Annotated in this window: 101 protein-coding genes and 1 tRNA gene (2 of these 102 cut by a window edge); 38 read left to right on the top strand and 64 right to left on the bottom strand. The window is 72.9% G+C overall.

Annotated elements, in window-relative coordinates; translation table 11 throughout:
- The 4 genes from ID804_RS05325 to ID804_RS05310 form a co-directional block, all read right to left on the bottom strand.
- Positions 1-816, bottom strand: the start of a protein-coding gene (locus ID804_RS05325) for a proline--tRNA ligase (protein WP_188219171.1). It extends 954 nt beyond the left edge of the window; only the first 816 of its 1770 coding nucleotides appear in the window; the start codon lies at positions 814-816; its stop codon lies off the left edge, out of view.
- Between the two features lie 320 nt (positions 817-1136).
- Positions 1137-2285 (bottom strand): flavodoxin-dependent (E)-4-hydroxy-3-methylbut-2-enyl-diphosphate synthase, encoded by a 1149-nt coding sequence (gene ispG / locus ID804_RS05320; RefSeq protein WP_188219170.1) that lies wholly within the window; start codon positions 2283-2285, stop codon positions 1137-1139.
- 62 nt (positions 2286-2347) lie between these two features.
- Positions 2348-2989: a CoA transferase subunit B gene (locus ID804_RS05315; RefSeq protein WP_188219169.1), complete on the bottom strand. Its 642-nt coding sequence runs from the start codon at positions 2987-2989 to the stop codon at positions 2348-2350.
- Between the two features lies 1 nt (position 2990).
- A complete protein-coding gene (locus tag ID804_RS05310) occupies positions 2991-3773 on the bottom strand; it encodes a CoA transferase subunit A (protein ID WP_169077948.1) in 783 nt (260 codons plus the stop codon).
- Between the two features lie 155 nt (positions 3774-3928).
- On the opposite strand from ID804_RS05310, the gene ID804_RS05305 reads away from it, so the two are divergent.
- Positions 3929-5110: an acetyl-CoA C-acyltransferase gene (locus ID804_RS05305; RefSeq protein WP_169077947.1), complete on the top strand. Its 1182-nt coding sequence runs from the start codon at positions 3929-3931 to the stop codon at positions 5108-5110.
- 25 nt (positions 5111-5135) lie between these two features.
- Here the strand turns inward: ID804_RS05305 and ID804_RS05300 are convergent, their stop codons facing one another.
- A complete protein-coding gene (locus ID804_RS05300; RefSeq protein ID WP_317451221.1) occupies positions 5136-6458 on the bottom strand; it encodes a M50 family metallopeptidase in 1323 nt (440 codons plus the stop codon).
- 95 nt (positions 6459-6553) lie between these two features.
- On the opposite strand from ID804_RS05300, the gene ID804_RS05295 reads away from it, so the two are divergent.
- From ID804_RS05295 to ID804_RS05280, 4 genes are all read left to right on the top strand, one after another.
- Positions 6554-7837 carry a serine/threonine-protein kinase gene (locus ID804_RS05295; protein ID WP_169077946.1) on the top strand — a complete coding sequence of 428 codons (1284 nt, stop codon included), beginning with the start codon at positions 6554-6556 and terminating at the stop codon, positions 7835-7837.
- Positions 7834-8268 carry a mucin-associated surface protein gene (locus ID804_RS05290; protein WP_188219167.1) on the top strand — a complete coding sequence of 145 codons (435 nt, stop codon included), beginning with the start codon at positions 7834-7836 and terminating at the stop codon, positions 8266-8268. Before ID804_RS05295 ends, ID804_RS05290 begins: the two co-directional genes overlap by 4 nt.
- Before the next feature lie 120 nt (positions 8269-8388).
- The gene (locus ID804_RS05285; protein ID WP_169077945.1) at positions 8389-9684 is read left to right on the top strand and encodes a serine/threonine-protein kinase; all 1296 of its coding nucleotides are present in this window, start codon (positions 8389-8391) and stop codon (positions 9682-9684) included.
- Positions 9681-10196 (top strand): hypothetical protein, encoded by a 516-nt coding sequence (locus tag ID804_RS05280; protein WP_169077944.1) that lies wholly within the window; start codon positions 9681-9683, stop codon positions 10194-10196. Before ID804_RS05285 ends, ID804_RS05280 begins: the two co-directional genes overlap by 4 nt.
- 8 nt (positions 10197-10204) lie before the next feature.
- Here the strand turns inward: ID804_RS05280 and dxr are convergent, their stop codons facing one another.
- From dxr to ID804_RS05265, 3 genes are all read right to left on the bottom strand, one after another.
- On the bottom strand, positions 10205-11296 hold the full coding sequence (gene dxr / locus ID804_RS05275; RefSeq protein ID WP_169077943.1) for a 1-deoxy-D-xylulose-5-phosphate reductoisomerase: 1092 nt from the start codon (positions 11294-11296) through the stop codon (positions 10205-10207).
- A gap of 63 nt (positions 11297-11359) precedes the next feature.
- The gene (locus ID804_RS05270; RefSeq protein WP_317451182.1) at positions 11360-12370 is read right to left on the bottom strand and encodes an FKBP-type peptidyl-prolyl cis-trans isomerase; all 1011 of its coding nucleotides are present in this window, start codon (positions 12368-12370) and stop codon (positions 11360-11362) included.
- A gap of 49 nt (positions 12371-12419) precedes the next feature.
- Positions 12420-12905: an OsmC family protein gene (locus tag ID804_RS05265; protein ID WP_169077942.1), complete on the bottom strand. Its 486-nt coding sequence runs from the start codon at positions 12903-12905 to the stop codon at positions 12420-12422.
- Between the two features lie 55 nt (positions 12906-12960).
- On the opposite strand from ID804_RS05265, the gene gabT reads away from it, so the two are divergent.
- A complete protein-coding gene (gene gabT / locus ID804_RS05260; protein WP_169077941.1) occupies positions 12961-14322 on the top strand; it encodes a 4-aminobutyrate--2-oxoglutarate transaminase in 1362 nt (453 codons plus the stop codon).
- 68 nt (positions 14323-14390) lie between these two features.
- On the top strand, positions 14391-15395 hold the full coding sequence (locus ID804_RS05255; protein ID WP_169077940.1) for an asparaginase: 1005 nt from the start codon (positions 14391-14393) through the stop codon (positions 15393-15395).
- Between the two features lie 108 nt (positions 15396-15503).
- On the opposite strand, the gene ID804_RS05250 is transcribed toward ID804_RS05255, so the two are convergent.
- The 4 genes from ID804_RS05250 to ID804_RS05235 are packed head-to-tail and all read right to left on the bottom strand — an operon-like array spanning position 15504 to position 19692.
- Positions 15504-16241, bottom strand: coding sequence for an ABC transporter permease (locus ID804_RS05250; RefSeq protein ID WP_169078701.1), 738 nt, complete (start codon positions 16239-16241; stop codon positions 15504-15506).
- Positions 16242-16297: 56 nt separating this feature from the next.
- Positions 16298-17209, bottom strand: coding sequence for an ABC transporter permease (locus tag ID804_RS05245; RefSeq protein WP_169077939.1), 912 nt, complete (start codon positions 17207-17209; stop codon positions 16298-16300).
- A gap of 3 nt (positions 17210-17212) precedes the next feature.
- Complete coding sequence (locus ID804_RS05240) at positions 17213-18433, bottom strand: ABC transporter ATP-binding protein (RefSeq protein ID WP_188219166.1); 1221 nt, start codon at positions 18431-18433, stop codon at positions 17213-17215.
- 53 nt (positions 18434-18486) lie between these two features.
- Positions 18487-19692 carry an ABC transporter substrate-binding protein gene (locus ID804_RS05235; RefSeq protein WP_169077938.1) on the bottom strand — a complete coding sequence of 402 codons (1206 nt, stop codon included), beginning with the start codon at positions 19690-19692 and terminating at the stop codon, positions 18487-18489.
- Positions 19693-19946: 254 nt separating this feature from the next.
- Here ID804_RS05235 and ald point away from each other — a divergent pair, with 254 nt between their 5' ends.
- Positions 19947-21062 (top strand): alanine dehydrogenase, encoded by a 1116-nt coding sequence (gene ald / locus ID804_RS05230; RefSeq protein WP_169077937.1) that lies wholly within the window; start codon positions 19947-19949, stop codon positions 21060-21062.
- Positions 21063-21092: 30 nt separating this feature from the next.
- Here ald and ID804_RS05225 read toward each other — a convergent pair whose 3' ends face one another.
- The 10 genes from ID804_RS05225 to ID804_RS05180 all read right to left on the bottom strand — a co-directional run bounded on the left by ID804_RS05225 (position 21093) and on the right by ID804_RS05180 (position 40210).
- Positions 21093-23897 carry an FtsK/SpoIIIE domain-containing protein gene (locus ID804_RS05225; RefSeq protein WP_169077936.1) on the bottom strand — a complete coding sequence of 935 codons (2805 nt, stop codon included), beginning with the start codon at positions 23895-23897 and terminating at the stop codon, positions 21093-21095.
- 94 nt (positions 23898-23991) lie between these two features.
- Positions 23992-24990 (bottom strand): zinc-ribbon domain-containing protein, encoded by a 999-nt coding sequence (locus ID804_RS05220; RefSeq protein WP_169077935.1) that lies wholly within the window; start codon positions 24988-24990, stop codon positions 23992-23994.
- Positions 24987-27263 (bottom strand): transglutaminaseTgpA domain-containing protein, encoded by a 2277-nt coding sequence (locus ID804_RS05215; protein ID WP_169077934.1) that lies wholly within the window; start codon positions 27261-27263, stop codon positions 24987-24989. Before ID804_RS05215 ends, ID804_RS05220 begins: the two co-directional genes overlap by 4 nt.
- Before the next feature lie 77 nt (positions 27264-27340).
- The gene (locus ID804_RS05210) at positions 27341-28762 is read right to left on the bottom strand and encodes a DUF58 domain-containing protein (RefSeq protein WP_317451180.1); all 1422 of its coding nucleotides are present in this window, start codon (positions 28760-28762) and stop codon (positions 27341-27343) included.
- Positions 28759-29727: an AAA family ATPase gene (locus ID804_RS05205; RefSeq protein WP_169077933.1), complete on the bottom strand. Its 969-nt coding sequence runs from the start codon at positions 29725-29727 to the stop codon at positions 28759-28761. The genes ID804_RS05210 and ID804_RS05205 overlap by 4 nt, the downstream gene beginning before the upstream one ends.
- A gap of 49 nt (positions 29728-29776) precedes the next feature.
- Positions 29777-35683 (bottom strand): Ig-like domain-containing protein, encoded by a 5907-nt coding sequence (locus ID804_RS05200; RefSeq protein ID WP_169077932.1) that lies wholly within the window; start codon positions 35681-35683, stop codon positions 29777-29779.
- Between the two features lie 7 nt (positions 35684-35690).
- Positions 35691-37091, bottom strand: a complete 1401-nt coding sequence (locus ID804_RS05195) for a serine/threonine-protein kinase (RefSeq protein WP_169077931.1) — start codon at positions 37089-37091, stop codon at positions 35691-35693.
- A 101-nt stretch (positions 37092-37192) separates the two neighbouring features.
- The gene (locus ID804_RS05190; protein WP_169077930.1) at positions 37193-37984 is read right to left on the bottom strand and encodes a PP2C family protein-serine/threonine phosphatase; all 792 of its coding nucleotides are present in this window, start codon (positions 37982-37984) and stop codon (positions 37193-37195) included.
- A 76-nt stretch (positions 37985-38060) separates the two neighbouring features.
- A complete protein-coding gene (locus tag ID804_RS05185; RefSeq protein ID WP_188219165.1) occupies positions 38061-38708 on the bottom strand; it encodes an FHA domain-containing protein in 648 nt (215 codons plus the stop codon).
- Positions 38709-38773: 65 nt separating this feature from the next.
- Positions 38774-40210, bottom strand: coding sequence for an aminobutyraldehyde dehydrogenase (locus ID804_RS05180; protein ID WP_169077929.1), 1437 nt, complete (start codon positions 40208-40210; stop codon positions 38774-38776).
- Between the two features lie 124 nt (positions 40211-40334).
- Between ID804_RS05180 and ID804_RS05175 the strand changes: the two genes are divergently transcribed.
- The 5 genes from ID804_RS05175 to ID804_RS05155 all read left to right on the top strand — a co-directional run bounded on the left by ID804_RS05175 (position 40335) and on the right by ID804_RS05155 (position 45405).
- Positions 40335-40802: an Lrp/AsnC family transcriptional regulator gene (locus ID804_RS05175; RefSeq protein ID WP_169077928.1), complete on the top strand. Its 468-nt coding sequence runs from the start codon at positions 40335-40337 to the stop codon at positions 40800-40802.
- A gap of 128 nt (positions 40803-40930) precedes the next feature.
- On the top strand, positions 40931-42280 hold the full coding sequence (locus ID804_RS05170) for an aspartate aminotransferase family protein (RefSeq protein ID WP_248276761.1): 1350 nt from the start codon (positions 40931-40933) through the stop codon (positions 42278-42280).
- Positions 42265-43662 carry an NAD(P)/FAD-dependent oxidoreductase gene (locus ID804_RS05165; RefSeq protein WP_317451179.1) on the top strand — a complete coding sequence of 466 codons (1398 nt, stop codon included), beginning with the start codon at positions 42265-42267 and terminating at the stop codon, positions 43660-43662. The genes ID804_RS05170 and ID804_RS05165 overlap by 16 nt, the downstream gene beginning before the upstream one ends.
- Positions 43663-43767: 105 nt before the next feature.
- Positions 43768-44304 carry a TspO/MBR family protein gene (locus ID804_RS05160; RefSeq protein WP_169077926.1) on the top strand — a complete coding sequence of 179 codons (537 nt, stop codon included), beginning with the start codon at positions 43768-43770 and terminating at the stop codon, positions 44302-44304.
- 27 nt (positions 44305-44331) lie between these two features.
- Positions 44332-45405, top strand: a complete 1074-nt coding sequence (locus ID804_RS05155) for a hypothetical protein (protein ID WP_169077925.1) — start codon at positions 44332-44334, stop codon at positions 45403-45405.
- A gap of 15 nt (positions 45406-45420) precedes the next feature.
- On the opposite strand, the gene ID804_RS05150 is transcribed toward ID804_RS05155, so the two are convergent.
- Positions 45421-46404: an aldo/keto reductase gene (locus ID804_RS05150; protein ID WP_169077924.1), complete on the bottom strand. Its 984-nt coding sequence runs from the start codon at positions 46402-46404 to the stop codon at positions 45421-45423.
- Positions 46405-46542: 138 nt separating this feature from the next.
- Here ID804_RS05150 and ID804_RS05145 point away from each other — a divergent pair, with 138 nt between their 5' ends.
- Together ID804_RS05145 and ID804_RS05140 are read left to right on the top strand one after the other, a co-directional pair.
- Positions 46543-47133, top strand: a complete 591-nt coding sequence (locus ID804_RS05145; protein ID WP_169077923.1) for a methylated-DNA--[protein]-cysteine S-methyltransferase — start codon at positions 46543-46545, stop codon at positions 47131-47133.
- Positions 47133-47726, top strand: coding sequence for a DNA-3-methyladenine glycosylase I (locus ID804_RS05140; protein WP_169077922.1), 594 nt, complete (start codon positions 47133-47135; stop codon positions 47724-47726). The genes ID804_RS05145 and ID804_RS05140 overlap by 1 nt, the downstream gene beginning before the upstream one ends.
- A gap of 75 nt (positions 47727-47801) precedes the next feature.
- Here ID804_RS05140 and ID804_RS05135 read toward each other — a convergent pair whose 3' ends face one another.
- The 12 genes from ID804_RS05135 to ID804_RS05080 form a co-directional block, all read right to left on the bottom strand.
- Positions 47802-48584, bottom strand: a complete 783-nt coding sequence (locus ID804_RS05135) for a YaaA family protein (RefSeq protein WP_169077921.1) — start codon at positions 48582-48584, stop codon at positions 47802-47804.
- Positions 48585-48635: 51 nt separating this feature from the next.
- Positions 48636-48899 carry a F0F1 ATP synthase subunit epsilon gene (locus tag ID804_RS05130; protein WP_169077920.1) on the bottom strand — a complete coding sequence of 88 codons (264 nt, stop codon included), beginning with the start codon at positions 48897-48899 and terminating at the stop codon, positions 48636-48638.
- Between the two features lie 2 nt (positions 48900-48901).
- Positions 48902-50374 (bottom strand): F0F1 ATP synthase subunit beta, encoded by a 1473-nt coding sequence (atpD, locus tag ID804_RS05125; RefSeq protein ID WP_169077919.1) that lies wholly within the window; start codon positions 50372-50374, stop codon positions 48902-48904.
- A gap of 21 nt (positions 50375-50395) precedes the next feature.
- Entirely contained in the window at positions 50396-51298 is a 903-nt protein-coding gene (locus tag ID804_RS05120; protein ID WP_169077918.1) for a F0F1 ATP synthase subunit gamma, read from the bottom strand.
- Between the two features lie 87 nt (positions 51299-51385).
- Entirely contained in the window at positions 51386-53020 is a 1635-nt protein-coding gene (gene atpA, locus ID804_RS05115; RefSeq protein WP_169077917.1) for a F0F1 ATP synthase subunit alpha, read from the bottom strand.
- A 57-nt stretch (positions 53021-53077) separates the two neighbouring features.
- Positions 53078-53869: a F0F1 ATP synthase subunit delta gene (locus ID804_RS05110; protein WP_169077916.1), complete on the bottom strand. Its 792-nt coding sequence runs from the start codon at positions 53867-53869 to the stop codon at positions 53078-53080.
- Between the two features lie 2 nt (positions 53870-53871).
- Entirely contained in the window at positions 53872-54417 is a 546-nt protein-coding gene (locus tag ID804_RS05105) for a F0F1 ATP synthase subunit B (protein ID WP_169077915.1), read from the bottom strand.
- 10 nt (positions 54418-54427) lie between these two features.
- Positions 54428-54661, bottom strand: coding sequence for an ATP synthase F0 subunit C (gene atpE, locus ID804_RS05100; RefSeq protein ID WP_055860391.1), 234 nt, complete (start codon positions 54659-54661; stop codon positions 54428-54430).
- Between the two features lie 47 nt (positions 54662-54708).
- Entirely contained in the window at positions 54709-55506 is a 798-nt protein-coding gene (gene atpB, locus ID804_RS05095) for a F0F1 ATP synthase subunit A (RefSeq protein WP_223159007.1), read from the bottom strand.
- Between the two features lie 171 nt (positions 55507-55677).
- Entirely contained in the window at positions 55678-56139 is a 462-nt protein-coding gene (locus tag ID804_RS05090; RefSeq protein ID WP_169077914.1) for a hypothetical protein, read from the bottom strand.
- The gene (locus ID804_RS05085) at positions 56136-57389 is read right to left on the bottom strand and encodes an MraY family glycosyltransferase (protein WP_169077913.1); all 1254 of its coding nucleotides are present in this window, start codon (positions 57387-57389) and stop codon (positions 56136-56138) included. Before ID804_RS05085 ends, ID804_RS05090 begins: the two co-directional genes overlap by 4 nt.
- A complete protein-coding gene (locus ID804_RS05080; RefSeq protein ID WP_169077912.1) occupies positions 57386-58063 on the bottom strand; it encodes an L-threonylcarbamoyladenylate synthase in 678 nt (225 codons plus the stop codon). Before ID804_RS05080 ends, ID804_RS05085 begins: the two co-directional genes overlap by 4 nt.
- An 85-nt stretch (positions 58064-58148) precedes the next feature.
- On the opposite strand from ID804_RS05080, the gene ID804_RS05075 reads away from it, so the two are divergent.
- Entirely contained in the window at positions 58149-58772 is a 624-nt protein-coding gene (locus ID804_RS05075) for an HAD family hydrolase (RefSeq protein WP_169077911.1), read from the top strand.
- A gap of 40 nt (positions 58773-58812) precedes the next feature.
- Here the strand turns inward: ID804_RS05075 and prmC are convergent, their stop codons facing one another.
- From prmC to lysA, 7 genes are all read right to left on the bottom strand, one after another.
- Positions 58813-59670, bottom strand: coding sequence for a peptide chain release factor N(5)-glutamine methyltransferase (gene prmC, locus ID804_RS05070; RefSeq protein WP_169077910.1), 858 nt, complete (start codon positions 59668-59670; stop codon positions 58813-58815).
- Positions 59671-59686: 16 nt separating this feature from the next.
- Positions 59687-60769, bottom strand: a complete 1083-nt coding sequence (gene prfA, locus ID804_RS05065) for a peptide chain release factor 1 (RefSeq protein ID WP_169077909.1) — start codon at positions 60767-60769, stop codon at positions 59687-59689.
- A gap of 44 nt (positions 60770-60813) precedes the next feature.
- Positions 60814-62832, bottom strand: a complete 2019-nt coding sequence (gene rho / locus ID804_RS05060) for a transcription termination factor Rho (protein ID WP_169077908.1) — start codon at positions 62830-62832, stop codon at positions 60814-60816.
- Between the two features lie 173 nt (positions 62833-63005).
- Complete coding sequence (thrB, locus tag ID804_RS05055) at positions 63006-63956, bottom strand: homoserine kinase (RefSeq protein ID WP_169077907.1); 951 nt, start codon at positions 63954-63956, stop codon at positions 63006-63008.
- On the bottom strand, positions 63956-65038 hold the full coding sequence (thrC, locus tag ID804_RS05050) for a threonine synthase (protein WP_169077906.1): 1083 nt from the start codon (positions 65036-65038) through the stop codon (positions 63956-63958). Before thrC ends, thrB begins: the two co-directional genes overlap by 1 nt.
- Positions 65039-66367: a homoserine dehydrogenase gene (locus ID804_RS05045; protein ID WP_169077905.1), complete on the bottom strand. Its 1329-nt coding sequence runs from the start codon at positions 66365-66367 to the stop codon at positions 65039-65041.
- The gene (lysA, locus tag ID804_RS05040; protein ID WP_169077904.1) at positions 66364-67830 is read right to left on the bottom strand and encodes a diaminopimelate decarboxylase; all 1467 of its coding nucleotides are present in this window, start codon (positions 67828-67830) and stop codon (positions 66364-66366) included. Before lysA ends, ID804_RS05045 begins: the two co-directional genes overlap by 4 nt.
- 180 nt (positions 67831-68010) lie before the next feature.
- Here lysA and ID804_RS05035 point away from each other — a divergent pair, with 180 nt between their 5' ends.
- The gene (locus ID804_RS05035) at positions 68011-69384 is read left to right on the top strand and encodes an MBL fold metallo-hydrolase (RefSeq protein ID WP_169077903.1); all 1374 of its coding nucleotides are present in this window, start codon (positions 68011-68013) and stop codon (positions 69382-69384) included.
- On the opposite strand, the gene ID804_RS05030 is transcribed toward ID804_RS05035, so the two are convergent.
- The 3 genes from ID804_RS05030 to ID804_RS05020 are packed head-to-tail and all read right to left on the bottom strand — an operon-like array spanning position 69381 to position 72765.
- Positions 69381-70220, bottom strand: a complete 840-nt coding sequence (locus tag ID804_RS05030; RefSeq protein WP_169077902.1) for an LmeA family phospholipid-binding protein — start codon at positions 70218-70220, stop codon at positions 69381-69383. The two genes, ID804_RS05035 and ID804_RS05030, sit on opposite strands and share 4 nt — an antisense overlap.
- Before the next feature lie 2 nt (positions 70221-70222).
- Positions 70223-71887, bottom strand: a complete 1665-nt coding sequence (gene argS / locus ID804_RS05025) for an arginine--tRNA ligase (RefSeq protein WP_169077901.1) — start codon at positions 71885-71887, stop codon at positions 70223-70225.
- A 41-nt stretch (positions 71888-71928) separates the two neighbouring features.
- Complete coding sequence (locus tag ID804_RS05020; RefSeq protein WP_169077900.1) at positions 71929-72765, bottom strand: transglutaminase-like domain-containing protein; 837 nt, start codon at positions 72763-72765, stop codon at positions 71929-71931.
- Positions 72766-72819: 54 nt separating this feature from the next.
- On the opposite strand from ID804_RS05020, the gene ID804_RS05015 reads away from it, so the two are divergent.
- Positions 72820-72895, top strand: a tRNA-Arg gene (locus ID804_RS05015).
- Positions 72896-72998: 103 nt separating this feature from the next.
- Here the strand turns inward: ID804_RS05015 and ID804_RS05010 are convergent.
- Positions 72999-73475 (bottom strand): ATP-dependent zinc protease family protein, encoded by a 477-nt coding sequence (locus ID804_RS05010; RefSeq protein WP_169077899.1) that lies wholly within the window; start codon positions 73473-73475, stop codon positions 72999-73001.
- Between the two features lie 25 nt (positions 73476-73500).
- Here ID804_RS05010 and ID804_RS05005 point away from each other — a divergent pair, with 25 nt between their 5' ends.
- The gene (locus tag ID804_RS05005) at positions 73501-74718 is read left to right on the top strand and encodes a RimK family alpha-L-glutamate ligase (protein ID WP_169077898.1); all 1218 of its coding nucleotides are present in this window, start codon (positions 73501-73503) and stop codon (positions 74716-74718) included.
- Between the two features lie 25 nt (positions 74719-74743).
- On the opposite strand, the gene ID804_RS05000 is transcribed toward ID804_RS05005, so the two are convergent.
- A complete protein-coding gene (locus tag ID804_RS05000) occupies positions 74744-76183 on the bottom strand; it encodes a helix-turn-helix domain-containing protein (protein ID WP_169077897.1) in 1440 nt (479 codons plus the stop codon).
- Between the two features lie 119 nt (positions 76184-76302).
- On the opposite strand from ID804_RS05000, the gene ID804_RS04995 reads away from it, so the two are divergent.
- The 7 genes from ID804_RS04995 (at position 76303) to ID804_RS04965 (ending at position 83916) form a co-directional block, all read left to right on the top strand.
- The gene (locus ID804_RS04995) at positions 76303-78171 is read left to right on the top strand and encodes a phosphoenolpyruvate carboxykinase (GTP) (RefSeq protein WP_169077896.1); all 1869 of its coding nucleotides are present in this window, start codon (positions 76303-76305) and stop codon (positions 78169-78171) included.
- 101 nt (positions 78172-78272) lie between these two features.
- Complete coding sequence (locus tag ID804_RS04990) at positions 78273-79379, top strand: heparan-alpha-glucosaminide N-acetyltransferase domain-containing protein (RefSeq protein ID WP_169077895.1); 1107 nt, start codon at positions 78273-78275, stop codon at positions 79377-79379.
- A gap of 4 nt (positions 79380-79383) precedes the next feature.
- Positions 79384-80187 (top strand): arginase family protein, encoded by an 804-nt coding sequence (locus ID804_RS04985; protein ID WP_169077894.1) that lies wholly within the window; start codon positions 79384-79386, stop codon positions 80185-80187.
- Positions 80188-80244: 57 nt separating this feature from the next.
- Positions 80245-81063 carry a crotonase/enoyl-CoA hydratase family protein gene (locus ID804_RS04980; protein ID WP_169077893.1) on the top strand — a complete coding sequence of 273 codons (819 nt, stop codon included), beginning with the start codon at positions 80245-80247 and terminating at the stop codon, positions 81061-81063.
- 21 nt (positions 81064-81084) lie between these two features.
- Complete coding sequence (locus ID804_RS04975) at positions 81085-82563, top strand: dihydrolipoyl dehydrogenase family protein (RefSeq protein ID WP_169077892.1); 1479 nt, start codon at positions 81085-81087, stop codon at positions 82561-82563.
- Between the two features lie 55 nt (positions 82564-82618).
- Entirely contained in the window at positions 82619-83080 is a 462-nt protein-coding gene (locus ID804_RS04970) for a hypothetical protein (protein WP_223158985.1), read from the top strand.
- The gene (locus ID804_RS04965; RefSeq protein ID WP_188219164.1) at positions 83080-83916 is read left to right on the top strand and encodes an SDR family NAD(P)-dependent oxidoreductase; all 837 of its coding nucleotides are present in this window, start codon (positions 83080-83082) and stop codon (positions 83914-83916) included. Before ID804_RS04970 ends, ID804_RS04965 begins: the two co-directional genes overlap by 1 nt.
- A 7-nt stretch (positions 83917-83923) precedes the next feature.
- Here ID804_RS04965 and ID804_RS04960 read toward each other — a convergent pair whose 3' ends face one another.
- The gene (locus ID804_RS04960; protein ID WP_169077891.1) at positions 83924-85354 is read right to left on the bottom strand and encodes an amidase; all 1431 of its coding nucleotides are present in this window, start codon (positions 85352-85354) and stop codon (positions 83924-83926) included.
- Positions 85355-85496: 142 nt separating this feature from the next.
- On the opposite strand from ID804_RS04960, the gene ID804_RS04955 reads away from it, so the two are divergent.
- Positions 85497-86120, top strand: a complete 624-nt coding sequence (locus tag ID804_RS04955; RefSeq protein ID WP_169077890.1) for a hypothetical protein — start codon at positions 85497-85499, stop codon at positions 86118-86120.
- Positions 86121-86138: 18 nt separating this feature from the next.
- Here the strand turns inward: ID804_RS04955 and ID804_RS04950 are convergent, their stop codons facing one another.
- The 3 genes from ID804_RS04950 to ID804_RS04940 are packed head-to-tail and all read right to left on the bottom strand — an operon-like array spanning position 86139 to position 88210.
- The gene (locus ID804_RS04950) at positions 86139-86723 is read right to left on the bottom strand and encodes a GNAT family N-acetyltransferase (RefSeq protein WP_169077889.1); all 585 of its coding nucleotides are present in this window, start codon (positions 86721-86723) and stop codon (positions 86139-86141) included.
- A gap of 9 nt (positions 86724-86732) precedes the next feature.
- The gene (locus tag ID804_RS04945; RefSeq protein ID WP_169077888.1) at positions 86733-87407 is read right to left on the bottom strand and encodes a uracil-DNA glycosylase; all 675 of its coding nucleotides are present in this window, start codon (positions 87405-87407) and stop codon (positions 86733-86735) included.
- Between the two features lie 5 nt (positions 87408-87412).
- Positions 87413-88210, bottom strand: a complete 798-nt coding sequence (locus ID804_RS04940; protein WP_169077887.1) for an SDR family oxidoreductase — start codon at positions 88208-88210, stop codon at positions 87413-87415.
- Between the two features lie 47 nt (positions 88211-88257).
- Between ID804_RS04940 and ID804_RS04935 the strand changes: the two genes are divergently transcribed.
- The 7 genes from ID804_RS04935 to ID804_RS04905 all read left to right on the top strand — a co-directional run bounded on the left by ID804_RS04935 (position 88258) and on the right by ID804_RS04905 (position 96389).
- A complete protein-coding gene (locus tag ID804_RS04935) occupies positions 88258-89400 on the top strand; it encodes an acyltransferase family protein (RefSeq protein ID WP_317451178.1) in 1143 nt (380 codons plus the stop codon).
- A gap of 129 nt (positions 89401-89529) precedes the next feature.
- The gene (locus tag ID804_RS04930) at positions 89530-90846 is read left to right on the top strand and encodes a bifunctional o-acetylhomoserine/o-acetylserine sulfhydrylase (protein WP_169077886.1); all 1317 of its coding nucleotides are present in this window, start codon (positions 89530-89532) and stop codon (positions 90844-90846) included.
- An 80-nt stretch (positions 90847-90926) separates the two neighbouring features.
- Positions 90927-92126 carry a homoserine O-acetyltransferase MetX gene (metX, locus tag ID804_RS04925; RefSeq protein ID WP_169077885.1) on the top strand — a complete coding sequence of 400 codons (1200 nt, stop codon included), beginning with the start codon at positions 90927-90929 and terminating at the stop codon, positions 92124-92126.
- A gap of 76 nt (positions 92127-92202) precedes the next feature.
- Positions 92203-93138, top strand: coding sequence for a hypothetical protein (locus ID804_RS04920; protein WP_188219163.1), 936 nt, complete (start codon positions 92203-92205; stop codon positions 93136-93138).
- A 60-nt stretch (positions 93139-93198) separates the two neighbouring features.
- On the top strand, positions 93199-94365 hold the full coding sequence (locus tag ID804_RS04915; RefSeq protein ID WP_169077883.1) for a sensor histidine kinase: 1167 nt from the start codon (positions 93199-93201) through the stop codon (positions 94363-94365).
- The gene (locus ID804_RS04910) at positions 94362-95633 is read left to right on the top strand and encodes a hypothetical protein (RefSeq protein ID WP_169077882.1); all 1272 of its coding nucleotides are present in this window, start codon (positions 94362-94364) and stop codon (positions 95631-95633) included. Before ID804_RS04915 ends, ID804_RS04910 begins: the two co-directional genes overlap by 4 nt.
- A gap of 84 nt (positions 95634-95717) precedes the next feature.
- A complete protein-coding gene (locus ID804_RS04905; protein ID WP_169077881.1) occupies positions 95718-96389 on the top strand; it encodes a response regulator transcription factor in 672 nt (223 codons plus the stop codon).
- A gap of 52 nt (positions 96390-96441) precedes the next feature.
- Here ID804_RS04905 and ID804_RS04900 read toward each other — a convergent pair whose 3' ends face one another.
- The 9 genes from ID804_RS04900 to clpX all read right to left on the bottom strand — a co-directional run bounded on the left by ID804_RS04900 (position 96442) and on the right by clpX (position 107766).
- Positions 96442-97620, bottom strand: a complete 1179-nt coding sequence (locus tag ID804_RS04900) for an MFS transporter (RefSeq protein WP_169078683.1) — start codon at positions 97618-97620, stop codon at positions 96442-96444.
- A 193-nt stretch (positions 97621-97813) separates the two neighbouring features.
- On the bottom strand, positions 97814-100051 hold the full coding sequence (locus ID804_RS04895) for a glycoside hydrolase family 31 protein (RefSeq protein ID WP_169077880.1): 2238 nt from the start codon (positions 100049-100051) through the stop codon (positions 97814-97816).
- Positions 100048-101226, bottom strand: coding sequence for a glycoside hydrolase family 15 protein (locus ID804_RS04890; protein WP_169077879.1), 1179 nt, complete (start codon positions 101224-101226; stop codon positions 100048-100050). Before ID804_RS04890 ends, ID804_RS04895 begins: the two co-directional genes overlap by 4 nt.
- 69 nt (positions 101227-101295) lie before the next feature.
- Positions 101296-102546 carry an ABC transporter substrate-binding protein gene (locus tag ID804_RS04885; RefSeq protein WP_169077878.1) on the bottom strand — a complete coding sequence of 417 codons (1251 nt, stop codon included), beginning with the start codon at positions 102544-102546 and terminating at the stop codon, positions 101296-101298.
- An 81-nt stretch (positions 102547-102627) separates the two neighbouring features.
- A complete protein-coding gene (locus ID804_RS04880) occupies positions 102628-103485 on the bottom strand; it encodes a carbohydrate ABC transporter permease (RefSeq protein WP_169077877.1) in 858 nt (285 codons plus the stop codon).
- Entirely contained in the window at positions 103478-104449 is a 972-nt protein-coding gene (locus ID804_RS04875) for a carbohydrate ABC transporter permease (RefSeq protein ID WP_211161024.1), read from the bottom strand. The genes ID804_RS04880 and ID804_RS04875 overlap by 8 nt, the downstream gene beginning before the upstream one ends.
- Positions 104446-105681, bottom strand: a complete 1236-nt coding sequence (locus tag ID804_RS04870; protein WP_169077876.1) for an ROK family transcriptional regulator — start codon at positions 105679-105681, stop codon at positions 104446-104448. Before ID804_RS04870 ends, ID804_RS04875 begins: the two co-directional genes overlap by 4 nt.
- Positions 105682-105872: 191 nt before the next feature.
- Positions 105873-106397, bottom strand: a complete 525-nt coding sequence (locus ID804_RS04865; RefSeq protein ID WP_169077875.1) for a pyridoxine/pyridoxamine 5'-phosphate oxidase — start codon at positions 106395-106397, stop codon at positions 105873-105875.
- Between the two features lie 91 nt (positions 106398-106488).
- Positions 106489-107766, bottom strand: a complete 1278-nt coding sequence (gene clpX / locus ID804_RS04860; RefSeq protein WP_169077874.1) for an ATP-dependent Clp protease ATP-binding subunit ClpX — start codon at positions 107764-107766, stop codon at positions 106489-106491.
- A gap of 181 nt (positions 107767-107947) precedes the next feature.
- Here clpX and ID804_RS04855 point away from each other — a divergent pair, with 181 nt between their 5' ends.
- From ID804_RS04855 to ID804_RS04845, 3 genes are all read left to right on the top strand, one after another.
- Positions 107948-108616 (top strand): hypothetical protein, encoded by a 669-nt coding sequence (locus ID804_RS04855; protein ID WP_169077873.1) that lies wholly within the window; start codon positions 107948-107950, stop codon positions 108614-108616.
- A gap of 80 nt (positions 108617-108696) precedes the next feature.
- Complete coding sequence (locus ID804_RS04850; protein WP_169077872.1) at positions 108697-109440, top strand: YcnI family copper-binding membrane protein; 744 nt, start codon at positions 108697-108699, stop codon at positions 109438-109440.
- Positions 109437-110078 carry a copper resistance CopC family protein gene (locus tag ID804_RS04845; RefSeq protein WP_169077871.1) on the top strand — a complete coding sequence of 214 codons (642 nt, stop codon included), beginning with the start codon at positions 109437-109439 and terminating at the stop codon, positions 110076-110078. Before ID804_RS04850 ends, ID804_RS04845 begins: the two co-directional genes overlap by 4 nt.
- Positions 110079-110158: 80 nt before the next feature.
- Here ID804_RS04845 and ID804_RS04840 read toward each other — a convergent pair whose 3' ends face one another.
- From ID804_RS04840 to ID804_RS04830, 3 genes are all read right to left on the bottom strand, one after another.
- The gene (locus ID804_RS04840) at positions 110159-110821 is read right to left on the bottom strand and encodes an ATP-dependent Clp protease proteolytic subunit (protein ID WP_169077870.1); all 663 of its coding nucleotides are present in this window, start codon (positions 110819-110821) and stop codon (positions 110159-110161) included.
- 25 nt (positions 110822-110846) lie between these two features.
- A complete protein-coding gene (locus ID804_RS04835) occupies positions 110847-111434 on the bottom strand; it encodes an ATP-dependent Clp protease proteolytic subunit (protein ID WP_169077869.1) in 588 nt (195 codons plus the stop codon).
- 96 nt (positions 111435-111530) lie between these two features.
- Positions 111531-112121, bottom strand: a complete 591-nt coding sequence (locus ID804_RS04830) for a hypothetical protein (protein ID WP_169077868.1) — start codon at positions 112119-112121, stop codon at positions 111531-111533.
- 112 nt (positions 112122-112233) lie between these two features.
- Here ID804_RS04830 and ID804_RS04825 point away from each other — a divergent pair, with 112 nt between their 5' ends.
- Positions 112234-112830, top strand: coding sequence for a GNAT family N-acetyltransferase (locus tag ID804_RS04825; RefSeq protein ID WP_169077867.1), 597 nt, complete (start codon positions 112234-112236; stop codon positions 112828-112830).
- A gap of 91 nt (positions 112831-112921) precedes the next feature.
- On the opposite strand, the gene tig is transcribed toward ID804_RS04825, so the two are convergent.
- Positions 112922-113734, bottom strand: partial view of a trigger factor gene (gene tig / locus ID804_RS04820; protein WP_169077866.1) — the 3' portion only. 540 nt of this gene lie beyond the right edge of the window; 813 of the gene's 1353 nt are visible here — the last part of the coding sequence; the start codon falls outside the window, past its right edge; it ends in the stop codon at positions 112922-112924.

Genomic DNA, 113734 nt, shown 5'->3' with positions numbered 1-113734 from the left:
GTTGAGCAGCGTCACGAGCGTGGCGATGGTCGGGGTCTGGGGCGAGTCGACGATCTCGGCGGCGGGCATCCCCTCGATCGGCCGCGCCTCGGGCGCCTGCGTGCGGTAGGCCTCGACGTTCGCGGCGTAGCCGCCGGCCGAGCGAACGAAGGTGTCCTCGCCGATGGGCGTGGGGTGCAGGAACTCCTCGCTGCGCGAGCCGCCCATCGCGCCAGCATCGGCCTGCACGATGACGTAGTCGAGCCCGAGCCGGGCGAAGATGCGCTCGTAGGCGCCGCGCTGTGCGGCGTACGAGGCGTCGAGGCCCGCGTCGTCGACGTCGAACGAGTAGGCGTCCTTCATCGAGAACTCGCGCCCGCGCAGCAGGCCAGCCCGCGGCCGAGCCTCGTCGCGGTATTTGTCCTGGATCTGGTAGATCGACAGCGGCAGATCCTTGTAGCTGGAGGAGAGGTCCTTCACGAGCAGCGTGAAGACCTCCTCGTGGGTGGGGGCCAGCAGGTAGTCGGCGCCCTTGCGATCCTTGAGGCGGAAGATGCCGTCGCCGTACTCCTCCCAGCGGCCGGTGGCCTCGTAGGGCTCGCGGGGCAGCAGGGCGGGGAACAGCACCTCCTGCGCGCCGATCGCCGCCATCTCCTCGCGGATCACCTGCTCGACGCGATGCCGCACGCGCAGCCCGAGCGGGAGCCAGGCGAAGACGCCCGGCGCCTGGCGCCGGATGTAGCCGGCGCGCACGAGCAGCCGGTGGCTGGCGACCTCGGCGTCGGCGGGGTCGTCGCGGAGCGTGCGGACGAAGAGCTGTGACAGACGGGTGGGCACCCACCCAGCCTAGTTCGACACGGCACCCCCCGTTGTGGGGCCGTAGCGCGCTCGAGCGGCATCATGAAACAGGCCTGCGAGCGACGGCAAGGGGGGCTTGGGTCGCTCGCAGGCCCTTCCCGCCTGCGCGCTGAACGCGCGCCGCGGGAAACCAGCTCGACGGAGGATTCCCCTGACGACCCTCGCAGGTCGAACGCCGCCCCCCGGCGCCGTTCGCAGACGGCCTCCCCCGGCCGATGGCTTCACTGTACTGACGCCGCGCGCGCGGCAATCAGTCCCCCAACATGGGGCCAGCGGGCGGCGGATGCCCGGCGCGAGCGCTACGCCGTGACGACCTCGGGCGCGCCGACGGCCCCCGCGGGCATCTCGGCGGCGAGGCGGTTCGCCTCGGCGATGAGGGTGGCGACGATCTCGTTCTCGGGCACGGTCTTGATGACCTCGCCCTTGACGAAGATCTGGCCCTTGCCGTTGCCGGAGGCGACGCCAAGGTCGGCCTCGCGGGCCTCGCCCGGACCGTTCACGACGCAGCCCATGACGGCGACGCGCAATGGCACGGTCATGCCCTCGAGGCCCTTCGTGACGTCCTCCGCGAGGGTGTAGACGTCGACCTGCGCCCGGCCGCACGAGGGGCAGGAGACGATCTCGAGCTTGCGCTCGCGCAGGTTGAGGCTCTCGAGGATCTTGAGGCCCACCTTGACCTCCTCCGCCGGGGGCGCCGACAGCGAGACACGGATCGTGTCGCCGATGCCCTCGCTGAGCAGGATGCCGAAGGCGGTCGCGCTCTTGATCGTGCCCTGGAACGCGGGCCCGGCCTCGGTGACGCCGAGGTGCAGCGGCCAGTCGCCCCGCTCGGCGAGCTGGCGATAGGCCTTGACCATGACGATCGGGTCGTTGTGCTTGACCGAGATCTTGAAGTCGTGGAAGTCATGCTCCTCGAACAGGCTCGCCTCCCACACGGCGCTCTCGACGAGAGCCTCGGCGGTCGGCTTGCCGTACTTCTGCAGCAGGCGAGGGTCGAGCGAGCCGGCGTTGACGCCGATGCGGATGCTCACCCCGGCCTCCTTCGCACGACGCGCGATCTCGCCCACCTGGTCGTCGAACTTGCGGATGTTGCCGGGGTTCACGCGCACCGCGGCGCAGCCCGCGTCGATCGCCTGATAGACGTACTTCGGCTGGAAGTGGATGTCGGCGATGACGGGGATCTGGCTCTTCTTCGCGATGATGTGGAGCACATCCGCGTCGTCCTGGCTCGGCACCGCGACGCGCACGATGTCGCAGCCGGTCGCGGTGAGCTCGGCGATCTGCTGCAGCGTGGCGTTGATGTCGGTCGTCGGCGTCGTCGTCATCGACTGCACGCTCACCGGGTGGTCGCTGCCGACCATGACCTTGCCGACCTTGATCTGGCGGGTCTTGCGGCGAGGAGCGAGCACCTCGGGAACCTTGGGCATTCCGAGATTGACAGCGGGCACGAGCGACTCGACTTTCGGGTGGAGCACGGGCGCACGAGGCGCCCCTCAGGGACTCGCCCAGACTAGGGCACGGCGCTGAGCAGGAGCTCGGGTTCGGTCGCGGCTCGCACCTCGTCGACCGTCACGCCGGGCGCGCACTCGACGAGCACGAGGCCGCCGGGGGTGACGTCGATCACGGCGAGGTCGGTCACGATGCGATCGACGACGCCGCGGCCGGTCAGCGGCAGCGAGCACTCGTGCACGATCTTCGGCGAGCCATCCTTCGCGACGTGCTCCATGAGCACGATGACGCGGCGAGCGCCGTGCACGAGATCCATCGCCCCGCCGGGGCCCTTCACCATCTTGCCGGGGATCATCCAGTTGGCCAGGTCGCCCGCCCGCGACACCTGCATGGCGCCGAGCACGGCGGCGTCGATCTTGCCGCTGCGGATCATGCCGAAGCTCAGCGACGAGTCGAAGAACGCGGCGCCCGGCTCGACCGTCACGGTCTCTTTGCCGGCGTTGATGAGGTCGGGGTCGACGGCGCTCTTCTCGGGGTACGGCCCGACCCCGAGGATGCCGTTCTCGCTCTGCAGCACGACGGTCACGCCGGGCGGCAGCACGTTGGGGATGAGCGTCGGCAGGCCGATGCCGAGATTGACGTACGAGCCGTCGGCGAGCTCGCGGGCGGCGCGCGCGGCCATCTCAAGGCGGGTGAGCGCCATGTCACTCCCCCGTTTCGGCAGCACGCACGGTGCGGCGCTCGATGCGCTTCTCGATGTCGGGCCCGACGAGCACGACGCGGTCGACGAAGACGCCGGGCAGGTGGATCGCGTCCGGATCGAGCTCGCCCGGCTGCACGAGCCGCTCGACCTGCGCGATGCAGACCGCTCCGGCCATCGCGGCGAGCGGCGAGAAGTTGCGGGCCGACTGCTCGAAGATCAGGTTGCCGTGCGTGTCGGCGGCGGCGGCGTGCACGAGCGCGAAGTCGGTCGTGATGGCCTCCTCGAGCACGAACTCGCGGTCGCGGCCCCGGTAGGGCATCCGGCGCACCTCCTTGGGCTCGGAGGCGACTGCGACCGAGCCGTCGGCGGCGTATCGCCTCGGCAGGCCGCCCTCGGCGACCGGCGTACCGACGCCCGTCTGGGTGAAGAAGGCGGGAATGCCCGAGCCGCCGGCGCGCAGCTTCTCGGCGAGCGTGCCCTGCGGCGTGAGCTCGACCTCGAGCTCGCCGGAGAGGAACTGCCGCTCGAACTCCTTGTTCTCGCCGACGTAGGAGGAGGTCATCTTGCGGATGCGGCGGGCCGCGAGCAGCACGCCGAGCCCCCAGTCGTCGACGCCGCAGTTGTTGCTCACGATGCTGAGCTCGTCGGCGCCCTGGTCGAGCAGCGCCTGGATGAGCACCATCGGGATGCCGCAGAGCCCGAACCCGCCGACGGCGATGCTGGCCCCGCGGGGAATGTCGGCGACGGCCTCGTGAGCCGAGCCGACGGTCTTGTCGATCGACATGACCCGCCCCTCCCCGAGTCGGCGTCGGCGCGGCCCCGTTGCCGCTCACAGCCCGACTCGGCACTGGCACCCTACCCACCGGACGGCGCTACTGTCATTGGTATCCGCACGAGCGCTCACGAGGCGCCGGCGACCGAGCGCGAAGGAGCACTCCCATGACCGACGACATCGTCATCCTCGGCGCCGCCCGCACCCCGCAGGGGCGCGCGCGCGGAGCCCTCGCCCCGCTCACGGCGGTGCAGCTCGGCTCCGCCGCCATCGCCGCGGCGCTGCGCTCGGCCGGCGTGCCGGGCGACGCCGTCGGTCACGTGCTCATGGGGCAGGTGCTGCAGGCCGGCGCCGGTCAGAACCCCGCGCACCAGGCGGCGCGCGCGGCGGGCATCCCGCGATCGGTGCCCGCGATGACGCTCAACAAGGTCTGCCTGTCGGGCGCGGTCGCCGTCGTCGACGCCTACCGGATGCTGCGCCTCGGTGACGCGGACGTCGTCGTCGCCGGCGGCCAGGAGTCGATGACCAACGCGCCGCACCTGCTGCCCGGCGTGCGCCTGGGCTGGGCCTACGGCTCGGTGAGCGCGCTCGACTCGATCGCGCACGACGGCCTCACCGACACCACCGACGGCATCTCGATGGGCGAGAGCACCGAGCGCCACGTCGGGCCGCTCGGCATCACGCGGCAGGAGCAGGACGAGATCGCCGCCGCCTCGCACCAGCGGGCCGCGGCCGCGCACGCGGCGGGGCGCTTCGCCGCCGAGCTCGCCGCCGTCGAGGTGCCCGCGCGCGGCGGCGCCGTCGCCGTCACCGATGACGAGGGCGTGCGACCCGACAGCACCGTCGAGACGCTCGCCCGCCTGCGGCCCGCCTTCGCTCCCGACGGCACCATCACGGCCGGCAACGCCTCGCCGCTCAGCGACGGCGCCGCCGCCCTCGTGCTCGCCCGCGCGTCGTGGGCTCGCGAGCAGGGCCTCACGCCGCTCGCGCGCGTCGTCGACTACGGACAGGTGGCTGGGCCCGACAACTCGCTGCACGGGCAGCCGGCGCGCGCCATCGCCCGCGCGCTCGAGCGCGCCGGCTGGCGCGCCGACGAGCTCGACCACGTCGAGATCAACGAGGCCTTCGCGACCGTCTCGCTGCAGTCGGCGCGCGACCTCGAGCTCGACCTCGCGATCGTGAACCCCGACGGCGGAGCCATCGCGCTCGGGCACCCCATCGGGGCCTCCGGCGCGCGGCTCACCGTGCACGCCGCCCACTCGATCGCGGCGGGGCGGGCCCGCCGCGCCGCGATCGCGCTGTGCGGCGGGGGCGGGCAGGGCGAGGCGATCCTGCTCGAGGCGGTGTGAGGCCCGCGCCGGGCATCCGCCGCCGCTAGAAGAGCGAGACCGGCTTGACGATGTCGGCGTAGATGAGCAGGGCGCTCATCGCGCCGAGCACGACGACGACGGCGAGTGTGAAGGGCACGAGCTTCGCCGTGTCGATCGGGCCGGGGTCGGGTCGGCCGCGCAGGGCCGCGATGCGCCGCCGCAGGCCCTCCCACAGGGCGCCGGCGATGTGCCCGCCGTCGAGCGGCATGAGCGGGATCAGGTTGAACACGAACAGCGCCACGTTGAGCGAGGCGAGCAGCCCGACCAGGCTCGCCACCCGGTCGGCCACGGGCGCGGAGTCGAGGCTCGCGATCTCGCCCGCGATGCGCCCGACGCCGACGACGCTGATGGGCCCGTTCGGGTCGCGCTCGTTGGGGCCGAACGCCGCCTCGGCGACGTCGATCATGCGCTGCGGCAGGTTCAGGATGATGCCGACGACCGCGCTCACGTTGTCGCCCACGGCGGGCAGCACCGCCGTGATCGGCTGCTGCACGGTCTCGTAGGCCGGGGCGATGCCGACGAAGCCGACCTCCTCGGTGAGCAGCTCGCCGCCCTCGCCCTCCAGCGGCTGACCTTCGGCGTCGAGCGCGTACCGCTCGGTCAGCAGGGGCGTGATCGTGAGGGTGCGCTCGGCGCCGTCGCGCTCGATGACGACCTGCAGGGCATCCCCCGCGGCGGGGCGCACCGTCGAGGTGACGTCGGCCCACTCCTCGATCGGCTCGCCGTCGATCGAGACGATGCGGTCGCCGGGCAGCAGGCCCGCCTCGGCGCCCGGTGCGGCGGGGTCGCCCGGCTGGCACTCCTGCCGCTCGCTCGTGGCCGGCAGCACGCACTCCGAGACGCTGCCGAGCGTCGTCGAGGGCTGCGGCAGGCCGAAACCGACGAGCAGCACCGCGTAGAGCACGACCGCGATGACGAGGTTCATGAACGGCCCGCCGAGCATGACGATGATGCGCTTCCAGACGGGCAGGCGGTAGAAGGTGCGCTCCTCCTCCACGATCGTGTCGGCGGACGCCGAGCGGGCATCCTGCACGAGGGTCTGGAAGAAGCCCGTCGACGCGGTGCGCGCCCGACCGCCCGCCTCGACCGGCGGGTACATGCCGGCCATCGAGATGTAGCCGCCGAGCGGGATCCACTTGAACCCGTACTCCGTCTCGCCGCGGCGCACCGACCAGATCGTGCGGCCGAACCCGATCATGAACTGGCCCACGCGCACGCCGAAGCGCTTGGCCGGCACGAAGTGCCCGAGCTCGTGCAGGGCGATCGAGACGACGAGGCCGACCACGACGACGAGCACGCCCAGGATGTACAGCAGCACGGCCTCCACGGCGCCACTGTAGCGCCGCGCGCCGACGCGACCGCTGGAGCCCTGCTGGGCGCCACCCTGACGTCGGCCGAGCGTCACGGGTAGCATGGACCCCTATGACGGGGGTAGACGGGGCGACCCGGACGGAGCAGCCGACCGATGATCGCGTCGGCACGGTCGTCGCCGACCGGTACCTCGTCGAGCGGCTCATCGGCCGCGGCGGCATGGCGAGCGTCTACGAGGCCGCCGATCAGCAGCTGCCCCGCCGCGTGGCGCTGAAGATCTTCAAGCCCGAGCTCGCCGACGGGGACGACATGCGCCGGCACGAGGCCGAGGTCGCCGTGCTCGCCTCGCTCAACCACCCCGGGCTCGTGACGCTCTACGACGCGTCGTCGACCGAGGAGGGCGGCGCCGTGCTCGTGCTCGAGCTCGTCGACGGCGACGATCTGCGCCTGACCATGGATGCCGGGCGCCTGCCGGGCGAGGAGGTCGCCGTCATCGGCGCCGCCGTCGCCGATGCCCTCGCCTACAGCCACGATCGCGGCATCGTGCACCGCGACGTCAAACCCGGCAACATCCTCGTGCCCGCGCACGACGGCACCGACACGGCTCCCCGCGCGAAGCTCGCCGACTTCGGCATCGCACGACTCGTCGACGAGACGCGCGTCACCGCGACCGGCGCCGTGCTCGGCACCGCGCACTACTTGAGCCCCGAGCAGGCCATCGGCGGCACCGTCGGGCCCGCGAGCGACGTCTACTCGCTCGGGCTCGTGCTGCTCGAAGCGCTCACGGGCGAGCGCGCCTTCCCCGGCACGGGCGTCGAGTCGGCCGCCGCCCGCCTCGCGCGCGACCCCTTCCTGCCGCCGGATCTGGCCCCGGAGTGGGCGGGCCTGCTCCGCGGCATGACGGCGCGCGAGCCCGACGACCGCCCCACGGCGCGCGAGGTGGCCGAACGACTCCGCGGCATCGCCGCCATCCCCGCCTTCCTCCCCGTCGACACAAGCCTCGACGCCACGCGCGTGCTGCCGGCCATGCCCACGGCCGTCACCGAGGCGATCGGCGAGAGCACGCCCGCCGACTCGGTGGGCGCCCCCTCCTCCGCCGACATTCCCACCGCGGCGATGACCGCGCACGGCGACGCCGAGTCTTCCGCCGACCGCGAGTCACCTGAGCCGGGGGCCTCCCGCCGCGCGGGCCGGCTGGCCGTGCTGCGCGACCACCCGCTGCCCGTGCTCGTCACCGTCGGCGCGGCGATCGCCGTGCTCGTCATCGGCATCGGCGCGACTCTCGCGATCGGGGGCCTCGGCTCGCAGCCCGAGCCGGCGAGCGTCGACTACCCCGTCGTCGAGGGGCCGCTCGGCGACCACCTCGAGCAGCTGCAGAGGAGCGTGGCACCATGACCCGCCGTCGTGCCACGAGCATCGCCATCGTCGCCGCCGCCGGGCTGCTGCTCGCCGGGTGCGCGGGAGCGCCCGCCTACGAGCCCGAGACCGCCGAGCGACTGCAGCAGCACGTGCTCGCGGTGAGCACGTCGAGCGCCGAGGGCGACTGGGCCGGAGCATCCACGCGCCTGATGGAGCTGGAGGCGAGCGCCGCGACGGCCCTCGCCCGCGGTGAGATCACCCGCGAGCGCTACGACGCCATCATGAGCGCGCTCGCGCTCGTACGCGCCGACGTCGACGCGGCGATCGCGGAGGCGGAGCGCGCCGCCGCTGAGGCGGCAGCGCAGGCCGAGGCCGAACGGCAGGCCGCCGAGGAGGCGGCGCGGCAGGCGGAGGAGGATCGCGGCAACGATCGCAAGGACGAGAAGGGCCCGAAGAAGGACGACTGATCCGTTCGGCTGCGCGCGGCGAGGCCCCGGTCGCGCACAGGCTTAGCGGGGTCGCGGGGCGCGCGCAAGCCCCCCTGCTCCCTTCGGGCCGCACGCCCCCTCGGGGCTACCGTGAGGGCGATGACGATCGAGGCGCTGCACGGCGAAGCGCTCGACCCCCGGGTCGGGAGCGTCATCCGTGCGCGCTATCGCATCGACCGCCGCATCGGCCGCGGCGGGATGTCGGTCGTCTACGCCGCGACCGACCTCACGCTCGGTCGCACCGTCGCGCTCAAGGTGTTCGGCGGGCATCAGGCCACGCGCGGCGACTTCGACCGGCAGCGCGACGAGATCGGCCTGCTCGCCGGGCTCACCCACCCGGCCCTCGTGACGCTCTTCGACGCCTTCGAGTGCGACGGCGGCGCGGGCGTGCTCGTGCTCGAGCACGTCGACGGCCCGGACCTGCGGGCGCGCCTGAAGAACGGTCCGCTCGAGCCGGCCGCGATCAGGCTGCTCGGCCGATCGATCGCCGACGCGCTCGCCTACGTGCACGCGCACGGCATCGTGCACCGCGACGTCACGCCGGCGAACATCCTCCTGCCGGGCGACCGCTCGCACAGCAGCCTGCCCGTGGCCAAGCTCACCGACTTCGGCATCGCCCGATTCGTCGAGGGCAGCCGGCGCACTAGCGAGGGCTCGGTGCTCGGCACCGCGAACTACCTCAGCCCCGAGCAGGCGCTGGGCGAGGTCGTCGGGCCCCCGAGCGACGTGTACTCGCTCGGCCTCGTGCTGCTGGAGTGCCACACCGGCCAGCGCGCGTTCCCCGGCACGGGCATCGAGGCGCTCGCCGCGCGGCTGCACCGCTCCCCCGAGCTGCCCACGACGATGCCGGCGGCCTGGCGGGAGATCATCGGCGCGTGCGTGGCGCGCGAGCCGGGCGACCGACCCGCGGCGAACGAGCTCGTGCGCGCCCTGCGGCGCCTCGGCCGGGCATCCGCCCCGCCGCTCGGCACCACGGGCGCGACCGCCGCGGTCTCGGCACTCGACGAGCCGACGGCCGCGCTCGCGGCGAGCCCGCCGGAGCCCGCGCCGCACGGCGGGAGCGAGCGCTCCGCGCGCGCCACGACGACACCCGAGAGCGCGACGATCGAGCACGCTCTCGCCGTCGACCCGGTCGTCGCGACGGCCGAGTCTCGCCGCGTGCGGCTGCGCGGCCCGGCCGACGCCGACTACCTCGGGTCACCCCCGGCAGGGCGGCGCGCGCTGCTCGCCTTCGCCGCCGTCGGCGTGGCCGTCGCCGCGCTCGCCGTGGGGCTGCCGCTGGCGCTCACCGCCCCGCCGGAGACGGAGCCCGTCGTCGTCGAGCCGGCCTACCCGGCCGTCGACGGCGCGCTCGGCGACCATCTCGACCTCCTGCAGCGACTGGTCGCGCGATGAGCGCCAGCCACGGCACCCGCGCCGCCATCGCGATCGCCCTCGTGCTCGCCATGAGCGGATGCGCGCCCGCGGCACCGGAGCGCGTCTTCACGGCGGCGGCGGCCGAAGAGTTGCAGGCCGGCGTGCTCGCGGTCTCCGAATCCGCCAGCGCGGGGGCCTGGGCGGAAGCCGCCGGCGCCCTCGACGAGCTCGAGGCCGCCGCCATCGCCGCCTACTCGCGCGGCGACCTCAGCGACACGCGCTTCGACGCGATCATGGTCGCGATCGGCCTCGTGCGGAACGACCTGCAGGCCGCCCTCGCCGAAGCGAAGGGCGAGACGGCGGAGCCGACGGCCCCGGTCAACCCCGAGGCGCCCTCGAGCGACTCGGGGGGCACCGGCGGCGGCGCCACCGGCGAGCCCGCGCCAGCCCCGGAGCAGACGGCGCCGAGCACCGGGAACGGGAACGGGAACGGGAACGGCAATCCCGGCGAGCCCGGCCCGCCTCCCGGCCACGGCAAGCCGAAGGACTGACGAGGCCGTTAGGCCGCGAACGCCCCGCCCGCGATGAGCGCGTCGGCCTCCGCGCGCGCCCAGCGCTCGGCCTCCAGCACGCCCTCCAGGGTCATCGGCTGCGCCTCGTGCCGCTCGACGACCTCGCTCACGACGTCGAGGATGCCCAGGTAGCCGATCGCGCCGTCGTGGAAGGCGTGCACGGCCTGCTCGTTGGCCGCGTTGAACACCGCCGGGTAGGTCGCTCCCGCGTCACCGACCCGCTTCGCCAGCCGCACGGCCGGGAACGCCTCATCTTCGAGCGGCTCGAAGGTCCAGGTGCTCGCGGTCGTCCAGTCCAGCGGCGCCCCGACGCCGGGCACGCGGTGCGGCCAGTCGAGCCCGAGCGAGATGGGCAGGCGCATGTCGGGCGGTGAGCACTGCGCGATCGTCGAGCCATCGACGAACTCGACCATCGAGTGCACGATCGACTGCGGGTGCACGGTCACGTCGATGCGGTCGAAGGGCACGTCGAACAGCAGATGCGCCTCGATGACCTCGAGCCCCTTGTTGACGAGGGTCGAGGAGTTGGTGGTGATGACGCGGCCCATGTCCCACGTCGGGTGCGCGAGCGCCTCAGCGGGGGTGACCCCGGCGAGCGAGTCGCGCGTGCGCCCGCGGAACGGCCCGCCGCTCGCCGTGAGCACTAGCCGACGCACCTCCTGCGCCTCACCCGACCGCAGCGCCTGCGCGATCGCCGAGTGCTCGCTGTCGACCGGCACGATCTGGCCGGGCGCGGCGAGCGAGGTCACGAGCGAGCCGCCGACGATGAGGCTCTCCTTGTTGGCGAGGGCGAGGATGCGCCCCGCCTGCAGCGCCGCGAGCGTGGGCGCGAGACCGACCGACCCGGTGATGCCGTTGAGCACCACGTCGCAGGCGACATCCCGCACGAGCTGCGCCGCGGCCTCGGCGCCGAGGGCGACGTGCTCCACGGAGTGGGCTCGCGCCTGCGCCTCCACGAGCTCGCGATTGCGACCCGCGGCGAGCCCGACCACGCGGAACCGGTCGGGGTTCGCCGCGATCACCTCGAGCGCCTGCACGCCGATCGAGCCGGTGGAGCCGAGAATGATGACGTCGCGCATGCTGACCATCCTGCCCGACGCGCGCCGGGCATCCGCCGCCCCTCGATCGGAGCGGGGCGACGGCTAGGAGGTGGCGAGGATGTCGACGACGAAGACGATCGTGTCCTCCGCGCCGATCGAGCCGTCGGGCGTGCCGCCCTGCGGGCCGTAGCCGAGCTCCGGCGGGATGATCGCGATGACCTGCGAGCCGACCAGCTGGCCCACGAGCGCGTCACGGAAGCCGGGGATCACACCGCTGGTCGGGAACGACGCGGGCTGGCCGCGCTCCCAGCTGGAGTCGAAGACCTCGCCGGTGTTCCAGTTGATGCCCGTGTAGTGCACCGTCACGGTGTCGTCGGCGCCGACCTCCTCGCCGTCGCCCTGGATCAGCGTCGCGAGCTGGAACTCGGTCGGCGGCTCCTCGTCGGGGATCGTGATGGTCGGAGCGCCGTTCTCGCCCAGCTCGACGGCGGGGAAGCCCTCGGGAGCCTCCTCGGCCTCGCCCTCCGCGCGCTCGAGCGGCTGCGGGGCGATCGACACGACGTCGGCGACGAACACGAGCGACTGGTCGGCCTCGAGACCGAACTGCGGCTGGCCCTCGGCGCCGAACGCCTCCGCCGGCGGGATGACGCCGACGACGCGCGAGCCCTCCGGCGCGCACAGCAGCGACTTCGACAGGCCAGACAGCAGCTGCGACTCGCTGTCGACGAGCACCTGCACGGTCTGCCCGGCCTCCCACGTGGTCTCGATCTGCTCGGCGGTGCCGCCGTTGAGGATCGTGTAGCTCACGTTGACCGTGTCGCCCTCGGCGACCTCGGCGCCGTCGCCCTCGATGACGATCGTGCGCTCGGTCGACTCTGCCTCGAGCGGGCCGTTGAAGGTGATCTCGGGCTGCGACTCGATGTCGCCGGCGACCGTCACCGACTCCGACGCGGCACCGGAGGCGGCCGGCTGGCAGGCCTCCGACGTGGCCTCGGCGTCGTCCGCACCGCCGTCGGCGGTCGGAGCGCAGGCGGCGAGGGAGGCCGCGAGGCCGAGCGAGAGCAGGAGGGCGGAGGTGCGGCGCACGAGTGAGTCCTTTGCGTCAGCGAGCACGAAGCTCCCATCCTCGCACGCCCGGCCTTGGCACCGGCTCCGAGGGGCTTCAGCCGGCGGCGACCTCGATGCGCACCTCGTGGTGCACCGGGAAGCTCACCGAGTTGGCGATGAAGCACAACTCGCTCGCCCGCTCGTGCAGCTGCGCGGCCCGGTCCGCATCCGCCGCCGTGTGATGCGCCGCGAGCGTCACGATCGGGCGCAGCGTCGCCTCCGTGAGCCGCCCTCCGTCGCCCTGCGTCTGCAGCGTGCCGGTCGCATCGTCGGAGTAGTCGACGACGACGAGCCCGTTCACGGCGGCGACGTGCAGGTAGCTCAGCATGTGGCACTGGGCGAGGGCGGCGATGACGAGCTCCTCCGGGTTCCAGCGCTCAGCGTCGCCGTGGAAGGTGCGATCGCTCGAGCCGTCGATCGCGTGGTTCTTGCCCTCGGCGAGGATGCGGTGGTCGCGACCGTAGGCCCGGTACGAGGCCGTGCCCTCGCCTCGGTTGCCCGTCCACTCGATGCGGACCGCGTAGCCGTGATGCGCCCCCATGAGGGCCCCTTCCTCCCGACCCGGGCGGAGCACCCGGGAGTACACTCACCCCATCATGACTGACACCCTCTCCGCGCCCGCTCCCGCCGCGTTCGGCGACCACGAGGTCGCCCAGGAGCGCCGTATCGTCACCCCGGTGCCCGGCCCGAAGTCGCAGGCCCTGCACGAGCGCCGCCTCGCCGTCGTCTCCGGCGGCGTAGGCACGACTCTCCCCGTCTACATCGACCGCGCGCACGACGCCGTCGTCGTCGACGTCGACGGCAACCACTTCATCGACCTCGGCGGCGGCATCGGTGTCATGGGCGCCGGGCACACCAACGACGCGGTCGTCGCCGCGGTGCAGGAGCAGGTGGCGAAGGTCACGCACACGCTCTTCACCGTGACCCCCTACGAGCCGTATGTGCGCGTCGCCGAGCTGCTCGTCGAGCGCACGCCCGGAGACTTCGCGAAGAAGGTCGTGCTCGTGAACTCCGGCGCCGAGGCGCTGGAGAACGCGGTGAAGATCGCGCGCAAGCACACCGGCCGCAACGGCGTGGCGGTGCTCGACCACGGCTACCACGGCCGCACCAACCTGACGATGGCCATGAACTTCAAGGCCATGCCGTACAACCTCGGCTTCGGGCCGTTCGCGGGCGACGTGCACCACGCGCCCAACTCCTACCCCTTCCACGACGGGCTCTCGGGCGCGGAGGCGGCCAAGCGCACGATCTCGTACCTGGAGAAGCGCGTCGGCGCGCAGGATCTCGCGTGCCTCGTCGCCGAGCCGATCCAGGGCGAGGGCGGCTTCATCGTGCCGGCCGAGGGCTACCTGCTGGCGCTGCAGGAGTGGTGCCGCGCCAACGGCATCGTCTTCGTCGCCGACGAGGTGCAGTCGGGCGTCGCCCGCACCGGTGCCTGGTACGCGAGCGAGCACTTCGGCCTCGAGCCCGACATGATCACGACGGCCAAGGGCATCGCCGGCGGCATGGTGCTCGCTGGCGTCGTCGGCCGCGCCGAGATCATGGACTCCGCCCACGCCGGCGGCCTCGGCGGCACCTACGGCGGCAACCCCGTCGCGTGCGCCGCCGCGATCGCCGTCTTCGACGAGATCGAGCGACGCGACCTGCTCGGCGCCGCGAAGCGCATCGAGAGCACGCTGATGCCGATGCTGCGCGAGCTGCAGGCGAAGCACCCGGTCATCGGCGACGTGCGCGGCATCGGCGCGATGCTCGCGATCGAGTTCGTCGACCCGGAGACGGGCGAGCCCGATGCGGCGACCGTCTCGCGCATCGCCGCCGAGGCCGCCCAGCAGGGCGTGCTCGTGCTGACGGCGGGCACCTACGGCAACGTCATCCGCTTCCTGCCCCCGCTCGTCATCAGCGACGAGCTGCTGCGCGACGCCGTCTCGGTGCTCGACGCGGCCCTCTCGAAGGCGTGAGCCCCGGCGGTGCCGCGCCCGGGGGGCCTGGCGCGGCGCCACCGGCAGCCGTCGGTGCGCCCCTGAGCGTGGGCCGCGCCGGCGGCGTCGGCGACACGGGTGACGCGGGTGCGCTCACGGCGGGCGGCTCGGTCGAGCTCGCGGTCATCGAGCGCGGCGGCGTGATCGAATCGCGCCATCTCGGGGCGGCGGCCGTCGTCGACGCGTCGGGGCGCATCCTGCGCTCGGTCGGCGACGTGCACGCGACCGTCTGGCCGCGCTCGACGCTCAAGCCGCTGCAGACCCTCGCGGTGCTCGGCACCGGGGCGCGCTTCGCCGACGATGAGCTCGTGCTGGCCACCGCCTCGCACTGCGGCTCGCCCGCGCACCTCGCTGTCGTCGAACGGATGCTCGCCGCCGACGGTCGCGACGCCTCCGCCCTGCAGTGCCCAGCGCAGTGGCCGCTCGGCGCCCGCGAGCGCGCCGAGCGTCGGGCAGCCGGGCTCGGGCCGGCACGCATCACGATGAACTGCTCGGGCAAGCACGCCGGGTTCCTCCGCGCGAGCGACGCACTCGGCGCCGACGCCGCGAGCTACCTCTCGCCCGAACATCCGCTGCAGCGCCGCATCGTCGAGACCATCGAGGCGTGGACCGGTGAACCGGTGCGGGCCACGAGCGTCGACGGATGCGGCGCGCCGCTGCACGCCACCTCGCTCGCGGCGCTCGCGCGCGGCATCGCGCGGGTCGCGAGCGGCGAGACCGCGGATGCCGCGCGGCTCATGCACGCCGTCGCCGCCCAGCCGTGGGCGATCGACGGGCCGGGGCGGGCGAACACCCTCGCGATCGAGCGGCTCGGCGTGATCGCGAAGATCGGCGCCGAGGGCCTCGTCGTCATCGGCCATCCTTCGGGCGCCGCCGTCGCCGTGAAGGTGCTCGACGGCTCGATGCGGGCGACGACGCCGGTCGCGCTCGCCCTGCTCGTCGCCGAGGGGCTCATCGAGGCGAGCGCCGCCGACGCCGTGCTCGGCGCCACGGTCGAGCCGGTGCTCGGCGGCGACGAGGTCGTCGGCCGGCTGCACGTCACCGTGCACTGACCGGGGTCGCCGGCCGCAGAGCACCGCCCGCTGAGCCGCCCGTCCGCGAGGACGACGACGGCGCACGACCCCGGGAGGTCGTGCGCCGTCGCTGGCTGCTCGGGCGGCTCAGCTCGCCTTCGCCAGGCGCCGGCGACGCGCCGCCGCCGACACCTGCGAGACGACCACGAGCACGATCGCGAGCAGGAACACCCCCGAGGCGATGACGTTCGCCTCGGCCGGGATGCCGCGCGCGGCCGCCGTGTAGACGTACGACGGGAAGGTCACGTCGGCGCCCCGGTTGAAGTTGGTGATGATGAAGTCGTCGAAGCTCAGCGCGAACGACAGCAGCGCGGCGGCGATGATGCCCGGCAACAGCAGCGGGAACGTGATGCGCCAGAACACCGCGCGCGGCGAGCCGTACAGGTCGCGCCCGGCCTCCTCGAGCGCCGGATCGAGGCTCGCCACGCGCGCCCGCACCGTCACCACGACGAAGCTGATGCAGAACATCGTGTGCGCGAGGATGATCGTGCCAATGCCCTTCGGCACGCCGGCCTGCAGGAACTGCGCGGCGAGACCCGCGCCGAGCACGACCTCCGGGGTCGCCATCGGCAGGAAGAGCAGCAGCGTCGTCGCTGAGCGGAACCGGAAGCGGTAGCGCACGAGGGCGATCGCGATCATCGTGCCGAGCGTCGTGGCGAGGATCGTCGCGACGACGCCGATGAGGATGCTGTTGGCGAACGCCTGGCAGACGCCCTGCGCCTCGCAGACGTTCAGCCAGTTGTCGAGCGTGAAGCCGCGCCAGACGATGTTGGTGCGTCGCGAGTCGTTGAACGAGAACACGATCGTGTAGACGATCGGGATCATCAGGAAGGTCAGCGCGATCGCGGAGTAGACCCAGATCGCGTACTTGCCGAAGCCTCTCACAGGAGGTCCTCCGTTCCGCTGCGCTTCACGTAGACACTCACGAGCACGAGGATCGCCGCCATGAGCACGAGCGAGAGCGCCGCCGCCGCCGGGAAGTTCTGCAGCACGAGGAAGTTCGCCTCGATGACGTTGCCGATCATCGCGGTGTCGGTCGAGCCGAGGAACTCGCGGCTGGCGTTGATGTAGTCGCCGGCCGCCGGGATGAACGTCAGCAGCGTGCCCGACATGATGCCCGGCGCCGCGAGCGGCAGGGTGACCCGGAAGAACGTCGAGCGCGGGCTCGCGTACAGGTCACCCCCGGCCTCGACGTAGCGCAGGTCGAGCCGCTCGAGCGAGGTGTAGATCGGCAGCGTCATGAACGGGATGAAGTTGTACGTCAGACCGAAGATCACCGCGAACGCCGAGCCCGTGATCGCGACGCCCGGCGGCAGGATCGCCAACGACTGCAGGAAGCCCACGACCGGGCCCTCGTCGGAGAAGATCTGCTTCCAGGCGATCGTGCGCAGCAGGAACGAGATGAAGAACGGAGCGATGACGAGCACGAGGGCGAGAGCCTGCAGCAGGGGCCACCGCCGCAGGGTGATGCCGATGAAGTACGCCAGCGGGAAGCCGATGAGCAGCGCGCAGAGCGTCGCGACGGCGGCGAACCCGAACGAGCGCACGGCCTGCGGCCAGTACTGCTCGAGCACGGTGACGTAGTTCTCCCACCGGAACGCGTTCTGGTACTGCCCGAAGATCAGCGGGTCGGGCTCCTGCAGGCTCGTGATGACGAGCGAGAGCAGCGGGACCAGGAAGAACAGGCCCAGGTAGAACAGACCGGGCAGCAGCAGCAGGAGCGCGATGGGGCTCTTCCTGCGGGCCGCCGGCTCAGCCGCCGTCGTGGCGGTCGCGAAGGCGCCGAAGGCCATGGATCAGGCCCCCTCCAACTCCGCCTCGAGCTGCTCGCGACGCTGGGTCGCGATCATGCTCGTGTCGGTGTCGTCGGCGAACCGGTTCGCCGACACCGACGAGGGCTCGTCGGCGAGGCCGAAGGTGTGCCCCACCTCCCAGCTCATCCAGACCTCGTCGCCGTCGTGGTGCATGCGCGAGATGCTCGTGTTCTGCGCGAAGACGGTGAAGACGCCGAGCGCAGGCGAGGTGATCTCGTACTGGGTGCTCACGCCGCTGAAGGAGACGTCGGTGATGCGGCCGGGGCCCACGACGTTGCGACCGGTCTGCCGGCCGGGGTCGCTCGCGTGCAGCGTGACCTTCTCGGGCCGGATGCCGACGACGACCTCGCCGGAGGTGCGCTGCGCGCGCTCGGCAGGCACCTCGACCTGGCCGGCGGCGACGTCGACGACCATCGACGTGCCGCCCGAGCTCACCACGCGGCCCGTCATGAGGTTCGACTGACCGAGGAAGGTCGCGACGAACGCTGTGCGGGGCAGCTCGTAGAGCTCCTGCGGCGGCCCCATCTGCTCGATGACGCCCTTGTTCATGACGGCGACCGTGTCCGCCATCGTCATGGCCTCCTCCTGATCGTGCGTGACGTGGAGGAAGGTGAGCCCGACCGTGTCCTGGATGTCCTTCAGCTCGATCTGCATCTGCCGACGGAGCTTGAGGTCGAGGGCGCCGAGGGGCTCGTCGAGCAGCAGCAGCGCGGGTCGGTTCACGACCGCGCGCGCCAGCGCCACGCGCTGCTGCTGCCCGCCGGAGAGCTGCGCCGGCTTGCGCGCCGACACGTGGTCGAGCTCGACCAGACGCAGCGCCTCGTGAGCCAGAGCATCCGCGTTCGCCACCTTGCGACGCTTCAGACCGAACGCGACGTTCTCCAGGATCGTCATGTGCGGGAAGAGCGCGTAGCTCTGGAACACCGTGTTCACCGGGCGCTGGAACGCCTTCGTCGACGTGACGTCCTTCCCCCCGATGAGGATGCGGCCGGCCGTCGGCTCCTCGAGCCCGGCGATGAGACGCAGGGTCGTGGTCTTGCCGCAGCCGGACGGGCCCAGCAGCGCGAAGAACGAGCCTGCGGGGATGCGCAGGTCCAGATCCTCGATCGCGGTGAAGCCGGGGAAACGCTTGGTGATGCCGACCAGTTCGAGATCGGCACCCGCCTCGGCGAATCCCCCTTGGGGAACAGCGCTGTTCGACACCTCGGTGGTGCTCCTTCGGGTGATGAGGGGTGGGGAGACGGACGAGCCGTCGACTACGAGCCGAGCAGGATGCTCTGGAACGCCGACTGGAACTCGTTCTCCTCCTGGGCCGAGAGGCCGCGGAAGATCTTCGCCTGCGCGAGGGTCTCGGCGTTGGGGAAGATGAGCTGGTTCTCGGCGAGCTCGGGGTCGATCTCGAGCGCGGCCTCGTAGGCGCCCTCGACGGGGGTGATGTAGTTCACCCACGCGGCGACCTCAGCCGCGACCTCGGGCTCGTAGTAGTAGTTGATGAGCGTCTCAGCGTTCGTCTTGCGCGGCGAGCCGATCGGGATGAGGAAGTTGTCGTTCCAGAGCGTCGCGCCTCCCTCGGGGAGGACGAACTTCCACTTCTCGTAGCCGGCCTCGAAGTTCAGCAGCGTGATGTCGCCCGACCAGCAGATCGCGGCGAGAGTGTCGCCGTTGACCAGGTCCTCCGTGTAGGCGTTGCCGCGCACGTTGCGGATCTGCCCGGACTCGACCTGCTCGCGGAAGATGTCGAGCGCGGCGTTGAACTCGTCGGCCGAGAAGTCGCCGGAGATGTCGACGCCGTTCTCGAGCATGATGACGCCGATCGTGTCGCGCATCTCGGAGAGCACGCCCACGCGGCCCTTCAGGTCGGCGCGCCACAGGTCGCTCACCGAGCGCACCTCGCCGGTCTCCTCGACGTTGTAGGCGATGCCGGCGAAGCCGCCCTGCCAAGGCAGGGAGTGCACGCGGCCCGGGTCGAAGGCCGGGTTCTGCAGGCTCTCGACGAGGTTGGCGGCGTTGGGGATGTTGTCCTTGTTGAGCTCCTGCGTGTAGCCGAGCTGGATCCAGCGGTTGACCATCCAGTCGGTGAGGCAGACGGTGTCGGCACCGATGTCCTGGCCGAGCGCGAGCTGGTCGCGCACCTTGGCGAAGTAGGAGTTGTTGTCGTCGACGTCGATGAGGTAGGTCACCTCGATGCCGGTCTGCTCCTGGAAGCGCTCGAGGGTCGGGTAGCCGCCCTCCTCGTCCTCGTCGATGTAGAACGGCCAGTTCGCCCAGTTCAGCGTCTTGTCGGTGTCGCTGACATCCTCAGCGGGGGTGAGCTCCTCGGCACCCGTCGCGCAGGCCGCGAGCGCGAGGGCGGTCGCGCCGGCGCCCGTGCCGGCGAGCATCGCACGGCGGCTCAGCTGGGCCCGCTTGGCCTGCGCGATGAGGCTGCGGATCATCGGGTCTTCGGGAAGCGGACGGTGCATGGCGCTGCTCCTTACGCGGTGTGAGGTACGACGGTGTCCTGACAGGGGTGACGGTGCGTTGATACTGACACACCGCCCGGGTCACCGCACCCTGTGCGGCCCGATTCATCCATTCTGAAACACAATCTTCACGAAATCAGCACCTTTCGGCGAAAAACGGTGCGGAATCCATTGCGGAAGAGCGCTACGCTGATCCCGCAGCGCACGGGAGCGTCGGCTCCGCTTGGCGCGTTCGCCCACACAGGAGTCAGAACATGAGAATCGCGGTTCCCGCAGAGGTCAAGAACAACGAGTACCGGGTGGCGATCACCCCCGCGGGGGTGCACGACCTCGTCGCGAACGGGCACGAGGTCATCGTGCAGGCCGGCGCCGGTCTCGGCTCGTCGATCACCGACGAGGCCTACGCCGCCCAGGGTGCGCGCATCGTCGACGACGCCGCGACGGTGTGGGGCGAGGCCGAGCTGCTGCTGAAGGTCAAGGAGCCGATCGTCTCGGAGTACGGGCACTTCCGCCCCGGCATGGTGATGTTCACCTACCTGCACCTCGCTGCCGAGAAGGAGCTCACGCACGCGCTGCTCGAGTCGAAGGTCACCGCGATCGCGTACGAGACGGTGCAGCTGCCCTCGCGCGCGCTGCCGCTGCTGGCCCCGATGAGCGAGGTCGCCGGCCGGCTGGCCCCGATCGTCGGCGCGAACGCGATGATGCGCCCGAACGGCGGCCCTGGCCTGCTCGTGCCGGGTGTGCCCGGCACCCACCCGGCGAACGTCGTGGTGCTCGGCGGCGGTGTCGCGGGCACCAACGCGGTCGCGATGGCGGTCGGCCTGGGCGCTGACGTGACCGTGCTCGACACGAACATCCAGCGTCTGCGTGAGCTCGATGCGCTCTACGCGGGCCGCGTGAAGACGATCGCCTCGAACGGCTACGAGATCGAGCGCGCTGCCGTGCAGGCCGACCTGCTCATCGGCTCGGTGCTCATCCCGGGCGCGAAGGCCCCGAAGCTGGTCAGCAACGAGCTGGTCTCGCGCATGAAGCCGGGCAGCGTGCTCGTCGACATCGCCGTCGACCAGGGCGGCTGCTTCGCCGACTCGCGCCCGACCACGCACGCCGAGCCGACCTTCCGCGTGCACGACAGCATCTTCTACTGCGTGGCCAACATGCCGGGCGCCGTGCCGTCGACGTCGACGCACGCGCTCACGAACGCGACGATGCCGTACGTGCGGGCGATTGCGAACCGCGGCTGGCGCGACGCCCTGCGCGGCGACGCCTCGCTCGCGCTCGGCCTCAACACGCACGACGGGCACGTGACGAACGAGGCGGTGGGCACGGCGCACGGGCTCGCGTCGGTCGAGCTCGCAACCGCGCTCGCCTGACGTCACCCGGGCGCACCGCCCGCCGACGTCTCAACCGCTGCGTCGACGTTCCGGCCGATCCTCCGAAGCGGGTCCGCTCCAGCGGGCCCGCTTCGGCGTCTCTCCCGCGGCGAGCACGACGATCTCCTCCGGGTCGTCGCCGCGCAGCGGGATCCGCATCGACGGCCCGAGCACCGCGCGTGCCTCGGAGGCGCTCGCGTCGACGAGCACGATCGTGCCGTCGCGGCGCACGCGCGCGAGCGCCGCCCAGTTCGCCTGCCAGGTCTCCGCGTCGGCGACGACCGCTCGGGGCGCCGCGATGTCGGCGCCCGGACGGGGAGTCGCCCCGGCGGCGGGAGCGGACGCGGCGCGCTGAGCGTGCGGTTCGGTCGCGTCGCGCGCGTCGAGCGCGGCAGGGTCGAGCGAGGTGCGCCACCCGAACCCCGCGAGGGCGCGAGCCGTGCGGGAGGGCTGCCGCGAGACCACAGCGACGCACTCCCCCGCCGCGGGCCGCCAGGGCTCGACGAGCGGGCGGCGCGGCGTCGGCAGCGGGCCGCGGGCGCGGGCGACCTGGACCTCGGCGCCCTGCCAGCGCCCGCGACCGGGAGCAGCATCCGGATCGAAGTCGGTCGGGTCGCCCCCGGCGGCGCGGTGGTCGTCGAGCGAGGTGACGCGCAGCAGCAGGATCGAGTCGAAGCGGCCGACGATGCCGGAGCGCGCCCGCAGCACCGACTCCGCGCTCGCGACGAGCCCTCCGCCGTCGCGGCGGACCCTCCGGATGAGCGCGTCGAGGGCGTCGAGGAGGTCGAGCGCAGCATCCCCCGCCTCGGCGACGAGCGCGTCGAGGGCCGGGGCGATGACGACGACCGGAGTCGAGGGCGCCCCCGCGCGGTGGCTGGCCGCGGTGTCGAGGGCGTCGCGCAGCTCGCCGATCGCTCCGAGGGCGTCGGCGAGGGTCGCGGGCAGCACCTCGACGCGCGCGCCGTGCTCGAGCGCCCCCTCGGCGAGGGCCGCCAGGGCGAGCTCGACGCCGCTGCCGTGCGCGCCGGCCACGAGCAGCGAGCCATCGCGGCGCGGGCTCCACGCGGCGAGCGCTCGCCGCTGACGGTCGGGGTCGTCGAGCATGCCGAAGGGCACCGTGAGCGGGGCATCCGGGCCATCGATCGACGGGGCGAAGGGGGATGAGGTCGCGTGCGGCTCAGCGGTGTGCGTCGCCCCGAGCCCGGACGCGGGCAGGGTGGTGAGCTCGGACGTCGTGAGCGCGCTCGGCAGCGGCGGCAGCCAGGGCCGGTCGGCGCGGGGGGCGGCCGCCCAGCGCGCGGCGACGGCCATCGCGTCGCGCTCGTCGATCGTCGCCACCTGCACGGTGTCCACTCGGCCGGCCACGGAGATGACCGCGCGGCCCGGCGGGGCGTCGGGCGAGGGCGGGGTCTCGGCCAGCAGACCCGCCGCGTCAGAGGGCGAGGTCAGGCGGAAGGCGACGCGGATGCCGCAGTTGGCCGCGACCGCGTCGCGCACGACGCCCGCCGGACGTTGCGTGCACAGCACCAGATGGATGCCGAGCGAGCGACCCCGCGCGGCCAGATCGGCGAAGAGCGGCTGCAGCTCCGGAAATGCCTCGACGAGCGCGGCGTACTCGTCGACGAGCACGAGCAGCCGCGCGAGTACGCCCTCGGCGAGCTCGCGGATGTCGCGCGCGCGATGCTCGAGCAGCAGCGACTCGCGTCGGCGCAGCTCGGCCCGGAGGCTGCGCAGTGCGCGCCCCGCGGCGCGGGCGTCGAGGTCGGTGATGAGGCCGACGACGTGCGGCAGGCCGGCGAGCTCGGCGAAGGCGGAACCGCCCTTGAAGTCGACGAGCAGGATCGACCGCGCCTGCGGCGTCGCTCCCACCGCCCAGGAGAGCGCGAGCGTGCGCAGCAGCTCGCTCTTGCCGCTGCCCGTCGTACCGCCGATCAGCGCGTGCGGCGACTCCCCGAGCAGATCCAGCGCAGCCTCCCCCGATGCGGCGACGCCGATCGCGCCCGGCGCGATCGGTCGGCCCTCCGCCGCTGCGGCGGCCGCGAGCGCCGACCACGGCACCGACTCGGGGAGGCGGGCGCCCGGTCGTGCGCGGCGAGCGTGGGCGCGGTCGCGCTCGCGGCGGGAGAGGCCCTCGGGCCGGATGCTCCGCTCCACGCCGTCGGGCGTGCGCAGTCGCGCGCGCGTCGCCGACTCGATGACGATCTCGGCGATCGGCGTCTCGTCCGGGGCGATCGCGGCCCGGGAGCGCAGCACCGCGCAGCCGGGGTGCAGCTCGAGCGCGCGCGCGACCGACTCGGCGACGACGCCGCGCCCGAGCACCGCGACGCGACCGGGATCGATGAGCACAGGAAGCGCGGGATGCAGGCGCGCCGAGGTCACGAGCTCGCGTAGCCGCGCGTGCTCGGGCCCGTCACCGGGCGGCTCCGCAGCCTCGGGCAGCGTGCCGCTCGGCGCCGCCGCGGTGCCGATGCGCACGGGCGAGGCCGGGTCGGGCGGCGCGGCCGCGGCGGCGAGCACCCGGGCCGGCGGATGCTCGGCGTCGGCCCTGGCGCGCTCGGCGGCGTGGAGCTCGGGCACTCGGGCCAGCCACGACGCGCAGTCGCGATCGAAGCGGGCCGCCTCGTCGCGTCGGTGGCGGCGGGCGGCGCGTCGGGCATCCAGCGACGTCGCGATCGCGATGATCGGGCTGAGCGCCGCGAAGACGAGCACGAAGAGCGAGCCCGTGACGAGCGAGACGACGACCGCCCCCACCGCCGGAGCGACGACCGCGATCACGGGGAACGGCGTGCGCGGCGGCGGGGCCGGGAGGCTCGGCAGAGGCGGCAGGCGATGCATGCCGGCAGTGAAGCGGGTCGCGGCGGTGGGCAGCGGCGCGGACGGGCGGTTCGGGCATCCGCCCGAGAGGAGGCGGGCTGGGGAGGAGCGGTCGTCAGCTGACGACGACGAACTGCTCGCCGATGTCGATGCGCGTGCCGCGGACCACGCGATAGCGGCGGCCGGGCTCGCAGTAGCGGGGCTCGGAGCCCGGTTCGCGGATCACCGAGCCGTTGCCGGAGTGCCGATCGCTCACCCAGAACACGCCGTTGTCCTGACCGAACTCCAGATGCGACTTCGACACCGAGCGGCCCGGATCGACGATCGTCACGATGTGGTCGATCGCCTCGCCCGGTTCGGGCGTGGGATTGCGGCCGATGATGCCCGAGCCGAGCACCGTGTAGCTCTCGCCGGTGGAGAACTGCAGCACGAAACGGGCGCCCGTCGTGCCGCGCGGCACCAGGCGGGTGTTCTCGGTGTCGGGATCGAGCGTCGACTCCACGGCGTGCGGCACGGGCGGAGCGACGGGAGCGACAGGAGCGACCGCGCTCGCCGGCGACGGCGGCGAGACCCACGGCTGGGGCGGGCTCGCCGGGGTCGGCACCGGTCGCTCGGCCACCGGGGTCGGCGTCGGCGCCGCGGAGACCGACGGCAGCGGGGCCGGCGAGGGCAGCCGTTCTCCGCACGTGCCGCAGAACACGTCGCCCGGCTCCGCAGCGGCGCCGCAGCGGGCGCAGTGCGCCGCTCCATCGTGCGGCGCGGAATCCCCCGCACTCTCGGTGGAGGGCGGACTCGGCGGGGTCACCGGCGTCGGCGCGAGCGGCACGACCGGCCGCACCGGGACGACCGGGGGCAGAGAGAGGGGCGGGGCGGGCGGCGTGAGCGGAGCATCCGCCACCGCCGACGGCGCCCCGGGGCTCGCGAGCGGAGGCTCGTCCGGGGCGGGCGGGCTCGCCGGGGTGATCGAGAGCGGCTCGCTCGCGGAGAAGGGCATCGCGGCCGACGTGAGCGGCACGGGCGGGACGATCGGCGAGCGCGCGGCGACCGAGCGGCCGCACTCTCCGCAGAACATCGCGATCGGCGGCAGCGCGGCACCGCAGTGCTGGCAGATCACGGTGCTCGCCTCCCTCGCTGGCCCTTCGAGCGGCCACGATACCCGCGCAGCGAACGCAAGGAGAGCGCGGCGCGCCACCGCTCGCGGCGGCCGGCCCGGGCATCCAGCCCCGCACGCACTGCGTCGACGGCGCTCCAGACGCGGTCGGCCTCGCCGGGCTCGGGCGGCTCGGGCGCGTAGTCGACGCGGTCGGCGACGCGCGCGAGCACGCCAGCCTGCGGCTGACCGACGAGCACGGCGACCTCGCGCCGCGTGGCGCCCGCGGGCAGGTCGACGCCGTGGTCGACGGCGGCGTCGGTGAGCTCCCGCCATCCGCCGAGGATGCGCAGGGTCGGGTCGGCCGCGCGGCGTCGACGCCGCCGGCGCCCCGCCTTCGCCGCCACGACCCCGACGAAGGGCGCCGCGAGGAGCGCGAGGGCCGCGAGCACGATCGCGGCGATGCGCGCGATCGCCAGCAGGAGCTCCAGGATCGGATCGGCAGCGGGCCGCTCCGTGGGCTCGGTCGCGGGGGGCGCCTGCTCGTCGGCGGGCGGCGGAGGCTCGACGGGGGGCTGCACGGCGTTCTGCGGCCGCGAGACCGGCACCGGCTCCTGCGGCTCCTGCGGCGGGATCTCGCGCTCGGGTGGCACGACGTCGACCGGCGTCCACCCCCTCTCGAGGACGTCGACCTCAATCCAGGCCGTCAGGGCATCGGCGCGGAGGGTGGCGCTGCGGCCCTCGAGGGGCCCGTAGCCGAGCACGACGCGCGAGGGAAAGCCGAGCTCGCGCGCCACGAGTGCGGCGAGCACCGCGTACTGCTCGGCGTCGCCGACCATCGGACGCCGCGTGATGAGCTCGGCGAGACGGTCGAGGGAGTGCCCGGAGCGACTCGCGGGCTCGTCGGGGTCGACGCCGTGGGAGATGTAGCCCTGCTCGCGGATCGCCTCGAGCGCAGCATCCAGTCGAGGGCCGGCCCCGTCGATGCCCGCGGTGACGCCCTCGAGCCAGGCCCGCAGCTCGTCGGGAACGGCGGCGATGCCGGGCACGGCGCTCGCGCCGGGCGCCGAGCGGGCCAGATCGAGCGGCGCCTCCTCGGCCACGACCGCATCGAGCACGTAGGCGGTGCCGGCCGGCGTGCCGCCGAGGAGGGCGGCGGTGCCGGTGGTCGTGTTGAGGCGCACCCGGTCGCGCACGTCGGCCGCGTCGTCGCCGAGGAATCGGACGCCGCGGAAGACTCCGACGGTCGGCAGCCAGGAGCCGAGCGAGCGCAGCACCTCGATCTCGATGTCGAGCCGCTCCCCCGGGACGTCGACGTCGCGCTCGGTGGGGATGCGCACGAATCGACCCGAGGCGGCCGCGACCTCGTCGCTGCCGACGGCGAAGACGACCCCGTCATAGCTGTCGAGCGTCGCGACCCGGATCCGAGCGCCCTCCGGGGCACCCGCGACGCGCAGCGCCGGAGAATCTGCGACGGCGGGATCGAAGGCCGCGCGGTAGCCCGACAGCGGGCTCGGCAGCTCACGAGGATCGAAGGGGCGCTCCACGAGCGAGCGCAGCACGACCCGCTCGTCGGGCAGCGGTGCCGCGAGCGCGGCCGCGATGCCGCCCCCCACGGCGATGAGGAGCAGGACGACCGCCGAGGCGAAGGCCCGCACGACGGCGGCCCGGGCGTCCTGCGGGTTCGACGGCCCCCCGGCGCGCAACAGATCGGTGCGGCGGTGCCGGCGCAGCGCGGCCATCCACAGCATGAGCACGACCGCGAGCACGGCGGCGCTGCCCAGCGGCAGCGGCCGATCGTCGCGGCCGAGCGCGATCGCGAGCAGGAACGCGAGCGCGGGCACGGCCGCGGCGAGCGCGGGTCGGGCCGTGCGCACGGCGATCGACAGGGTGATGACGGGCCCCGCGAGCAGCAGCACGAACGCGGGCACGAGGAGCGACTCGTACGAGCCCACCGGCAGCTCGATCGTGAGCAGCTGGCGCCAGCCGAGCACGACGCCCGCGGCGAGCTCGAGCAGCCCGGCCGGTTCCGGCAGCACGCCGTAGACCGTGCGCGCGGGCACCGCGAGGGGCACGCCGAGGATCGTGAAGACCGCGACCGTCGCCAGCAGGACACCCCACCCGGCCCAGCGCAGGAGCGCCCCGGCGGTGGCGACCGCCGTTCCGACCGAGATCGCGATCGCCGCGAGCACCACGAACGGTAGCGCTCGGTAGATCGGCCAGAGCGCGACGGCCACGATCGCCCAGGAGGCGAGGGTCATCGCGATGGCCGAGGCGAGCACGGCGGGGCGCGCCACCGGTCGAGGGGCGCGTCGGACGGCCGGCCGCGACCGCGCGGAGCTGCCCCCGCGCGGCCCGGTCGAGCGCGGCGCGCTCACCACTCGTCACCGCCGCGCATGGCACGGCGCAGGTCGGCCAGCGAGCCGATCGTCACGACCGTCAGTCCGCTCAGCCGCCGGCGGCCCGGCACTGTCTCGGGGTCGCACTGGATGGCGACGACCTCGACCGAGGGCGGGAACGCCGCAGCCGCGGAGCGCAGCCGCGCCGGCCGGACGCTCGACCCCACGACGAGGAACGCCACCGAGACCCCGCGGGCGCCGCCGCCGACGAGCCGGCTCACGTCGACGACGCCGAGCGCCGACGCGCTGAGTTCCACGAGCGCCAGGTCGTCGAGCAGTCGCGCGGGAGCGATCGTCGCGAGCGACCGCGTCGCGACGACGGTGCGCTTCGCGAACTCGGGGGTGAGGGCGGAGACGACGACCGAGACCTCGCGCGCATCCCGGATGGCGCGGGCGCCCAGGCTGCCCGCGGTGCTCACCGCCAGCTCGAACTCGGCCTCGGAGGCGAAGTCGATGCTCGCGACGCTGAGCGCGACGACGAGGTGCGAGCGCCGGGTCTCCTCGAACTGCCGCACCATGAAGGTGCCGGTCTTCGCCGTCGACTTCCAGTGGATGTGCCGTCGGTCATCGCCCGGCACGTACTCGCGCAGCGCGTGAAAGGCGAGGTCGCTCGTGGTGAGGTCGCGGGTGGGCTGCCCCTCCAGGTCGCGCACGAGTCCGCTCGAGGTCGAGGGGATGTCGACCGTGCGGGGATGGATGACGATCTCGACCCCGTCGGTGAAAGTGACCTCGCGGCGCACGAGCCCGATCGGGTCAGCGCGCACCGTGCGCACCGGACCGAGCAGCAGGCGCCCCCGGCGAGCGGTCGGCACCGGCACGTCGCGCTCGATGACGGCGCCCCGCGCGAGGCCGGGCAGGGCGACCGGCACGATCGCGGGCCCCACCGGCACGTCGAGCGAGGCGCCGAACGCCCGCCGGCGCGAGCGGTTCTCGATGACCAGGCGAGCGAGCGCCTCGTCGCCCACCGCGACGCGGCTCGGCGGCGGGGCGAGCTGGACGCGCAGCGGCGTGCGACCGATCAGGTAGAGCAGCGCCACGAGCGCGAGGGCGGCGGCCGCGACCCCGAGGACGACGAGCTCGCGCCAGCCCCACGTGAGACCGGCGAGCAGGGCGAGCGGGGCGACCGCGGCCACGGTCCAGCCGAGCGGGGTGACGACCGAGGAGGCGGCGCGGCGCACGCGATCGAGGCCGGCCCCGAGGGCACGGGCGGCGCGCACGATCGCGACCAGGGCATCCGCCCACCAGCCGGTGCGGTCGCCGACGATGCGCGTACGCGCCGTCGTGACCGTCGAGGTGAGCGTCGACTCGTCGGCGCGCCCGCCGTGCGTCTCGGCGCCCCGCGTGCTCGTGCCGCCGCGCGAGGCGGTGCGCGAGCGGTCGGCGGTGCGCAGGCTCACACGGCGACCCGATCGCTCGGCGGCGGCGTCTCGAGCAGCACCTGCCCCATGACGGAGGAGGCGGTGACGCCGTCGAACTCCGACTCGGGGTCGAGGATGAGGCGGTGCCCCAGCACGGGCTCGACGAGCGCCTTGACGTCGTCGGGGATCACGTAGTGGCGCCCCTCCATGGCCGCGTAGGTCTTCGCGCAGCGCACGAGCGCGAGAGCACCGCGCACGCTCGCGCCGAGCCGGACGTCCGTGTGCGCGCGCGTGGCCTCCACGAGACGCGCGACGTAGTCGGTGATGACGGGGTCGACGTGCACCGTGCGGGCGGCGCCGATGAGGTCGCGCACGACGTCGAGGCCGACGACCGGCTCGAGCTTCGAGGCGCGGGCGCCGCTCGCTCCGTCGAGGATCCGCACGGTGGCGGCGTGGTCGGGGTACCCGATCGCCGTCTTCATGAGGAAGCGGTCGAGCTGCGCCTCGGGCAGCCGGTAGGTGCCGGCCTGCTCGATCGGGTTCTGCGTCGCGATGACGAGGAACGGCGCCTCGACCTCGTGCTCGACGCCGTCGACGGTGACGTGCCCCTCCTCCATGACCTCGAGCAGCGCCGACTGGGTCTTCGGCGAGGCTCGGTTGATCTCGTCGGCGAGCACGATCGTGGCGAAGACGGGCCCGCGGTGGAACGAGAACTCCCCCGAGCGCTGGTCGTACACGGTGATGCCGGTGATGTCGCCGGGCAGCAGGTCCGGTGTGAACTGCACGCGCGTGGTGGTGCCGCGGATGCTCTGCGCGAGCGCGCGGGCGAGCGACGTCTTGCCGGTGCCGGGCACGTCCTCCAGCAGCAGGTGCCCCTCGCTCAGCAGCGCCGTGAGGCTGAGGCGGATGACGTAGCTCTTGCCGAGCAGCACGTGCTCGACGTTCGCCACGATGCGTCCGGCGATGTCGGCGAACCAGCGCGCCTGGTCGGGGGTCATGGTCATCGTGCTGCTGCCTCTCGTCGACGGATGCCCGTGCGGCCTCCAGCCTGCCTCACGGTTCGTAGGTTCTCTCGTAGGCGACCCCGGCATCGGTCACGACCACGCGCAGCTGGGGCGTGTCGCCCGGCCCGATGAGCATCGTGCAGGTGCCGGCCGCGTCGTCCTGAGCGAGCACGGTGCCGCCGAGGCACTCGTGCTGCACGCCGTCGTAGGCGGTGCCGGTCACGGGCGTCCAGTCGATCGTCACCTCGCGCTCGGCCGGCGCGGTGGCCGTCTCCGTGAAGACGGGGCGCGCGTCGATGAGCACGGCGGTCGCGATCACGAAGGCGTCGGACCACGGCCCGCACAGCAGCGTCTCGTTCTGCTCGCACGCCTGCACCTGCACCTGCAGGCCCCTGCCGTAGTGCGCACCGTCCGGGGTGGTGAGCAGGGTGGGCACGTCGACGAGCGCGGAGTCCGCGGCGGCGACGCCGTCGATGAGCAGGCGATACCGCACGAGCTCGGCCGCCCCGCTCGCGGTCGCGGCGGACTGCAGCCGGACATCCCAGCGCCCCTCGCCGTTGGGCTGCGGCTCGCTCGCGGTGATGCTCGTGACCTGCCCCGGCACGGCTCGAGGGGTCGCCCGCACCTCGGCGCTCGCGGTGCAGCCCTGGCCGTTCCAGGCGTAGACGACGACGCGATACTGCACGTCGGCGCGCAGGCCGCTCACGGTGAGCGAGGTGGCGTCGACGGCGACGGCGGTCGCGCCGGAGGGCGGGGCGAGCGAGGGCGAGCCCTCGTCGACGCCGGTCACGGTGCACTCCGGCGCTGGCCCGGACTCGCCGACCCAGACGTAGTGGCGCTGCACGGCCCGGCCGTTGGCGGCGAAGACGCCTGCCCACGAGACGCTCACGCTGTGGCCGCTGTCGCCGGTGCCGGTCGTCGACCCGGAGGCGCTCGGAGCACCGACGACGAGGGGCGCGCCCGCCGGCGTGCCGGAACCCTCGGAGCTGTTCCACACGGTCAGCGGGTCGAAGGAGTCGTTGCGCGCGCTCACGCTGAGCGCGTAGGAGGTGCCGTTCTCGAGTGCGGCGTCCACGACGTTGAGCCAGTAGACGGTACCGACGGGGTCGGAGGCGGCGACGCTCAGCTGGCGCACGACGGGCCCGGCGACGACCCGGTACGAGCGGATGGGCGACGCGTCGGCGTCCTGCTCCGGCTTGCTCCACCCGATGCGCAGGCCGCGGTCGAGGGGGGCGATGCCGACGATGGGCGGCGCGGGCGGCACGACGTCGGACCAGACGGCCTCGGGCAGCGCGGTCGGCTCGGAGGCGCCCTGCGCGTTGACCGCGGTGACGGCGATGCGGACGCTGTTCTCCGGCCCGTTGCCGGGCGTCGGCACCGCGCACGGCGAGAAGGCGCAGTCGACCGTGTCGACGACCGAGCCGTCGGATGCCCGGGTCACGGTGGCGCGGAACGTCTCGATCGGCGCGTTGTTGGCGCTGCCGGGCGACCAGGCGACCTCGACGCGCCGGTCGCCGTACGACTGCACGCGGAGGTCGGTGACCGGGTCGGGAACGTCCTGCACCGAGATGCGCACCGATGCCCAGACGTAGCGGTCGGGGTCGTCGGTGGCGTCGGCGACCTGGTACTGCAGCGTCGAGTCGGCCGGCGCGGCGTCGTCGGCGACGGTCACGCGCAGGCTCTGCCCGCCGTCGGCGGGGACGATGGAGACGCCGGCGGGCAGCGTGGCGCCGTCGAGCCCGCGGATCGCGACGACGCGCAGCGGCTGCTCCGGGAAGGGGTTGCCCGCCTGATCGTTGGCGAGCACGTCGACGACGGTGCTCTGCCCGCGGGGCGCGATCGCGGTGTCGGCGGCGGGGCTCGCGAGGGGTCGGGTCGAGGGCACGACGAGCACCTGGATGCGCCCCGCGACGCCCTCCCCCGCGTCGTCGCGCACCGAGAGCGTCACGCTCGCGGTCGAGCCCTTGGGCGCGTCGTCGTCGACGGCGAGCACGAGCCGCTGGCCGTCGACGCGCGCGCTGAGGCCCGAGGTCGGCCCGTCGACGATCGCGTAGGCGAGCTCGTCGACGTCGTCGGGGTAGGGGTAGCCGGTGATGCGCACGAGGTCGAGCTCGCGCTCCTGGCCCGGTTCGAGCTCGAGCGAGGCGCCGAGCAGCGCGGGCGGCTGGTTCTCGCGCGGCGTCACCGTGATGGGCAGCACGATGGTCGAGACGCGACCCTCAGGGTCGTCGGCGCTCGTGCCGTCGGTCACCTCGAACGAGATCGAGGCGGGGCCGAAGTAGAGGTCGGCCGAGGTGAATCGCAGGGTGTCGTCATCGACGACGAGGTCGCCGCCGTCGGCGTTGGTCGCCTGCACGGTGGCCGAGTCGGTGAGCCTCACGCCGTCGTCGCCGACGGCGAGCACGTAGTCGTTGATGTCGATCTCGATCGTGCGCTCGCTCTCGACCTCGATGCGGGGCGCGCGAGGGTCGAGCTGCGGCAGGGCGTCGTCGGTGCCGGGCACCCAGATGAAGGCGTAGGCGCGCACGCTCGGGTCGACGGGGTGCGTGACGACGAAGGGGATGATCTGCCGACGCTCGCCGACGGGAACCCGCACCTCCCCGCTGCCGAGCACCCGCGCGCCTCCCTCGTAGCCGGGCACGAGCTCGAGACCGAGGTCGCCGACCTCGCCCTCGGCGAAGAAGACGCTCGCGAGCACGTCGACGTCGACGGTCTCGGCGTCGAGGATGTCGGAGAGGCTGAGCACGGTGTCGCGGGCGATGGGCGGCGTGAGCGGGGCATCCTCGCGCACGACGACGGAGACGAAGGCCTGCGAGGCGCCGCCGAGCCCGTTCTCGATCGCGTACACGAAGCCGTAGCGCCCCTCCCGCTCGGGAGGGGTGATGCGCACGTACTCACCGTCGACGACCTCGGCCTCGGCCTCCGCGTCGGTCGACTCCACGGCGACGACCTCGAGCGGCGAGCCGTCGGGGTCGGTGTCGTTCTCGAGCACGGGCACGAGCACGCTCACGCCCGTGCGCACGGTCACCTGGTCGTCGTTGGCGACGGGGTTGCGCGCGCCCTCCAGCCGCTGGCTGATGCCGACGCGAATGAGGCCGCTCGCGCGAGCGCCGAGCGCGTCGACCACGGTGTAGCGGAAGGTGTCGGTGCCCGAGCTGTAGACGCCGGCCTCGTACTCGAGCACGTCCTGGCCGGTCTCGACGACCGTGCCCTTCGACGGCGCGGTCTCCTGCCCGATGAGCTGCACCGAGTCGCCATCCGGATCCATGCCCTCGACGGGGATGCGGATGCGCACGGTCTCGCCGGCGATCACCCGCGCCGTCACGGTGCGGGGCACGGGCGGCGCATTGGTGGCCTCGTCGACCTCGCGCACGCTGATGCGCACGCTCGCCTGGGCGCGCTCGAGCCCGAGCGGGCCGAGCACCTCGTAGACCGCGGTGAACTCGCCCGGCCGGTCGGGCGCGAGGTAGCGCAGGGCGTCGCCGGAGACGAAGAGCAGCCCGGAGTCGCCCTCGAGCCCGAGCGGCAGCGTCGGCGAGAGGGTGATGGGCTCGTCGTCGGGGTGCTCATCGTTGGCGAGCACGGGAATCGTGACGGCGTCGCCGACGCGCACGACGATGCTGTCGTCGCGGGCGATGGGCGGCTGCAGCCGCTCCAGCGGCGGGATCTCGATGACGGTGATCGTGCCCGTCGCGTCGGCCGCGCCGTTGCTGATGACGTAGCGGATGCTCGTGGGCCCCTCGAGCGGTCGCGTCAGGGTGACGCGCACGTCGCGCTGCTCCAGGATCTCGGCGCGGATGCCGCTCGCGGGCGGCACGTCGGCGACCCCTGTGACGACGAGCACGCCGCCGGCCGGATCGATGTCGGTCGTCGCCACGGCGACGGTGGCGCTGCTGAGGGTGCGAACGAAGACCGTCTTCGGCACGGCGATCGGCGCCGTGCCCGCGGCGGGCGGCGCGAGCACCTCGACGCGCACGACGCCCGTCGCCGTCTGCTCGCCGTCGGTGACGACGTAGTCGAGGTAGTGGGTGCGCACCTCGTCGCTGACGAAGCGCACGACGCCGCGGTCGAGGCTCGGGGTGATGGTGGCGCCGGGCTTGGCGGGCACGGCGCTGAGCCTGATCGCACCCGTGCCGCCGCGCACGTGCGTGAGCGGCTCGATGCGCACCTCCTGCCCGGCGTAGGCGATGACCACGAAGGGGTCGGCGATGATGGGCGTCTGCCCGGCGGGCCGCACGGTGACCGAGAGGGTGCCGGCACCGGTGGCGACGCCGTCGGAGACGGTGAGCGCCACGGGACGCAGCTCGCCCGTGCCGCCCTCCTCCTGCACGGTCACGCGACCGTCGGGCCGGAAGCTCGCGCGATCCGGCGCGGCCATGGTCGCCTCGGCGAGGTAGAGCGGGTCGCCGTCGGGGTCGACCCAGTCGCCGAGCACGTTCGCGGTCACGCTGCCGCCCTCGGCGACGATCGTCTTGCTCGGGCGCACCTGCACCGGCGCGCCGTTCACGCCCGGCGCGCGGACCTCGACGCGCACGACGGCGCTCGCCGTGCCACCGCGGCCGTCGGTGATCGTGTAGCCGAAGTCGATGACGCCGGAGGCTCCGGGTTCGAGGGCGAGCTGCACGAGCTGGCCCTCTCCGACGATGTCGAGGCGCCCCACGCCCGGGTCGAGCTGCTCGAGCTCGCTGACGACGAGGGCGTCGCCGTTCGGGTCGGAGTCGTTCAGCAGCACCGGCAGCGCCGTCGACCGCCCGGCCCTCGCCCCCAGCTCGTCGTCGACGGCGATGGGCGGCTGCTGCGCGAGCTCGAGCTCGGGCGGGGTGTCGAGCTCGTCGAGCTCGGCCTCCTGCTCGTCCTCCTCCTCGCGCAGCAGCTCATCCCAGTTGTCGATGAGGGCGCCGTCCTCCTGCACCGCCCAGGCGGCGCCCGTGCGGCGATCGTTGAGCACGACGCTCGCCCCGCGCGCGGCGAAGGCGAGATCCGCGGTGGGGGCGACGCCCGCCAGGTCGAGCTGCAGGGGCGCTCCGCCGCAGTCGCGCCAGGCGACGCCGTCGCTCCACGCCGCGAACAGGCACCCGTCCGCGCGGATCGGCTGCGCGGGCACGCCGTCGCGCCCCTCGACGATCGTGCGCGGCTCACCGCCGTCGAGCGGCACCGACAGGAGGCCGCCGCGGTGGGCGATGACGACCTCGCTCGCGCCGGCGTCCGGGGCGGCGAGCACGGGCTCCGAGCCCTCGGGCAGGAGCCCGCTGAGGTCGACGGTCGCGCTCTGGGTGCGCAGCACGCGCGCGGCGGTCTCGAGCACCGCCCAGCGATCGCTCGCGATCGTCACCTGCACCGAGGCGTCGGCGTCGATCGGCACGGGCCAGCGGCCCTCCACCTGGTCGGGGCTCTCGGGGTCGATGCGCAGCACCTCGCCGGTCGCCGGCGAGACGGCCGCGATGCCGTACCGGTCGTCGAGGGCGACGGCCGAGCCCTCGCCGAAGACGAGGGGCGCCGCGGCAGCGGCGTCGAAGTCGGCCAGCAGCAGCCGCGGCACGACCCAGGTCTCGCCCGAACCGCCGCTGTGCACGACCGCCGTGTCGCCGTCGATCACGAGCGAGGGGTCGTTGGGCGGCATGGGCACGCTCTCGACGACCTCGGCGCGCGCCGCGTCGACGATCTCGGCGGTCGCGCTCGCGCTGTCGAGCACGACGATCTCGTCGGGCGACTGCACGATGCTGAGCTCCGCGCCCTCCGACTCGACGATCGTGTCGAGCGCCGCGATCTGCAGGTTGGCGCGCCCGATCGCGCGCTCCTCGCCGTTGGCCACCCACACGGAGCCGTCGTCGAGGTCGAGCCGCTGCTCCTCGAAGCCGGGGGCGATGATCGCCGCGGTGGCGATGACGGCCGCGACGAGCGCGCTGCTCGTGGCGGTGACGACGCCCGAGCGGCGCGCGCGCGGCAGTCGACGCATCAGGCGCTCACTCCCCCGCCTCGGCGCAGCGCTCGGAGCTCGGCGCCCCTGCCCTGCCCTCGCGCACGACCGTGACGGTCACGCACACGCGATCGCCAGGCACGGCGGCGACCGCGAACTCGGTCGACCGCTGCAGCGTCTGCTCGCCGCCGGCGACCTGCACCCGGAAGGTGTCGCCGTCGAGCAGGCCGGGGTCGTCCCACGCGAAGACGATGGTCGACCCGTCGCGAGCGGCCTGGATGCCCGTCACGCGAGGGATGCCGTCGTCGCCCTGCAGGGCGAGCACCGTCCCGATCGCACCCAGACCCACGACGAGCAGCGAGACGACGACGAGCACCGCCGCGGTCGCGCGCGACCGGGCAGCCACTCGGCGCCCCGCGCCCGCGGTCGCCGAACCGGTGCCCTCCGCCGCGACGGCGGTCTCGGCGGCGAGCGCACGGCGACGTCGTCGGCCAGGGCGGGCAGCGGCGGCGGCGGGCGTGACGGCGCGCACGATCGTGCGGTCGCCCGGATCGGAGACCGTCGCGAGCGCCCAGTCGTCGACGGCGACGTCGGCCTGCGTGGGCACGAGCCCGAGCTCGAGCTCGACGCGCTGCAGCTCGCGGACGAGCTCGATCGCGCTCTGCTGGCGCTTGGCGGGATCCTTCGACATCGCACGGCGCAGCACCGCCTCGAGCGCCTCCGGCACGTCGTCGCGCCCGATCGCCGGCACGCGGGCGCGGGTGATGCGCCCGATGAGCTCGTCGCTCGTGTTGGGCCCGTCGGTGACCTCGAACGGCGAACGCCCGGCGAGCAGCGAGTAGGTGGTGGCCGCGAGCGACCAGACCTCGCTCTGCACCGTGCCGGGGGTGCGGTCGAGCAGCACCTCCGGCGCCGACCACGGGATCGACATGCCGACGGTGTCGTGCGTGGGGGCGGCGCTGAGGGTGGCGGCGATGCCGAAGTCGCTCAGCACGGGGTGCCCGTAAGCCGTGGTGAGGATGTTCGAGGGCTTGATGTCGCGGTGCAGCACCCCCTGGCGGTGCGCCGTCTCGATGGCGCTGCCGATCTGCACCGCGATGCGCAGCACCTCGGCGACCGGCAGCCGCTCGCGGCGGTAGCGCTCGGCGAGCTGGGCCGAGCACAGCTCCATGACGAGGTAGGGGCGACCATCAGCCGAGATGCTCGCCTGGTAGACGGTCAGGATCGACGGGTGCGACGACAGCTGCGCCATGAGGTTGGCCTCGACCTGGAACATCTGGCGCACGTTCTCGGTCACGACGTCGGCGAGCATCACCTTCACGGCGACCTGGCGCCGCGGCATGTTCTGCTCGTACAGGAAGACGTCGGCGAAGCCGCCGGAGCCGAGCAGGCGGATGTGCGAGAAGCCGGGCAGGATCGGCGGCTCCGATGGTCGTCGACGCGCCATCGATACCCCCCCTCCCGGCTCGATGCCCCCCAGTGTACGAGCGGCCGCGCGTCCCGACCCGACCCGACGCGGGCGCGGCGGACGATCGGAACGGCCCTCGCTCAGTCGTGCGTCTCGGGCGCCTTGACGACGTCGACGACGATGACGGTGATGTTGTCGCGACCGCCCTGCGCGAGGGCGGCGTCGACGAGCGCGTTGGCGGTCTCGCGCGCGCTCAGGCGCGCCGCGAGATGCAGCCGCAGGCGCTCGCCCGGCACCTCCTTGGTGAGGCCGTCGCTGCACAGCAGCAGGCGCATGCCGGGGATGAGGGGGATGCGCGCGAAGTCGACGTCGGGCTCGGTCGAGAAGCCGACCGCTCGCGTGATGACGTTGGCCTCGGGGTGGTTCTCGGCGTCGTCCGCCGAGAGCTGTCCAGAGTCGACGAGCTCCTGCACCATCGAGTGGTCGGTCGTGATCTGCCGCAGCTCGTTGCCGATGAAGCTGTAGACGCGCGAATCGCCGACGTTGAACACGGTCAGCACCGGTCGGTCGTCGTGCATCGTGAGCGCGACGCCGGTGACCGTCGTGCCGATCCCGCGATCCTCCTCGTCGAGCTCGTGGATGTCCCACGTCGCGAGTCTCAGGGCCTCGGCGATCGCGTCGCTCTCGACGAAGTCGCCGTCGACGGCGGCCTGCAGGCGCCGCACGACCGAGTCTGAGGCTCGATCGCCGTGCGCGTGCCCGCCCATCCCGTCGGCGACGGCGAAAAGCGGCACGTCGGCGAGGTAGCTGTCCTCGTTCGCGGCCCGACGGTAGCCGGTGTGCGTGACGCCGTGCCACGAGAGCTCGATGACCTCCCCGCGATGCGGGAGGGCCACGACGTGGCGGACGGTGCTGCGTCCGAGCGCGGTCACGGGCGGCTCCGAGGGTGGCGGGGGCGGGCGGGGGTCGGCGGTGCGGGCCTGCGGGGCGCGCGGGCGTCTGCCGGTCTCACGACGACTCGTCCGCTCGCGGGGCGACGGCCACGACGACGATGTCGATGCCGTCGCCGAGGTCGACGACCGAGTCGGGGAGCACGACGCACGACTCCCCCGGTCGGAGCCGCAGCAGCGGCCCCGCCGGCAAGTGTACGACGGTGCCGTTGCTCGACCCGAGATCGGTCACGACGACCGATCCGCCGAGCTGCTCGATGCGCGCGTGGCGGCCGGAGACGCCCTGCCGATCGGCGGGGACGACGATGCGCTTCGGCGCGGGGACCTCCGGCACGCGGCTCGCGCCGGGGCGCCGCCCGATCACGACGGGCGCGTCGAGCGGGACGAGCTGCTCGACGCCGTGCACGCGCAGCGCGAAGTCGGCGCGACCCGCCACGGCCTCACCGGCGCCGTGATCCTCGGGCAGGCGGTCGAGCGGGCGCCCGGGCAGCAGCGAGTCGAGCAAGAGCACGGGCCGCTCGGCGGCGCGACCGCGCGCCGGCAGGAACGGCTCGACGAGGCGGATGATCGTGTCGTCGCCCGCCGCGTCGGCGGCGAGGGCGTCGTGCTCGACGGGCGGCGCGCCCTGGTCGCGATCGGGGGCGGGGGCCCCGGGAGCCCGCCGACGGATCACCGTGTCGTCGGCATCCCCCTCGAGCTCCCCCATGCGGACCAAACTAGCGCGCTCGGCGACGGCGGGCGGGAGCGCTCCCCCGCCCGCCGCGACGAGCGTCACTCGCCGAGGAACGACATGACGTGCTTGAGGCGCGTGTAGTCCTCGAAGCCGTAGTGCGAGAGGTCCTTGCCGTAGCCGGAGTGCTTGAACCCGCCGTGCGGCATGTCCGACACGAACGGGATGTGCGTGTTGATCCAGACGCAGCCGAAGTCGAGGTCGCGACTGAGGCGCATGGCGCGGGCGTGATCGTTCGTCCAGACCGAGGCGGCGAGCGCGTACCGCACGCCGTTCGCGAGGGCGAGCGCCTCGGCCTCGTCGCGGAAGGTCTGCACCGTGAGCACGGGCCCGAAGATCTCCTCCTGCACCGCCTCGTCGTCCTGGCGCATGCCGGTGACGATCGTCGCCTCGTAGAAGTACCCCTTCTCGCCCTGGCGCCGACCGCCGGTGACGATGTCGGCGTGCGAGGGCAGCCGGTCGACGATGCCGCTCACGCGCTCGAGCTGGGCGGCGTTGTTGAGGGCGCCGTAGAGGATGCCCTCCTCGTGCGGCGCGCCCGTGCGGCCGTGCGACCTCGCCCGGGCGGCGAGCGCCGCGACAACCTCATCGTGCACCGACTCGTGCACGATGACGCGGGTGGCCGCCGTGCAGTCCTGCCCGCCGTTGAAGTAGCCGGCGAGCACGAGGCCCTCGGCCACCTTCTCGGGGTCGGCGTCGGGGAAGACGAGCGCGGGAGCCTTGCCGCCGAGCTCGAGGTGCACGCGCTTGAGGTCGCTCGCGGCGGCCTTCGCGACCTCCATGCCGGCGCGCACCGAGCCGGTGATCGCGACCATCTGGGGGGTCGGATGCTGCAGCAGGGCCGCACCCGTGCTGCGGTCGCCCATGACGACGTTGAGCACACCGGCGGGCAGGTGCTCGGCCGCGAGCTCGGCGAGACGCACGGTCGACTGCGGCGTCGTGTCGCTGGGCTTGAGCACGACCGTGTTGCCGGCGGCGATCGCCGGGGCGATCTTCCAGATGGCCATGTTGAGCGGGTAGTTCCAGGGCGTCACCTGGCCGATCACGCCAATGGGCTCGCGGCGCACGTACGAGGTGTGCCCGGCGAGGTACTCACCCGCGGAGCGCCCGGTGAGGTCGCGCGCGGCGCCCGCGAAGAAGCGCAGCTGGTCGACCGACTGGTCGATCTCGTCGGCGACGAGGGTCGCGCGGGGCTTGCCCGTGTCCTGCGACTCGAGGTCGGCGAACTCCTCGGCGCGCTCGGCGAGGGCGTCGGCGAGCCGGAAGAGCGCGAGCTGCCGCTCGGCCGGCGTCGTGCGGCCCCAGTGCGCGAAGGCCTTGTCTGCGGCGCGATAGGCCGCGTCGATCTCCCCCGGCGTGCTGATGGGCGCCCGCGCGTAGACCTCCTCGGTGGCGGGGTCGACGAGGTCGAGACCCTCGTCGGCGCTGCTGTCGACCGAACGGCCGTCGATGACGTTGCGGAGAGTGGGAACGCTCATGTCCGGAACTGTAGCGCCAGCACGCGCAGGAATCCACGCATGATTCGACGGATTCCGTTGCCCGAATCGGCTTCAGGGTGCGGATTCGCTTGCCTATCCGGTCGATCACTGTCAGAATCGCTCCATGGCAGCCCGCTCCAAGCCCGTGCAGCTCGATGACGTCAGCAAGGCGATCATCGAGCAGCTGCAGGACGACGGGCGGCGCTCCTACGCCGAGATCGGCAAGGCGGTCGGCCTGAGCGAGGCGGCCGTGCGGCAGCGCGTGCAGAAGCTCACCGAGTCGGGGGTCATGCAGGTCGTGGCCGTCACCGACCCGATGCAGCTCGGCTTCTACCGGCAGGCGATGATCGGCATCCGCGTGAGCGGCGACACCACGAGCGTCGCCGAGACCCTCTCGCGCATCCCGGCCGTCGACTACGTCGTGCTCACCGCCGGCAGCTTCGACATCATGGCCGAGGTCGTGTGCGAAAACGACGACGACCTCATCGAGCTGCTGAACAAGCAGATCCGCGGCATCGAGGGCGTGCAGAGCACCGAGACCTTCGTCTATCTACGACTGCTCAAGCAGTTCTACAACTGGGGAACACGATGACACTCTTCACCCGATCCAAGAAGAAGACCGAGCAGGCCCACGAGGCCTCGCACGACGCCCACGCCGCGACCACGGCCGGGCCCCTGCCCGGTGCCGTCGAGCCCGACCGCGAGGTCGCGCTGCAGCAGATGGCGAAGGACCACCTGTGGATGCACTTCGCGCGCCAGAGCGGCATGGAGGCCGGCAACGGCGTGCCGATCATCGTGCGCGGCGAGGGCCACCACGTGTACGACTCGCACGGCAAGCAGTACATCGACGGTCTCTCCGGCCTCTTCGTCGTGCAGGTCGGGCACGGGCGCGAGCGGCTCGCCGAGGCCGCCCGCAGGCAGGCGGAGGAGCTCGCGTTCTTCCCGCTGTGGTCGTACGCGCACCCGACGGCGATCGAGCTCGCCGACAAGCTCGCCGACTACGCCCCCGGCGACCTCAACCGCGTGTTCTTCACCACCGGCGGCGGCGAGGCCGTCGAGTCGGCGTGGAAGCTCGCCAAGCAGTACTTCAAGCTCACCGGCAAGCCGATGAAGCACAAGGTCATCTCCCGCTCGATCGCGTACCACGGCACCCCGCAGGGCGCCCTCGCGATCACCGGCATCCCCGGCATGAAGGAGATGTTCGAGCCCCTGACGCCGGGCGGCTTCCGCGTGCCGAACACGAACTACTACCGCGCAGAGGAGATGGGCTTCCACGGCTCGCTCGAGGAGTTCGGCCAGTGGGCCGCCAACCGCATCGAGGAGGCCATCCTCTTCGAGGGGCCCGACACCGTCGCCGCGGTGTTCCTCGAGCCCGTGCAGAACTCCGGCGGCTGCTTTCCGCCGCCCCCCGGCTACTTCCAGCGCGTGCGCGAGATCTGCGACCAGTACGACGTGCTGCTCGTCAGCGACGAGGTCATCTGCGCCTACGGCCGCATCGGCGAGATGTTCGCCTGCACCGCGCTCGGCTACGTGCCCGACATCATCACGAGCGCCAAGGGCCTCACCTCCGGCTACTCGCCGCTCGGCGCGATGATCGTGAGCGACCGCCTCTACGAGCCGTTCAAGCACGGGCAGACGGCGTTCTACCACGGGTACACCTTCGCCGGGCATCCGGTCTCGGCGGCGGTCGCCCTCGAGAACCTCGCCATCATGGAGGAGGAGGGCATCCTCGAGCACGTCCGCGAGAACTCGCCGAAGTTCCGGGCCGCCCTCGAGCGCCTGAAGGATCTCCCGATCGTCGGCGACGTGCGAGGCGAGGGCTACTTCTTCGGCATCGAGCTCGTGAAGGACAAGGCGACGAAGGCGACCTTCGACGCCGACGAGTCCGAGCGCCTGCTGCGCGGCTTCCTCTCCAAGGCGCTGTTCGACGCCGGCCTGTACTGCCGCGCCGACGACCGAGGCGACCCCGTCATCCAGCTCGCCCCGCCGCTCACGATCGGCCCGGCCGAGTTCGACGAGATCGAGGGGATCCTGCGGAAGGTGCTGACCGAGGCGTGGGCGCGCCTGTAGCGCCGCGCGCGCCCGAGCACAGCGCGCAGCACTACGCGCAGCTGAGTCTCTGGCACGCGACGGCCGGCGACGACCTGTCGCCGCGCCCGCCGCTGCCGGGCGACCTCGACGCCGACGTCGCCATCATCGGCGCGGGCCTCACCGGGCTCTGGACGGCCTACGAGCTGCAGCGCCGCGACCCGAACCTGCGCATCGTGCTGCTCGAGAAGCGCATCGCAGGCTTCGGCGCCTCCGGCCGCAACGGCGGCTGGGTCTCGGCGCTGTTCCCGCGCTCGGCGGCCTCGCTCGAGCAGCGGCACGGTCGCGAGGCGGCCGCGGCGATGCGCCGCGCGATGGTCGACACGGTCGACGAGGTCGGCCGCGTCATCGCCGACGAGGGCATCGACGCGCACTACGTCAGGGGCGGCACCGTCGTCTTCGCGCGCTCGGCCTCCCAGTGGGCGGATGCCCGCCGCGAGGTCGAGCAGGCGCGGGCGTTCGGCACCGACGCCCTCGAGCTGTGGGGGCCCGAGCGCGTGCGCGCCTCGCACGCCCGCGGCGCCGTCTACGACCCGGCCTGCGCCCGCGTGCACCCTGCTCGACTCACGCGCTCCCTGGCCCGCATCGTCGAGGCGCGCGGCGCGACGATCTTCGAGGGCACCGAGGTGACCGCGTGGGCGCCGGGGGTGGTCGAGACCACCCGCGGCCGCGTGCGGGCCCGCCACGTGATCGCGGCCCTCGAGGGGTACGGGGCGAGCGTCGCGCAGTCGCGGCGCCGCATCCTGCCCCTGTACTCGCTCATGCTCGCCACCGAGCCGCTGCCCGCTGCCGTCTGGGACGAGATGGGCATCGAGCACGGGCAGACCTTCGCCGACGGCCGGCACCTCGTCATCTACGGGCAGCGCACCGCGGATGACCGCATCGCCTTCGGGGGGCGTGGTGCGCGGTACCACTTCGGCAGCGCGATCCGGCCCGAGTACGACCGCGTGCAGCGGGTCTTCGACCACCTGCGGCGCACCGTGCAGGAGCTCTTCCCCCAGCTGCCCGAGCTCGAGGTCAGCCACACGTGGGGCGGGCCGCTCGGCGTGCCCCGCGACTGGCACGCGAGCGTCGTCTACGACCCCACGACGGGCCTCGGCGGCGCCGGCGGCTACGTGGGCGACGGCTTGGCGACGACGAACCTCGCCGGCCGCACGCTCGCCGACCTCGTCACGGGCGCCGACACCCCGCTCACGCGACTGCCGTGGGTCGGGCACCGCTCCCCCTCGTGGGAGCCGGAGCCGCTGCGCTTCCTCGGCGCGAACGCCGGCCTCGTCGCGATGACGACCGCCGACGTCGAGGAGCGCCTCACCGGGCGGCCGTCGCTCATCGCCAAGGCGATGGGGCCGCTCGTCGGCCACTGAGCCTCCCCGACACGCTCTGCGCGAAGGGGGGTGCGCTCGCGCCCAGGCCACGCGCAGGAGCCTCGGAGCATCCCGACCTACTGTTCCCTGCGGGAAGGAGGCCGGATGACCCAGACGCGCACGGCGACCACCGCCGTCGGCGACCGCTCCGCCCTCCGCTCCGGCGCTGCCCTCCTCGGCTTCCTCGCGCTCTCCCTGCTCGTCGGCGGAGTCGGCGCGATCGTCAGCCAGCCCGCGATCGAGGGCTGGTACGCGGAGGCCGCCAAGCCGATGTGGACGCCGCCGAACGCGGCGTTCGGCCCGGTGTGGACGGTGCTGTACCTCGCGATGTCCGTCGCGGCGTGGCTCGTCTGGCGGCGCCCCGCCAGCCGGGATCGCTCGCGCGCGCTCACCGTGTACGGCGTGCAGCTCGCCCTCAACGCGGCCTGGAGCCCCGCCTTCTTCGGCCTCGGCGCGCTCATCGGCGGGCCGGGGCTGTGGATCGCGCTCGGCATCATCGTCGCCCTCGACTTCGCGGTGCTCGCGACGATCATCCGCTTCGGCGACGTCAGCCGGACGGCCGCCGCCCTGCTCGTGCCGTACTGGCTGTGGGTGCTCTACGCGACGACACTCAACGCCGCCATCGCCGTCCTCGCCGGCTGAGCTCACGCCCGCGGGTAGCGTGGTGCCGTGAGTGAGACCGCGCCCGCGCACCGCCGCCGCCGGCGATCGCGAGTCGGCCGGGGCATCCTCATCGGCCTCGCCACGCTCGCGATCGGGGCCCAGCTGGGCGTCATCGCCGCCGGCGCCTGGGCCGCCGCGAACCCGCGCATCGTGGCCGACCGCGTCACGCTGCTGACGACCGACCTCGACGCGACCGTCGCCGCCTACGCCGACCGCGCAGGCCTCAGCAGGGAGGGCGTCGAGCTGCTGCACGTGAGCTTCGCGCGCATCGTCGAGCCCGACCGCTTCGACGAGTTCTGCTCGCGCGACGAGCCCGGCATCGGCGTGCTCGGCTGCTACACCCTCGCCGACGGCCGCATCTACCTCTACGACGTCGAGAACGCCGAGCTCGCCGCGCTCGAGCCCGTCGTCGCCGCGCACGAGATGCTGCACGCCGCGTGGGACCGCCTGACGGCGGACGAACAGGATGCTCTCGCCCCGCTGCTCGAGCAGGCCTTCGCCGCGCTCGGCCCGCAGCACGAGCTCGTCGAGCGCATCGCCGCGTACGAGGCCGACGACCCCGGCTCGCGCATCCCCGAGCTGTACGCCATCATCGGCAGCGAGATCGCCGACGTGCCGGCCGAGCTCGAGGCGCACTACGCGCGCTATTTCGCCGACCGCAGCGCCGTCACCGCACTCAACGCGCAGGTCGTCGCCGTCTTCGCCGACCTCGAGCAGCGCCTGACCTCCCTCAGCGACGAGCTCACCGCCCTCGGGGCGCGCATCGACGCCGAGCAGGCCGCCTACGACGTCGACGCCGCCGCCCTCGAAGCCGACATCACCGCCTTCAACGAGCGCGCGGCACGGCCAGGGGGCTACACGAGCCAGTCGGTGTTCCTGCGTGACCGCGATGCGCTCATCGCCCGTCAGTCCGAACTGCAGGCGCGGCTCGACGCGACCAACGCGCTCGTCGGCGAGTACAACGCGGGGCTCGACGAGCTCGAGGCGCTCAACGCCGAAGCCGATGAGCTCAACCGCTCGATCAACGTCGAGCTCGTGCCCATCGAGGAGGGCGACGAGGTCGAGGCGCCGGCGCCGTAGCTCGCGCCCCGCCGCTCAGTAGCTCGTCAGCACGTCGTTCGTCGGGAAGATGCGCTCGATCTCGGCGAGGTCGTCGGGGGTGGGCTGCCACGCATCCGCCGCCGCGTTCTGCGCGATCTGCTCGGGGGTCGTGGCGCCCGCGATGACGCTCGCGATGGCGGGGCGGCTCAGCAGCCACGCGACCGTCGCCTCGAGCATCCCCACCCCGCGCTCGGCGCAGAAGGCCGCGTAGGCCTCCATGCGGTCCCACGGCGCGTTCTCGACCAGGTGCGGGCGCTGGCGCATGATGCGCGAGTCGGCGGGGCCGCCACCGCGCGTGAACTTGCCCGTGAACAGGCCGTTGTAGAGCGGGAAGTACGGCAGCACGCCGACGCCCCTCGCCGCCGCCGCGGGCAGCAGCTCGCGGTCGGCGCCGCGCGTCAGCAGGCTGTACTCGTTCTGCGCCGAGACGAAGCGCTCGTGGCCGTGCAGCTCGGCGAGCAGGTCGGCCTCGACGAGCTGCCAGGCCGCGAAGTTCGAGTGCCCGAAGTAGCGGATCTTGCCCTCGTCGACGAGCTCGTCGAGGGCGGCGATCGTCTCCTCGAGGGGCGTCGCCGGGTCGGGGGTGTGGAACTGGTAGAGGTCGATCCAGTCGGTCTGCAGGCGGCGCAGGCTGCCCTCGACGGCGAGGCGGATGTAGCGGCGCGAGCCCTTCGCCCCCCAGTGCGGGATGGGGCTGTCGTAGTCGGCGTGCCCGAACTTCGTCGCGAGCACGACCTCGTCGCGGCGGCCCTTGAGCGCCTCGCCCATCATCGTCTCGCTGCGGCCGTAGGCGTAGCCGTAGATGTCGGCGCCGTCGAGCAGCGTGATGCCGTGATCGAGGGCGGCGTGCAGCACGCGCGACGTGCCCTCCTGGGTCTCGGTGGCGCTGCCGGGGCGGCCGAAATTGTTGCAGCCGAGCCCGATGCTCGAGACGCGGAGGCCGCTGCGGCCGAGGGTGCGGTAGGTCATCTCGCTCATCCCTCCATCCTGGCGCAGGGGCGCCGAGTGCCCGCTGCGCTCACCCCACCGCTCCTCCCCCGTCGTCGTCGCGACGCACCCTTCCCCCATGGCCGATTCCCGCCGGTCACGGATGCCCGGGGCGCGTAGCCTTGCCGCATGCCCAGCACCGCACCCCCCGTCGCGCCGCCCGCCCTACACGCTCCCGCCTCGCCCGCGGCCGCCCCCGCCCCTGCCGCCCCGGAGCCCGCGCCGCGCGCCGAGACCGCCGCCGCCCGCCTCGTGGTGGAGTCGCCGCTCGGGCGCATCCTGCTCGTCGGCGACGACGATGCCGTCACCCTGCTCGAGATCGAGGCCGCCACGGGATTCCGCGCCGGCGAGGCGCCCGACGCACCCAACGCCGTGCTCGAGCTGGCCGCGGCGCAGCTGCGCGAATACTTTGCCGGTGAGCGACGCGAGTTCGACGTGCCCGTGCGGCTCACCGGCACGGCGTTCCAGCGGGCGATCTGGGCCGAGCTCGATTCGATCCCCTTCGGCGAGGTCCGCAGCTATGGCGAGCTCGGCCGGGCGACCGGGCGCGCCACCGCGGGGCGCGCCGTCGGGGGCGCCGTCGGCGCGAACCCCGTGCCCCTCATCGTGCCGTGCCACCGAGTGCTCGCGAGCGACCGTCGCATCACCGGCTACAGCGCCGGGCTCGGCGTGCCGACCAAGGTGTGGCTGCTCGATCACGAGGGCATCGCGCACCGCTGATGGGCTCGCGCACGGATCTCGTGGTCGACGACGACGGCGTCGCCCGCTGCGGCTGGGTCGGCGACGACCCCGAGTATCGCCGCTACCACGACGAGGAGTGGGGTCGACCGCTGCACGGCGATCGCGCCCTGTTCGAGAAGCTCTCGCTCGAAGCGTTCCAGTCGGGGCTGTCGTGGATCACGATCCTGCGCCGCCGCGAGGGCTTCCGGGCGGCGTTCGCCGGTTTCGAGCCCGAGCAGGTCGCGACGTTCGACGATGCCGACGTGGCGAGGCTGCTCGTCGACGAGCGCATCATCCGCAACCGCGCCAAAATCGAGGCCACGATCGCGAACGCGCGCATCATCGCCCCGTGGGTGCGCGACGAACCGGGCGCGCTCGACGTGCTCGTCTGGTCGCACGCGCCAGCGCCTCGCTCGACGCGGCCGGCGACGCTCGCCGAGATGCCCGCCGTGACACCGGAATCCACGGCGCTCGCGCGCGCGCTCAAGGCCCGCGGCCTGCGCTTCGTGGGCCCGACGACGGCCTACGCGCTCATGCAGTCGGCCGGCCTCGTCGACGACCACCTCAAGGGGTGCTGGCGCGCGACGCCCTGACGGCCGGTGGCCGGTCCGGGGGCGGGGGTCGCGGGTCGCACGCTGCGCCCGCGCGAGATATCCCGCCCGACGCGATCAGCGGCCGGCGAAGCCCTCGAGCGTCGACGGCACCACGAGCTCCAGCTCGCCCTGCGCGCCCGGCCGCAGGGGCCAGCCGAGCCCCGTCGCGCGAGCCATGACGCCCTCGACCGTCTCGGGCACGTCGCCGGACTCGAGCAGCGCACGCACGAAGGCGCCCTTGCCCTTCTTGTTGAAGTGGTTGAGCGCGCGGGCGACCCCGTCGTCGCCGATCGACACGACGCGGACGAACAGGGCGTCCTCCCGCTCCGGCAGCGGACCCAAGGCCGCGTAGCCCTCCGACCGCAGATCGAGGATCGGGCCCTCGAGCGCGGCGAGCACCTCGGCGTTGCCGGGAGCCCAGTGCCGCTTGAGGGTCAATCCCGGCAGGCGGGAGTCGTGCGAGAGCCGATAGGCGGGAATCGCATCCGCCGCGCGCACCAGACCGAGCAGCGCCGAGTGCACGAGGAGGTGCCGTTCGCCCCGTGCCCGGGCCGCGGGCGAGAGGGATGCGGCGTCCAGCGCGTCATAGAGCACGCCGGTGAAACGGTCGATCGCCGGCATCGTCGGGCTCGACTCGACCTCACGGTTGCGCGCGATCTCGGGCGGCGCGGCGCGCGCCGAGAGCTTGAGCGCACGAGCCGCCGCCTCGTCGTCCGTGACGAGGGCGCGCAGGGCGTCGAGGGCGGCGCGCCGGGCATCCGTGAGCTCCGGGAACGACAGAGCCGCGAGATCCAGGGAGGATCCCGCGGCTCCGCCGTCACGCTTGGTCTCGGACGGCGGCAGAAGGAGCGTCGTCACGACGCGCTCCCCCACCACCCGGCGCCACGATGGGCGTCGCGTGGCCTCACGTCAGGAGACGAGCTCCGCCTGGCCCGCGACGATCGTCACGGTGTCGTTCTCGACCGAGAGGAAGCCGTCCTCCGCGCGAGCGACCATCGGCGCGCCGCTCACCGGAGTGATGCGCACCTCGCCCGCGCTGAGGATGCCGAGGATCGGCTCGTGACCGGGCAGGATGCCGATCTCGCCCTCGGTGGTGCGAGCCACGATCTGCTTCGCGGCGCCCGACCAGACCTCGCGGTCGGCCGAGACGACGCTCACGGAGAGCTCGGCCATGATCAGCCGTTCTCCTTCTGGATCTGCGCCCACTTCTCCTCGACGTCGGTGATCGCGCCGACGTTGAAGAAGGCCTGCTCGGCGACGTGGTCGAAGTCGCCGCGCACGATCGCGTCGAACGACTCGATCGTGTCCTTGAGCGGCACCGTGGAGCCCTCGACACCGGTGAACTTCTTGGCCATGTAGGTGTTCTGCGAGAGGAACTGCTGGATCCGGCGCGCACGCGACACCGTGATCTTGTCCTCCTCGCTGAGCTCGTCGACACCGAGGATGGCGATGATCTCCTGCAGCTCCTTGTTCTTCTGCAGGATCGCCTTGACGCTCGTCGCGACGCGGTAGTGGTCCTCGCCCAGGTAGCGGGGGTCCATGATGCGCGAGGTCGAGGTGAGCGGGTCGACGGCGGGGTAGAGACCCTTCGACGCGATCTCGCGGCTCAGCTCGGTCGTCGCATCGAGGTGCGCGAAGGTCGTCGCCGGGGCCGGGTCGGTGTAGTCGTCGGCGGGCACGTAGATCGCCTGCAGCGAGGTGATCGAGTGGCCGCGGGTCGAGGTGATGCGCTCCTGGAGGATGCCCATCTCGTCGGCGAGGTTCGGCTGGTAGCCCACCGCGGAGGGCATGCGGCCGAGCAGCGTCGACACCTCGGAGCCCGCCTGCGTGAAGCGGAAGATGTTGTCGATGAACAGCAGCACGTCCTGCTTCTGCACGTCGCGGAAGTACTCGGCCATGGTGAGGGCCGAAAGGGCGACGCGGAGACGGGTGCCCGGGGGCTCGTCCATCTGACCGAAGACGAGGGCGGTCTTGTCGAAGACGCCCGCCTCCTCCATCTCGTGGATGAGGTCGTTGCCCTCACGAGTGCGCTCGCCGACGCCGGCGAACACCGACACACCGCCGTGGTCCTGCGCGACGCGCTGGATCATCTCCTGGATGAGGACAGTTTTGCCGACGCCCGCACCGCCGAAGAGGCCGATCTTGCCACCCTGCACGTACGGGGTGAGCAGGTCGATGACCTTGATGCCGGTCTCGAAGAGCTGCGTCTTCGACTCCAGCTGGTCGAACGACGGGGGCTTGCGGTGGATCGGCCAGCGCTCGGTGACCTCGACGGTCGCACCGGGCTCGCCGTTGAGCACCTCGCCGAGCACGTTGAAGACCTTGCCCTTGGTGACGTCGCCGACGGGCACCGAGATGGGGGCGCCGGTGTCGCGCACCTCCTGGCCGCGCACGAGACCGTCGGTCGGCTTGAGCGCGATCGCGCGGACGAGGTCGTCGCCGAGGTGCTGGGCGACCTCGAGGGTCAGCACACTCGACTCCTCGCCGATCGTGATGGTCGTCTGCAGCGCGTTGTAGATCGCGGGGATCGCGTCATGCGGGAACTCGATGTCGACGACGGGGCCCGTCACGCGCGCGATGCGGCCGACGCCGGCGCTCGCAGTGGGGGTCGCCGCCGTCTTCTTGTCAGCCGGAGCAGTCGTGGTCATGGGTTCGTCCCTTTTTCTCGGTTACTTCGCCGAGACCAGGGCGTCGGCGCCGCCCACGATCTCGGAAATCTGCTGGGTGATCTCGGCCTGGCGGGCGTTGTTCGCCAGGCGGGTGTACTCACGGATGAGCTTGTCGGCGTTGTCGGTGGCCGACTTCATGGCCTTCTGACGCGCGGCGTGCTCGGAGGCGGCCGACTGCAGCATGGCGTTGAAGATGCGGCTCTCGATGTAGACCGGCAGGAGCGCGTCGAGCACCGCATCGACCTCGGGCTCGAACTCGTAGAGCGGCAGCACGTCGTTCGCGCCGGGCTCATCGACGCCGTCGACGACCTCGAGCGGCAGCACGCGCACGATCTCGGGGGTCTGCGACACGAGGTTCACGAAGCGGTTGTAGACGATGTGGATCTCGTCCACGCCGCTCTCGCTCTCGCCGCCGGCGATGAACGCGTCGACGAGCGTGTCGGCGATGTCCTTCGCGGTCTCGAAGGTCGGCTGGTCGGTGCCGCCCATCCACTCCTTCGCAGCGACCCGGCGACGGAAGGCGTAGTACTGCACGGCCTTGCGGCCGACGAGGTAGTTGACGACCTCCTTGCCCTCGCCCTCCAGGCGGGTGCGCAGCTCGTTCGCCTCGCGGATGACCTGCGAGCTGAACGCGCCGGCGAGACCGCGATCGGAGGTGAACACGACGACGGCGGCGCGGCGCGGGTTCTCGCGCTCGGTCGTCAGCACGTGGTCGACGTTCGAGTACGTCGCCACGGCCGAGACGGCGCGCGTGACGGCACGAGCGTAGGGCGCCGACGCGGCCATGCGCGCCTGAGCCTTCTGGATCCGCGAGGCGGAGATGAGCTCCATCGCACGCGTGATCTTCTTGGTCGTCTGGGCAGACCTGATCTTCTGCCGGTAGACCCGAAGCTGCGCTCCCATGTCTCTCTTTCTGTCGTGGGGGTGAGGATGTCCGGTGCGGGGCGGTCGGCGGGCTCGCTCGATCTCGGGGCGAGCCCGCCGAGCCGACTAACGCTTGCGGCGGACGATCTTCTCCTGGTTGATGTCCTCAGCCTCGGTCTCGTCGAACTCCTCGTGACCGGCGTGCACACCGCCCTCGGCGCCGCCCTGGAACTCGAGCACGAAGGCGTCGATGGCCTTCTCGAGCTCGGCCTCGGTCGCGTCGTCGAGCACGTTGGTCTCGCGCAGCGTCGTGAGGATCGAGGTGTTGCGACGCAGGTGGTCGAGCAGCTCGGCCTCGAAGCGCAGCACGTCGTCGACGTCGATCGAGTCGAGCTTGCCCTTGGTGCCGGCCCAGATCGAGACGACCTGCTCCTCGACGGGGTACGGCGAGTACTGCGGCTGCTTGAGCAGCTCGGTGAGGCGGGCGCCCCGGGCGAGCTGACGGCGGCTGGCCGCGTCGAGGTCGGAGGCGAACATCGCGAACGCCTCGAGCGAGCGGTACTGGGCGAGCTCGAGCTTGAGCGTGCCGGAGACCTTCTTGATGCTCTTGACCTGCGCGTCGCCACCGACGCGCGAGACCGAGATGCCGACGTCGACCGCGGGGCGCTGGTTCGCGTTGAACAGGTCGGACTGGAGGAAGATCTGACCGTCGGTGATCGAGATCACGTTGGTCGGGATGTACGCCGAGACATCGTTGGCCTTCGTCTCGATGATCGGGAGACCGGTCATCGAGCCGGCACCGAGGTCGTCCGAGAGCTTGGCACAGCGCTCGAGCAGACGGGAGTGCAGGTAGAAGACGTCACCCGGGTAGGCCTCGCGGCCCGGCGGACGGCGGAGCAGCAGCGACACCGCACGGTAGGCCTCGGCCTGCTTCGACAGGTCGTCGAAGATGATGAGGACGTGCTTGCCGCCGTACATCCAGTGCTGGCCGATGGCCGAGCCGGTGTAGGGAGCGAGGTACTTGAAGCCGGCCGGGTCGGAGGCGGGAGCCGCGACGATCGTCGTGTACTCCATGGCGCCGGCCTCTTCGAGCGCGCCCTTCACGGCCGCGATCGTCGAGCCCTTCTGGCCGATCGCGACGTAGATGCAGCGCACCTGCTTGGTCGGGTCGCCCGACTCCCAGTTGGCCTTCTGGTTGATGATCGTGTCGATCGCGATCGCGGTCTTGCCGGTCTGACGGTCGCCGATGATGAGCTGACGCTGGCCGCGGCCGACGGGGATCATGGCGTCGATGGCCTTGATGCCGGTCTGCAGGGGCTCGTGCACGCTCTTGCGCTGCATGACGCCGGGCGCCTGGAGCTCGAGGGCGCGACGGCCCTCCGAGGCGATGTCGCCGAGGCCGTCGATCGGCGAGCCGAGCGGGTCGACCACGCGGCCGAGGTACCCGTCGCCCACGGGCACCGAGAGCACCTCACCCGTGCGGGTGACCTCCATGCCCTCCTCGATGCCGGTGAACTCGCCGAGCACGACGACGCCGATCTCGTTCTCGTCGAGGTTCTGGGCCAGACCCAGCGTGCCGTCGGCGAAGCGGATGAGCTCGTTGGCCATGACGCTCGGCAGGCCCTCGACGTGCGCGATGCCGTCGGCGGCGTCGGTGACCCGGCCGACCTCGGTCGCGGCCGCGGCGCCGGGAGCGTAGCTCTTGGCGAAGTTCTTCAGCGCGTCGCGGATCTCGTCCGGGCTGATCGTCAGTTCTGCCATGTTCTTCCCTTTTCGTTCGAGCTCGATCGGAGCCCGTTCTGGTGTGACGGCGAAGGCCTAGCCGGCCAGCCGGAGCTTGAGTTCGGTCAGGCGGGCCGCGACGCTGCCGTCGATGACCTCGTCGCCGACCTGGACGCGCACGCCGCCGATGACGGCGGGATCAACGACCTGGTTGATCGTGAAGGCCCGGCCGTAGCGCCGCTGCAGGCTCGCGGCGATCGCCTCGCGCTGCGCATCGGTGAGGGCGCGCGCGACGGTCACCGTCGCGACGCCCTTGCCCGCGGCGTCGGCGACGAGCTCGGCGCCCTCGCGCACGAGCGCGCCGATGCGGCGGCCGCGCGGCTGCTGCACGAGGTGACCGGCGATCGCGACGGTCTGGGGGCTCGCCGAGCCGCCGAGGAGCCCCTGCACGAGCGACAGCTTGCCGGCGGCATCGCCGCGCTTGCTGCCGATCGCGAGCTCGAGCTCGGCATCCGATGCGACGGCGCGGCCAAAGGCGAACAGCTCGCTCTCGACCGAGACGCCGGCCGGCGCCGAGGCGGCGACGGCACGGATGCCGATCTCCTCGATGCCGGCGAGCAGGTCGTCGCCGCTCGACCAGCGGTCGGCCACCATGCCCTCGAGCAGCGCTCGGGCGGAGGTCGACAGTCCGCCGAAGATCGAGCCGATGAGCTCGGCCTTGGCCTCGCGCGTCGCCGACGAGTCGGTGAGCGCGCTTACGAGCTGCGGCGAGGAGCCGATCGTGCGCGCCGCGAGGAGCAGCTGCTCACCGGCGGCCAGATCGATGCCCTGCGCGCCGGCCAGCGCGGAGCGGGCCGACTCGAGGGCGCTTCTCGTAGCGGATCCCATGCCTACTTAGCCGCCTTCTCGGAGGACTCGAGGTCGGCGAGGAAGCGGTCGACCATCGCCGTCGCGCGCTTGTCGTCGGCGAGGGACTCACCGATGACGCCGCTGGCGAGGTCGAGGGCGAGCGAGCCGACCTCGGCGCGCAGGGAGACGAGCGCGGCCTGGCGCTCGGCCTCGATCTGCTGCTGCGCCGTCGCGGTGATGCGGGCGGCCTCGGCGTTCGCCTGCTCCTTGAGCTCGGCGAGGATGGCGCCGCCGTCGACGCGCGCCTGCTCACGGATCTTCGACGCCTCGGCGCGGGCCTCGGCGAGGAGCTTGTTGTACTCCTCGAGCGCGGCCTTGGCCTCGGCCTGCGCCGTCTCGGCCTGCTTGATGCCGCCCTCGATCTTCGCGCTGCGCTCGTCGAGCGTCTTCTGCATGCGCGGAAGGACGACCTTCCAGAACACGAGGAGGACGAGCAGGAACGGGATGATCGAGTAGACGATGTCGTACCACGCCGGAAGGAGCGGGTTGACCGTCTCCTCCGCCGCGATGGTGAGTGCGTCGAGCACGAGCGATTCCTTAGACGAAGATGAAGTAGGTCGCGATACCGATGAAGGCGAGCGCCTCGGTGAACGCGATACCGATGTACATGAGGACCGTCAGGCGGCCCTGCAGCTCGGGCTGGCGGGCGACCGACTCGATCGTCTTGCCGACGACGATGCCCACGCCGATGGCCGGGCCGATCGCGGCGAGGCCGTAGCCGACGGTCGCGATGTTGCCGTTGATCTCGGCGAGAACGGTGTTTGCGTCCACGAGGGGTGTTTCCTTCCGTGTTGGATGTTCCGGGCGGGGGGCCCGGCTTAGTGCTCTTCCGCCAGCGCTAGCTGGAGGTAGACAGCGGTGAGAAGCGTGAAGACGTAGGCCTGCAGCACGGCGACGAGGATCTCGAAGAACGTGAAGGCGATGCCAAAGACCTGGGTGCCGACGCCGGCGAGGATCCAGCCGCCGCCGAGGTCGGTCATGAAGAAGGCCGACGCCGAGAAGAAGAGCACCAGCAGCAGGTGGCCGACGACCATGTTCATGAGCAGTCGGAGCGTGAGCGTGATCGGGCGCAGGATGAACATCGAGACGAACTCGATCGGCGTGACGATGATGTAGAGCGGCCACGGCACGCCGGGCGGGAAGAGCGCGTTGCGCAGGAACGCACCCGGGTGCTTGCGCAGGCCCGCGTAGATGAACGCGATGTACGAGGCGATCGCGAGCACCAGCGGCAGACCGATCACCGAGGTGCCGGCGATGTTGATGCCCGGGATGATGCCCGTGAGGTTCATGAACAGCACGAGGAAGAAGATCGTGGTCAGCAGCGGCAGGAACCGGCGGCCATCCTTCTTGCCCAGCAGATCCTCCGCGATGTTGACGCGCACGAGGTCGAGGCCCATCTCGACGGCGCCCTGGAAGCGGCCGGGGACGAGCTGCATCTTGCGGGTGCCGAGCCAGAACACCAGGATCAGCAGCGCCACGACGACGAGGCGCAGGATCATGATGCGGTTGAGCTCGAAGGGCGTGCCCTCGAAGAGCACCGCGGGCGGGAAGAAGTCGAGGATCGACGGACCGGAGAAGCCTCCCTCGGAACCTTCTTCGGTCGCGAACGGGAGCAGGGGGATCAGGGCGGCAGCGCTCAGGGGAGTCTCCAGAATCGGGGCGACGAGCAGGGCTCACCGCGGCGATCGGCAATGCCCTCACCCTATCAAGAAAGAGGGCCTCGACCGAATCGGGATCGGCGTCGACGGCGGGCGCTCCCCCGGGCTGCGGGAGCGCTCACGGAGCGGTCAGTCGGCGCGCGGCGCGGGCAGGTCGCTGACGTACGGGACGCGGGCGCGGGACACCGCGACGAGGTCGACGACGAGCCCCCCGAGCACCGCGACGACGAGCGTGACGAAGAGCACCGTCGGGTCGATAAAGGGCGCGTCTCGCAGCGTGAAGACGAGCACGAGGAAGAGCGCGAACTTCAGCAGCCACGCCCCGAGCACGGTGCCGAAATAGGCCGGCGAGAGCAGGTCGCCCTTCGTCAGCCGGTCGGCGAGCAGGATGCTGGCCGCGGTCACGGCGAGGAACACGAAGCCCATGCCCGCGCCGATGAGCCCGCTCAGCAGCCCCGGCAGCTCCGCGACGAGCGCGCCGACGACGCTCGCGACGATCGCGATGGCCGCGCTCAGCGACGCCCCGTAGACGAGCGAGAGCCGCAGCGCGGGCGCGGCGGTCGAGCGGGGGCGCGGATCGGGGGCGGTCATCGGGACTCCTCGGGCTGGCGTCGGGCTCGGGTCAGGGTGTCGAAGACGGGGTCGTGCTCGTCGAAGTCGGTGTCGACCGGGGGCGCGGCGGCGTCGAGCGGGTCGAAGCGCGCGAGCGGGCCGTGCTCGTCGGGGCTCGACTGGGCGGCGGCCTCGGCGCGCTTGCGCGCGCTGAGCGGGGCGAGCGTCACGGCGGCGCAGAGCACGAGGCCGAGCACGACCGCCGTGAGCGCCCACCACCACGGCACGAACATGAACAGCAGGGTGCCGAGGGCGACCACGGCCGTCCAGCCGTAGAAGATCAGCACGGCGTGGAAGTGCGAGTGCCCCATGTCGAGCAGCCGGTGGTGCAGGTGCAGCCGGTCGGCGCTGAACGGCGACTTGCCGGCGCGCAGGCGACGCAGCACCGCGAGCCCGAAGTCGAGCAACGGCACGATGAGCACCGCGAACGGCAGCAGCAACGGGATGAACGCCGGCACGAGCTGACCGCGGTCGATGCCGGGGTCGATCTGCCCGGTGACCGAGATCGTCGAGACCGCCATGAGCATGCCGACCACGAGCGCGCCGCCGTCGCCCATGAAGATCTTGGCGGGGTGCCAGTTGAAGGGCAGGAACCCCGCCGTCGCGCCCAGCAGCACCGCCATGACGAGCGAGGCGAGGTTGAACGCGGTCTGCGCCGTGTCGATCGACAGCAGGTAGCTGTAGATGAAGAACACGCTGCCAGCGATGATCGTGACGCCCGCGACGAGCCCGTCGAGCCCGTCGATGAAGTTGACCGCGTTCATCACGAGCACGACGGCGAAGACCGTGATGACGAGCGACACCGTCGGCGAGAGCAACGCGATGCCGCCGTCCGGGCCGATCGGCAGGGAGGTGATCTGCAGGCTCGACCACGCCAGGAACCCCGCGACGAGCAGCTGGCTGGCGAGCTTGGTCATCCAGTCGAGGTCGTACAGGTCGTCGACGACGCCGATCGCGAGCATGACGAGCGCCGAGGCGACGATGGCGATGATCGGGAAGGGGTCGGCGAAGACGAGGTCGAACCAGCTGATCTGCGAGGCGATCCCGAGCGAGGCGACGATGCCAATGACGATCGCGATACCGCCCAGGCGCGGCGTCGGCGTCGTGTGCACGTCGCGCTCGCGGATGCCCGGGTAGAGCTTGAAGCGATGGCTCAGGCCCCAGACGGCCCACGAGGCGCCGAAGCTGATGACGGCCGCGATGAGCGCGACGAGCGCGTAGAAGGTCACGCGACGCGCTCCGCGCCGACGAGTCGAGCGATCTCGCTCGCGGGGATGGCGCCCTCGCGCACGATCCGCAGTCGGCCCTCGGGCAGGTGCAGGCTCGTCGCGTCGACGATCGTCGAGCCCGGGTCGCGGCTCGCGTCGGCGCTCGCGCCGACCGGGCCGCCATCCAGGTACACCGCGACGCGGTCGCCGAGCATGTCGAGGGCCTCCTGCGCGGTGCGGGCGGCGGGCATCCCACTGATGTTGGCGCTCGAGACGGCCAGGGGGCCGGTGTCGGCCAGCAGGTGCAGCGCGTGCCGATGGTCGGGCATGCGCAGCGCGACGGTGCCGCGGGTCTCGCCGAGATCCCACACGAGCGACTCGCGGGCCTCGACGATGACGGTGAGGGCGCCGGGCCAGAAGGCCGCGACGAGAGCCTCGACCTCCGGCGGCACGGTCTCGGCGAGCGCGGCGAGCGTCGGGATGCCCGGGATGAGCACCGGCGGCGGTGCGTCGCGACCCCGCTGCTTCGCGTCGAGCAGCCGCTGCACGGCCTCCGCGCGGAAGGCGTCGGCGGCGACGCCGTAGACCGTGTCGGTCGGGATGACCACCAGTTCGCCCCGCCCGATGGCGCCGCGCGCCGCCCGCAGGCCCGCGAGGAGCTCGGCCTCGACCGAGCAGTCGAACACGGTGGTCATGATGCGTTCATCGTAGTGGGGCATGCTGGAGGGGCCGCCGCCCGCGGCGCCCTCCCCCGCCGACCGATCGGGACACCTCACGCGCATGACCCTGCTCTTCCTGTTCGACATGGACGACGTGCTCTACGACTACGACTGGCGCACGCGCATGGCCGACCTCACGGCGATCACCGGGCACGACCTGCACGAGCTGCGGCGCCGGTGGTGGATCAGCGGGCTGGAGTGGCAGGCCGAGGCGGGCACGCCGTCGACGCCCGAGGCCTACCTGGCCGCGGTCAACGACGCGATCGGCGCGGACATCCCCCGCGAGGAGTGGGTGCGCATCCGCTCGCGCGCCACCCAGCCGCGCCCGGCCGCGCTCGACGCCGTGCGCCGCGCGAGCGAACTGGGGCGGGTCGCGCTGCTGACCAACAACGGCATCCTCATCCACGAGCACCTGCACGAGGTCGCGCCCGAGCTGGTATCGATCATGGGGCGCGAGAACATGCACGCCTCGGCGGCGTTCGGCGCGCGCAAGCCCGACCCGCAGGTCTACCGCAACGTGCTCGCCCACTACGGCGCGGCGGCGCAGGACACCTTCTTCACGGATGACCGGCTCGAGAACGTCGAGGGCGCCGCGTCGATCGGCATCACCGCGCACCTCTACCGCGATGCGGCCGGGCTGCTCGCGGCGGTCGAGGCCTTCGCGGCCGAGGCCGCCGCGGCCTGAGGCGCGTGGCGCCGGTCAGCGCCTCGGCGCGCTGCGCGGCTCAGCGGCGCGCAGTCGTCGCGCGGTCGCGGCCGAGCAGGTCGCGGTGGCACGCGATGGCCGTGAAGCCGTCGGCGCGGAGGATCGCGGCGATCGCGGCGGCCTGCAGCTCACCGTGCTCGATGACGAGGGTGCCGCCCTCGCGCAGCAGGCGGCGGGCCGTCCTCGACAGGGCGCGCACGGCATCCAGGCCGTCCTCCCCCGAGTACAGCGCCGCGGGCGGATCGTAGAGACGCACCTCGGGGTCGCGGGGCACGGCCGCGAGCGGGATGTACGGGGGGTTCGAGGCGACGACATCCACGCGGCCGTCGAGCTCGGGCAGCGCGTCGGCCAGGTCGCCCTCGACCAGGCGCACGCGGCCGTCGCCGAGGCGCTCGATGTTGCGGGCCGTCCAGGGCAGCGCATCCGCCGACCGCTCGACGGCGACCACGCGGGCGTGCGGCACCTCCGTCGCCATCGCGAGGGCGATCGCGCCGCTGCCGGAGCCGAGGTCGACCGCGAGCGGCTCGGCACTCGGCACGAGCGCGAGGGCGTCGATCGCGAACTGCACCACGAACTCGGTCTCGGGGCGCGGCACGAAGACGCCGGGGCCGACCGCGAGCTCGAGCGAGCGGAACGGGGCGAGCCCGGTGATGTGCTGCACCGGCTCGCGGGTGGCCCGCCGGGCGATGGCCGCGCGGATCGCCGCCTCGTCGTCGGCCCAGACCTCGGCGCGCACGACCGCACGGGCCTGCACGGCGCCGCGCGACAGACCGAGCACGTGACCGATGAGCAGGTCGGCGTCGACCTCCGGACCGGGCACGCCGGCGGCCGCGAGCGCGTCGATCGCCTCGCGCCGCAGGGCGTCGAGCGTCGTCATGCGCGGATGCCCTGGCTCAGGCCGCGCCCTCGCCGAGCGCCGCGAGCCGGGCCTCCTCGTCGGCCTGGATGCACGACTCGATGACGGGCCCGATCGCGCCGTTCATCACCTGGTCGAGGTTGTAGGCCTTGTAGCCCGTGCGGTGGTCGGCGATGCGGTTCTCGGGGAAGTTGTAGGTGCGGATGCGCTCGGAGCGATCCATGCCGCGGATCTGGCTCTTGCGGGCATCGCTCGCGGCCGCCTCGAGCTCCTCCTGCTGCTTGGCCAGGATGCGGGCGCGCAGGACGCGCATCGCGGCCTCGCGGTTCTGGATCTGGCTCTTCTCGTTCTGCATCGACACGACGATGCCGGTCGGGAGGTGCGTGATGCGCACGGCCGAGTCGGTCGTGTTGACGCTCTGCCCGCCGGGGCCCGAGGAGCGGAAGACGTCGATCTTAAGGTCGTTCTGGTTGATCTCGACCTCCTCCGGCTCATCGACCTCGGGGAAGACGAGCACGCCCGTCGTCGAGGTGTGGATGCGCCCCTGCGACTCGGTCGCCGGCACGCGCTGCACGCGGTGCACGCCGCCCTCGTACTTCATGCTCGCCCAGACGCCCTGCGCCGGGTCGGTCGCGTTCGACTTGATGGCGACCTGCACGTTCTTGTAGCCGCCCATGTCGCTCTGCGTGGAGTCGAGGATCTCGACCTTCCAGCCGCGCGACTCCGCGTAGTACGAGTACATGCGCAGGAGATCGGCCGCGAAGAGCGCCGACTCCTCGCCGCCCTCGCCGCCCTTGATCTCCATGATCACGTCGCGGCCGTCGTCAGGGTCGCGCGGGATCAGCAGCCGGCGCAGCTTCTCCTGCGACGCAACGACCTTCTCCTCGAGGGCGGGCACCTCCTCGGCGAAGGCCTCGTCCTCCTTCGCGAGCTCCCGCGCGGCGGCGAGGTCGTCCTGCGCCTGCTGCCAGGTGCTGTGCGCGTGCACGATCTGGCTGAGCTCGGCGTAGCGCCGGTTGAGCTTCTTCGCCCGCGCGGCGTCGGCGTGCACCGCCGGGTCGGCGAGCTGCTCCTGCAGGGCCTCGTGCTCGGCGATGAGGCCGGCGACGGAGTCGAACATGGGGGTCTCTCCTCATGACGGCGGGGGCCCGAGGGCCCCCGCGATCAGTCCTCCTTGTGGGCGGGCTGGCTGCGGTCGGCCTGCGGCAGCGCCTTCTGGATCTGCACGAGGAACTCGACGTTCGACTGCGTCTCCTTCAGCTTGCCCAGCACGACCTCGAGCGACTGCTGAGGGTCGTGGCCGGCGAGCGCGCGACGCAGGCGCCAGGTCACCTTGACCTCCTCGGCGCCGAGCAGCATCTCCTCGCGGCGCGTGCCGGAGGCCGAGATGTCGACAGCCGGGAAGATGCGCTTGTCGGCGAGCTGGCGCGAGAGACGCAGCTCCATGTTGCCGGTGCCCTTGAACTCCTCGAAGATCACCTCGTCCATCTTCGAGCCGGTCTCAACGAGCGCGGTGGCGAGGATGGTGAGCGAGCCGCCATCCTCGATGTTGCGCGCAGCGCCGAAGAAGCGCTTCGGCGGGTACAGCGCGGCCGAGTCGACACCGCCCGAGAGGATGCGCCCGCTCGTCGGCGCCGTCACGTTGTACGCGCGGCCCAGGCGGGTGATCGAGTCGAGCAGCACGACGACGTCGTGGCCGAGCTCGACCAGGCGCTTCGCGCGCTCGATGGCGAGCTCGGCGACCGTCGTGTGATCCTCGGCGGGGCGGTCGAAGGTCGAGGCGATGACCTCGCCCTTCACCGAGCGCTGCATGTCGGTGACCTCTTCGGGGCGCTCGTCGACGAGCACGACCATGAGGTGCACCTCGGGGTTGTTCTTCGCGATCGCGTTCGCGATGGCCTGCAGCACGAGCGTCTTGCCGGCCTTGGGCGGCGAGACGATGAGGCCGCGCTGACCCTTGCCGATCGGTGCGACGAGGTCGATGATGCGCGTCGACAGCTTCTGCGGCTCGGTCTCCAGCCGCAGGCGCTCCTGCGGGTAGAGGGGGGTGAGCTTGCCGAACTCGACGCGGCTCGCCGCCTCCTCGACCGACTGGCCGTTGATCGAGTCGATCGAGACGAGGGCGTTGTACTTCTGGCGGCCCTGGTTCTCGCCCTCACGAGGCTGGCGGATCGCGCCGACGACCGCGTCGCCCTTGCGCAGGTGGTACTTCTTCACCTGGCCGAGCGAGACGTAGACGTCGCTCGGGCCGGGCAGGTAGCCCGTGGTGCGCACGAAGGCGTAGTTGTCGAGCACGTCGAGGATGCCCGCGACGGGGATGAGCACGTCGTCGTCGCTGATCTCGGGCTCGAGCTCGTCGCCGGCGGGCCCGCGACCGCGCTTGCGGTCACGGCCGCGACCGCGACCGCGGCCCTCGGCGTCGTCGGCCTGCTGCGCGGGCTGGCCGCCGCGGGCGTTCGAGCGACCGCCCTGCTGCTCGCCCTGCTCGGCCTTGTCGGCCTGCTGGGCGCCCGAGCTCTGCTGACCGTTCTGGGCCTGCTGCCCGTTCTGGTTCTGCTGGCCGTTCTGGCCGTTCTGGTTGCGCTCGCGGTTGCGTCGGTTGCGGTTGCGGTTGCGGCCGCGGCCACCGCCGATCTCGTCGTCGCCGGCCTGCTCGGCGTCGCGCTCGCCGCCCTCGACGGTCGGCTCGGCGCTGCTCGCGCCGTCGGCCTCGGGGGCGACCTCGACGCCGGCCGCGGCGCCCGCGGCGTGGTCGCGGGCGGAGCGGCGGCCACCCGTGGGGGCGCCCTCCGCTGCAGCCTCGGTCTCGGCCTCGGGCTGGGCCGTGGGTGCGGCCGTCACGACCGAGCCGCTCGTCACGCGACGCGAGCCGCGCCGGGTGGCGGGCTCGGTGCGGCCGAGCGGCAGCTCGAGCTCGTCGAGGCTCGTGGGAGCGGGGATCTCGTCCGCGCGCGGGGCGCTCTGCGGCGCGGCCTCGGGGGCCGGCTCGAGCTCGGGCGCGACCGCGGCGGCGCCGTCGCCGCCCTGGTTCGCCACGATGGCCGCGAGCAGGTCGCCCTTGCGGAGCTTGGAGACGCCGGAGATGCCGAGCTCGGTGGCGAGCTGCTGCAGCTGCGGGAGCTTCAGGGTGGTCAGGTCGGGTGATGCGGCCGCGCTCGAGGCGCGGTCGGTGGTGTCAGTCACAGGGGTGGTGTCCTTTCGACTCCGGGCACGCTGCCACGGAGGAGTGCTGATCGCTTCGGACCGGCCGCACGGAAGGCGGGAGGTGGAAACCGGGTGAACGGGCGCAACGCGACAGCCGCGGTACGAGCCGGTGGAAAAGCGAGAGCTGCTTGGTGATGCCCGGGGAGGTGGGCCTAGGCCACGGCCTCGACCGGATGCGGCACCACTGTAGCACCCTTGAAATCCACGGCCAGCATGTGCGACTGCCACGGTGTGGCGGCGTGCTGGGCCACGATCTCCGCCGCCTGGATGCGCTGCGCAGGGTCGCCGCACAGCACCAGGATCGACGGCCCGGCGCCCGAGACGACGGCCGCGAAGCCGTTCGCGCGGAGCACCTGGATGAGGGCATCCGTCTCGGGCATCGCGCTCGCCCGGTAGTTCTGGTGCAAGCGGTCCTCCGTCGCCGCGAACAGCAGCTCGGGGCTCTGGATGAGAGCCGCGATGAGAAGGGCGGAGCGCGAGACGTTGAAGATCGCGTCCTCGTGCGGCACCGACTCGGGCTGTAGCGAGCGCGCCAGCGCCGTCGACATGGTCGTCGACTCGGGCACGCACACCAGCAGCGAGACGCCGCGGTGCACCGTCAGTCGCTTGTGCTGGGGGCCCTCGGGCGACATCCACGCGATCGTCAGACCGCCGAAGAGCGCGGGGGCGACGTTGTCGGGGTGCCCCTCGAGCTCGGTCGCCCGGGCGAGGAGGCTGTCGGCGTCGATGTCGACGATGCCCTCCAGCAGCCCCTTCGCCGCCATGATGCCTCCGACGATCGCCGCGCCCGACGAGCCCATGCCGCGGCCGTGCGGGATGACGTTGTGCGCGACCATGTCGATGCCGGGCATCTCGACGCCGTAGTGGTCGAAGGTGTGGCGCACGGCGCGCACGATGAGGTTCGACTCGTCGGTGGGCACCTCGCCCTCCCCCACGCCGACGATGCGCACCGTCGCGCCCGGCTGCTCGCGCACCGTGACGTCGAGCTCGTCGTACACCGAGAGCGCGAGGCCCAGTGTGTCGAAGCCGGGCCCCAGGTTCGCGGTCGTCGCCGGCACCTTCACGTGCACGCTGCGGCCGGCGAGGCGCGGGTCGAGGGCCATCAGACCGAGGCCTTCGCGAGCCCGAGCACCGAGGCGATCTCCGTCGTGTCGACCGGCACGACCGTCGGCGCGACCTCGGATCCGTCGGCGCGCTTGAGCGCCCACTGCGGATCCTTCAGGCCGTGGCCGGTCACCGTCAGCACGACGCGCGCGCCGCGCGGGATGACCCCGGCCTCGGCGCGCTCGAGCAGGCCGGCGACCGAGATCGCCGAGGCGGGCTCGACGAAGATGCCGACCTCCTGCGAGAGCAGCCGGTGCGCCTCGAGGATGCCGGCGTCGTCGATCGCGCCGAAGTAGCCGTCGCTGTCGGCGTGCGCCGCGAGCGCGAGCTCCCACGAGGCGGGGTTGCCGATGCGGATCGCGCTCGCGATCGTCTCGGGCTTCTTCACGACCGAGCCGGTCACGAGCGGCGCGGAGCCGGCGGCCTGGAAGCCGAACATGCGCGGCAGCGTCGTCGCCTCGCCGCGCGCCAGCTCCTCCCGGTAGCCGCGGTGGTAGGCGGTGTAGTTGCCGGCGTTGCCGACGGGCAGGATGTGGAAGTCGGGCGCGTCGCCGAGTACCTCGACGACCTCGAAGGCCGCCGTCTTCTGACCCTCGATGCGGTCGGGGTTCACGGAGTTCACCAGGTGCACGGGGTACTGCTCGGCGAGCTCGCGCGCGATGTCGAGGCAGTCGTCGAAGTTGCCCTGCACCTGAATGATCTGCGCCTTGTGAGCGACCGCCTGGCTGAGCTTGCCCATCGCGATCTTGCCCTCGGGCACGAGCACGGCGGCCGTGATGCCGGCGTGCGTCGCGTAGGCCGCGGCCGAGGCAGAGGTATTGCCGGTCGAGGCGCAGATGACGGCCTTCGCCCCGTGCTCGACGGCCTTGGAGATGGCCATCGTCATGCCGCGATCCTTGAACGACCCGGTCGGGTTCATGCCCTCGTACTTGACCCACACCTCGGCGCCGGTGCGCTCGGAGAGGTAGCGGGCGGGGATGAGCGGCGTGCCGCCCTCGCCGAGCGTCACGACGGGGGTCGCGTCGCTGACATCCAGTCGGTCGGCGTACTCGTGCAGAACGCCGCGCCACTGCTTCGCCATCTAGAGTCCTTCTACTCGCAGCACGCCGGTCACGCTGTGGACGACCGTGCTGGTGGTCAGTGCCGCGACCGTTGCGGCGAGATCGGCCTCCGACGCTTCGTGAGTGCCGATGACCAGCGTAGCGGCGGGAGCATCCGCTGCCTCGCCGCGCTGGCCGGACACGACGGACTGTTCGACCGTCTCGACGGAGACCCCGTGCTCGCTGAAGAGGGTCGCGATCGTCGCGAGCACGCCGGGCTGGTCCGCCACCTGGAGGGTGATCTGGTAGCGGGTGGTGACGGCGCTGATGGGCAGCACCGGGAGGTTCGCGTGCGTCGACTCGGCGACGCCCGGACCGCCGACGACGTGGCGGCGAGCGGCGGAGACGACGTCGCCGAGCACGGCCGAGGCGGTCTGGATGCCGCCGGCGCCCGCGCCGTAGAACATGAGCGGGCCGGCGGCCTCCGCCTCGACGAAGACGGCGTTGTTGGCGCCGTGCACGGCGGCGAGCGGGTGCTCCTCGGGCACGAGCGCCGGGTAGACGCGGGCCGAGACGCCCTCCTTGAGCGTCGCGGGGTCGACGATCTTCTCGCAGATGGCGAGCAGCTTCACGACGTAGCCGGCCTTGCGGGCGGCGCGCACGTCGTCGAGCGTGACCTCGGTGATGCCCTCGCGGTGCACCGCGCTCGCCGGCACGAGGGTGTGGAAGGCCAGGCTCGCGAGGATGCCCGCCTTCTGCGCCGCGTCGTAGCCGCCGACGTCGGCGGTCGGGTCGGCCTCCGCGTAGCCGAGCTCGGTCGCGGTCGCGAGTGCCTGCTCCATCGTCTCGCCGTGCTTGTCCATGCGGTCGAGGATGAAGTTGGTCGTGCCGTTGACGATGCCGAGGATGCGCGTGACCCGGTCGCCGGCGAGCGAATCGCGCAGCGGGCGGATGATCGGGATCGCCCCGCCGACCGCGGCCTCGTAGTAGAGCTGCGCGCCGACCTGCTCGGCCGCCTCGAACAGCTCCGGACCGTGCGTGGCAAGCAGCGCCTTGTTGGCCGTGATGACGTCGGCGCCCGAGTTGAGCGCCTGCAGGATGAGCGTGCGGGCCGGCTCGAGGCCACCCATGAGCTCGACGACGATGTCGGCGCCGAGGATGAGCTCTTCCGCGTTCGCGGTGAGCAGCTCGCGCGGGATGTCGGCCGTGCGCGGAGCATCCACATCGCGCACCGCGACGCCGACGAGCTCGAGGCCCGCGCCGACGCGCGCGGCGAGCTCGTCACCGTGGGTCAGCAGCTGGTCGGCCACCTGGGCGCCGACGCTGCCGGCGCCGAGCAGGGCGATGCGGAGGTTGCGGTACTCGATCACGGGCGGGTGATCCTCTCGGGTCGGGCTGCGGGGTCGAGGGGCTGAGCGTCGTCGACGTCGGGGCTGACGACGCCGGCGTCGCGGCGGAGCAGGTCGGCCTCGGTCTCGCCGCGCACGATGACGCGGGCGACGCCGTCGCGCACGGCGACGACGGCGGGGCGGGACAGGTAGTTGTAGTTGCTCGCGAGCGAGAAGCAGTAGGCGCCCGTCGCGGGCACCGCGACGAGGTCGCCAGGGGCGACGTCGCCCGGCAGGTAGTCGGCCTGCACGACGATGTCGCCGCTCTCGCAGTGCTTGCCGGCGACGCGCACGAGCGCGGGGTCGGCGCTCGAGACGCGACCGGCGAGGCGCACGCCGTAGTCGGCGCCGTAGAGCGCGGGGCGGGCGTTGTCGCTCATGCCGCCGTCGACGCTCACGTAGCGGCGCACCGCCGTCGAGCCGTCGTCGCCGGTCACGACGACATCCTTCGTCGTGCCGACCTCGTACAGGGTGACGCCCGCGGGCCCGATGATGCTGCGGCCCGGCTCGACCGCCAGTCGCGGCACGGGGATGCCCAGCTCGCCGCACACTGAGGCCACCGCATCGACGAGCCCCGTGGCGATGCTCTCGATCGCGGGCGCCTCGTCGGTCTCTAGATAGGCGATGCCGAAGCCGCCGCCGAGGTTCAGTTCGGGCACCTCCCCGCCCGCGAGCAGCTCGGCGTGCACGGTCAGCAGGCGGCGCGCGGCCTCCAGGAAGCCGTCGACGACGAAGATCTGCGAGCCGATGTGCGAGTGCAGGCCCAGCAGGCGCAGGTGCGGCGCGCGGGCGCGGATGCGCGCCACGGCGTCGGCCGCATCGGCGAGCGGGATGCCGAACTTCTGATCCTCGCGCGCCGTCGCGAGGTACTCGTGCGTGTGAGCGTGCACGCCGGAGTTGATGCGCACGCGCACCGCCTGCGTGCGGCCGTGGCGCTCGGCGGCCTCGGCGACGCGGTCGATCTCGACGAGCGAGTCGACGACGATCGCCCCGACGCCGGCGCCGACCGCGCGGTCGATCTCGGCGAGCGACTTGTTGTTGCCGTGCAGGCCCAGGCGCGCCGGGTCGGCGCCGGCCGCGAGCGCGACGGCGAGCTCGCCGCCGCTCGCGACGTCGATGTTGAGGCCCTCGGCGAGCATCCACCGCACGACCTCGGTGCAGAGGAAGGCCTTGCCTGCGTAGTACACGGTGGCGGTCGAGGCGTGCGGGGCGAGGGCGGCGCCGAAGGCGGCGCGGGTGCGCGCGGCGCGCGAGCGGGCATCCGCCTCATCGATGACGTAGAGCGGCGTGCCGAAGCGGTCGGCGAGCTCGCGGGCGCTGACTCCCCCGATCGTCAGGGCGCCGTCGGCGTCGCGCGCGGCCGAGGCCGGCCAGACGTGCGCGGGGAGCGCGTTCGCGTCGTCGGGGTGGCGGAGCCACGCCGGAGCGAGCGGGTTGACGGACACGGAGAAGCACCTCACGGAAGATCTGCGCTGGAGTGAGGCGAGCGAACCCGGATTGGTCCCTGAAGCCGAGGGGAATCCTATCGCGCGCGCAGGCGGGGACTTTCGCCCCTGGGCGGCGGGCGTTCGCGCGCGCACACTGGTGCCGAGCACGCGACGCCGCGTGCGCGACGGGAGGCTGACATGGTCGACGAGCGGCCGACGCTGCGATTCCTCGGCGGCGCCGGCACCGTGACCGGCTCGCGGTTCCTGCTCGAGCACGGCGGCGCGCGCATCCTCATCGACGGTGGCCTCTTCCAGGGGTACAAGCAGCTGCGGCTGCGGAACCGCTCCGCCTTCCCGGTGCCGCCGGAGAGCATCGACGCCGTCGTGCTCACCCACGCGCACCTCGACCACTCGGGCTACCTGCCCGCGCTCGTGCGCGACGGCTTCGCTGGGCCCATCATCTGCTCGCCGGGCACCGAGCAGCTCGTCGGCCTGCTGTGGCCCGACTCGGCGCACCTGCTGGAGGAGGAGGCCCGGTTCGCCGCGAAGCGCGGCTACTCCAAGCACGAGCGGCCGACACCGCTGTACGCGTCAGAGGATGCCCAGCGCGCGCTCGAGCGCGTGCACGCCCGCCGCTTCGGCGACACGATCGCGCTGCCGGGCCGCGTCGAGGCTGAGCTGCACCACGCGGGCCACATCCTCGGCGCGGCGCACGTCCGCCTCCGCGCCGGAGGGCGCCAGCTGCACGTCAGCGGGGACCTGGGCCGCAGCGACGACGCGCTCATGCTCGGGCCCGAGCCGCTCGCCGCCCTGCCGCCCGCCCACGCGCTGCTCGTCGAGTCGACCTACGGCGACCGCCACCACCCCGACGCCGACCCCGCCGACGAGCTCGCGCCGGTGCTCGACCGCGTGCTCGGCCGCGGCGGCGTCGTGCTGATCCCGGCCTTCGCGGTGGGGCGCGCGCAGGCGATGCTGCTGCACCTCTCACGCCTGCGGCGGGCCGGGCGCCTGCCCGCGGTGCCGATCTATCTCAACAGCCCCATGGCGGTCGACGCCACCGCGCTGTACCGCGCCCACCCCGACGAGCACCGCGTGCGCGGCGCCGAGCTCGACGACCTCTACGAGCTCGCGACGATGGTGCGCACCGTCGACGACTCGAAGCTGCTGAACCTGCGCGGCGGCCCCATGATCATCATCGCCGCGAGCGGCATGCTGACCGGCGGGCGCATCCTGCACCACCTCACCGCGTACGGGCCCGACGCGCGCAACGCCATCGTGCTCACCGGCTACCAGGCGGGCGGCACGCGCGGCGCGGCCCTCGCGGACGGCGCGACCGCGCTGCGCGTCTTCGGCCGCGAGGTGCCGATCGAGGCCGAGGTGGTGCAGCTGTCGAGCATGTCAGCGCACGCCGACGCCGACCAGATCATCGCCTGGATGCGCGGCGCGAGCGTCGACCGCGCCTACGTGGTGCACGGCGAGCCGGGCCCCGCCGACGTGCTGCGCTCGCGCATCGAGCACGAGCTCGGGGTGCCGGCCCGCGTGCCGGAGCACCTGGAGCAGGTGAGCGTCTAGCCCGCCGGGCAGGTGCCGCGCTCGGTGAAGCCGTCGCCCTCGAGCACGGCGTCGTCGGCGCCGAGCCGCACCACGAGCTCATCGCCCTCGACCGTCACGGCCTCGAGCACGAGGTCGCGCGGCAGGCTCTCCGCGACGCACACCGACTGCGTCGCGAGCACCCCGTCGCCGAGGATCCCCCCGAACTGTCCGGCGAACTCCTCCAGGTCGAGCTCGTCGCCGTTGAGGCTCAGCGTCGACGGCGTGAAGGCGAGGGCCCCGTCGACCGCCTCCGGTCGGAGGCCCACCGCGAACTCGAGCGGGATGCCGAGCACGTCGAGCGCCGACCGGAACCGGACCTCGTCGCCCTCGAGCACGACATCCTCGATCTCGAGGCTCGACAGGGCGCTCGCGATCGCCGGCAGGTCGCTCTCGGCGACGCGGAAGGTCGCCTCGACGCGCTCCGCGGGCTGCGACAGATCGGTGGGGATGCCCGTGGCCGTGACCGCGAGCCGCCCCTGCAGGCCACCGGTCGCGATCTCGCCCGCGTCGATGTCGACGCGCTCGAACCGCCCCGTGACGGCCTGCCACAGCACGGAGGCGCCCGCGAGCTCGACGTCGACGGGATGCTCGGGATCGAGCTCGAGCAGCGCGCGCGTGCGGTCGGCGATCTCGCCCCGGATCGCTGCTCGCGCCGCGACGTCGGCGACGACCGCCGCGACCACGAGCAGCGCGAGCACGACGAGCGCGACCACGAGCGCGATGCGGCCCCGGCGGCGCGTCGGCGGAGCGGGCGCGGGCGCGGCGTCGAGCTGCGCGGCGACGCGCTCGGGCAGGGGCGCCGTCTCGTCGCTCACGGTCACATCCGCTCGGGAGCCGAGACGCCGAGCAGGGCCAGGCCGTTGCGGAGCACCTGGCCCGTCGCGTCGGCGAGCACACGTCGTGCGTGGTGCACGGGCTCGACGGGAGCATCCCCGATCGGCGTCACCCGGCACGCGTCATACCAGCGGTGGAAGGAGGCCGCGAGCTCCTCCAGGTAGCGCGCGATGCGGTGCGGCTCGCGCAGCTCGGCGGCCTGGGCGACGATGCGGGGGAACTCGGCGAGGGCCCCGAGCAGCACGCTCTCCGTCTCGTCGGTGAGCAGCTCGGCGTCGAAGCCCGAGCCGTCGACGCCCGCGGCGTCGGCGTTGCGCGCCACCTGATGGGTGCGGGCGTGCGCGTACTGCACGTAGAAGACCGGGTTGTCGTTCGTGCGCTTGCGCAGCAGCTCCGGGTCGAGCGTCAGCGGCGAGTCGGCCGGGTAGCGCGCGAGCGAGTAGCGCAGCGCGTCGGTACCGAGCCACTCGCGCAGATCGTTCAGCTCGATGATGTTGCCCGCGCGCTTGCTGAGCCTGGCGCCGTTGATGCTCACCAGCTGCCCGATGAGCACCTCGATGTCGCGCGCGGGGTCGTCACCCGCGGCCCCGGCGAGCGCCTTCAGGCGGTGCACGTAGCCGTGGTGATCGGCGCCGAGGAGGTAGATGGTGAGCCCGAAGCCGCGGTCCTTCTTCGACAGGTAGTAGGCGGCGTCGGCGGCGAAGTAGGTGTAGACGCCGTTGCCGCGCTTGATGACCCGATCCTTGTCGTCGCCGAAGTCGGTCGTGCGCACCCAGATGGCGTCGTCCTCGTCGAAGACGTGGCCCTGCGCGCGCAGGCGGTCGACGGCGCCGTCGATCGGGCTCGGGCCGTCGGCGGTCGCCGTGTGCAGCTGCCGCTCGCTGAACCACACGTCGAAGTGCACGTTGAAGCGAGCCAGCGACTCCTGGATCTCGGCCAGCTGCCAGCCGTACGCGAGCTCGCGAGCGACGACGAGAGCCTCCTCGCGCGGCAGTGAGGGCAGGTCGGGCCGCTCGGCGAGCGCACGGGCACCGAGATCGGCGATGTACTGCCCCGGGTACGCGTTCTCCGGCGCGGGCTCGCCGAGGGCCGCGGCGAGCACCGACTCGCCGAAGGTGTCCATCTGGGCGCCGGCGTCGTTGATGTAGAACTCGCTCGTGACGGCCGCCCCCGAGGCTGCCAGCACGCGCGCGAGCGAGTCGCCGAGCGCCGCCCAGCGCGTGTGCCCGATGTGCAGGGGCCCGGTCGGGTTGGCCGAGACGAACTCGAGGTTGATCGACTGCCCCGCGAGCGCCTCGGTGCGCCCGTACCCCTCGCCCGCGGCGACGATCGCGGCGGCGAGCGCGCCGGCAGCACCGGCCTCCAGACGGATGTTGAGGAAGCCGGGGCCCGCCACCTCGACGCTCGCGACCCCGTTGATCGCCGCGAACGCCGACGCGAGCTCATCGGCGAGCGCGCGCGGCGCGAGCCCGATGCGCTTCGCGAGCTTCAGCGCGACGCTCGTCGCCCAGTCGCCGTGGTCGCGATTGCGCGGCCTCTCAAGCGCGATGTCCGCCGCGCTCAGCTGGCCGGCCACCTCAGCGTCGCGTCGCTCGACCGCGTCGGTGACGGCGGCGAGCAGATGCGAGGTAAGGAGGTCAGGATTCACCCTGGAATCCTACCGAGCCGCCCGTGGGCGACCGACGAGCACTACCCGAGCGCGACGAGCTCGCTCGGGCGCTCCTCGAACGCCTCGGAGGCCTCGGCGCGCACACGCACGGAGGCGAGCGCGAGCGCCGAGCCGTCGCTCGCGAGGAACGCCGTGTCCGCGGCATCCCGCCCCGTCGCGACGCGCAGCATCGCCCGCCGCGGCGCGAGCCCCGTCGCGTCGATCAGCAGCCACTCGCCGTCGACGGCCACCTCGACGACGGCATGGAAATCCATCGGCGTGAGCCCCGGCGCATACACCGAGACCACGCGCGCCGGCAGGTCGGTCGCCCGCAGCAGCCCCGTCACGACGTGCGCGAAATCGCGGCAGACCCCCTGGCCGGCCTGCAGCGGCTCAGCGATGCCGTCCGTCGGGCGCGTCGTCGCCCACGAGTACTCCAGCGCGCCGTCGACCGCATCGCGGACCGCCAGCACCCGATCGACCGGCGCCAGCTCGTGCAGCCCCCGCACCACCTCCGCGTCGATGAGGGCCGGCACGATGTCGCTCTCGACGTAGCGGCTCGGGCGCACGTCGACGATCCGGTCGAGCGTCGACACACGGGCGGGACGCGCCCGCCCCCGCACCGTCGCCTCGTAGTCGATGCGCAGCGAGCCGGCCGGCGCGTCGACGGTGTGCCAGCGGGTGCCCTCCGGCCCCGGATGCTCCGCCACGTCGACCGCGCGGCCGTCGACCTCGACGCGCAGGCGCTCCGAGCGCGACAGCCCCTCCGCGTCGGCGACCGCGATGGCCAGCACGAGCGACGCCGGCTCGCCGAGCTCGCCGACGATCGCGCACCCGACCTCGCGGACGAGCGCCGCCCCACCCGGCCGCTCCGACATGGGCTCATGCTGGCACGGCGCCGCAGCCGCGGGGAACCCGCTAGGCTGACTCTCGCCTCCGTAGCTCAGGGGATAGAGCATCAGTTTCCGGTACTGAGGGCCGCAGGTTCGAATCCTGTCGGGGGCGCCAGTGTTGATTTCTGGCTGCGCCGCCGCCTCTGCGGCGCAGCGCGCTCCGCGCGACGAGCGCGGTCGTCGCGCTCCGCGCATCCCGACCGGGCGCGGCGTGTGACTCAGCGGCCGCGGTTGGCGCGCCGGACCTCCTTGGGCGCGCGGCCGCCGAGGAACGACCTCGCCGAGTCGACCACGAACCCTCGACGCAGCGCCTGACGGCCGATGAGCATCCGGAACCCCATGGCGTCGCGATTGCTCAGCGTGACCTCCGCGGGCACGATGCGGCCCATGAGGGCGATCTCGAGGATGACCACGATGCGCTCCTCGGCGTGCCCCGACGAGCTGCGCACGAGACGGCGGTCGTGCACGGGGCACTCGAGCAGCACCGCATCGTCGGAGGACTGCTGCCACGGGCGGATGCGGAACCGCACCCGCTCGTCCGCACCCTCCCCCACGACCTCGACGTCGTAGGCGTGCACGCTCGACGAGCGGGCACCGGTGTCGAGCTTCGCCTTGATCCACGGGATGCCCGCAGCGGGGATCCCCACCCACTCCCGCCAACCGGCGATTGTGATGGAATGGGCGGGCTCGTTCACACCCTCATCTTGTCAGGGGCGCTCCATGAAACTCGCCATCCTCTCGCGTGCCCCGCACTCGTACTCGACCTCGCGCCTGCGCGCCGCCGCCGAGCAGCGCGGCCACCGGGTGAAGGTGCTCAACACCCTGCGCTTCGCGATCGACCTCACCGGGCCCGAGCCCGACCTCGACTTCCGCGGCCGCCCGCTGTCGACCTACGACGCGATCCTGCCCCGCATCGGCAACTCGATCACCTACTTCGGCACGGCCGTCGTGCGCCAGTTCGAGCAGATGGACGTCTTCACTCCGAACACCGCGAACGGCATCATGAACGCCCGCGACAAGCTGCGGGCCACGCAGATCCTGTCGCGTCACGGCATCGGGATGCCCGCGACGGCCTTCGTGCGCAACCGCGCCGACGTGCGCCCCGCCATCGAGCGCGTCGGCGGCGCCCCGGTGGTGATCAAGCTGCTCGAGGGAACGCAGGGCATCGGCGTGATCCTCGCCCCGCAGGCGAAGGTCGCCGAGGCGATCATCGAGACGCTGCACTCGACGAACCAGAACGTGCTCATCCAGCAGTTCATCGCCGAGAGCCGGGGCCGCGACATCCGCGCCCTCGTCGTCGGCGACCGCGTCGTCGCCGCGATGCGCCGACAGGCCGAGGGCGACGAGTTCCGCTCCAACGTGCACCGCGGCGGCCGCGTCGAGCCCGTGACGCTGAGCCCCGAGTACGAGCGCGCCGCGGTGCGCTCGGCGCAGATCATGGGCCTGCGCGTGGCGGGCGTCGACATGCTCGAGGGCAACGACGGGCCGCTCGTGATGGAGGTCAACTCCTCCCCCGGCCTGCAGGGCATCGAGACGGCGACGGGCCTCGACGTGGCGGGGGCGATCATCGACTACATCGCGCACGAGGTCGCCTTCCCCGACATCGACGTGCGCCAGCGCCTGGCGGTGTCGACGGGCTACGGCGTGGCCGAGCTCGTCGTGCACGCGGGCGCCGACATCGTGGGCAAGACCCTCGGCGAGTCGGGCATCCTCGATCGCGACATCACGGTGCTGACGCTCAATCGCGGCACGACCGTCATCCCGAACCCACGCCCGAAGCAGGAGCTGCAGGCGGAAGACCGCCTGCTGTGCTTCGGGAAGATGGACGAGATGCGCTCGATGACGCCCCGTCGTCGCCGCCGCGCCTCGGTGCGCCGCCTGCCGAAGAACAGCGCGCCCGCGCAGTCGCCGGCGCCGGTGCCCGCGGCCGAGGCCTGAGCCGGGTCACACCCTCGGGGTCGCGTCAGTCGTCGACGCGCTCGGCGTGCGCCTCCAGGAAGCGGTACAGCTCCTGGTCGTCCACGCCGGGGAAGGTGCCGCTCGGCAGCGGCGACAGGATGTGGGCGTGCAGCTTGGCGCTCGTCCAGGCCTTGCCGCGCCAGCGGTTCGCGAGCTCGCCGGAGGGCCGCTTGCAGCACGCCGGGTCGGGGCACGTGGAGGTTCGGCGGTTCGTCGTCTCGCGCCCGCGGAACCACTTCGACTGCGCGAAGGGCACCCCGACCGTGATCGAGAACTCGTCCGTCGCGCTCGTGCCAGTCTGGGTCGACTCCCAGAAGGTGCCCTCGGGGGTGTCGGTGTACTGGTAGAACTCGGTCGTGCGGTTGGTGCGGGCGAAGGCCATCCGCGCGCTCCAGTAGCGGCACACCAGCTGACCCTCCACCGAGCCGGTGACGTCGACCGGCAGCCGCAGGCCGTCGTTCTCGTACGCCTTGTACACGGCGCCGTCGTCGCCGACCCGGAGGAAGTGCAGTGTGAGATCCAGGTGCGAGGTGGCGAGGTTCGTCAGTCGCAGCGCGGCCGCCTCGTGCGTGACGCCGAAGGCGTCGCGGAAGTCCTCCACGGCGATGTTGCGGTCGGCCTTGGCCTGCTGCAGGAAGGCCACCGACTGCTCGCGCGGCATGAGGCACGCGGCGGCGAAGTAGTTGATCTCCAGCCGCTGCTGCAGGAACTCGGCGTAGGTCCTCGGCACCTCGTGCTCCAGCAGGCGGTGCGCGATCGCCTGCAGGGCCATCGACCGCAGGCCATGGCCGCCCGGGATCGACGCGGGCGGCAGGTAGATGCGCCCGTTCTCCAGATCGATGACCGAGCGCGCCGAGTGCGGCAGGTCGCCGACGTGCACGAGCTCGAAGCCCAGGCGCTTGGCCATGAGCCCGACCTCGCGGTGGGTCAGGGCACCCGTCGTGTGGCCGCTCTCGCGCACCGTCCGCTCGGCGAGATCCTCGATGTCGGGCAGGTAGTTGTGCAGCTCGCGCATGCGCAGCCGCAGCTCCGTGTTCGCCCGGCGGGCCTCCTCCGGGGTCGCGATCGTCTGGCGCTCCTTCTCGACGAGCTCGCGGTGCAGGCCGACGAGCGCCTCGAGCACCTCGTCGCTCATCGAGCGCGACGCGCGCACCATGGGCAGCCCGAGCGAGGCGTAGAGCGTCGAGCGCTGGGCGCGCTCGAGCTCGATCTCGAGGGCGGCGCGCTTGGAGGGCGGTGACTCCTCTAGGAGGTCGGCGAGCGTCACGCCGAGCGCCTCGGCGATGGAGGTCAGCAGGGTGACGCGCGGCTCGCGCCGACCGTTCTCCATGAGCGAGAGCTGGCTGCCGGCGACGCCGACCCGCTCGCCGAGCTGGTCGAGGGTGAGGCCGGCGGCGCCGCGGAAGTGGCGGATGCGCTGGCCGAGGGTGACGAGGTCGCTCATACGTTTAACGATACCGAAAGAACAGCGTTTCTTTAGCGCGCGTTTCGGGCGAACGCGTGCTCCACCGACGGCACGATGGTCACAACGGGGATTCGTTCCCGAGAACTGGAGATCCGATCATGACGCTGCTCGACCACCCGCGCACCGCACGGACGACCGACCGCACCCCCGCGGCCGCGCCTCTCGCCGCTGGCGCCCCCGCTGGCACGCCTTCCGACGTGGCCGCCTGGGTCGCCGAGGTCGCCGAGCTCACCGAGCCGGCGGCGATCCACTGGTGCGACGGCTCGACGCGCGAGCGTCACGACCTGCTGCAGCTGCTTGTCGCGCAGGGCACCATCGAGCAGCTGAACCCCGAGCTGCGCCCCTACTCGTTCATCGCGCGCTCCGACGAGGGCGACGTCGCCCGCCTCGAGTCGCGCACCTTTATCTGCTCCGAGCACGAGATCGACGCCGGCCCCACCAACAACTGGCGCGAGCCGAGCGCGATGCGCGCTGAGCTGCAGGGTGTCTTCCGGGGCTCGATGCGCGGGCGCACGATGTACGTCATGCCCTTCTCGATGGGCCCGATCGGCTCGCCGATGGCGAAGCTCGGCGTGCAGGTCACCGACTCGCCCTACGTCGTGGTGAGCACCGGCACGATGACCCGCATGGGCACCGCCGCCATCGAGCAGATCGCGCTCGGCGCGGACTGGGTGCCTGCGGTGCACAGCGTCGGCGCGCCGCTCGCCGCCGGCCAGCAGGACGTGCCGTGGCCCTGCAACGACACGAAGTACATCGTGCACTTCCCCGAGACGCGCGAGATCTTCTCCTACGGCTCCGCATACGGTGGCAACGCCATCCTCGCCAAGAAGGCCTTCGCCCTGCGCATCGCCTCCGTGCAGGCGCGCGACGAGGGCTGGCTCGCCGAGCACATGCTGCTCATCAAGGTCACCTCGCCCACGGGCAAGGCGTACCACCTCGCGGCCGCCTTCCCGAGCGCGTGCGGCAAGACGAACCTCGCCATGATGGCGCCGAGCATCCCGGGCTGGACGGTCGAGACGATCGGCGACGACATCGCCTGGCTGCGCATCGGCGCCGACGGACGCCTGCGCGCGATCAACCCGGAGGCCGGCTTCTTCGGCGTGGCGCCGGGCACGAGCCCGAAGACGAACCCGACGGCGATCGACACGCTGTGGGGCAACACCGTCTTCACGAACGTCGCCGTGACCGACGACGGCGACGTGTGGTGGGAGGGCCTGACCTCGACCCCGCCGGCGAAGCTCACTGACTGGCGCGGCAACCCCTGGAGCCCCGAATCGGGCACCCCCGCCGCGCACCCGAACTCCCGTTTCACCGTGTCCGCCCGCCAGTGCCCGTCGATCGCGAGCACGTGGGAGGACCCGGAGGGCGTCGTCATCGACGCCATCATCTTCGGCGGCCGCCGAGCGACGAACGTGCCCTTGGTGGTAGAGGCGCGCGATTGGGATCATGGCGTTTTCCTGGGCGCCACGATCGCATCGGAGCAGACGGCGGCCGCCGAAGGCACCGTGGGCGAGCTGCGCCGCGACCCCTTCGCGATGCTGCCCTTCGCCGGCTACAACATGGGCGACTACTTCGCCCACTGGCTCGAGTTCGGCCGCCGCCTGCGCCGCTCGGCGCGCGTGCCGCGCGTGTTCCAGGTGAACTGGTTCCGCAAGGGCGCCGACGGCTCCTTCCTGTGGCCCGGCTTCGGCGACAACGCGCGAGTGCTGCAGTGGATGGTCGAGCGGCTCGAGGGCGAGGCCTGCGCGCAGGAGTCACCGCTCGGCTCGATCCCCACCGCCGACGGTCTGAACCTCGAGGGCCTCGACCTCGACGAGGCCCGCGTCGAAGAGCTCTTCGCGCAGGACCGCGAGGCGCTGCTGGCGGAGGCCGACGACATCGAGCAGTTCTTCGCCACCTTCGGCGACCGCATGCCCGCCGAGCTCGTGCGCCAGCTCGAGCTGCTGCGCGGCCGCCTGCGCGCCTGAGCGGCCGAGAGGACCTGCGCCACGACGGGGGCGGGCAGCGCGAGGAGCGCTCCCGCCCCCGTCGTGTGGCCACCAGCGGCCGCGGCTAGACTCGCGGCCCGATGACGACGCCCGCGCCCCCGCCGCCGAACTCCCGCTGGGCAGGTGTGGATGCCGCGCGCGGTCTCGCGATCGTCGGCATGATCGCCGCCCACACGATCCCCCGACCCGGCGGCCTCGGCGCCGAGGAATACCTCGTCGACGGCCGCCCCTCCCTGCTGTTCGCGCTCGTCGCGGGCGTCTCGCTGGGCCTGGTGACGGGCGCGGATGCTCCGCCTCGCGGTCGTCGGCGCTCCGAGCTGCGCCTGCGCATCGTGATCCGCGCGCTGGCCCTCCTGGCCGCAGGCGCGCTGCTGTGGCTGCTGCCGCACGGCATCGCGATCATCCTCGACTACTACGGCGTCATGTTCCTGCTGCTCGTGCCGCTGCTCTTCCTCGGCCGGGCGTGGCTCGCCGGCGTCGGCGTGGCCGTGCTTGCGGCGGCACCGGCGCTCCGCGACGCCGTCGTGCGCGCCGGCGCTCCGCAGACCGAGCCCCTCGCGACGGCGACCGACTACCTGCTCACCGGCTGGTACCCCGCGCTGCTCTGGGTGCCGGTGCTCGTAGCCGGGCTGCTCGCGGCCCGCTCGGGGCTCCAGCGCCCGCGCGTGCGCGCCGCCCTCGTCGCGGGCGGCGCGACGGCGAGCGTCGCCGGCTACGGCGCCGCCGCGCTCATCGACGGCCTCGCGCCTGCGACGCGCGAGTCGCTCGGGCTCGGCGAGGGAGCCGCGGCCGCGCACTCGGGCACGGTCGCCGAGCTTCTCGGCTCGGGCGGGCTCGCCGCGGCCGTGCTGGGGCTGCTGCTCGTGGTGCTCGACCCCGTCGACCGGGCGGGCGCTCCGCGGTCGGCCGTTCGCGCCGTCGCGCTCGGCCTCGAGCCGCTGCGCGCCCTCGGCCGCGTGGCGCTCACCGTGTACGTCGGGCACGCGCTCGTGCTCGCGGCGCTCTCGCCGCTGGGCGGCGCGGGCCGGTTCGAGGGGATGCTCGGCTGGGGCATCCTCGTCGTGCTCGTCGTCGCGGGGGTCGCGGTCGGTCTCGCCTGCGAGGCGCTCGGGCGGCGCGGCCCGCTCGAGGCGGCGCTCACAGCGCTCTCGACCCTCCCCGAGCGTCGCGGTCGAGTGCCAGACTGACGCCATGAGCGCGCACTTCGTCGTCGTCCCCCAGTGGCAGGGCTCCGGGGCGGAGCGCGCGATGCGCCTCGTCGACGGGGCGGAGGCGATCCGCGGCGACCTGCCGTCGAGCGCGACGACGACGATCGAGGTGCCGCTCGAGGCGGGCGACGCCGAGGGCACGGGCATCCACCGCTTCAGCTCGCTGCGCATCGTGCGCGAGCGCCAGACCGCGGCCCTCGCAGCCCTGGAGGGCCCGGCGATCACGATCGGCGGCGACTGCGGGGTCGAGCTCGCCGCCGTCGAGCACGCGGCGCGCGTCGGCCGCCTGGTGCTGCTGTGGGCGGATGCTCACGCCGACCTCAACACACCCACGAGCTCGCCCTCCGGCGCCTTCCACGGCATCGTGCTGCGGTCGATCATCGACGCCGGGCTCGTCGCCCCCGCCGACGTGCTGCTCGTCGGCGCCCGCGACCTCGACCCGGCCGAGGAGCACGCCGTCGAGCAGCTCGGCATCGCCCTGGTCGGGCTCGACGAGGTCGGCGCGGCCGTCGCCGAGCGCGCGGCCTCCGGCGCGGAGGCGCTGTACGCCCACGTCGACCTCGACGTGCTCGACCCGAGCGAGTTCGCGGGCGTCGGATTCCCGACGCCGTTCGGCGCGACCGCAGCCGAGCTCGTGGCCGCGATCGGCGCCGCCCGCGCGGCGCTGCCGCTCGCCGGTGCCGGCGTCACCGAGTTCGCCCCGGCGAGCGTCGAGGCGGCGAGCGACGACCTGCCGAGCATCCTGCGCGTGATCTCGGCGCTCGCGCGGCCCGAGTCGCGCGCCTGAGCCTCAGCGCGAGCATCCGCCGACGCGACGTCGGGGCGCGTGGCTAGAGTGGCGCTCATGTCCGACTCCCCCACCCCCGACGACGGCGCCGGGGCGCCCCGCCGCGTGACCGTCGAGCGCGACGGCCACCTCCTGCTCATCGGGCTCGATCGCCCCGAGAAGCGCAATGCCGCCGACCTCGCCATGCTGCAGCAGCTCGCCCTCGCCTACGGAGAGCTCGATCGCGACCCCGAGGTGCGCGTCGGCGTGGTCTTCGCGCACGGCGACCACTTCACGGGCGGCCTCGACCTCGGCGACATCGCGCCCCGAGTCGGGCCCGAGGGGCTCGCCATGGTGCCCGAGGGCGGTCTGGACCCGTGGGGCGTGCAGGGGCCGCGCGTGCGCAAGCCCGTCGTGCTCGCCGTGCAGGGCACGTGCCTGACGCTCGGCATCGAGCTGGCCCTCGCGAGCGACGTCGTCGTCGCCGCGAGCGACACCTCGTTCGCGCAGCTGGAGGTGGCGCGGGCGATCCTGCCGTTCGGCGGGGCGACGCTGCGGTTCCCCGCCGTCGCCGGCTGGAGCAGCGCCATGCGGTGGATGCTCACCGGCGACCGCTTCGACGCCGTCGAGGCCGCGCGCCTGGGCATCGTGACCGAGATCGTCGAGCCCGGCGAGCAGCTCGCGCGCGCCGTCGAGCTCGCCCACCGCATCTCGGTGCAGGCGCCGCTCGCCGTGCAGGCGACGCTCGAGAACGCTCGCCTCGCCGTCGCGCAGGGGCCCGATGCGGCGGCCGCCCGCCTGCAGGGCGAGCTCGTGCGCCTCATGCGCACTGAGGATGCCCGCATCGGCATGGAGGCCTTCCTGCGTCGCGAGACCCCCCGCTTCACCGGTCGCTGACCGCTCGAGGAAGGCACGGCCATGACGCCCGCTCCGCGCAGCCTCACCACCTCGGCCGAGACGAGCCGCCCGCTCGCCGACGCCTACGACCTCATCGTCATCGGAGCCGGTGCCGTGGGCGAGAACGTCGCCGACCGGGCCGTGCAGGGCGGGCTCACCGCGCTCGTCGTCGAGCGCGAGCTCGTCGGCGGCGAGTGCTCGTACTGGGCGTGCATGCCCTCGAAGGCGCTCGTGCGGTCCGCGGCCGCGCTGCGTGCCGCGCGCGGCGTCGCGGGCGCTCGCGAGGCGGTCACGGGCGAGCTCGACGTCGCCGCGGTGCTGCGGCGGCGCGACGCCTTCACGAGCCACTGGGACGACGCCGGGCAGGTGCGGTGGCTGGAGGGCGCGGGCATCGACCTGCTGCGGGGCGCGGGCCGCCTCGAAGGCGCGAAGCGGGTCGTGGTGAGCCTGCCGGGCGGCGAGGAGCGGGTCGTGATCGCGCGGCACGCCGTCGCGATCTGCACGGGCTCTGATCCGGTCGTGCCGAGCATCCCGGGCTTGGAGGAGAGCGCGCCGTGGACGCCGCGCGAGGCGACCAGTGCGCCGCGGGTGCCGCAGCGCCTCGCGATCATCGGCGGCGGGGTGGTCGGCTGCGAGCTCGCCACCGCGTACGCGGCCCTCGGGTCGACGGTGACGCTGCTGAGCCGGTCGGGGCTGCTGTCGGGGCTCGAGCCCTTCGCGGGCGAGGAGGTCGCCCGGCGACTGCGCGAGGAGGGGGCCGACGTGCGCACGAGCACGACGCCCGAGCGGGTCGACCGCCGCGACGACGGCAGCGTGGCGCTGCTGCTGCCGGGCGGCGAGAGCGTCGTCGCCGACGAGGTGCTCGTCGCGACCGGGCGCCGTCCGCGCACGGACGATCTCGGGCTCGAGTCGGTCGGGCTCGAGGCCGGCAGCTGGCTCGAGGTCGACGACTCGCAGCGTGTGCGCGGCCACGACTGGCTGTACGCCGTCGGCGACGTCAACCACCGCGCGCTGCTCACCCACCAGGGCAAGTACCAGGCGCGCGTCGCCGGGGACGTCATCGCCGCACTCGCCACGGGCGCGCTCGTGGACGAGGCGCGCTGGGGCGCCCACGCGGCCACCGCCGACCACGACGCGGTGCCGCAGGTCGCGTTCACCTCGCCCGAGGTCGCGAGCGTCGGGCTCACGGCAGCCGAGGCGACCGAGCGCGGCGTCGCGGTGCGCGTGGCCGACTACGACCTCGGTCGCGTCGCGGGTGCGAGCCTGCACGCCGACGACTACCGGGGTCGGGCACGCCTCGTCATCGACGACGCGCGCGACGTCGTGATCGGCTTCACCGTCGTCGGCGACGACGTCGCCGAGCTGCTGCACGCGGCGACCGTCGCGATCGTCGGCGAGGTGCCCGTCGCGCGATTGCAGCACGCCGTTCCCGCCTACCCCACGATGAGCGAGCTCTGGCTGCGACTGCTCGAGACCGACCGCGCCGCTCGACGCGGCTGACGTCGCTCGGGAGACCGGTCGCCCCGAGACCGATCGCACCTGCTAGGAATAGGGCATGACGGCCGGGACACCCCACCGCGCTCGTCGGGCTCGCGGCCGTGCCGCGACCGCCGGCATGGTCCTCGGCCGCGCCCTCCACGCGCTCGCTCCGCGCGATCGGATGCGACGACTCGCTCTGCACCCGCTGGTCGCGCGCCCCGGATACGCCCTCGCGACCGCGGTGGGCCTCCTCTGGGGCGGCTTGCTCAGCGGCTTCCGACTGCAGCGCCGAGGGGGCGTGATCGTCGCGGCCCCGCTCCCCCGCTGGGCCTTCGGGCGCGGCGGCACGACGATCGGCGCCGTCTACCTCACGCGCGACGCCGTCAGCGACCGCGTGCTGGCGCACGAGGCCGTGCATCGCGCGCAGTGGCGCCGCTACGGGCTCGCCCTCGTGCCGCTCTACGTCGCCTCGGGGCTCGACCCGCTGCGCAACCGCTTCGAGATCGAGGCGGGCCTCGAGGCGGGCGGGTACCGCTGATGCGCACCGTCGTGATCACCGGCGCGAGCTCCGGCATCGGCGCCGCCGCGGCCGTCGAGCTCGCGCGCCGCGAATGGCAGGTCGCGATCGTGGGCCGCGACGCCGAGCGCACCGCCGCCGTCGCGGCGCGCGCGGGCGGCATCCCCTTCACGGCCGATTTCGACCGCCTCGACGAGGTGCGCGCGCTCGGCGACGAGCTGCTGTCGCGGTTCCCGCGCATCGACGTGCTCGTGAGCAACGCCGGCGGACTCGTGAGCCGCCGAGCACTCACGGTCGACGGCAACGAGACGACGCTGCAGCGCAACCTGCTCGCACCCGCCCTGCTCACCGAGCTGCTGCTGCCCCGCCTGCGGGCCGGCCGGGCGGGCGCCGACACGGGCCGGGTCGTGCTCACCTCGAGCGTGCTCAACCGCCTCGGCGGGCTGCGGCTCGACGACCTCGACTGGCAGCACCGTGCGTACGGGGCGGGGTGGCGCGCGTACGGGGCGAGCAAGCTCGCGACGATCCTCTACGCGCGCTCGCTCGCCGCGCGCACGGGCGTGCAGGCCTTCCCGTTCCACCCCGGGTACGTGCGCAGCGGTTTCGGCGCGGAGTCACGCAGCGCCCGGCTCGTGCAGCTGCTGACCGGCGCGCTGCAGATCTCACCCGAGGCGGGCGCGGCCCCGCTCGTGCACCTCGTCGACACCCCCGAGCTCGGTGTGCCCGTCGGCACCTACTTCGACGGCCTCGACCCGCTCGGGGCGACGCACCCGAGCGCGAGCGACGCGCGCCTGGCCGACGAGCTGTGGCGCGCTGTCGCAGCCCGCATCGACGCGTCGACGACCGCCGCCCGCTGACCGAGCGTCACCACTGCGGCGGGTGCAGGCGTTCGCGGCGCCGGCGCTCCCACTGCGCGCCGAGCGCCAGCAGGGTCGCCTCGCCGCCGGGGCGGCCGATGAGCTGGATGCCCAGCGGCACGCCCGGCGCGCTCGAGTCGTGCGGCGCGAGGCCGACGGGCAGCGTGAGCGCGGGCAGTCCGCTGACGTTGACGAAGCTCGTGAACGGGGTGACCTGCACCTGCTGCAGGAAATTGCGCTCGGCATCCGTCGCGTCGTACCAGCCGATCGGCGGCGGCGTCATCGCGAGGGCGGGCGTCACGACGACGTCGACGCTCGCGAAGCGGCGGATCACGCGCCGCTCGAAGCCCGTGAGCCACGCGAGGGATTCGGCGAGGCGCTCCGCGCCGAGGGCGCGGCCGCGCTCGACGAGCCAGGCGGTAAGCGGTTCGAGCAGCGCCAGCTCGTCGGGCGTGCGGGCGGGGATGCCGGCGGCGCCGGCCATCCAGATCGTGCGGAAGTGCTCGCCGTAGTGCGGCTCCGGGTCGAGGGCGATGTCGTCGATGCCGTGTCCGAGGGCCGCGAAGATCTCGATGGCCCCGTACAGCGCGGCGCGGGCCTCCGGTGCGATGACGATCTCGGCCCAGTCGTCCCACGGCGAGGTCGTCATGACGCCGAGCTGGTAGCGGCCCTCCCCGCGCACCGCAGCAGCGAGGAACGGGCCGTCGTGGGCCGACGGGGCGCGCGTGGCGAACTCCCACGGCGCGGCGGTCGCGAGCGCGTCGAGCACGAGCGCGGCGTCGGCGACCGTGCGAGCGATCGGGCCGGGCACGACGAGGCCCGCGAGCCGGTCGAGCCCGCTGCCGGCGGGCAGCCGACCGCGAGACGGCTTGAGCCCGACGAGTCCGCAGGCCGCCGCCGGGATGCGGATGCTGCCGCCCCCATCGCTGCCCACGGCGACCGGCAGCAGCCCGGCGGCGACCGCCGCCGCCGCGCCGCCGCTCGAGCCCCCCGCGCCGCGATCGAGGTCGTAGGGGTTGCGCGCCGGCGGCGCGACGAGCGATTCGGTGTAAGAGGCGAGCCCGAACTCCGGGGCGGCGGTGGCGCCGACGCTCACGACGCCGGCCGCGTCGAGCTGCTCGACGAGCTCGTGGCTCTCGGCCGGCACGTGCTCGGCGAACAGCCTCGACCCGAACGTCGTGCGCTGCCCGGCCCGAGCGGTGAGCTCCTTGTCGGCCGTGACGATGCCGCGCAGGGGGGCCGTCGGCGCGACCGAGCGCTCGACCTCGCGGGCGCGCTCGCGAGCACGCTCGGCCTCGACGACCGTGAGCGCCCCGAGCGACGGGTTCAGGCGCTCGATGCGGGCGAGGTAGTGCTCGAGGAGCTCGCTCGGGCTGACGCGGCCCGCGTGCACCCATTCCCACTGCTCGAGGGCCGTCAGATGGTGGAGTTCGAACACGCCGGCGAGCCTAGCGAGCCCGCATCCATATCGATTCGACAACGAACCCGCGCGCGCGCCGTCACGGAGCCGCCTCGCGCGAAGGACGGTCGACACGGCGCGATAGATTCGCGCCGTCGACCCTTCGTGCACCAGGAGAGCCATGACTTCGACCCGCCTGCTCGCGAGCGCCGCAGCCCTCGTGCTCACCCTCGGTCTCGCCGCCTGCTCGAGCGAGTCGACGGAGGAGCCGACCGTCGTCGAGACGCCCGATGCGACGAGCTCGCCCGAGCCGACGGAGACCACTGAGCCGGAGCCGGTCGCCGAGACCTTCACGATGCCGGCCGACTGCACCGCCGTGCTGCCGGCGGCCCGCGTCGACGCCCTCGCCGCGCAGGGCATCACGCTCACGGGCGGCCCGGGCGCCGAGTTCGAGGAGTACCTGCCCGAGCCCACGCGCGAGGAGGCCGCGGGCGGCATCAGCTGCTTCTTCGAGGATGCGGCGCGCCCGAACGTCTCGACCCTCACCGTGAGCGTCGCCCCGATCTCGACCGCCAACCGCGCCCAGATCGTCACCGACCTGACCGCGCAGGGCCTCAACGAGGGCGTGACCGCCAATGACGACGCCACGTTCTGGGTGCTCGGCGACGAGCAGGGGCCGGGTGCCGTGCACAACGTCATCACCGACGACGCGTGGGTCTCGGTCGTGAACCTGTACGGCGGGGAGGTCTTCTACGAGGAGACCGTGCTCATCGCCGACGAGGTGCTCGACAACGTCTACAACTGAGCCGCGCTGCGCTGAGCCTCAGCGCTTCTTGAGCGACTTCTGCAGCATGACGATGCCGAGCCACCGGCCGAACTTGAAGCCGACGCGCGCCATCTCGCCCGTCTTCACGAAGCCGTACTGCTCGTGCAGGGCGATCGAGGCCTCAGCGCCGCGGTCGGCGATGACCGCGATGACCTCCTTGACGCCCGCGTCACGCGCGGCGTCGAGCAGGCGGCCGAGCAGCGCGCGACCGAGCCCTTTGCCCGTGGAGGCGGGGCCGAGGTAGATCGAGTTCTCGACCGTGTACCGGTAGGCCGCCTTCTCCTTCCACGGGTAGACGTAGGCGAAGCCGAGGATCACGCCCGTCGGCGACTCGGCGACGAGGAACGGGTAGCCGAGCTGGCGCACCTTGGCGTACTTCGTCTTCAGTGCCCGAAGGGTCCACGGCTGCTCGTCGAAGGTGACGGTCGAGTTGGCGACGTAGTGGTTGTAGATCTCGCGCACCCAGGGCAGGTCGGCCTCGGTCGCCTCGCGGATCGCGAACGAGAAGGGCGCCTCCGGTTCGGGCTGCTTGCGCAGGTGCTTCGGCAGCACGCGTCGCGGTTGGTACTCCTCCTCCAGCACCCGGCCAGTCTAGGCGGGCAGCGACCAGTCGACCCCTGCGTCGCCCTGCGCGCGCAGCAGGGCGTTCGCGCGCGAGAAGGGGCGCGAGCCGAAGAATCCCGCGCGCGCCGACAGGGGGCTGGGATGCGCGCTCGCGACGACGGGCACGTCGCCGAGCAGGGGCGCGGCCTGCTGCGCATCGCGGCCCCACAGCACCGCCACGAGCGGGCCGCCCCGCCGCGCGAGCGCGCGCACCGCGCATCCCGTGATCTCCTCCCAGCCCCGCCCGCGATGCGAGCCCGGCGCACCGGGCCGCACCGTGAGCACGCGGTTGAGCAGCAGCACGCCCTGCGCCTGCCACGCCGAGAGGTCGCCGTGCTCGGGCGTCGACAGCCCGAGGTCGTCGCGCAGCTCGCGGTGGATGTTCGCCAGGCTGCGCGGCAGCGGGCGCACGTGGCGCTCGACGGCGAAGCTCAGGCCGATGGGGTGTCCGGGCGTCGGGTACGGATCCTGCCCGAGCACGAGCACCCGCACGTCGGCGAGCGGCGTCGCGAAGGCGCGCAGCACGAGCCCCTCCTCGGGCAGGAACGGCGCGCCGGCGTCGGCCTCGGCCCGCAGCTCGGCGAGCAGCCCGAGCGCGCGGTCGGCGACCGGCTCGAGCGCCAGCGCCCAGTCGGGCGCGACGAGGCCGTCGAGCGCCGGCACCCCGCTCAGCTCTCGCGCACGCGCAGCGGCTCGCGCACGAGCTTGTGCTGCGCGGCCTGCGCGACGGGGCGCATCGTGACCTCGTCGAGGTTGACATGGCTCGGCAGCTCGATCGCGTGCACGATCGCCTCGGCGACGTCGTCCGCGACGAGCGGATGCTCGACTCCCGCGTAGAGAGCCTCGACCTTCGCGGCCTCGCCGCCGAAGCGCTTGAGCGCGAACTCGTCGGTCTTCACCATGCCGGGCGCGATCTGGACGACGCGCAGCGGCTCGCCCGCGAGCTCGAGCCGCAGCGCCCCGAGCAGGCCACGCAGAGCGAACTTCGCGGCGTTGTAGCCCCCGCCGCCCTCGTACGAGACCTGCCCGGCGGTGGAGGTGACGGCGACGATGTCGCCCGAGCCGCGCTCCGCAGCGCCCTGCCGCAGCGCGGGCAGCAGCGCCTTGATCGACCGCTGCGCCGTGAGCACGTTGAGCTCGAACATCGCCAGCAGGTCGTCGGCGGAGGCGGTCGCGACCGGGTCGGTGCCGATGGCGCCGCCCGCGTTCGCGACGAGGGCGTGCAGGGGGCCGGTGGCGCGCACCTGCTCGGCCAGGGCATCCACGTCGGCCTGCTGGGTGAGGTCGGCGACCACGATCGCGCAGCCGGTCTCCGCGGCGAGCGCCGCGAGCCGATCGGCGCGGCGCGCGACGGCGGTCACGTGCCAGCCGCGGGCGGCGAGGCGCCGGGCGGTCGCGGCTCCGATGCCCGAGCTCGCCCCGGTGACGACGGCGCGGAGGGTCGAGGGCTGCGCGGCGGCGGTCATGGGGCAACGCTACTCCGGCGCGCGGGGCCCTGGCCTACCCTGGGCGGGTGAGTGCGACGTCGAGCCCCGCCCCGGGCATCCCCCGCCCCGGTCAGGCCGGCCAGAAGGAGCGCGTGCCGTTCTGGGACAACGCCCGGTTCGTCTGCATCGCCTTCGTCGTCGCCGGGCACGCCATCCAGCGCCTCACCTACGACAGTGACAACGCGCTCATCGCCTACCTGTTCATCTACGCCTTCCACATGCCGGCGTTCGCGATCATCAGCGGCTACTTCTCGAAGGCGGGGCCACCCTCAGCCCGGCAGATGCAGCGGGTGATCACCGACATCCTGCTGCCGTACGTGATCATGGAGACGATCTGGACGGTGCTGCAGTTCATCGTCGAGGGGTCGCTCACGCTCAACCCGACGCAGCCGTCGTGGACGCTGTGGTTCCTGCTCGCGCTCGGCATCTTCCGGCTCGTGCTGCCGTACCTGGCGCTGCTGCGCTGGCCGCTGCTGTGGGCGATCGTGTTCTCGGTCGGCGTCGGCTACCTCTCGAATGTCGACTCGACCTTCTCGCTCTCGCGCGCGATCGGCATCATGCCCTTCTTCGTGCTCGGCTGGAAGCTCAAGGAGTGGGGTCTCGTCGACCGCTGGCGCCTGGTCGAGCAGCAGACCGCGCTCGTGCGGCTCGGCGCGGTCGCGGTGCTCGCGATCTGGGGCGCGGTGCTCGTGGCCTTCATCGACGTGTGGCGCGCGATGGACCTGCGCTTCTGGTTCTTCTACGACGACTCCTACGAGGGCCTCGGCGAGGATCAGTGGTGGGCGGGGGCCGTGCGTCTGCTGCTCATCGCGCTCGCGATGCTGCTGACGGCCGCCGTGTTCGTGCTCGTGCCGCGCCACGAGACGTGGATGACCGCCTTCGGTCAGTCGACGATGTACGTGTACCTGCTGCACTCGTTCGTGCTCTACCCGATCCGCGAGTCGGGCGTCATCGGCGGCGAGAACTCGTCGCTGACCTGGCTGCTCGGGCTGCTCATCGGCAGCGTCGCGATCACGGTGCTGCTGGCGAGCCCCTGGGTGCGCCGACTGACGAGGCCGCTCATCGAGCCGAAGCCCGCGTGGCTGTTCCGCCCCGCGGAGGAGACGAAGACGGGGCCGCTGCGCATCGGCCCCTCGCGCACCGATCCGACCGGCTCGCGCCGCGGCTGACGCGCGCGGGGGATCCCCCGCCCGTTACGGCGTGTGTCGGCGACCTGGTCGGCGGATGCCCGGCGCGCGTACCGTGGGCGTGCGCCGTCATCGCCCCCTCGGCGCCCGATCCTTCCAAGGAGCACCCCGATGAGCGACTACCAGTTCGAGACGCTGCAGATCCACGCCGGCGCGCAGCCCGACCCGACGACGAAGGCGCGCGCGACGCCCATTTACCGCTCCACGGCCTACGTCTTCGACGACGCGCAGCACGCGAAGAACCTCTTCGCGCTGGCGGAGTTCGGCAACATCTACACGCGCATCCAGAACCCCACGCAGGATGTCGTCGAGCAGCGCGTCGCCGCGCTCGAGGGCGGCACCGCGGCGCTGCTGCTCGCCTCCGGCCAGGCGGCGACGACCTACGCCGTGCTCAACATCGCGCAGGCCGGCGACCACATCGTGTCGTCGTCGAGCATCTACGGCGGCACCTACAACCTGTTCAAGTACACGCTCGCGAAGCTCGGCATCGAGACGACGTTCGTCGAGAACCAGGACGACCCGGCGGCCTGGGCCGCGGCGGTGCGCCCCAACACGAAGCTGTTCTTCGGTGAGACGGTCGGCAACCCGAAGGTCAACATCCTCGACATCTCCGCCGTCGCGGAGGTCGCGCACGAGCACGGGCTGCCGCTCATCGTCGACAACACGATCGCGACCCCCTACCTGATCCGCCCGTTCGAGCACGGCGCCGACATCGTCGTGCACTCGGCGACGAAGTTCCTCGGCGGGCACGGCACCGTGCTCGGCGGCGTCATCGTCGACGGCGGCCGCTTCCCGTGGTCGCAGCACGCCGACCGCTTCCCGGGCCTCACCGAGCCCGACCCCTCGTACCACGGCGCGAGCTACACGGGCGTGCTCGGCGACGGCATCGCCTACATCATCAAGGCGCGCGTGCAGCTGCTGCGCGACATCGGCGCCGCCGTCTCGCCCGACAACGCCTTCGCGCTCATCCAGGGCATCGAGACGCTGAGCCTGCGCATCGAGCGCCACGTGCAGAACGCGCAGGCCGTCGCACGCTGGCTCGAGGCGCACCCCGACGTCGCCTCGGTGTCGTACTCGGGCCTGGAGTCGAGCCCCTGGTTCGGCCACGCGCAGAAGTACGCCCCGAAGGGCGTCGGCGCGGTGCTGTCGTTCGAGCTCAAGGGCGGCGTCGACGCCGGCCGCACGCTCGTCGACTCGGTCGAGCTGTTCAGCCACGTCGCCAACATCGGCGACGTGCGCAGCCTCATCATCCACCCCGCCTCGACGACCCACTCGCAGCTGACGCCCGAGCAGCAGCTCACGGCCGGCGTCACGCCGGGCCTCGTGCGACTCTCGGTCGGCCTCGAGAACATCGACGACATCATCGCCGACCTCGAGCACGGCTTCGCGGCCGCGCGCGCGGTCGTCGCGGCGAACCGCGAGGACTGAGCCGCCGCATCCGGTCGACCGTCGGGCCCCCGCCGTGCTGGCGGGGGCCCGACCTCGTGTGGGCCAGAATGAGAGTCGACATGGACTGGCAGACCCCGGAAGACACGGTGCCCTCGGCGTTCATCACCGAGGCGAACCGTCGCGCGCTCCGCGGCACGCCGCCCGTGACGGGCGCCTGGCGCGAGGGCGACGACCCCGGCGACCGCCTGTTCGCGAACCTCGGGCCGCTCGAGCTGGAATCCGGCGCGCGCCTGCCGCACGTGCGGCTCGCCTACGAGACGTGGGGCGAGCTCAACGCCGACGCGTCGAATGCCGTGCTGGTCTGCCACGCGCTCACGGGCGACAGCCACCTCGCGGGGCGGGCCGGCCGCGGGCATCCGACCGCCGGATGGTGGGGCGGCATCGTCGGGCCGGGCCTCGCGATCGACTCCGACCGCTTCTTCGTCGTCGCCCCGAACATGCTCGGCGGCTGCCAGGGCTCGACGGGGCCGTCGTCGTTCTCGCCCGACGGCACCGAATGGGGTTCGCGCTTCCCCTACCTGACGGTGCGCGATCAGGTCGCCGCGCAGCGGATGCTCGCCGATGCCCTCGGCATCGAGCGCTTCTTCGCCGTCATCGGCGGCTCGATGGGCGGGATGCACGCGCTCGAGTGGGCGGCCACCCACCCCGAGCGGGTCGCGCGCCTGGCCGTGCTCGCCGCGCCCGCGATCTCGAGCGCCGACCAGATCGCCCTGAACTCGGTGCAGCTCGAGGCGATCCGCATGGATCCGGCGTTCCGCGGCGGCGACTACTACGACGAGGCCGAGGGCCCCTACCGCGGGCTCGCGCTCGCCCGGCGCATGGCGCTGCTCAACTACCGCTCGCCCGACGAGCTCAACGAGCGCTTCGAGCGGTCATGGCAGGGCGTGCTCGACCCGCTCGGGCAGGGCGGGCGCTTCGCCGTCGAGAGCTACCTCGACTTCCACGGCAACAAGTTCACGCGCCGCTTCGACGCCAACAGCTACGTGCGTCTGGTCGAGGCGATGACCTCGCACGACGTCTCGCGCGGTCGCGGCTCGCTCGCCGACGCGCTCGGCCGGGTCACGGCGACCTCGCTCGTGCTCGGCATCGACACCGACCGGCTGTTCCCGGTCGAGCAGCAGCAGGCGATCGCCGCCCACCTGCCCTCGACGATCCACGGCAGCGAGGCGGTCGTGATCTCCTCCCCCTTCGGCCACGACGCCTTCCTCATCGAGGATGACCTCGTCGGGCCGCACCTGGCCGCGCTGCTCGCGAGCTGAGCCGGTGATGTCCGCGCCCGCGCGCCTGCTGCCCCCTGGGGCGGCGCTGCGGGCTCGGAGGAGGGCCGCGGCCGCCGTGCCCCTCATCGCGCTACTGGCCGGCTGCGCGGGCACCGCGCCGGAGGCGGCGCCCGACGCGACGCCGGGCGACCGCCCCGCCGCGGGTGCCGCCGCCTGGGCCGAGGCACCGCGCCCCGCCGCGCTCGACGAGGTGCGCGTCATCGCCGAGGTGTACCGCACGCGCATCGACCCCTCGCGCGGCGGCATCCAGCTCACGGTGCGCAACGAGGGGGATGCCCCGCTCGCGCTCGCCGCCGCCCGACTCACCTCGCCGCTGCTCGCCGCCGAGCCCGTGCGCGACGACCGGGCGCTCATCCCGGCCGGCGGCGCGCGGGATCTGCCGCTGACCCTGCCCGCCGCGGTGTGCCCTGCCGACGCCGCCGAGGCGACAAAGCCCGAGCCGCCCGAGGCGGTGCTCGCCGTGCCGCTCGCCGACGGCTCGACCGCCGAGCTGCGCGTGCCCACGACCGACCGGCTGGGGCAGTGGGCCGACTGGTTCGCAGACGCGTGCTTGGCCGAGGCGGTCGCCGACGCGGCGCAGCTGCGGGTGCGCGTGCCGTCGGGCACGAGCGCCGCGGGCGGCACGGTCGAGGTTGAGCTCGTCGCGAGCCCGCGCCGCGCGGCCGGCGGTGCGGGCGCAGGCGGCGTCGAGCTGCGGCTCGTGAGCGTGGCCGGCACGGTGCTGCTGGGGCCGCTCGACGCCGACGGGCGGGCCGCGACGAGCATCCCCCTGGATCGTCTCCTCGAGCCGCAGAGCGAGCAGGTCGTCACGCTGCGCTTCACCCCGAACCGCTGCGACGCTCACGCGATCGCCGACGACAAGCAGGGCACGCTGTTCCGCGTCGAGGTGGCGCTCGGCGACCGCGCCGGCATCGTCACGGTCGCCGCCGATGCGCCGACGAAGGATGCGATCTACGCCGCGATCACCGCCGCATGCGCCGCGGATGGCTGAGGCGGGCGGCGTGGTGAAAGAATGTCGACCGAGCGACCCGACGCTCACCGACGGAGAAGCATGGACCTGATCGCGAAGGAGCGCCGCGCGCTCCTCCAGCGTGCCGCGCGCGCGTTCGGGCTCGCCGGGGTCGTGCTCACCGCGCTGTGCGTCTCGCTGCCCGGCATCGTCGACCCCGACGTGCTGCCCTCGGTGCTCATCGTGCTCGGCGGCCAGGCGGCCGCGCTCGTCATGGTGGGGCGCTCGGGCAACGTCGGCTGGGTGATCCTGACGATCGTGCTCGGCTGCGGCGCCCTCGCGCTCGCGCAGCTGCCGTGGGGCGAGTCGGCGAACGTCGCGCTGCCGATCGCGCTCGCACCGCTCGGCGCGGCTGGCACCGGCGCCGTCGGCATGGTGCTCAGCGAGGGCACCGGCCGGTGGATCCTCTGGGCGCTCGGTGCACTCGGCGCGAGCGCCCTCGTGGCGAGCGCAGGCCCCACGAGCGGCTACGTCTCGGTGCCCGCGATCGCGTCGCTCGCCGCCTGGGTGATCACGTTCATCATTGGCATCTGGGTGACGGCGGGCGTGCAGCGCGCCATGCGCCGCATCGAGCAGATCGGTCGCTCGCACCAGGCCGAGCGGCACGCGAGCGAGCTCGAGGCGCAGCGCAGGCAGGGCGCGCGGCTGCTGCACGACACGGTGCTCGCGACCCTCACCCTGCTCGCCCACTCGGGCGTCGGCGTGAGCGCCGAGGCGCTGCGCCAGCAGGCCGAGGAGGACGCCCGCCTGCTGCGCCAGCTGCGGCTCGGCTCGACGCCCATGCCGCGATTCTCGGGCTCGTACAGCCTCGAGCCCGTCGGCGAGACGACGCTCGGCACGACGCTGGAATCGGTCAAGCAGCGCTTCCTGCGCATGGGCCTCACGGTGCGCTGGCACGGCACCGGTCACGTGCTGCTGCCCAACGACGTGCTCGACGCCTTCCTGCTCGCCCTCGCCGAGTGCCTGGAGAACGTGCGCCGGCACGCGGGCGTCGATGAGGCCGACGTCACCATTACCGAGGCCGACGACATCGTGCGGGCCGTCGTGACCGACGCGGGCGTCGGCTTCTCCCCCGAGACGATCCCCTCCGACCGGCTGGGCTTCCGCGAGTCGGTCGTCGCCCGGCTCGGCAACGTGGGCGGCAGCGCGCGCGTCTTCTCGACGCCCGGGGCGGGCACGACCGTGATGCTGGAGGTGCCGCGGCGATGAGCAGTCTGCCGACGAACCCCCGCTACACGCTGCCGGAGGAGAGCACCCTCGGCGGGAGCATCCGCCCCGCCGGCGCGCGCTCGTCGGTGCGCCGCGGCACCGCGACCTCGACGCACGCCTCCGCCCTCGGCTCGGGCTTCCTCGGCATCGGCATGGCGATCGTCGCGGCCCTGCAGTCGATGATCGGCGTGGGCCTGTTCTTCCTGCGCGCGGAGGAGTACCCGAGCCTGCTGCCGGGCCTCGGCGCCTGGCTGCTGCTGCTCGTGACCTTCCTGGGCCTCATCGTCACGATCTCCGCGACGGGCGAGCGCCTGCCCGACTGGCTCTACGGCTTCTTCCTCGCCGCGCTCGCCGCCGTCGTCTGGCTCGACTTCATGGCGATCGCCCCGCTCGGCGACGTCGGGCGCTACGCGACGGCCTCGGTGAGCGCGGGCTTCGTGCTGCTCATCGTTGTGACGCTGCGCGCCGGGTGGGAGGTGCTCGTCGCGACGGGCGCGCTCGGCACCGCCTTCCTCGTGGCGATCATCCTGACGACGCCGCTGACGCCCGTCACGATCCCGCATCAGCTGGTCACGCTCGCGCTCGCGGTCGCCCCCGGCGTGACCGGCGTGCTGCTGGTCGCCGCCTTCGAGCGGATGCTCAAGCGCGAGCTCGACCGCGTGCTCGTGCAGTCGACCGTCACGGCGCCGCGCCTCGCCGTCGGCATGCTCGCCTCCGAGGAGCTCGCGCGCCTCGATCTCGCCGCGGAGGAGCTGCTCGACGCGGTCGCGATCGGCGGCGCCCCGCTGCCGCTGCCGCCGGAGCTCTCGTCACGCGCGGCGACGCTCGCGACCGAGCTGCGCCTGCACCTGCTGGAGGGTCGCCGCGAGACGTGGCTCTTCCACGCCGTCGCCGAATCGGAGCAGCTCGGCCGCCGCGTCACGATCAGCGACCCCGGCACGCTCGCGGGCCTGCTCGACGACCAGCAGCGCGACGCCCTGCTGGCGGCGCTGTGGATGCTCGGGGCCGACCCCGTCGGCTCCCCCGCCGCCGAGTCGGTCACCGTCGCCCTCGGCCCCATGACCACCGGCCGCGTCGACCCGGACGGTCGCTCGATCGTGCCGATCCTCATCGAGGTCGCCGGTCTGCGCCGGAATCGCGTGGATCCGGGTGTGTGGGAGGCCCTGGATCGGGTCGGCCGGTACAGTGACACCACGGCATCCCATCTCGTGCGCATCGAGATCGACTGCCCGGTCGAGAATCCTGTCGACGCGGGCCGGACGAGCTAGAGCGGGCGGGGCGGGCGACGAACCCGATCGTCGCGCCGAGGTACCAGCGCAGCACCTGCTCCCCTGAGTCGGAGGATCCGAGACATGGCATCTGGAAGCGACCCCATCCGTCTGGCGCTCGTCGACGATCACCGGATGCTCCTGGGCGCGCTCACGGAGTGGATCCGTCAGGCGGCCGACGACATCGAGATGGTCGCCGCGGTCGCGAGCTGGCCCGAGCTGCTCGCCCACCCCGCGTTCCCCGTCGAGGTCGTGCTGCTCGACCTCGACCTCAAGGACAACATCCCCGTCTCGCTCAAGATCCAGACCCTCCGCGCCACGGGCGTCGCGGTCGTGCTCATGAGCACCTACTCCGAGCCGAACGTCGTGCGCGAGGCGCTCAACGCCGGCGCCCTCGGCTACCTCGTCAAGAGCGAGGATGCGGGCATGATCGTCGAGGCGATCCGCGCGGCGAAGGCCGGCGAGTCGTTCATCTCGGCCGAGCTCGACCTGGCCCTCAACGCCGCCGACGTCGGCGGCTCGCCCCGCCTCAGCGCGCAGGAGCGCCGCGTCATGGCCCTCTACGGCGCGGGCGAGCCCGTCAAGGCCGTCGCGTACCAGCTCGGCATCTCGGAGGAGACCGCCAAGAGCTACCTCAAGCGCATCCGCGAGAAGTACCGCATCGCCGGCATCGACGTCGGCACGAAGGTGGGACTGCGGAAGCAGGCGATCGCCGACGGCATCCTCGTCGACGCGCCGGGCAGCTTCCAGGCCTGACCTTCGGCGGGCGCGCGGCCGACGCGCGACCATTGCGCGGCCGATCCGGCGCTCAGCGAGCGTCGGCGCGCCGCTCGAGGGCCACGCTGAGCACCGCAAGCAGCACGCCCGCGACGGCGAGGGCGAGGCCCACCCACGCGGGCGCGAGCCAGCCCCAGCCGGCGGCCACGACCGCGCCGCCGAGGAACGCGCCGCTCGCGTTGCCGATGTTGAGGGCCGAGTGGTTGAGGGCCGCGGCGAGCGTCTGCGACCGGCCCGCGACATCCATGAGCCGGGTCTGGATGATCGGGCTCACCGCCGCGGCCGAGAACCCGACGAGGAACGTCGCGACGACGAGTCCGACCGTCGTGCCGCCCGCGAGCGCGAGCAGCAGCAGCGAGCCGATGAGGGCCGCGAAGCCCTGGAAAATCGCGCGCACCGTGCCGTGGTCGGCCAGGCGCCCGCCGAGGAGGTTGCCGGCGGTCATGGCGGTGCCGATGACGATGAGCAGCACCGGCACGACGCCGGCGTCGAGGCCGTTGAGCTCGGTCACCATCGGCGCGATGAAGGTGTACATGGCGAAGAAGCCGCCGAAGCCGATCGCCCCGACCGCGAGCGCGAGCCAGACTTGGGGGCGCGCGAGCGCGCTCAGCTCGGAGCGGATCGTCGAGGTCGCATCGCCCGGCTGCCACGGCACGAGTGCGCGCACCGCGAGGACGGTGGCCGCGAAGATGCCCGCGACGAGCAGGTAGGCGGGCCGCCAGCCGTGCTGCTGCCCCACCCAGGTGATGACGGGCACGCCGATGACGGTCGCGACGGTGAGCCCGGAGAGCACGAGCGCGACGCCCTGCCCGCGCTTGCCCGGCCCCATGAGGTCGGCGGCGACGAGCGCGGCGACGCCGAAGTAGGCGCCGTGCGGCAGGGCCGCGACGAAGCGCGCGGCCGTGACGCTCTCGAAGGTGGGCAGCAGCGCCGAGGCGAGCGTCGCGAGCGTGAACGCGGTAGCGAGCCACAGCAGCAGGGTGCGGCGCGGCAGGCGTGCGGCGAAGGCTGCGATGACGGGCGCCCCCACGACCACGCCGAGCGCGTAGGCGGTGATGAGCCAGCCGGCGCGCGCGATCGCGAGGTCGGGGCTGGCGGCATGGATGCCCGGCAGCAGGTCGCGCGCGAGCTCGGGCAGCAGCCCCATCGCCACGAACTCGGTCGAGCCGATGCCGAAGCCGCCCAGGCTCAGGGCGAGCAGCGCGGCGATGACGCGGCGGCGGCTCAGGGGTGCGCCGTGGCGGTCGCGCGCGACGAAGGGCTCGTGCTCGGGCTCGACGACGGGGATGGGCGCGGTGGGGAAGCTCACGGGACCTCGATCGGGGTGGGGACCCGGACATCCTATCGAAACGATTCGATGCCGGGCCCCCGCGCGCGGCGTCGCGGCCCGCGACGGCTCGCGCTCAGCCCTCGAAGACCGGGCGCAGCCGCGGCCAGGCCTCGGCGCGCACGTAGACGGGCGCCTCGTCCCACGCCACCGGGCGCTCGTCGACGCCGCCGCCCGCGACCGGCTCGCCGCTGAACGCGTGCACCCACTCCCCCGCGGGCAGCGTCGCGGCGTGCTCAAGCGCCCCCTCCTCGGTGACGGGCGAGACGAGCAGGTCTCGGCCGAGCATCCACTGCAGGGGGTGGGCCCACAGCCGCTCGTCGGTCGGCCAATCGAAGAACAGCGGTCGCATGAGCGAGCTGCCGCGCTCGATCGCGGCCGCGGTCTCGGCCTCGAGGTAGGGCACGAGTCGCTCGCGCAGCGCCACCAGGCGGCGCACGCTCGGCAGCACGCGCTCGTCGCCCGTGCGGTCGGCGATGTTCCACGGCGTGCGGTCGCGCGAGGGCGAGCGGTGGTGGTTGAACTCCGAGTGGTATTGCATGATCGGCACGAAGGCGGCGGCCGCCATCGAGCGCACGTAGAGCTCGGCGGTGGGGATCTCGCCGCTGAAGCCCGCGAGATCCCACCCCCAGTAGAGGATGCCGCTCGCGGTCGCGCTGAGCCCCGCGATCAGCGACCAGCGGAACGCCTCCCAGGTGGAGTTCTCGTCGCCCGCCCAGAACGCCCCGTGCGCCTGCGAGCCGGTGAAGCCGGCGCGCGAGAACGTCACGGGCGCCTTGCCGCAGCGTCGCAGCAGGTCGCCGTAGGCCTTCGCGTAGGCGACGGGGAAGGTGTTGTTGCCCTCGTCGCCGCGGCGACCGTCGAGGTAGCGCAGCTCGCGCCCCCAGGCGTGCTCGCCGCCGTCGGTCTTGAAGCCGTCGATGCCGAGCTCGTCGACGAGGTAGCGGCGCTTCTCCGTCCACCAGTGCGCGGCGCGCTCGTCGGTGAGGTCGGGCATGAGCGCGAGCGGGAACCACCAGCCGCGGTTGCGGTAGGGCCGCAGCGAGCCGTCGGGCGCCTCGTCGCGGATCAGCACGCCCTCGCGGACGGCCGCGGCGGCGTCGGCCGCGACCTGCCCGCGCGGGTGCGGCCGCATCTTGATGAGCGGGATCTGCCACAGCACCACGCGTACGTCGCGGGCGTGCAGCTCGTCGACCATGCCCTTCGGGTCGGGCCACGCCCCATCGGCGGGGTACGTGAAGTCGCCCAGGCGCATCGGCCCGCCGTCGTCGCGCGGCGCGTACTGCGCGTCGCGCCAGACGGTGAAGGTGCTCTCGTCGCTCCAGGCCTCGATGACGACGCTGCCGACGGGGATGCCGTGCTCGCGATGCGCATCCATCTGCCGCAGCACCTCGGCCTGCGTGTTCCACTCGTTGCCGCTCGCCCACAGCCGGAACACCCAGCCGGGCAACTGCTCGGGCCGCCCGACCTCGGCGAGGAAGGCGTCGAGCACCTCGTGCGGCGTGCCGGTGTACCCCGCGACCTCGATGACGGCGTCGGATGCGGTGCTCGCGGCGTCGACCTCCGCCTCGATCACGAGGCGGTCGGCCGGCGAGACCCCCACGTCGAACCACGACCGCCGAGTCGTGCGCACGTGGAACCCCCAGCCGCGCCCGCCCACCACGTGCGCGAACGGCATCGGCAGGTAGGTCTTGCGCTCGGCGCCCTGCGACTTGTACTGCTCGAAGACGACGGCGTCGAGGCTCTGCCCGCGGTGGTCGAGAGCGTCGAAGCGCTCGCCGAAGCCCGCGACGCGCTCCCCCGGGGCGAGCGCGAGCGCGAAGCGGATGCGCAGCAGCCGGTCGCCGTCGTCGAGCACCTGAACGCTCCCCGGCACGAGGCCGGCCGCGTCGGCCACGCCCGAGAGGGCGTCGTCGGCGGCGCGCCAGCGGGCCGAGCGCACCGGGAACCACCGGGTCGCCTGGCTGCGCGGCGCCTCGGCCGGGCCGCCGACGAAGCGATAGCGGTGGGCGCGGCCGACCGGCGGAGCGTCGATCGTCACGGCGAAGCCGCTCGCCGCCCGCGCGAGGCGCGCCTGCGCGCTCGCCAGGTGCCCGCCGTCGACCGTCTGCCCGCGCGAACGGCGCTGGGCGCGATCGAGTGGATGCTCGACGACCCGCTCGCCGTCGTCCCACTGCAGCACCACCGCATCCACTTCGGGGGTGACGCGCACGCCGAGCGTGAGCGGTCGCCCCACGACGGGATCGACCGGGTCGCGCTGCTCGGTGTCGACGGAATACGGGTGGCCGGAGCCGAAGGGACGGTGGCGGATCACAGAATGGCCTTGGGGTCGCGGGCGGGCAGGACGGAGAGCGGCTCGAGCACGCCGAGCTCGACGGCGAGGCGCACGACCATGGCGTGGCTCCACAGCAGCGGCGTCGCGACGGTGCCCCAGCGGTCGAGCCACTCCTGACGGCGCTCAGGGGCGAGCAGGTGGTCGGGAACCTGCTCGGGCAGCCAGCCCTCGGCCGTGACCGTGCCGGCGGCCCAGCGCAGCAGCTCGAGGGCGTGCGCGCGGTGCCCGGCGGCGGCGTGCGCGAGCCCGAGCATGCAGCTCAGCAGCGGCCACTGGCCGCCGCCGTAGAAGGTGTCGGCGAGGTAGCGATGCACGCCGCCGCCGACGCTAAGCGCCGCTTCGACCGCGCGGATGCTCGCGAGACCAAGCGGGCTGCGCGCGTCGACGACGCCCAGCGGCGCGATCACGGCCGCGAGCGAGGCGTCGACCTCGGTCGAGCCGAGCCACTTCGCCAGGTGCCCGTCGTGCACGCCCTCGGCGAGCAGCAGGGTGCGGGCCGCGGCGGCCCCCCCGAGGGCGCGGGCCGCGAGCGGCGGCTCGAGCACGCGCGAGCGGGCGGCCGCCTCGAGGCCGGCGACGACGCATCCGAGCGTCGAGACGTGCACGTGCTGGGAGTGCTCCTCCCACCAGTCGTAGCAGGGCCGGCGCCAGGTCGCGAGCAGGTACTCGGTGCTGAGGCGGATGCCCGTGGCCCACCGGTCGAGGTCGAGGCCGTGCCGCTCGGCGTGGGCGACGACCGCCCACACCCAGGTGCCGTAGCCGTCGGTCTGGAAATCCCACCAGTCGTCGTCGCCCTCGGCGCCGTCGAAGGTGAAGCGCGTGGCGAGCATGCGCTCGTCGGGCAGCGGGGTGCCGGCGGCCTCGGCGGCGACGATCTCGGCGATCGTGTCGCGGCGCTGGAGGAGCATCCGCCCGCACCAGTCGAAGAAGCGCGAGGCGGAGTCAATGGCGCCCGCCGCCGACATGCCGTCGGCGATGAAGGCGCCGTCGCGGAACCACGAGTATCCGGCGTAGGCCGAGAACGTGGGGCTCGCGGGGTAGGCGCCGCCGGCGTGCTGCAGTCGCTCGATGAGGGCGACGCTGTCGGCGGCGAGCCGCGCGATCGCGGCCTCGGGGTGCTCGTCGGGGTGGACGGGGGTGGCAGGGGTGGTCATGGTGCCCTCCTGGGCGAGCCGGGGTCGGGGCGCCGAGCGCGTCGGCGCCCCGACCGAGCGAGGGCTGGACTAGCCGGCGAGGACGGCGTTGATGCGCTCCTCGGCGCTCGCGAGCGCCTCCTCGACGCTCTTGCGGCCGGCCTGGGCCTCGACGAGCTCCTCGCCGATGATGTCCTGCATCTCGGTCTGGCCGTTCGCGACTACCGGCGGTAGCGCGACGCCGTCGAGCGAGTCGAAGACGGCCTGACGGTTGGCGGGGGCGTCCTTCTCGAGGTAGGTCGCGAGCGCGGCCTCGTCGGCGACCGGCGGCAGCTCCCAGCCGGCGTCGAGGCGCGTGTCGACCATCACCTGCGAGGAGGTCAGGAACTCGGCCCACTTCGTGGCGGCCTCGATGTGCTCGGAGCTCGCCGAGACGCCGACGGCGTTCGAGAACACGGCGCTCGCCTGCTCGGTGTTGCCCGGCTCGACCGCGATGTCCCACGCGAAGGGCGCGTCGGCGAAGGCGCCGAACATCCAGATGCCGGTGTGCAGCATGCCGAGCTTGCCCTCGAGGAAGAGGTTCGTGTCGAAGTCGGGCGTGCCCTGGCCCTGCTCGATCGTCGGCATGACCGTGCCGCTCTTGCCGACGAGCCACTCGGCCGCCTCGATGCCACCCGGGGTGTTGAAGGCGACCGCGGTGCCGTCGTCGGTGAGGAACGACTCGCCGTTCTGCTCGAGCACCTTGTAGTACTCGTAGAACGACACCGGCTGGTGGCTGCCCCAGACGCCCGCGGCCTCGTCGGTGATCGCCTCGGCGGCGGCGCGCTCGTCCTCCCACGTCCAGTCGGCCGTGGGGTACTCGAGCCCGGCGGCGTCAAAGAGGTCGGCGTTGTAGAACATGACGACCGTCGAGAACGAACTCGGCAGCGCGTACGAGGTGCCGTCGGTCGAGTACGCCTCGAGCAGCGACGGGCGGTAGGCGTCGGGATTCGAGACCTCGAGCGGGGCGAGCACGCCGTTCGCCTGGTAGGCGGCGTAGTTGGCGTACTCGATGTCGAACACGTCGGCGACGCTGCCCGCCGCGAGGTCGGTCTGCAGCGCCGTGCCGTAGTCGGCGTAGGGCAGCGTCGTGACCTCGACGGTGATGCCGGGATTCTCATCCTCGAAGGCCGCGACGATGGCCTCGAGGTTCTCCTCGTTGCCGCCGTTGGAGATGAAGTTCGAGTACGTGATCGTGACCTCCTCGGCGGAGGCGTCGCCCTCGGCGGGCGACGCCGCGCAGCCGGCGAGCAGGAGGGCCGCGCCGGCGAGGCCGGCGACGACGGGGACGGTGCGGTTCATGCGGGTGATCTCCTTCGATCAGATGGTGCGAGGGGTGGAGAGGGGTGGGGTGGAGCGAGGGTCGGGGATGCTCGCGCCGGCTCACTTGAGGCCGGCGCTCGCGACCCCCTGGATGATGTGCTTCTGGGCGATGAGGTAGAGGGCGAGCATGGGCAGCACGCTCACGACCGAGCCGGCCATGACGACGTCCCACGCCGTCGTGTACTGGCCCTGCAGCCCGGCGAGGGCGATCGGGAGCGTCTGCAGCTCGGGGTCGCGCAGCACGACCAGCGGCCACAGGAAGCTGTTCCAGCTGCCCATGAAGGCGAAGATCGTGAGCGTCGCGAGCGCGGGGCGGATGTTCGGCAGGATGATCGAGAGGAAGATGCGGCCGTGCCCGGCGCCGTCGAGCGTCGCCGCCTCATCGAGCTCGCGCGGCACCTGGTTGATCGCCTGCCGCAGCAGGAAGATGCCGAAGGCGCTCGCGAAGCTCGGCAGCAGCGCCCCCAGATAGGTGTTGAGCAGGCCGAAGGCGCGCAGCTCGGCGAAGAGGGGCACGATGAGCACCTGCAGCGGCACCATCATCGTCGCGAGGTAGATCGCGAACACCACCCCGCGCCCCCGGAACGGCAGGCGGCTGAAGGCGTAGGCGGCCGTCGCGCTCGTGACGAGCTGGATGACCGTGGTCGCCACGGCGAGGCCCAGGCTGTTGAGCACGACCCGCGCGAAGGGGCGCTCGGCGAAGAGCGTCGCGTAGGCCTCCAGCGAGGGGTCGCTCGGCCACAGCTGCGGGCGCAGCGTGAGGCCCGCGCCGGGCGTGATCGACGTGATGACCGTCCACGCGAAGGGGAACAGCATCGCGAGCGCGCCGACGATCACGACCGCGTGCAGCAGCACCGAGGCCGGGCTCGTGCGGCGGCGGCGCGCGCGAGCGGGGCGAGTGACGAGGCGCTCAGACATAGTGCACCCAGCGCTTCTGGCCGATGATCTGCACGACGGTGACGGCGAGGATGACGGCGAAGAGCATCCATGACAGGGCGGCGGCCTCGCCGGCGGCCCCGTAGCGGAAGGTGAGGTCGTAGATCTGCTGCACGACGACCTGGCTCGCGCCGCCCGGGCCTCCCCCGGTCATCGCGTAGACCTGGTCGAAGACCTGGAAGCCGTTGATGAGCGAGATCACGACGACGAAGAAGGTGCTGGGGCTCAGCATCGGCAGCGTGATCGACCACAGTCGGCGCCACGGGCCGGCGCCGTCGACGCGCGCGGCATCGTACAGGTCGGGGTTGATCGCCTGCAGGCCCGCGAGCAGGATCACCATGACGAAGCCGACGTCCTTCCACGCGCTCGCGAGCACGATCGACGGCATCGCCCACGCCGGGTCGGTCCACCAGCCGGGGCCGTCGATGCCGAGGCCGGCGAGGGCGGTGTTGACGATGCCCGTCGAGGGGTTCAGCAGCCAGCGCCAGACGAGGGCGACGACGATCCAGCTCGTGACGACGGGCAGGAAGTAGATGCCGCGCCACAGCGAGCGACCCTTGAGCGCCTGATTGAGCGCCAGAGCCAGCAGCAGGCCGCCGACGTAGACCAGCGGCAGGTAGCCGATGATGTAGCCGACGGTGTGCAGGAAGACGTCGCCAGTCGCGGGGTCCGCGAGCAGGCTCGCGAAGTTGTCGAGCCCGACGAAGCGCATGGGGGCGATGAGGTTCCAGTCGTGCAGGCTGATCCACACGGCGGCGATCATCGGGCCGATGACGAACAGGGCGAGCGGGATGGCGCTCGGCAGCAGGAACGCGAGCACCACGAGCGCGTACCTCACTCGGGCGGCGCGGCTGCGGCCGGCGCGCGGGGCTGCGGCGGGCATCCGGGTCGGGGGTGCGCTCTCGGCGGCCTCCGCGATCGCCTGCGGCGCGGCGAGGATGCTCATCGCGCGCCACCCGGGGATGCCGAGCCGCTCGCGCCGTCGCCGGCGACTCCGGCCTGCGTGACGAGTCGCTGGCGCACGAGGTCGCCCTGCTCGCCGGCGAGACCCTCGGCGTCGAAGGGCGTCGCGAGCACGAGCGTCGCCGCACCCTGCGCCCAGCTGTCGTCCTGCCACGACTCGACCGCGACCGGCAGCCCGCGGCGCGACGCCATGAGGGCGGCGCGGAAGGCGGGCTCGAAGCCGAACGACCAGTGCTCCCAGTCGGCGGTGCCCTCGCCAAGCACGATGATGATCTCCGGGTCGAGCGCGTGCACGAGCCCGGCGAGCGTGCGGCCGAGCAGGTGCCCGGCCTCCTCGAAGACGGCCACGGCGGCCGCGTCGCCCGAGGCGGCCGCCGAGCGCAGCGCCGCGATGCCCGCGCTCGCGCCGATGACGCCGCGCTCGCGCGCCGTGCGCACGAGGCCCGCCTCGCCCACGAAGGTCTCGAGGCAGCCGATGCCGCCGCACGAGCAGACGGGGCCGGTCTCGCGCACAGGGATGTGGCCGATCTCGCCGGCGCCGCCGCTCGTGCCGCGCACGACGAGACCGTCGATGACGATCGCGGCGCCGACGCCGGTGCCGATCGTGACGACGAGGAAGCTGCGGTGCCGCTGGCCGAGGCCGTAGAGCCGCTCGGCCATCGCGAGGGCGTTGACGTTGTTCTCGACGAGCACGGGCATGCGCAGCTCACGCCGCAGCGTGTCGCCGATGGGCGCGTTGCGCCAGCCGAGCTGCGTGGAGTTGACGACGCCGCTGGCCTGGGCATCCACCTCGCCGGGCACGCCCACGCCGATGCCCAGCAGCGGGGTGTCGGCGCCGCCGTCGATGAAGCGGCGCAGCAGGCCAACGAGCTCGGTGAGCATCGTCGTCGAGGCCGCCTCGAAGGGCTCGGAGGCGGTGCGCACGACGCCGCCATCGATGCCGACCTCCACGAAGGCGACGTGGTCGGCGGCGACCTTCACGCCCACCGCCCGACCCGCCTCGGCGACGAGACCGAGCATGCGCGCGGGCCGCCCGCCCTGCGAGGCCTGCTGCTCGCGCTCTGAGATGAGCCCGTCGGCGATGAGGTCTTTCGTGAGCTGCGTCATCAGCGCCGGCGAGACCGCGAGCGCGCGGGCCAGCTCGGCGCGCGAGGCGGGACCGTGGGCACCGAGGTGGGCGAGGATCGCCGACCGGTTGACGTCGGAGCGGGCCATCGGGCGAGACATCATCGTTCCCCTTAGTTCAGGACTAAACAAACCGTAGAATGAAGTCCCGAAAGATGTCAAGCGTTGGCGCGCGGACACGCCGACGCCGCCCGGCCGAAAAGGCGACGGGCGGCGTCGGGGAAAGGGAACGGCGGTGCGGCGAGGCGAGCGGCGCGGCGCAGCGCGCACCGCAGGGGGGGTCAGCCGCCGAAGCGGTACCAGTGGCGCACGTGGTCGCGGTCGTGCCGCGCCTGCCAGAACTCGATCTCGGTCGGCGTGAGCGCCCACGCCGCCCAGTCGGGGTTCGTGTCGCCCGTCGTCGCCGGGCGGGCGCGCCAGTCGGCGGCGGCGACCTCGCTCGGCAGCTCCTCGACCTCACCGGTGACGCGCACCTGTCGGCCCCGGGTCGGCCAGTAGAAGGTGAGCGCGGCGGAGGGGTTCGCGGCGAGGTCGACGCCCTTGCGGGTGGAGCGGGCGCCAGCGAAGACCCAGAGGCCGTCGACGAGGTCTTTCAGGATGAGCGTGCGCGCGGTCACGTGCCCGGTCGGGCCGGCGGTCGACAGCGTGCACGCGTGCGGCTGTAGCACGCCGTGGGCGAGAGCGTCGTCGAGCCATGCGACGAAGAGCTGCTGCGGGTCGGCGGGCGCCGACTCGGGGTCGAAGGTCGGCAGCTCGGCGGGGAAGTCGGGCAGGGATCGCAGGCGGTCGCGCTGGGGCTCGATCATGGCGTCAGCGTAGACCGGGCATCCCCGTGAATCGAGTGCGCACGCGCGCGGCGAGCGACTGCCCGCGCGGGGCGAAAGCGGCCTAAGGCGGCTACGCGCTCTTCTCGCGCCGCACCGGCCGGCGCGGCACGATCGTCGGCGCGGCGTTCTCGAGCACGGCCTCGCGGGTGACGACGACGCGCGCGACCTGATCGTTCGACGGCACCTCGAACATGATCGGGCCGAGCACCTCTTCGAGGATCGCCCGGAGGCCGCGCGCACCGGTCTGGCGCAGTACGGCGAGGTCGGCGATCGCGTCGAGCGCGTCGGGCTCGAAGTCGAGCTCGACGCCGTCGAGCTCGAACATGCGCTGGTACTGCTTCACGAGCGCGTTGCGCGGCGTCGTGAGGATGTCGATGAGCGCCTCGCGGTCGAGCGGCGACACGGTCGTGACGACCGGGAGGCGGCCGATGAACTCGGGGATGAGGCCGAACTTGTGCAGGTCCTCCGGCAGCACCTCGCTGAAGAGGTTCTTCTCCAGACTCTTGTCGTGCAGCGGGGCGCCGAAGCCGATGCCGCGCTTGCCGGCGCGCTGGCTGATGATGTCCTCCAGGCCGGCGAAGGCGCCGGCGACGATGAACAGCACGTTCGTCGTGTCGATCTGGATGAACTCCTGGTGGGGGTGCTTGCGCCCGCCCTGCGGCGGCACGCTCGCCACGGTGCCCTCGAGGATCTTCAGCAGCGCCTGCTGCACGCCCTCACCCGAGACGTCGCGCGTGATCGACGGGTTCTCGGCCTTGCGGGCGATCTTGTCGACCTCGTCGATGTAGATGATGCCGGTCTCGGCGCGCTTGACGTCGTAGTCAGCGGCCTGGATGAGCTTGAGGAGGATGTTCTCGACATCCTCGCCGACGTAGCCGGCCTCGGTGAGGGCGGTCGCGTCGGCGACGGCGAAGGGCACGTTGAGGCGCTTCGCGAGCGTCTGGGCGAGGTAGGTCTTGCCGCAGCCGGTCGGGCCGATGAGCAGGATGTTGCTCTTGGCGATCTCGACGTCGTCGGCGAGCTGCTCGGCCGCGGTGAGGGTCTGGCGGGCGCGGATGCGCTTGTAGTGGTTGTAGACGGCGACCGAGAGGGCGCGCTTCGCGGGCTCCTGCCCGATGACGTACTCCTCCAGGAAGGAGAAGATCTCCTTCGGCTTCGGCAGCTCGAACTCGGCGGAGGCCTGCTCGTTCGACTCGGCCAGGCGCTCCTCGATGATCTCGTTGCAGAGCTCGACGCACTCGTCGCAGATGTAGACGCCGGGGCCGGCGATGAGCTGCTGGACCTGCTTCTGGCTCTTGCCGCAGAACGAGCACTTGAGCAGGTCGGCGCTTTCTCCGATGCGGGCCATGAGCGCCCTCCTCCCTGGTTGCCCCCGAGCCTAGCCCGCCGCACCGACGTTCGTGACACGCCGCGACTCGGGGTGTCGAGCAAGCCTCCGGCCGGGTCGCGACGGCTTCTCAGCCACCGTTCGGCGGGGCCGCTCCGAACACAGCTCGACCCCGCGCTCGCGGGCGTACCCTGGAAGGACGATGACCATGCACGCCGACCTGGCCGCCCGCCGCTCGCGCGTCGCCGCGGCGTGGATCGTCGCCCTCATCGTCACGGTCGTCGCCGCGAGCGCGCACACCCTCGCCGGTGGCGCACCCCCGCACCTCACGGCGCTCGTCGTCGCGGGGCTCGTCTCCGGATTCCTGGGCATGGCGGCGCTCTCGGCCCTGCGCAGCGGCGCGCTCTCGCGCCTCGGCCTCGCCGGCCTCGTCGCCCTCGACCAGCTCGTGCAGCACGCGGCGTTCACGCTGCTGGCGCCGGCAGGCGGCGGTGCGGCCGCAGCCTCCGCGGATGCCGTGGCCGGCCACGCGGGGCACGCCGCGCACGCCGCGCCCTCCGCCGCGATCGCGGCCACGGGCATCCCCCTCGACGCAGCCGCGCCGGCCCTCATGGGCGCGCACCACGCGCTCGCGGCGATCGTGTCGTTCATGCTGCTGCGCCGCGGCGCCGCCGCGATCGCGGCTGCGCTCGAGGCGCTTGAGCTCGCGCTCACGCGACTCGTGGAGCCGGTCGCCGCGACCGCGCTCCGCTCCCCCGCTCGCGCGCCGCTCGGCGCCGTCGAGCACCCCCTCGCCCTCGTCGTGGTCGTGCTCGGCGGGTCGGGTCGGCGCGGGCCGCCCGTGCTGGGGCTCGCGCGCGTCGCGCGCTGAGCATCCCGCGACCCCTCTCTCACCGCGCACCAGCCGGCATCCGACGATGCCCGTGCGCACTCTCAGCAAGGAGCACGACCATGACCGCTTTCCGCACCAGCACCATGCGCGCGGACCGCGCTTGGCTCGCCGCACTCGCCCTCGCCGGCGGCACCGCCCTCGCGCTCGCCGCGCCGACCGCGGCCCTCGCCCACGTGGGCGCGTCGAGCGACTCGACCGCTCCCGGTGGCCGCGCCGTCGTCACCTTCTCGGTGCCGCACGGCTGCGAGGGCTCGCCGACGCGCGTCGTCACGATCGACATCCCCGAGGCGATCCCCGCCGTGACGCCGACCATCAACCCGCTCTGGACCGTCGAGAAGGTCATGGTGCCCCTCGACGAGCCGATCGAGACCGAGTACGAGACGCTCACCGAGCGCGTCGGCCAGGTCGTCTACACCGCGATCGACGCCCCCCTGCAGGACGGCTACCGCGACACCTTCGAGCTGCAGCTCACCCTGCCGGAGGGCGAGGCGGGCGAGCGCATCGAGTTCCCGACGACCCAGACGTGCGAGGTCGGCACGGCGACGTGGGCCGGTGAGGATGCGCCCAGCGTGACCCTCACCGACGCCGTCGCGGCCGACGAGCACGGCGCCGCTGACGCGCACGCCGACGGTGCGGCAGAGCACGGCGACGAGGGCTCGACCGAGCTCGCCTCGTCGAGCACCGCCGTGGCGGCCGCGCCGGGCGATGACCTCGTCGCACGCATCCTCGGCGCGCTCGGCCTCGTCGCCGGCACCGCGGCGCTCACCCTGGCGCTCGTCCGCCGGAAGGGCGCGACCTCGTGACCGCCGGCGTGACCCGCTCGCGGCGCGCCGTCGCCGGGCTCGGCGCCCTCGCGGGCGTCGCGCTCGCGGTCGGCCTCGCCTCGCCCGCGGCGGCGCACGACTACGTCGTCGACTCCACGCCCGCTGACGGCGCGACGATCACCGAGCTGCCCGCGGCGTGGACGGTGACGGCCAACAACCCGCTGCTCGAGCTCGACGGCAACGGCAGCGCCTTCGCGATCGTCGTCACCGACGCCGAGGGGCGGTACTACGGCGACGGCTGCGTCGAGGTGGAGGGGCCGACGATGTCGGCTCCCGCCGCGCTCGGTGAGGCCGGCGAGTACTCGATGACCTTCCAGTACGTCTCGAGCGACGGCCACACGCTGTCGGACACCTACGCCTTCACCTACGCGCCGACGGGCGACGCCGTCGTGAGCGAAGGCTCGACCGAGCAGCCGGCATGCGGCGGCGAGGCGAGCGGTGAGGCGACGGCGGGCTCCGGCTCCGGCTCCGGCGAGGAGCCCGCGACGGGCGCGGCCGGCGATGAGGGTGCGGCGGTGCTCGGTGCCGTCGCGTGGATCGGTGGGGGCATCCTCGCCGCGGCCGCCGTCGCGACGACCATCGTGCTCGCGAATCGACGCCGACCCGCCGGCGACTGAGCGGGCGAGAACGACGCGGGCCCCGCATCCGGTAGTCGGATGCGGGGCCCGCGGTCGTTCGCGCGTCGGCGCCGGTGACGTCAGCTCGCGGTGAGCGCCGGCAGCGTCTTGCGGCTCGTGAGCACCTGGTCGATGAGGCCGTACTCCAGGGCCTCCTCCGCGATGAGGATCTTGTCGCGGTCGATGTCCTTGTTGACCTGCTCGACGGTGCGGTTGGAGTGCTTCGAGAGCGTCACCTCGAGCCACTCGCGCAGGCGCGCGATCTCCTTCGCCTGGATCTCGATGTCGCTCGCCTGGCCGCGACCCGCGTCACCGGTCGCCGGCTGGTGAATGAGCACGCGCGCGTTCGGCAGCGCGAGGCGCTTGCCGGGCGTGCCGGCGGCCAGCAGCACCGCCGCGGCCGACGCCGCCTGGCCGAGCACGACCGTCTGGATCTGCGGGCGGATGTACTGCATCGTGTCGTAGATCGCGGTCATCGCCGTGAACGAGCCGCCGGGGCTGTTGATGTACATGACGATGTCGCGATCGGGATCCTGCGACTCGAGCACGAGCAGCTGGGCCATGACGTCATCGGCGCTCGCGTCGTCGACCTGCACGCCGAGGAAGATGATGCGGTCCTCGAAGAGCTTCGCGTACGGATCCTGACGCTTGTAGCCGTAGGCCGTGCGCTCCTCGAAGCTGGGGAGGATGTAGCGGCTGCTCGGCATCGCGAGCGGGGTGCCGCCGAGGTTCGGGGTCTCCATGTCTCTCTCTTCTCGTCTCGCGCGATCAGCTGTGCTCGGTGCCGCCGCCGCCGACCACGTCGGAGGCCGAGGCGCGGATGTGGTCGACGAAGCCGTACTCGAGCGCCTCGTCGGCGTTGAACCAGCGGTCGCGGTCGCCGTCCGCGTTGATCTGCTCGACGGTCTTGCCCGTCGCCTCGGCGGTGATCGCGGCGAGGCGGTGCTTCATGTCGGTGATGAGCGCGGCCTGCGTCTGGATGTCGCTCGCCGTGCCGCCGAAGCCGCCGTGCGGCTGGTGCAGCAGCACGCGCGCGTTCGGCGTGATGTAGCGCTTGCCCTTCGTGCCGGCCGTCAGCAGCAGCTGCCCCATCGAGGCGGCCATGCCGATGCCGACCGTGACGATGTCGTTCGGCACGAACTGCATCGTGTCGTAGATCGCCATGCCCGCCGTGATCGAGCCGCCCGGGCTGTTGATGTAGAGGTAGATGTCCTTCTCGGGGTCCTCCGCCGCGAGCAGCAGCAGCTTCGCCGCGATCTCATTGGCGTTCTCGTCGCGCACCTCCGACCCGAGCCAGATGATGCGGTCTTTGAGGAGTCGGTCGAAAACGCTGTTGGGCATTGCCGGTTCGGCCATGGGGATGAGCTCCTGTTCGTCTCGTGAGTCGAATCTACAGAAGCTGAACCGCCCGCCCGGCCGTGTTCGCCGTGGGCAGAGCAGGTGTCGCGAGGGCTACTCGTCGGCGACGGAGATCTCGTAGTACGAGCCGTCGAACAGGGTCACGGTGGCGATGAGCACCCCCATGTACGAGGCGGTCTCGTAGCTGCAGCGCACCTCCTGACCCTCGAAGATCTCGATGTCGGCAGTGCCGCAGTCGACGGTCGCCTCCTCGCCGGTCTGGTCGGTGACGAGGCTGGCCACGAGCTCGGTGAACGCGGCGGCCGACTCCAGGGCGGGTTCCGGCGCGGCCGGGTCGCTCGGCTGCGCCGCGCTGCCGACGACCTCGATGCCGTAGTCGGCGCCGTCGACGCTCGTGATCGTGACCGTGTACGTGCCGGAGGTCTCGCTCGCCTCGTCGAACCCGGCGCACTCGACCGCGGTGCCGACCTCGAGCGGAACGTCGTCGGTGCCGCAGTCGATGTCGACGTCGAACCCCTGCTCGGCGACGACGCCCTCGGCGGCGGTCGCCAGCTCGTCGGCCGTCACCGAGGTCGGCTGATCGACGCGCACCGCTCCGCTCGTGTCGACGTCGGCGGCGCATCCCGCGAGGAGCGGCGCCGCGAGCAGTGCGAGGAGGGTCGGGGCGATGATGCGAGCGTTCACGAGGGGCCTCTCGAGGGGTGGGGCGAGGGCGGTGCAGGACTGCTCGCACGCTACTCCTGCGCGCGATACCCGGCAATGCGCGGCGTGCGGCCCGCCGGGCTACCGTGGCGGCATGGTGCGCTTCCGAGCTCCGATCGCCGCCGATCTGCCCGCCCTGTACCGCGCGTGTTTGCTGACCGGGCGCGCGGGCGACGACGCGAGCGCCGATCACGACGACCCCGACCTGCTCGGCCACCTGTGGGTCGGGCCGCAGGCGACGTTCGACCCGGCGCTGTGCGACGTCGTCGACGACGAGCGGGGCGTGGCCGGGTACCTCGTCGGGGTGGGGTCGACCTCCGACTTCGAGGCGTGGTGCGAGCAGCGGTGGTGGCCGGGGCTGCGCGAGCGGTATCCGCTCGGGGTCGCGCGGCGCGAGGCCGACGAGGCGCTCGTGCGCAGCATCCACCGCCCCGAGGTCACGCCGGCGGCGATCACCGAGGTGTTCCCGGCGCATCTGCACGTCAACCTGCTGCCGCGCGCGCAGGGGCAGGGCATCGGGCGGATGCTCATCGAGCGGCTCGTCGACCGGCTGCGGCAGCGCGGCATCAGCGGCCTGCACCTCGGGGTCGACGCCGACAACGCCCGAGCGATCGCGTTCTACCGGCATCTCGGATTCGCGGAGGTCGCCGTCGAGGACGACGGCGGGCTCATCCTCGGCCTGCGGCTCTGAGGGGCGGCGCGGGGCGGTCTCGCGCTCCCTCGCTCACGCGAACGGGCCCGGAGCGCGAACGCTCCGGGCCCGTCGTGCGACGGCGGATCGACTAGTGGTCGTGGCCCTCGTGGTCGTGGTCGTCGCCCTCGTCGTCGACGACGACCGACTCGGCGACAGGCGCCGTCGCGGCGGCCGTAAACGCCGACAGGTCGACGGTCTCGCCCTTGCTGTCGACGACCTTCGCCTTGCTGAGGGCGATCGAGAGCGCCTTCGAGCGGGCGACCTCGCCGACCATCTGGGGGATCTGGCCGTTCTGGTCGAGGATCTTGATGAACTCGCCCGGCTCCATGTTGTACTGCGCGGCGCCCTGGATGAGGTACTGGGTGAGCTCCTGCTGGCTCACTTTCACCTCCTCCTTCTCGGCGAGCGCGTCGAGGAAGATCTGGTTGACGAACGTCTTCTGCGTCGACTCGGTGACCTCGGCGCGGTGCACGTCGTCCTCGAGGCGGTTCTCGTTCTCGAGGTGACGGTGCACCTCGGTCTCGACGAGCGCCTCCGGCACGGGGATCTCGACCTGCTCGAGCAGCTTCTCCAGCAGCAGGTCGCGGGCCTGCGCGCCCTGGCCGAAGGCCTTCTGGCGCTTGACCTGCTCGCGGATGTCGTCGGTCAGCTCGCCGATCGTGTCGAACTGGCTGGCGATCTGCGCGAACTCGTCGTCGGCCTCGGGCAGCTCGCGCTCCTTCACCGACTGCAGCGTGACCTCGATCTGCGCGGTCTCGCCCTCGTGGTCGCCGCCGAGCAGCACCGACTCGAACGTGGTCGTCTCACCCGCGCTGAGCGAGTCGAGCGCCTCGTCGATGCCCTCGATGAGCTGGCCGGAGCCGACCTCGTAGGAGATCGAGTTGGCCGTGTCGACCGTGGT

It is taken from the genome of Microcella alkalica (assembly GCF_014595885.1).
Lineage (GTDB): Bacteria > Actinomycetota > Actinomycetes > Actinomycetales > Microbacteriaceae > Microcella > Microcella alkaliphila_B.
Note: the sequence above shows the minus strand (reverse complement) of the source record. Positions and strands in the feature narration are given on the sequence as shown.

Bases quoted from the DNA above. Each gene is read 5' to 3' on its own strand.
- prfA (WP_169077909.1), bottom strand. From the start codon at position 60,769: ATGTTCGACTCCGTCGCCGGCCTCATCGCCGAGCACGAGGCCCTGCAG.
- ID804_RS04885 (WP_169077878.1), bottom strand. From the start codon at position 102,546: ATGAACCGCACCGTCCCCGTCGTCGCCGGCCTCGCCGGCGCGGCCCTC.
- ID804_RS05160 (WP_169077926.1), top strand. From the start codon at position 43,768: ATGACCCAGACGCGCACGGCGACCACCGCCGTCGGCGACCGCTCCGCC.
- thrC (WP_169077906.1), bottom strand. From the start codon at position 65,038: ATGGCGAAGCAGTGGCGCGGCGTTCTGCACGAGTACGCCGACCGACTG.
- ID804_RS05075 (WP_169077911.1), top strand. From the start codon at position 58,149: ATGACCCTGCTCTTCCTGTTCGACATGGACGACGTGCTCTACGACTAC.
- ID804_RS04995 (WP_169077896.1), top strand. From the start codon at position 76,303: ATGACGCTGCTCGACCACCCGCGCACCGCACGGACGACCGACCGCACC.
- ID804_RS05110 (WP_169077916.1), bottom strand. From the start codon at position 53,869: ATGGGATCCGCTACGAGAAGCGCCCTCGAGTCGGCCCGCTCCGCGCTG.
- ID804_RS04855 (WP_169077873.1), top strand. From the start codon at position 107,948: ATGACCATGCACGCCGACCTGGCCGCCCGCCGCTCGCGCGTCGCCGCG.
- ID804_RS05285 (WP_169077945.1), top strand. From the start codon at position 8,389: ATGACGATCGAGGCGCTGCACGGCGAAGCGCTCGACCCCCGGGTCGGG.
- ID804_RS04980 (WP_169077893.1), top strand. From the start codon at position 80,245: ATGTCCGACTCCCCCACCCCCGACGACGGCGCCGGGGCGCCCCGCCGC.
- ID804_RS04835 (WP_169077869.1), bottom strand. From the start codon at position 111,434: ATGGCCGAACCGGCAATGCCCAACAGCGTTTTCGACCGACTCCTCAAA.
- ID804_RS05200 (WP_169077932.1), bottom strand. From the start codon at position 35,683: ATGCGTCGACTGCCGCGCGCGCGCCGCTCGGGCGTCGTCACCGCCACG.
- ID804_RS05020 (WP_169077900.1), bottom strand. From the start codon at position 72,765: ATGTCGGAGCGGCCGGGTGGGGCGGCGCTCGTCCGCGAGGTCGGGTGC.
- ID804_RS04990 (WP_169077895.1), top strand. From the start codon at position 78,273: ATGACGACGCCCGCGCCCCCGCCGCCGAACTCCCGCTGGGCAGGTGTG.
- ID804_RS04875 (WP_211161024.1), bottom strand. From the start codon at position 104,449: ATGAGCATCCTCGCCGCGCCGCAGGCGATCGCGGAGGCCGCCGAGAGC.
- ID804_RS05185 (WP_188219165.1), bottom strand. From the start codon at position 38,708: ATGGGGGAGCTCGAGGGGGATGCCGACGACACGGTGATCCGTCGGCGG.
- ID804_RS05250 (WP_169078701.1), bottom strand. From the start codon at position 16,241: ATGATCCCGATCGTCTACACGATCGTGTTCTCGTTCAACGACTCGCGA.
- ID804_RS04975 (WP_169077892.1), top strand. From the start codon at position 81,085: ATGACGCCCGCTCCGCGCAGCCTCACCACCTCGGCCGAGACGAGCCGC.
- thrB (WP_169077907.1), bottom strand. From the start codon at position 63,956: ATGGCCCTCGACCCGCGCCTCGCCGGCCGCAGCGTGCACGTGAAGGTG.
- ID804_RS05145 (WP_169077923.1), top strand. From the start codon at position 46,543: ATGCCCAGCACCGCACCCCCCGTCGCGCCGCCCGCCCTACACGCTCCC.
- ID804_RS05180 (WP_169077929.1), bottom strand. From the start codon at position 40,210: ATGAGCGTTCCCACTCTCCGCAACGTCATCGACGGCCGTTCGGTCGAC.
- ID804_RS04880 (WP_169077877.1), bottom strand. From the start codon at position 103,485: ATGTCTGAGCGCCTCGTCACTCGCCCCGCTCGCGCGCGCCGCCGCCGC.
- ID804_RS04985 (WP_169077894.1), top strand. From the start codon at position 79,384: ATGAGCGCGCACTTCGTCGTCGTCCCCCAGTGGCAGGGCTCCGGGGCG.
- ID804_RS05305 (WP_169077947.1), top strand. From the start codon at position 3,929: ATGACCGACGACATCGTCATCCTCGGCGCCGCCCGCACCCCGCAGGGG.
- ID804_RS05265 (WP_169077942.1), bottom strand. From the start codon at position 12,905: ATGGGGGCGCATCACGGCTACGCGGTCCGCATCGAGTGGACGGGCAAC.
- ID804_RS04910 (WP_169077882.1), top strand. From the start codon at position 94,362: ATGAGCAGTCTGCCGACGAACCCCCGCTACACGCTGCCGGAGGAGAGC.
- ID804_RS04965 (WP_188219164.1), top strand. From the start codon at position 83,080: ATGCGCACCGTCGTGATCACCGGCGCGAGCTCCGGCATCGGCGCCGCC.
- ID804_RS04905 (WP_169077881.1), top strand. From the start codon at position 95,718: ATGGCATCTGGAAGCGACCCCATCCGTCTGGCGCTCGTCGACGATCAC.
- ID804_RS05080 (WP_169077912.1), bottom strand. From the start codon at position 58,063: ATGACCACCGTGTTCGACTGCTCGGTCGAGGCCGAGCTCCTCGCGGGC.
- ID804_RS04940 (WP_169077887.1), bottom strand. From the start codon at position 88,210: ATGACCGCCGCCGCGCAGCCCTCGACCCTCCGCGCCGTCGTCACCGGG.
- ID804_RS05295 (WP_169077946.1), top strand. From the start codon at position 6,554: ATGACGGGGGTAGACGGGGCGACCCGGACGGAGCAGCCGACCGATGAT.
- ID804_RS05280 (WP_169077944.1), top strand. From the start codon at position 9,681: ATGAGCGCCAGCCACGGCACCCGCGCCGCCATCGCGATCGCCCTCGTG.
- ID804_RS05090 (WP_169077914.1), bottom strand. From the start codon at position 56,139: ATGACCGCCCCCGATCCGCGCCCCCGCTCGACCGCCGCGCCCGCGCTG.
- ID804_RS04890 (WP_169077879.1), bottom strand. From the start codon at position 101,226: ATGACCACCCCTGCCACCCCCGTCCACCCCGACGAGCACCCCGAGGCC.
- ID804_RS04865 (WP_169077875.1), bottom strand. From the start codon at position 106,397: ATGATCGAGCCCCAGCGCGACCGCCTGCGATCCCTGCCCGACTTCCCC.
- atpD (WP_169077919.1), bottom strand. From the start codon at position 50,374: ATGACCACGACTGCTCCGGCTGACAAGAAGACGGCGGCGACCCCCACT.
- ID804_RS04870 (WP_169077876.1), bottom strand. From the start codon at position 105,681: ATGGCCCGCTCCGACGTCAACCGGTCGGCGATCCTCGCCCACCTCGGT.
- ID804_RS05175 (WP_169077928.1), top strand. From the start codon at position 40,335: ATGGCAGCCCGCTCCAAGCCCGTGCAGCTCGATGACGTCAGCAAGGCG.
- ID804_RS05120 (WP_169077918.1), bottom strand. From the start codon at position 51,298: ATGGGAGCGCAGCTTCGGGTCTACCGGCAGAAGATCAGGTCTGCCCAG.
- ID804_RS05150 (WP_169077924.1), bottom strand. From the start codon at position 46,404: ATGAGCGAGATGACCTACCGCACCCTCGGCCGCAGCGGCCTCCGCGTC.
- ID804_RS05315 (WP_188219169.1), bottom strand. From the start codon at position 2,989: ATGGCGCTCACCCGCCTTGAGATGGCCGCGCGCGCCGCCCGCGAGCTC.
- ald (WP_169077937.1), top strand. From the start codon at position 19,947: ATGAGAATCGCGGTTCCCGCAGAGGTCAAGAACAACGAGTACCGGGTG.
- ID804_RS04840 (WP_169077870.1), bottom strand. From the start codon at position 110,821: ATGGAGACCCCGAACCTCGGCGGCACCCCGCTCGCGATGCCGAGCAGC.
- metX (WP_169077885.1), top strand. From the start codon at position 90,927: ATGGACTGGCAGACCCCGGAAGACACGGTGCCCTCGGCGTTCATCACC.
- ID804_RS04850 (WP_169077872.1), top strand. From the start codon at position 108,697: ATGACCGCTTTCCGCACCAGCACCATGCGCGCGGACCGCGCTTGGCTC.
- ID804_RS05170 (WP_248276761.1), top strand. From the start codon at position 40,931: ATGGCGAAGGACCACCTGTGGATGCACTTCGCGCGCCAGAGCGGCATG.
- ID804_RS05140 (WP_169077922.1), top strand. From the start codon at position 47,133: ATGGGCTCGCGCACGGATCTCGTGGTCGACGACGACGGCGTCGCCCGC.
- ID804_RS05245 (WP_169077939.1), bottom strand. From the start codon at position 17,209: ATGGCCTTCGGCGCCTTCGCGACCGCCACGACGGCGGCTGAGCCGGCG.
- ID804_RS05290 (WP_188219167.1), top strand. From the start codon at position 7,834: ATGACCCGCCGTCGTGCCACGAGCATCGCCATCGTCGCCGCCGCCGGG.
- ID804_RS04970 (WP_223158985.1), top strand. From the start codon at position 82,619: ATGACGGCCGGGACACCCCACCGCGCTCGTCGGGCTCGCGGCCGTGCC.
- ID804_RS05225 (WP_169077936.1), bottom strand. From the start codon at position 23,897: ATGCATCGCCTGCCGCCTCTGCCGAGCCTCCCGGCCCCGCCGCCGCGC.
- ID804_RS05005 (WP_169077898.1), top strand. From the start codon at position 73,501: ATGAAACTCGCCATCCTCTCGCGTGCCCCGCACTCGTACTCGACCTCG.
- dxr (WP_169077943.1), bottom strand. From the start codon at position 11,296: ATGCGCGACGTCATCATTCTCGGCTCCACCGGCTCGATCGGCGTGCAG.
- prmC (WP_169077910.1), bottom strand. From the start codon at position 59,670: ATGACGACGCTCGACGCCCTGCGGCGCGAGGCGATCGACGCGCTCGCG.
- ID804_RS05130 (WP_169077920.1), bottom strand. From the start codon at position 48,899: ATGGCCGAGCTCTCCGTGAGCGTCGTCTCGGCCGACCGCGAGGTCTGG.
- ID804_RS05195 (WP_169077931.1), bottom strand. From the start codon at position 37,091: ATGGCGCGTCGACGACCATCGGAGCCGCCGATCCTGCCCGGCTTCTCG.
- ID804_RS04825 (WP_169077867.1), top strand. From the start codon at position 112,234: ATGGTGCGCTTCCGAGCTCCGATCGCCGCCGATCTGCCCGCCCTGTAC.
- ID804_RS05000 (WP_169077897.1), bottom strand. From the start codon at position 76,183: ATGAGCGACCTCGTCACCCTCGGCCAGCGCATCCGCCACTTCCGCGGC.
- gabT (WP_169077941.1), top strand. From the start codon at position 12,961: ATGACTGACACCCTCTCCGCGCCCGCTCCCGCCGCGTTCGGCGACCAC.
- ID804_RS04915 (WP_169077883.1), top strand. From the start codon at position 93,199: ATGGACCTGATCGCGAAGGAGCGCCGCGCGCTCCTCCAGCGTGCCGCG.
- ID804_RS04955 (WP_169077890.1), top strand. From the start codon at position 85,497: ATGACTTCGACCCGCCTGCTCGCGAGCGCCGCAGCCCTCGTGCTCACC.
- clpX (WP_169077874.1), bottom strand. From the start codon at position 107,766: ATGGCCCGCATCGGAGAAAGCGCCGACCTGCTCAAGTGCTCGTTCTGC.
- ID804_RS05310 (WP_169077948.1), bottom strand. From the start codon at position 3,773: ATGTCGATCGACAAGACCGTCGGCTCGGCTCACGAGGCCGTCGCCGAC.
- ID804_RS05035 (WP_169077903.1), top strand. From the start codon at position 68,011: ATGGTCGACGAGCGGCCGACGCTGCGATTCCTCGGCGGCGCCGGCACC.
- ID804_RS04930 (WP_169077886.1), top strand. From the start codon at position 89,530: ATGAGCGACTACCAGTTCGAGACGCTGCAGATCCACGCCGGCGCGCAG.
- ID804_RS05235 (WP_169077938.1), bottom strand. From the start codon at position 19,692: ATGCACCGTCCGCTTCCCGAAGACCCGATGATCCGCAGCCTCATCGCG.
- ID804_RS05205 (WP_169077933.1), bottom strand. From the start codon at position 29,727: ATGACCATGACCCCCGACCAGGCGCGCTGGTTCGCCGACATCGCCGGA.
- atpA (WP_169077917.1), bottom strand. From the start codon at position 53,020: ATGGCAGAACTGACGATCAGCCCGGACGAGATCCGCGACGCGCTGAAG.